Source organism: Terrabacter sp. 2RAF25 (assembly GCF_052115265.1).
Classification (GTDB): domain Bacteria; phylum Actinomycetota; class Actinomycetes; order Actinomycetales; family Dermatophilaceae; genus Terrabacter.
Genome location: NZ_JBFRGJ010000001.1, coordinates 112,900 through 225,708, shown reverse-complemented (window position 1 = coordinate 225,708; position 112,809 = coordinate 112,900). Strand labels below are relative to the sequence as shown.

99 protein-coding genes, 2 tRNA genes and 1 pseudogene (2 of these 102 cut by a window edge) are annotated in these 112,809 nt (G+C 70.9%); 34 read left to right on the top strand and 68 right to left on the bottom strand.

Annotation, left to right across the window (positions count from 1 at the left end):
* The 11 genes from AB4091_RS01075 to AB4091_RS01025 all read right to left on the bottom strand — a co-directional run.
* On the bottom strand, nt 1-782 hold the 5' portion of the coding sequence (locus tag AB4091_RS01075; RefSeq protein WP_442289877.1) for a fumarylacetoacetate hydrolase family protein. It extends 109 nt beyond the left edge of the window; 782 of the gene's 891 nt are visible here — the first part of the coding sequence; it begins with the start codon at nt 780-782; the stop codon falls past the left edge of the window.
* A 93-nt stretch (nt 783-875) separates the two neighbouring features.
* Nucleotides 876-1,613, bottom strand: a complete 738-nt coding sequence (locus tag AB4091_RS01070; protein ID WP_442289876.1) for an IclR family transcriptional regulator — start codon at nt 1,611-1,613, stop codon at nt 876-878.
* 138 nt (nt 1,614-1,751) lie between these two features.
* Nucleotides 1,752-2,543 (bottom strand): IclR family transcriptional regulator, encoded by a 792-nt coding sequence (locus tag AB4091_RS01065; protein ID WP_442289875.1) that lies wholly within the window; start codon nt 2,541-2,543, stop codon nt 1,752-1,754.
* Between the two features lie 141 nt (nt 2,544-2,684).
* Nucleotides 2,685-3,566 carry an alpha/beta fold hydrolase gene (locus tag AB4091_RS01060; RefSeq protein WP_442289874.1) on the bottom strand — a complete coding sequence of 294 codons (882 nt, stop codon included), beginning with the start codon at nt 3,564-3,566 and terminating at the stop codon, nt 2,685-2,687.
* Between the two features lie 5 nt (nt 3,567-3,571).
* Nucleotides 3,572-4,738: an acyl-CoA dehydrogenase family protein gene (locus AB4091_RS01055; RefSeq protein ID WP_442289873.1), complete on the bottom strand. Its 1,167-nt coding sequence runs from the start codon at nt 4,736-4,738 to the stop codon at nt 3,572-3,574.
* A 23-nt stretch (nt 4,739-4,761) separates the two neighbouring features.
* A complete protein-coding gene (locus AB4091_RS01050) occupies nt 4,762-5,631 on the bottom strand; it encodes a VOC family protein (RefSeq protein WP_442289872.1) in 870 nt (289 codons plus the stop codon).
* A 103-nt stretch (nt 5,632-5,734) separates the two neighbouring features.
* Complete coding sequence (locus AB4091_RS01045) at nt 5,735-6,919, bottom strand: flavin reductase (RefSeq protein ID WP_442289871.1); 1,185 nt, start codon at nt 6,917-6,919, stop codon at nt 5,735-5,737.
* 247 nt (nt 6,920-7,166) lie between these two features.
* Nucleotides 7,167-8,021, bottom strand: a complete 855-nt coding sequence (locus tag AB4091_RS01040) for an ABC transporter ATP-binding protein (RefSeq protein WP_442289870.1) — start codon at nt 8,019-8,021, stop codon at nt 7,167-7,169.
* Nucleotides 8,018-8,800, bottom strand: a complete 783-nt coding sequence (locus AB4091_RS01035; RefSeq protein ID WP_442289869.1) for an ABC transporter permease — start codon at nt 8,798-8,800, stop codon at nt 8,018-8,020. The genes AB4091_RS01040 and AB4091_RS01035 overlap by 4 nt, the downstream gene beginning before the upstream one ends.
* 1 nt (nt 8,801) lies before the next feature.
* A complete protein-coding gene (locus tag AB4091_RS01030) occupies nt 8,802-9,593 on the bottom strand; it encodes an ABC transporter permease (RefSeq protein WP_442289868.1) in 792 nt (263 codons plus the stop codon).
* 63 nt (nt 9,594-9,656) lie between these two features.
* Nucleotides 9,657-10,652, bottom strand: coding sequence for an ABC transporter substrate-binding protein (locus AB4091_RS01025; protein WP_442289867.1), 996 nt, complete (start codon nt 10,650-10,652; stop codon nt 9,657-9,659).
* 313 nt (nt 10,653-10,965) lie between these two features.
* Here AB4091_RS01025 and AB4091_RS01020 point away from each other — a divergent pair, with 313 nt between their 5' ends.
* Complete coding sequence (locus AB4091_RS01020) at nt 10,966-11,844, top strand: IclR family transcriptional regulator (RefSeq protein ID WP_442289866.1); 879 nt, start codon at nt 10,966-10,968, stop codon at nt 11,842-11,844.
* A 117-nt stretch (nt 11,845-11,961) separates the two neighbouring features.
* Here AB4091_RS01020 and AB4091_RS01015 read toward each other — a convergent pair whose 3' ends face one another.
* The 5 genes from AB4091_RS01015 to AB4091_RS00995 form a co-directional block, all read right to left on the bottom strand.
* Nucleotides 11,962-13,137 (bottom strand): acyl-CoA dehydrogenase family protein, encoded by a 1,176-nt coding sequence (locus AB4091_RS01015; RefSeq protein WP_442289865.1) that lies wholly within the window; start codon nt 13,135-13,137, stop codon nt 11,962-11,964.
* 33 nt (nt 13,138-13,170) lie between these two features.
* Nucleotides 13,171-14,019: an alpha/beta fold hydrolase gene (locus AB4091_RS01010; protein ID WP_442289864.1), complete on the bottom strand. Its 849-nt coding sequence runs from the start codon at nt 14,017-14,019 to the stop codon at nt 13,171-13,173.
* A 134-nt stretch (nt 14,020-14,153) separates the two neighbouring features.
* Nucleotides 14,154-15,500, bottom strand: coding sequence for a multidrug effflux MFS transporter (locus tag AB4091_RS01005; RefSeq protein WP_442289863.1), 1,347 nt, complete (start codon nt 15,498-15,500; stop codon nt 14,154-14,156).
* A 240-nt stretch (nt 15,501-15,740) separates the two neighbouring features.
* Nucleotides 15,741-16,484, bottom strand: coding sequence for an ABC transporter permease (locus tag AB4091_RS01000; protein ID WP_442289862.1), 744 nt, complete (start codon nt 16,482-16,484; stop codon nt 15,741-15,743).
* Nucleotides 16,481-17,203: an ABC transporter ATP-binding protein gene (locus tag AB4091_RS00995; protein ID WP_442289861.1), complete on the bottom strand. Its 723-nt coding sequence runs from the start codon at nt 17,201-17,203 to the stop codon at nt 16,481-16,483. The genes AB4091_RS01000 and AB4091_RS00995 overlap by 4 nt, the downstream gene beginning before the upstream one ends.
* A 202-nt stretch (nt 17,204-17,405) precedes the next feature.
* Between AB4091_RS00995 and AB4091_RS00990 the strand changes: the two genes are divergently transcribed.
* The gene (locus AB4091_RS00990) at nt 17,406-18,620 is read left to right on the top strand and encodes a sensor histidine kinase (protein WP_442289860.1); all 1,215 of its coding nucleotides are present in this window, start codon (nt 17,406-17,408) and stop codon (nt 18,618-18,620) included.
* Entirely contained in the window at nt 18,617-19,297 is a 681-nt protein-coding gene (locus AB4091_RS00985) for a response regulator (protein WP_442289859.1), read from the top strand. The genes AB4091_RS00990 and AB4091_RS00985 overlap by 4 nt, the downstream gene beginning before the upstream one ends.
* Nucleotides 19,298-19,374: 77 nt before the next feature.
* On the opposite strand, the gene AB4091_RS00980 is transcribed toward AB4091_RS00985, so the two are convergent.
* From AB4091_RS00980 to AB4091_RS00970, 3 genes and pseudogenes are all read right to left on the bottom strand, one after another.
* A complete protein-coding gene (locus AB4091_RS00980) occupies nt 19,375-20,202 on the bottom strand; it encodes a PhzF family phenazine biosynthesis protein (RefSeq protein WP_442289858.1) in 828 nt (275 codons plus the stop codon).
* Nucleotides 20,199-20,906 carry a GOLPH3/VPS74 family protein gene (locus AB4091_RS00975; RefSeq protein ID WP_442290290.1) on the bottom strand — a complete coding sequence of 236 codons (708 nt, stop codon included), beginning with the start codon at nt 20,904-20,906 and terminating at the stop codon, nt 20,199-20,201. Before AB4091_RS00975 ends, AB4091_RS00980 begins: the two co-directional genes overlap by 4 nt.
* Nucleotides 20,907-20,994: 88 nt before the next feature.
* Nucleotides 20,995-22,441, bottom strand: a pseudogene (locus AB4091_RS00970) (benzaldehyde dehydrogenase).
* A gap of 180 nt (nt 22,442-22,621) precedes the next feature.
* On the opposite strand from AB4091_RS00970, the gene AB4091_RS00965 reads away from it, so the two are divergent.
* Complete coding sequence (locus AB4091_RS00965; RefSeq protein ID WP_442289857.1) at nt 22,622-23,437, top strand: maleylpyruvate isomerase family mycothiol-dependent enzyme; 816 nt, start codon at nt 22,622-22,624, stop codon at nt 23,435-23,437.
* A 173-nt stretch (nt 23,438-23,610) separates the two neighbouring features.
* On the opposite strand, the gene AB4091_RS00960 is transcribed toward AB4091_RS00965, so the two are convergent.
* The 6 genes from AB4091_RS00960 to AB4091_RS00935 all read right to left on the bottom strand — a co-directional run bounded on the left by AB4091_RS00960 (nt 23,611) and on the right by AB4091_RS00935 (nt 29,755).
* Nucleotides 23,611-23,686, bottom strand: a tRNA-OTHER gene (locus tag AB4091_RS00960).
* 315 nt (nt 23,687-24,001) lie between these two features.
* Nucleotides 24,002-24,772: a response regulator transcription factor gene (locus tag AB4091_RS00955; protein ID WP_442289856.1), complete on the bottom strand. Its 771-nt coding sequence runs from the start codon at nt 24,770-24,772 to the stop codon at nt 24,002-24,004.
* A gap of 63 nt (nt 24,773-24,835) precedes the next feature.
* Complete coding sequence (locus AB4091_RS00950) at nt 24,836-27,544, bottom strand: FtsX-like permease family protein (protein WP_442289855.1); 2,709 nt, start codon at nt 27,542-27,544, stop codon at nt 24,836-24,838.
* A complete protein-coding gene (locus tag AB4091_RS00945) occupies nt 27,541-28,299 on the bottom strand; it encodes an ABC transporter ATP-binding protein (RefSeq protein ID WP_442289854.1) in 759 nt (252 codons plus the stop codon). The genes AB4091_RS00950 and AB4091_RS00945 overlap by 4 nt, the downstream gene beginning before the upstream one ends.
* Nucleotides 28,296-29,072: an ABC transporter ATP-binding protein gene (locus tag AB4091_RS00940; protein ID WP_442289853.1), complete on the bottom strand. Its 777-nt coding sequence runs from the start codon at nt 29,070-29,072 to the stop codon at nt 28,296-28,298. The genes AB4091_RS00945 and AB4091_RS00940 overlap by 4 nt, the downstream gene beginning before the upstream one ends.
* Nucleotides 29,069-29,755: a hypothetical protein gene (locus AB4091_RS00935; RefSeq protein WP_442289852.1), complete on the bottom strand. Its 687-nt coding sequence runs from the start codon at nt 29,753-29,755 to the stop codon at nt 29,069-29,071. The genes AB4091_RS00940 and AB4091_RS00935 overlap by 4 nt, the downstream gene beginning before the upstream one ends.
* Before the next feature lie 170 nt (nt 29,756-29,925).
* Here AB4091_RS00935 and AB4091_RS00930 point away from each other — a divergent pair, with 170 nt between their 5' ends.
* Complete coding sequence (locus AB4091_RS00930; RefSeq protein ID WP_442289851.1) at nt 29,926-31,260, top strand: HAMP domain-containing sensor histidine kinase; 1,335 nt, start codon at nt 29,926-29,928, stop codon at nt 31,258-31,260.
* An 828-nt stretch (nt 31,261-32,088) separates the two neighbouring features.
* Here AB4091_RS00930 and AB4091_RS00925 read toward each other — a convergent pair.
* Nucleotides 32,089-32,169 (bottom strand) — tRNA-Tyr (locus AB4091_RS00925).
* Nucleotides 32,170-32,305: 136 nt separating this feature from the next.
* On the opposite strand from AB4091_RS00925, the gene AB4091_RS00920 reads away from it, so the two are divergent.
* The gene (locus AB4091_RS00920; RefSeq protein ID WP_442289850.1) at nt 32,306-32,800 is read left to right on the top strand and encodes a YajQ family cyclic di-GMP-binding protein; all 495 of its coding nucleotides are present in this window, start codon (nt 32,306-32,308) and stop codon (nt 32,798-32,800) included.
* An 84-nt stretch (nt 32,801-32,884) separates the two neighbouring features.
* Here the strand turns inward: AB4091_RS00920 and AB4091_RS00915 are convergent, their stop codons facing one another.
* Nucleotides 32,885-33,673 carry a DUF4031 domain-containing protein gene (locus tag AB4091_RS00915; RefSeq protein WP_442289849.1) on the bottom strand — a complete coding sequence of 263 codons (789 nt, stop codon included), beginning with the start codon at nt 33,671-33,673 and terminating at the stop codon, nt 32,885-32,887.
* Nucleotides 33,674-33,811: 138 nt separating this feature from the next.
* Here AB4091_RS00915 and AB4091_RS00910 point away from each other — a divergent pair, with 138 nt between their 5' ends.
* Nucleotides 33,812-34,102: a WXG100 family type VII secretion target gene (locus AB4091_RS00910; RefSeq protein WP_442289848.1), complete on the top strand. Its 291-nt coding sequence runs from the start codon at nt 33,812-33,814 to the stop codon at nt 34,100-34,102.
* 254 nt (nt 34,103-34,356) lie between these two features.
* Here AB4091_RS00910 and groL read toward each other — a convergent pair whose 3' ends face one another.
* The 3 genes from groL to AB4091_RS00895 form a co-directional block, all read right to left on the bottom strand.
* Nucleotides 34,357-35,988 (bottom strand): chaperonin GroEL, encoded by a 1,632-nt coding sequence (gene groL / locus AB4091_RS00905; RefSeq protein ID WP_442289847.1) that lies wholly within the window; start codon nt 35,986-35,988, stop codon nt 34,357-34,359.
* A gap of 302 nt (nt 35,989-36,290) precedes the next feature.
* A complete protein-coding gene (locus AB4091_RS00900; RefSeq protein WP_442289846.1) occupies nt 36,291-36,710 on the bottom strand; it encodes an HIT family protein in 420 nt (139 codons plus the stop codon).
* Between the two features lie 72 nt (nt 36,711-36,782).
* Nucleotides 36,783-37,376 carry a hypothetical protein gene (locus AB4091_RS00895; RefSeq protein ID WP_442289845.1) on the bottom strand — a complete coding sequence of 198 codons (594 nt, stop codon included), beginning with the start codon at nt 37,374-37,376 and terminating at the stop codon, nt 36,783-36,785.
* A 91-nt stretch (nt 37,377-37,467) separates the two neighbouring features.
* Between AB4091_RS00895 and AB4091_RS00890 the strand changes: the two genes are divergently transcribed.
* The 3 genes from AB4091_RS00890 (at nt 37,468) to AB4091_RS00880 (ending at nt 39,703) form a co-directional block, all read left to right on the top strand.
* On the top strand, nt 37,468-38,412 hold the full coding sequence (locus tag AB4091_RS00890) for an MBL fold metallo-hydrolase (protein ID WP_442289844.1): 945 nt from the start codon (nt 37,468-37,470) through the stop codon (nt 38,410-38,412).
* Between the two features lie 269 nt (nt 38,413-38,681).
* Nucleotides 38,682-39,014 (top strand): hypothetical protein, encoded by a 333-nt coding sequence (locus tag AB4091_RS00885; protein ID WP_442289843.1) that lies wholly within the window; start codon nt 38,682-38,684, stop codon nt 39,012-39,014.
* Nucleotides 38,987-39,703 (top strand): M48 family metalloprotease, encoded by a 717-nt coding sequence (locus AB4091_RS00880; protein ID WP_442290289.1) that lies wholly within the window; start codon nt 38,987-38,989, stop codon nt 39,701-39,703. The genes AB4091_RS00885 and AB4091_RS00880 overlap by 28 nt, the downstream gene beginning before the upstream one ends.
* Here AB4091_RS00880 and AB4091_RS00875 read toward each other — a convergent pair.
* The 5 genes from AB4091_RS00875 to AB4091_RS00855 form a co-directional block, all read right to left on the bottom strand.
* Nucleotides 39,694-40,785 (bottom strand): P1 family peptidase, encoded by a 1,092-nt coding sequence (locus AB4091_RS00875; RefSeq protein ID WP_442289842.1) that lies wholly within the window; start codon nt 40,783-40,785, stop codon nt 39,694-39,696. The genes AB4091_RS00880 and AB4091_RS00875 overlap by 10 nt on opposite strands.
* Complete coding sequence (locus tag AB4091_RS00870) at nt 40,782-41,246, bottom strand: GNAT family N-acetyltransferase (protein WP_386054150.1); 465 nt, start codon at nt 41,244-41,246, stop codon at nt 40,782-40,784. The genes AB4091_RS00875 and AB4091_RS00870 overlap by 4 nt, the downstream gene beginning before the upstream one ends.
* Nucleotides 41,247-41,383: 137 nt before the next feature.
* Nucleotides 41,384-41,683: a DUF3263 domain-containing protein gene (locus AB4091_RS00865; RefSeq protein WP_442289841.1), complete on the bottom strand. Its 300-nt coding sequence runs from the start codon at nt 41,681-41,683 to the stop codon at nt 41,384-41,386.
* A 253-nt stretch (nt 41,684-41,936) separates the two neighbouring features.
* The gene (locus AB4091_RS00860) at nt 41,937-43,298 is read right to left on the bottom strand and encodes a pyridoxal phosphate-dependent decarboxylase family protein (RefSeq protein WP_442289840.1); all 1,362 of its coding nucleotides are present in this window, start codon (nt 43,296-43,298) and stop codon (nt 41,937-41,939) included.
* A 58-nt stretch (nt 43,299-43,356) separates the two neighbouring features.
* Nucleotides 43,357-44,004: an HAD family hydrolase gene (locus AB4091_RS00855; protein ID WP_442289839.1), complete on the bottom strand. Its 648-nt coding sequence runs from the start codon at nt 44,002-44,004 to the stop codon at nt 43,357-43,359.
* Between the two features lie 138 nt (nt 44,005-44,142).
* On the opposite strand from AB4091_RS00855, the gene AB4091_RS00850 reads away from it, so the two are divergent.
* Nucleotides 44,143-45,180, top strand: a complete 1,038-nt coding sequence (locus AB4091_RS00850; protein WP_442289838.1) for a putative sugar O-methyltransferase — start codon at nt 44,143-44,145, stop codon at nt 45,178-45,180.
* Nucleotides 45,181-45,183: 3 nt separating this feature from the next.
* Here AB4091_RS00850 and AB4091_RS00845 read toward each other — a convergent pair whose 3' ends face one another.
* The gene (locus AB4091_RS00845; RefSeq protein ID WP_442289837.1) at nt 45,184-46,350 is read right to left on the bottom strand and encodes an N-acetylglucosamine-6-phosphate deacetylase; all 1,167 of its coding nucleotides are present in this window, start codon (nt 46,348-46,350) and stop codon (nt 45,184-45,186) included.
* Between the two features lie 44 nt (nt 46,351-46,394).
* Between AB4091_RS00845 and AB4091_RS00840 the strand changes: the two genes are divergently transcribed.
* From AB4091_RS00840 to AB4091_RS00830, 3 genes are all read left to right on the top strand, one after another.
* Nucleotides 46,395-47,072 carry a uracil-DNA glycosylase gene (locus AB4091_RS00840; RefSeq protein ID WP_442289836.1) on the top strand — a complete coding sequence of 226 codons (678 nt, stop codon included), beginning with the start codon at nt 46,395-46,397 and terminating at the stop codon, nt 47,070-47,072.
* Nucleotides 47,069-47,887, top strand: a complete 819-nt coding sequence (locus AB4091_RS00835; RefSeq protein ID WP_442289835.1) for an SGNH/GDSL hydrolase family protein — start codon at nt 47,069-47,071, stop codon at nt 47,885-47,887. The genes AB4091_RS00840 and AB4091_RS00835 overlap by 4 nt, the downstream gene beginning before the upstream one ends.
* A 238-nt stretch (nt 47,888-48,125) precedes the next feature.
* Nucleotides 48,126-50,504, top strand: coding sequence for an immune inhibitor A domain-containing protein (locus AB4091_RS00830; protein WP_442289834.1), 2,379 nt, complete (start codon nt 48,126-48,128; stop codon nt 50,502-50,504).
* Nucleotides 50,505-50,641: 137 nt separating this feature from the next.
* Here AB4091_RS00830 and gabT read toward each other — a convergent pair whose 3' ends face one another.
* From gabT to AB4091_RS00810, 4 genes are all read right to left on the bottom strand, one after another.
* Nucleotides 50,642-51,979 (bottom strand): 4-aminobutyrate--2-oxoglutarate transaminase, encoded by a 1,338-nt coding sequence (gabT, locus tag AB4091_RS00825; RefSeq protein ID WP_442289833.1) that lies wholly within the window; start codon nt 51,977-51,979, stop codon nt 50,642-50,644.
* A gap of 129 nt (nt 51,980-52,108) precedes the next feature.
* Nucleotides 52,109-52,549 (bottom strand): VOC family protein, encoded by a 441-nt coding sequence (locus tag AB4091_RS00820; protein WP_442289832.1) that lies wholly within the window; start codon nt 52,547-52,549, stop codon nt 52,109-52,111.
* A 5-nt stretch (nt 52,550-52,554) separates the two neighbouring features.
* Nucleotides 52,555-53,073: an SRPBCC family protein gene (locus tag AB4091_RS00815; RefSeq protein WP_442289831.1), complete on the bottom strand. Its 519-nt coding sequence runs from the start codon at nt 53,071-53,073 to the stop codon at nt 52,555-52,557.
* Entirely contained in the window at nt 53,070-53,459 is a 390-nt protein-coding gene (locus tag AB4091_RS00810) for an ArsR/SmtB family transcription factor (RefSeq protein ID WP_442289830.1), read from the bottom strand. The genes AB4091_RS00815 and AB4091_RS00810 overlap by 4 nt, the downstream gene beginning before the upstream one ends.
* Nucleotides 53,460-53,611: 152 nt before the next feature.
* Here AB4091_RS00810 and AB4091_RS00805 point away from each other — a divergent pair, with 152 nt between their 5' ends.
* Genes AB4091_RS00805 through AB4091_RS00790 form a run of 4 tightly spaced genes read left to right on the top strand, consistent with a single transcriptional unit; the run spans nt 53,612 to nt 56,703 of the window.
* Entirely contained in the window at nt 53,612-54,007 is a 396-nt protein-coding gene (locus tag AB4091_RS00805) for a TOBE domain-containing protein (protein WP_442289829.1), read from the top strand.
* Nucleotides 54,004-54,834, top strand: coding sequence for a molybdate ABC transporter substrate-binding protein (gene modA, locus AB4091_RS00800; RefSeq protein WP_442289828.1), 831 nt, complete (start codon nt 54,004-54,006; stop codon nt 54,832-54,834). Before AB4091_RS00805 ends, modA begins: the two co-directional genes overlap by 4 nt.
* A 37-nt stretch (nt 54,835-54,871) precedes the next feature.
* Entirely contained in the window at nt 54,872-55,657 is a 786-nt protein-coding gene (locus tag AB4091_RS00795; protein ID WP_442289827.1) for an ABC transporter permease, read from the top strand.
* Nucleotides 55,654-56,703 carry an ABC transporter ATP-binding protein gene (locus AB4091_RS00790; RefSeq protein WP_442289826.1) on the top strand — a complete coding sequence of 350 codons (1,050 nt, stop codon included), beginning with the start codon at nt 55,654-55,656 and terminating at the stop codon, nt 56,701-56,703. The genes AB4091_RS00795 and AB4091_RS00790 overlap by 4 nt, the downstream gene beginning before the upstream one ends.
* On the opposite strand, the gene AB4091_RS00785 is transcribed toward AB4091_RS00790, so the two are convergent.
* Nucleotides 56,691-57,974, bottom strand: a complete 1,284-nt coding sequence (locus tag AB4091_RS00785; RefSeq protein WP_442289825.1) for an MFS transporter — start codon at nt 57,972-57,974, stop codon at nt 56,691-56,693. The genes AB4091_RS00790 and AB4091_RS00785 overlap by 13 nt on opposite strands.
* 125 nt (nt 57,975-58,099) lie before the next feature.
* Between AB4091_RS00785 and AB4091_RS00780 the strand changes: the two genes are divergently transcribed.
* The 3 genes from AB4091_RS00780 (at nt 58,100) to arfB (ending at nt 60,641) form a co-directional block, all read left to right on the top strand.
* A complete protein-coding gene (locus AB4091_RS00780; RefSeq protein ID WP_442289824.1) occupies nt 58,100-59,245 on the top strand; it encodes an acyl-CoA dehydrogenase family protein in 1,146 nt (381 codons plus the stop codon).
* A 39-nt stretch (nt 59,246-59,284) separates the two neighbouring features.
* Nucleotides 59,285-60,061 (top strand): SDR family NAD(P)-dependent oxidoreductase, encoded by a 777-nt coding sequence (locus AB4091_RS00775; RefSeq protein ID WP_442289823.1) that lies wholly within the window; start codon nt 59,285-59,287, stop codon nt 60,059-60,061.
* Nucleotides 60,062-60,185: 124 nt separating this feature from the next.
* Nucleotides 60,186-60,641, top strand: coding sequence for an alternative ribosome rescue aminoacyl-tRNA hydrolase ArfB (arfB, locus tag AB4091_RS00770; protein ID WP_442289822.1), 456 nt, complete (start codon nt 60,186-60,188; stop codon nt 60,639-60,641).
* A gap of 75 nt (nt 60,642-60,716) precedes the next feature.
* Here arfB and AB4091_RS00765 read toward each other — a convergent pair whose 3' ends face one another.
* Nucleotides 60,717-61,043, bottom strand: coding sequence for a DUF952 domain-containing protein (locus tag AB4091_RS00765; protein WP_442289821.1), 327 nt, complete (start codon nt 61,041-61,043; stop codon nt 60,717-60,719).
* A gap of 129 nt (nt 61,044-61,172) precedes the next feature.
* Between AB4091_RS00765 and AB4091_RS00760 the strand changes: the two genes are divergently transcribed.
* Together AB4091_RS00760 and AB4091_RS00755 are read left to right on the top strand one after the other, a co-directional pair.
* Nucleotides 61,173-61,673: a SigE family RNA polymerase sigma factor gene (locus AB4091_RS00760; RefSeq protein ID WP_442289820.1), complete on the top strand. Its 501-nt coding sequence runs from the start codon at nt 61,173-61,175 to the stop codon at nt 61,671-61,673.
* The gene (locus tag AB4091_RS00755; protein ID WP_442289819.1) at nt 61,670-62,860 is read left to right on the top strand and encodes a hypothetical protein; all 1,191 of its coding nucleotides are present in this window, start codon (nt 61,670-61,672) and stop codon (nt 62,858-62,860) included. The genes AB4091_RS00760 and AB4091_RS00755 overlap by 4 nt, the downstream gene beginning before the upstream one ends.
* Before the next feature lie 137 nt (nt 62,861-62,997).
* On the opposite strand, the gene AB4091_RS00750 is transcribed toward AB4091_RS00755, so the two are convergent.
* From AB4091_RS00750 to AB4091_RS00715, 8 genes are all read right to left on the bottom strand, one after another.
* Nucleotides 62,998-64,218, bottom strand: a complete 1,221-nt coding sequence (locus AB4091_RS00750; protein ID WP_442289818.1) for an MFS transporter — start codon at nt 64,216-64,218, stop codon at nt 62,998-63,000.
* A gap of 31 nt (nt 64,219-64,249) precedes the next feature.
* Nucleotides 64,250-64,996, bottom strand: a complete 747-nt coding sequence (gene narI, locus AB4091_RS00745) for a respiratory nitrate reductase subunit gamma (RefSeq protein ID WP_442289817.1) — start codon at nt 64,994-64,996, stop codon at nt 64,250-64,252.
* Nucleotides 64,993-65,697, bottom strand: a complete 705-nt coding sequence (gene narJ, locus AB4091_RS00740; RefSeq protein WP_442289816.1) for a nitrate reductase molybdenum cofactor assembly chaperone — start codon at nt 65,695-65,697, stop codon at nt 64,993-64,995. Before narJ ends, narI begins: the two co-directional genes overlap by 4 nt.
* On the bottom strand, nt 65,694-67,388 hold the full coding sequence (gene narH, locus AB4091_RS00735) for a nitrate reductase subunit beta (RefSeq protein WP_442289815.1): 1,695 nt from the start codon (nt 67,386-67,388) through the stop codon (nt 65,694-65,696). The genes narJ and narH overlap by 4 nt, the downstream gene beginning before the upstream one ends.
* Nucleotides 67,388-71,137 carry a nitrate reductase subunit alpha gene (locus tag AB4091_RS00730; protein ID WP_442290288.1) on the bottom strand — a complete coding sequence of 1,250 codons (3,750 nt, stop codon included), beginning with the start codon at nt 71,135-71,137 and terminating at the stop codon, nt 67,388-67,390. Before AB4091_RS00730 ends, narH begins: the two co-directional genes overlap by 1 nt.
* Before the next feature lie 137 nt (nt 71,138-71,274).
* Entirely contained in the window at nt 71,275-71,736 is a 462-nt protein-coding gene (locus tag AB4091_RS00725; RefSeq protein WP_442289814.1) for a hemerythrin domain-containing protein, read from the bottom strand.
* A gap of 25 nt (nt 71,737-71,761) precedes the next feature.
* Complete coding sequence (locus tag AB4091_RS00720) at nt 71,762-74,422, bottom strand: multicopper oxidase domain-containing protein (RefSeq protein WP_442289813.1); 2,661 nt, start codon at nt 74,420-74,422, stop codon at nt 71,762-71,764.
* A gap of 28 nt (nt 74,423-74,450) precedes the next feature.
* The gene (locus AB4091_RS00715; RefSeq protein WP_442289812.1) at nt 74,451-74,750 is read right to left on the bottom strand and encodes a DUF2249 domain-containing protein; all 300 of its coding nucleotides are present in this window, start codon (nt 74,748-74,750) and stop codon (nt 74,451-74,453) included.
* A gap of 95 nt (nt 74,751-74,845) precedes the next feature.
* On the opposite strand from AB4091_RS00715, the gene AB4091_RS00710 reads away from it, so the two are divergent.
* Nucleotides 74,846-75,577: a helix-turn-helix transcriptional regulator gene (locus tag AB4091_RS00710; protein ID WP_442289811.1), complete on the top strand. Its 732-nt coding sequence runs from the start codon at nt 74,846-74,848 to the stop codon at nt 75,575-75,577.
* 295 nt (nt 75,578-75,872) lie between these two features.
* On the opposite strand, the gene AB4091_RS00705 is transcribed toward AB4091_RS00710, so the two are convergent.
* On the bottom strand, nt 75,873-77,099 hold the full coding sequence (locus AB4091_RS00705) for a DUF222 domain-containing protein (RefSeq protein ID WP_442289810.1): 1,227 nt from the start codon (nt 77,097-77,099) through the stop codon (nt 75,873-75,875).
* Between the two features lie 278 nt (nt 77,100-77,377).
* Here AB4091_RS00705 and AB4091_RS00700 point away from each other — a divergent pair, with 278 nt between their 5' ends.
* Nucleotides 77,378-78,076, top strand: coding sequence for a hypothetical protein (locus tag AB4091_RS00700; RefSeq protein ID WP_442289809.1), 699 nt, complete (start codon nt 77,378-77,380; stop codon nt 78,074-78,076).
* Nucleotides 78,077-78,196: 120 nt separating this feature from the next.
* Here AB4091_RS00700 and AB4091_RS00695 read toward each other — a convergent pair whose 3' ends face one another.
* The 9 genes from AB4091_RS00695 to AB4091_RS00655 are packed head-to-tail and all read right to left on the bottom strand — an operon-like array spanning nt 78,197 to nt 91,348.
* Nucleotides 78,197-79,642 carry a phosphotransferase family protein gene (locus tag AB4091_RS00695; RefSeq protein ID WP_442289808.1) on the bottom strand — a complete coding sequence of 482 codons (1,446 nt, stop codon included), beginning with the start codon at nt 79,640-79,642 and terminating at the stop codon, nt 78,197-78,199.
* On the bottom strand, nt 79,639-80,937 hold the full coding sequence (locus AB4091_RS00690; protein WP_442289807.1) for a phosphotransferase: 1,299 nt from the start codon (nt 80,935-80,937) through the stop codon (nt 79,639-79,641). Before AB4091_RS00690 ends, AB4091_RS00695 begins: the two co-directional genes overlap by 4 nt.
* Nucleotides 80,934-82,859, bottom strand: coding sequence for an ABC transporter ATP-binding protein (locus AB4091_RS00685; RefSeq protein WP_442289806.1), 1,926 nt, complete (start codon nt 82,857-82,859; stop codon nt 80,934-80,936). The genes AB4091_RS00690 and AB4091_RS00685 overlap by 4 nt, the downstream gene beginning before the upstream one ends.
* Nucleotides 82,846-84,171, bottom strand: a complete 1,326-nt coding sequence (locus tag AB4091_RS00680) for an aminoglycoside phosphotransferase family protein (RefSeq protein WP_442289805.1) — start codon at nt 84,169-84,171, stop codon at nt 82,846-82,848. Before AB4091_RS00680 ends, AB4091_RS00685 begins: the two co-directional genes overlap by 14 nt.
* Nucleotides 84,168-85,403, bottom strand: a complete 1,236-nt coding sequence (locus tag AB4091_RS00675) for a glycosyltransferase family 4 protein (protein WP_442289804.1) — start codon at nt 85,401-85,403, stop codon at nt 84,168-84,170. Before AB4091_RS00675 ends, AB4091_RS00680 begins: the two co-directional genes overlap by 4 nt.
* Nucleotides 85,388-87,610 (bottom strand): phosphotransferase, encoded by a 2,223-nt coding sequence (locus AB4091_RS00670; protein ID WP_442289803.1) that lies wholly within the window; start codon nt 87,608-87,610, stop codon nt 85,388-85,390. The genes AB4091_RS00675 and AB4091_RS00670 overlap by 16 nt, the downstream gene beginning before the upstream one ends.
* A complete protein-coding gene (locus AB4091_RS00665) occupies nt 87,607-89,061 on the bottom strand; it encodes an aminoglycoside phosphotransferase family protein (RefSeq protein ID WP_442289802.1) in 1,455 nt (484 codons plus the stop codon). The genes AB4091_RS00670 and AB4091_RS00665 overlap by 4 nt, the downstream gene beginning before the upstream one ends.
* Complete coding sequence (locus AB4091_RS00660) at nt 89,058-90,302, bottom strand: glycosyltransferase family protein (protein ID WP_442289801.1); 1,245 nt, start codon at nt 90,300-90,302, stop codon at nt 89,058-89,060. The genes AB4091_RS00665 and AB4091_RS00660 overlap by 4 nt, the downstream gene beginning before the upstream one ends.
* On the bottom strand, nt 90,299-91,348 hold the full coding sequence (locus tag AB4091_RS00655) for an NAD-dependent epimerase/dehydratase family protein (protein WP_442289800.1): 1,050 nt from the start codon (nt 91,346-91,348) through the stop codon (nt 90,299-90,301). The genes AB4091_RS00660 and AB4091_RS00655 overlap by 4 nt, the downstream gene beginning before the upstream one ends.
* Before the next feature lie 286 nt (nt 91,349-91,634).
* Here AB4091_RS00655 and AB4091_RS00650 point away from each other — a divergent pair, with 286 nt between their 5' ends.
* Nucleotides 91,635-92,921, top strand: a complete 1,287-nt coding sequence (locus tag AB4091_RS00650; RefSeq protein ID WP_442289799.1) for a phosphotransferase — start codon at nt 91,635-91,637, stop codon at nt 92,919-92,921.
* A 235-nt stretch (nt 92,922-93,156) separates the two neighbouring features.
* On the opposite strand, the gene AB4091_RS00645 is transcribed toward AB4091_RS00650, so the two are convergent.
* Nucleotides 93,157-93,426 carry a hypothetical protein gene (locus tag AB4091_RS00645; RefSeq protein WP_442289798.1) on the bottom strand — a complete coding sequence of 90 codons (270 nt, stop codon included), beginning with the start codon at nt 93,424-93,426 and terminating at the stop codon, nt 93,157-93,159.
* Between the two features lie 114 nt (nt 93,427-93,540).
* Between AB4091_RS00645 and AB4091_RS00640 the strand changes: the two genes are divergently transcribed.
* Together AB4091_RS00640 and AB4091_RS00635 are read left to right on the top strand one after the other, a co-directional pair.
* Nucleotides 93,541-94,341 (top strand): response regulator transcription factor, encoded by an 801-nt coding sequence (locus tag AB4091_RS00640; RefSeq protein WP_442289797.1) that lies wholly within the window; start codon nt 93,541-93,543, stop codon nt 94,339-94,341.
* A 228-nt stretch (nt 94,342-94,569) separates the two neighbouring features.
* On the top strand, nt 94,570-97,548 hold the full coding sequence (locus tag AB4091_RS00635; protein WP_442289796.1) for a S8 family serine peptidase: 2,979 nt from the start codon (nt 94,570-94,572) through the stop codon (nt 97,546-97,548).
* Nucleotides 97,549-97,626: 78 nt separating this feature from the next.
* Here AB4091_RS00635 and ppsA read toward each other — a convergent pair whose 3' ends face one another.
* The 3 genes from ppsA to AB4091_RS00620 all read right to left on the bottom strand — a co-directional run bounded on the left by ppsA (nt 97,627) and on the right by AB4091_RS00620 (nt 101,384).
* Complete coding sequence (ppsA, locus tag AB4091_RS00630) at nt 97,627-100,026, bottom strand: phosphoenolpyruvate synthase (protein ID WP_442290287.1); 2,400 nt, start codon at nt 100,024-100,026, stop codon at nt 97,627-97,629.
* 82 nt (nt 100,027-100,108) lie between these two features.
* A complete protein-coding gene (locus AB4091_RS00625) occupies nt 100,109-100,951 on the bottom strand; it encodes a pyruvate, water dikinase regulatory protein (protein ID WP_442289795.1) in 843 nt (280 codons plus the stop codon).
* A 169-nt stretch (nt 100,952-101,120) separates the two neighbouring features.
* A complete protein-coding gene (locus tag AB4091_RS00620) occupies nt 101,121-101,384 on the bottom strand; it encodes a hypothetical protein (RefSeq protein ID WP_442289794.1) in 264 nt (87 codons plus the stop codon).
* 233 nt (nt 101,385-101,617) lie between these two features.
* On the opposite strand from AB4091_RS00620, the gene AB4091_RS00615 reads away from it, so the two are divergent.
* Nucleotides 101,618-105,088, top strand: coding sequence for an ATP-binding protein (locus AB4091_RS00615; protein WP_442289793.1), 3,471 nt, complete (start codon nt 101,618-101,620; stop codon nt 105,086-105,088).
* Between the two features lie 23 nt (nt 105,089-105,111).
* Here AB4091_RS00615 and AB4091_RS00610 read toward each other — a convergent pair whose 3' ends face one another.
* The gene (locus AB4091_RS00610; RefSeq protein WP_442289792.1) at nt 105,112-105,393 is read right to left on the bottom strand and encodes a DUF4242 domain-containing protein; all 282 of its coding nucleotides are present in this window, start codon (nt 105,391-105,393) and stop codon (nt 105,112-105,114) included.
* A gap of 146 nt (nt 105,394-105,539) precedes the next feature.
* Between AB4091_RS00610 and AB4091_RS00605 the strand changes: the two genes are divergently transcribed.
* Genes AB4091_RS00605 through treS form a run of 3 tightly spaced genes read left to right on the top strand, consistent with a single transcriptional unit; the run spans nt 105,540 to nt 109,388 of the window.
* Entirely contained in the window at nt 105,540-106,130 is a 591-nt protein-coding gene (locus tag AB4091_RS00605) for a carboxymuconolactone decarboxylase family protein (protein WP_442289791.1), read from the top strand.
* Complete coding sequence (locus AB4091_RS00600) at nt 106,127-107,014, top strand: RNA polymerase sigma-70 factor (protein WP_442289790.1); 888 nt, start codon at nt 106,127-106,129, stop codon at nt 107,012-107,014. Before AB4091_RS00605 ends, AB4091_RS00600 begins: the two co-directional genes overlap by 4 nt.
* A gap of 55 nt (nt 107,015-107,069) precedes the next feature.
* Nucleotides 107,070-109,388: a maltose alpha-D-glucosyltransferase gene (gene treS, locus AB4091_RS00595; RefSeq protein ID WP_442290286.1), complete on the top strand. Its 2,319-nt coding sequence runs from the start codon at nt 107,070-107,072 to the stop codon at nt 109,386-109,388.
* Between the two features lie 36 nt (nt 109,389-109,424).
* Here treS and AB4091_RS00590 read toward each other — a convergent pair whose 3' ends face one another.
* From AB4091_RS00590 to AB4091_RS00580, 3 genes are all read right to left on the bottom strand, one after another.
* Nucleotides 109,425-109,835, bottom strand: a complete 411-nt coding sequence (locus AB4091_RS00590) for a VOC family protein (RefSeq protein ID WP_442289789.1) — start codon at nt 109,833-109,835, stop codon at nt 109,425-109,427.
* A 130-nt stretch (nt 109,836-109,965) separates the two neighbouring features.
* Complete coding sequence (locus AB4091_RS00585) at nt 109,966-110,253, bottom strand: hypothetical protein (RefSeq protein ID WP_442289788.1); 288 nt, start codon at nt 110,251-110,253, stop codon at nt 109,966-109,968.
* A 231-nt stretch (nt 110,254-110,484) separates the two neighbouring features.
* Entirely contained in the window at nt 110,485-111,159 is a 675-nt protein-coding gene (locus tag AB4091_RS00580; RefSeq protein ID WP_442289787.1) for a Type 1 glutamine amidotransferase-like domain-containing protein, read from the bottom strand.
* Between the two features lie 947 nt (nt 111,160-112,106).
* Here AB4091_RS00580 and AB4091_RS00575 point away from each other — a divergent pair.
* Both AB4091_RS00575 and AB4091_RS00570 read left to right on the top strand, forming a co-directional pair.
* A complete protein-coding gene (locus tag AB4091_RS00575) occupies nt 112,107-112,613 on the top strand; it encodes an RNA polymerase sigma factor (protein ID WP_442289786.1) in 507 nt (168 codons plus the stop codon).
* A gap of 17 nt (nt 112,614-112,630) precedes the next feature.
* On the top strand, nt 112,631-112,809 hold the 5' portion of the coding sequence (locus tag AB4091_RS00570; protein WP_442289785.1) for a hypothetical protein. Its footprint extends 328 nt past the window's final position; only the first 179 of its 507 coding nucleotides appear in the window; it begins with the start codon at nt 112,631-112,633; its stop codon lies off the right edge, out of view.

Genomic DNA, 112,809 nt, shown 5'->3' with positions numbered 1-112,809 from the left:
ATCCGGATGGTGTCGCCGTCGGTGACGGGTCCGACCCCGGCGGGGGTGCCGGTCGCGATGATGTCGCCGGGGTGCAGGGTCATGACCGCCGAGGCCATCTCGACCATCCCGGGGATGTCGAGGACGAGGTCACGGGTGTTGGCGTGCTGCCGGAGCTCATTCCCGACCCAGAGCTGCATCCCGAGCTGGGTGGGATCGCCCACCTCGTCCGCCGTCGTGATCCACGGGCCGACGGGACAGAAGCTGTCGTACGCCTTGCGGAAGACCCGTTCCTCTCGCCCGCGCACCACCATGTCGAGCAGGCAGGCGTAGCCGAAGACGTGCGCCTGCCAGTCGGCGCGGGGGATGTCCCGGCCTCCGGAGCCGATGATGATGGCCAGCTCGGACTCGTGATGGACCTCGCGGCCGGTGACGGCGGGCAGGACGACGGGCTCGCCGGCTCCGGAGAGCGACGACGGCGGCTTGAGGAAGAATCCCTGCACGTCGGCGCGGTACTGCGCCTGCATCTCCCGGCCGTGGTCGTGGTAGTTGACCGGGAACGCGATCACCTTGTTGGGCCACGGCACCGGGGTCCGCAGGGTGACGTCGGACAGCGGCTGCGCGGGCCCCCGAGCAGCTGCCCGGGCCAGTACCGGGCGGACGGCCTGGAAGTCTCGGATCAGCCGGTTCATCCCGACCGGCGGCCACTCCCCCGCGCTGAGCTCCAGCGCGTCGGTGACGTCGACGATGCCTTCCCCGACGACCACACCGATGCGGTCATCGTCGAAACGGGCGATCCTCATGGCGCTCCTCGGGACTAGGCAGATGGTTCCTGCCCATCCTGCGAGTCCGGCTGCGCCTCCGTCAGAAGTCCTCGCACCTACCGGAACACCCCCTCAGACGGGTCGCTCCGCACGGCCGCCGACCGCTGCCCCGATCTCGTTCGCGATGGTGAACACGTCGTCCTTGACCTCGGAGTACCGCTGCAGGGTCAGTCGCGTGGAGGATCCCGAGATGCTGAGCGCGGCAACCACCTCCCCGTCACCGCCACGGATGGAGGTCGCGGCGCCGCTCAGTCCCTTCTCGCGCTCGTCGATGGAGACCGACCAGTGTGTCTCCCGGATCCTGGCGAGCTCCTCGTCGTCTGGGATCGAGCTCCTGCTCTTCCTCGCCTCGGCACGGACCTCCTCGAGCACCGTGCTCGGCGAGAAAGCCAGGAGCAGCTTGCCGGAGGACCCGATCCCGAGCGGCTGCAGACCGCCGGTGGGGACGACGGGTCTAAGGGCCGCCCGTCCCTCGACGGAGGCGAGGCAGACGCGATGGGAGCCGTGCCGGATGTAGAGGTGCACGCTCTCGCCCGTGGAGTCCCGGAGCCGGTGCATCCACGGCTCGGCGACGCCGCGGATCACGAACGAGTCGGCTGCGCTGGCGCCCCAGGAGAGGAGCCGCGGGCCCAGGGCGAACAAGCCCTCGGGGGTGCGACGCGCGATCCGCAGCTCTGTCAGCTCCGTCAGCAGTCGGTGGACCGACGACTTGGGCAGCCCGAGATCATCGGCCACCTCGGCCAGACGCATCGGGCGTCCGGCCCGAGCGAGACTGTCGATCGCCTGGGTCGTCTTGACCAGCACGGACATGGGTGGTGCTCCTTCGTGTCTCGAGGTGCGCGTCGCGTACGGGCGACCGCCCGCGGTGAGGGACGAGCACCGCGACGGTCGTCCGTCGTCGGCGGTCAAGGGTATTCGCGAGCGGCGCCTCGCACATGACCGAACGCCTCAGGCGTAGCGACGCACGGGGTGCAGGCCGCCACGGCGGCCCAGGCCGCGGTGCCCGAGGCCGCGGGAGGTCAGCAACGCTGCCTCGAGGACCACCCGGGCCAACGCTGCTGCGTTCAAGGGTTCCGGGAGCAGCCTGACGGACACGGCGGCCCGGACCTGACCGTCCTCGTCGAAGATCGGAGCGGCGATGAGCATGCCGTCCGCAGGCACGCTGGATCGGCTCACGGCATACCCGTGGCGACGGACGTCGCCGAGCTGCTGGCGCAGCACGAAGTCCCCGCTGTCGTCCAGCTGCTGCCCGCGTTCGCCGACCATCTCGTCGAGTGGCAGGTGTGCGAGCATCGCGAGCCCACCCGCCCCTTGCGCCAGCGGGACCCGTCGCTCCGGCTGCCAGGCGCCCGCGGCCTGGTGGCCGCAGATGAGGTCGCTGAGGATGGCGTGGTCGCGATCGCGCGACCACAGCGCGACGGGCGCCCCGGTGGCCGAGTAGAGGTCGACGAGGAAGGGCCGTGCCACGTCACGCAGACGGCGCACCTCGGGCACTCCCCAGCCGAGCCGCCAGAGGCGCCGACCGAGCCGGTAGCGCCCGCGGGACGCGCGCTCGACGGCTCCCCAATCGACGAGGTGCGCCAGCATCCGGTGGACCGTCGCCGGCGGGAGACCGGTCTGGGCGCACACTCCGGCGATGGTCTGTTCGGGGGTCTCGGCGCCGAAGCAGTCGAGGATGTCGAAGGCTCGGCCCAGTACGGAGCGCTTGTGATCGCCTTCGAGAAGGTTGCCTGACTCCATCGTCACTCCCATTATTCGAAACATCATTCCAATATGCTGAACGGTAGAGGTCGCGGGGTCCCCGTGTCAACGAGGTCTGGGAGAATTCCCCTCGGCTCGTCTGGCGCGCGCCGGGAACCCGTGCGAACCGGGAAGCGCCGGTCAGCTGGCGTGGCGCCGGGCGCGGAGGAAGCCCACGAGCAAGGCGTTGAACTCATCCGTCCGCTCGAACGGGACCCACAGACCGGTGCGGCCGTAGAGGTGCACCTGGACGTCCGGGATCCGACCCAGCAGGAACAGGGCGTTGTCGTAGCCCTGGACACGGTTGTCGCGGCCCCAGACGACCAGCGTCCGTGCGCGGATCCGGTCGACGTCGCGCCACACCTCTTCGGTGACCGGGCGGTTCTGCGTGCCCCGCCCTTCCGGCGCGCTCGTCATGAACTCCGGCTCGATGCTCGCCCGATAGCGTTCCTCGACAAGGTCATCCGTGATCGTCGACGCGTCGTACATCATCATCTCGAGGTACGACCGCATCTTGGCGCGTGAGGGGCCGTCACCGCCGTAGTAGGACTGGATGAGCTTCTGGCCCTCCGACGGCATCGGCGTGAACAGCGGGAGCCCCCCGGCCGAGCTGACGAGGACGAGGTCGTCGACGACCTGCGGGTGCTCGATGGCCAGCATCATGGCCGCAGCGCCGCCGGTGGCCATGCCGAGAACGTGGGCTGAGTCGATCTCGAGGGCGGCCAGCATGTCGGCGAAGACCTTCGCGTAGAAGGCGTAGCGGCCCCCGCTGACCTCGGGCTTGTCCGACCGGCCGTAGCCAGGCAGATCCACGACGAGGACCCGGAAGTGCTCGGCGAGGCCGGGCACGTTGGCCCCGAAGTTGCCCCAGCCGTAGGCACCCGGGGCGCCGCCGTGGACGCAGAGCAGCACGGGACCCGACCCGGCCTCGTGGTAGTGCACCCGGACACCTCCGGCGTCGACGAAGCGGCTCGTCGACTCCGCGGTGAACGGCACGGTCGCCGCTGTGCTCGGCACGCTCACGAACATCAGATCTTCACGTGGGCCGGGATCGGGTGGCCGAAGAGGTTCAGACCATAGGCCTGGAAGATGGGCCCGGACCCGTTCTGGACGTGGTGCAGCGCGGCCTGGGTGTCGCGCCAACGACGCTGGAGGGCGCCGCTCTGGTGCAGTGACCCTCCCCCGCTGAGCCGGAAGACGCTGTCCGCGGCCGCAGCCGCACGTTGGCTCGCCTGGACCTGGTTGCGACGCACCTCGGCTCGGAGCTCGAGCGGCACGACCTCTCCGCGCGAGACCATCTCGAAGACGCGTTCGACGTCCCACAGCACGTGACGCACGCTTGCGTCGATGTCGGCGGCGGCCGCACCCATCGCCGACAGCTGGAACGGGTCGAGGGCCGCCCGGCCACCACGCCCCTGCCGCGAGCGGGTCACCGCGACGTATGCGGCCAGGGCGCCCTTGGCCATCGCCAGGGTGGCCGTCGTGATGGCTCCCGAGAACATGACGTTGCGCGGCATCCGGAACAGCGGCACCGACTCGCGGCTGGGATCCTTGCCCCCGGTGCCGTCGGTCACGCCCTTCGTCTCGATCGTGCGGTAGTCAGGGACGAAGGCATCCCGGACCACCAGGTCCTTGCTGCCGGTGCCACGCAGTCCCATGACGTCCCAGGAGTCCTCGACGATCTCGTAGTCCGAGCGCGGGAGGAGGAAGTGCACGGCATCCGGCTCGGCGACGTTGCCGTCCTGGTCGGTGACGAGGCCACCGATCATGACCCACTGGCAGTGATCGGTGCCCGACGAGAAGTTCCAGCGCCCGTTGAACAGGTAGCCGCCCTCCACCGGTCTGGCCCGACCCATCGGCGCGTAGGGCGAGGCGACCCAGGTGTCCGGGTCCTCTCCCCACACCTCCTGCTGCACCCGGCGGTCACCGTGCGCCAGCTCGTGCGGATGGACGCCGACGACTCCGGCGACCCATCCCGCGCTGGGGTCGTGCGACCCGATCTCGAGGACAGCACGGAAGAAGTCCACGGGATGCGACTCCAGGCCCCCGAAGTCCTTGGGCTGGAGCATGCGGATCACGCCCGAGGCCCGCAGTGCCGAGGCCGTCTCGTCGGTGAGCCGCCCGAGCTCCTCTGCTGCTGCTGCGTTGGTCTCGAGCAGGTCTGCGATCTGTTCGATGTCGTCCAGGACGGCCATGGCCGCTCCTCTCGTCGATCCGGTCAGGGGTTGCGGTGGTGTCCCCAGTAGTGGGCCACGTCGTAGCGGGTGGGCAGCCAGGTCTCGTCATCGATGAGGATGCCGTCGATGCCGTACTCGATCCCGAAGCCGGAGGGTGACCGGACGTAGAAGGAGATCATCTTGTCGTTCGTGTGCTTCCCGAAGGTCGACAGGATGGGTGCTGCTCCGGCAAGGACCTTGTCGTAGTTGCGGCCGAGGACGTCGAGGTCGTCGATCTCGAACATGAGGTGACCGACCCCGATGGGCCGGCTGGGCGCTGCTGCGAACGCGAACGAGTGGTGCCTGGGGTTGCAGTGCGTGAAGACTCCGGTGACACCCCCCGGCATGTCGATGTGGTCGCTGAGGCGGAAGCCGAGCAGGTCGAAGTACAGCCGACGGTAGGTCTCCTCGTCGCGCACGACCTGGAAGGCGTGTCCGAGCCCGAGCTCTCGCGCCACGAACGACGCACCGATCGGTGACACGAACGTCTCGGTGGCGTTGCGCAGCCCCCAGAACAGCTCGACGTCGTAGTTGTCGTCGGGGTCGCGGAAGCTGGCCAGCCCGTCGACGCCGCGCTCGGCCGCCGACTGGGCGTCACGCTGGGTCACCTCGTAGCCCGCAGCTCCGAGCCGCTGCGAGATCTCCTCGAGCGCGCACTGGCTGCCCACGTCCCAACCGAGGGCGATCACCCCGTCGCTGTCTGCCCGGCGGATGTCGAGACGGTGGACGTACTGGTCCATCCGCAGGGTCAGGCGGTCCTCGGTGCGCTGGCCGACCTGCAGGCCGAGCAGGTCGGCACCGAAGCGCTCCCAGGCCTCGAGGTCGGTCGCCGACACGACGGCATACCCGAGGGCCTTGACGCGTGCATTCATCGTTGGTCCTTTCTTCGACGTTGTCTGGTCGTCATGCTGCGTCCTGGGCGCGGGCCCGACCAGCGGACCGTGCCAGATGGCGGAATGCCGTCGACGGTCGATGTCACCGGCACAGCCTCGCGGCCGCCGAGGCCGCAGCCCGGGACAGCGCGTCGACCCACTCCTGCACCTGACCGGTCGTGGCGCCGGCCGGGAGCCCGGACATCCGCATCGCGATGGGTGGCGTGTCGTCCGGCCCCGGGACCGGCACGACGATCGAGTGCAGGTGGTAGGTCTCGTCCGGGTCGAGGTCCGGCTCGTAGAGGGCTGCCGTGTCGGCGATCATCTGCTTCATCAGCCGCTCGTGCTTCGGCAGTCGATCCGTCGAGGAGTAGTCCGACATCAACGAGATGCGGTCCACCGACGGGTCCGGCATGAGCGACAGCGAGAAGCCGCGCTCGCGGACCCGGTCGAGGTTGCGTCGGAACGTCTCGACGGTGGCGACCCCCTGTCCCGGCGCGCGGGCGAGCCACTCCTGCACCTCCCCCTCCGACGCGTCACGCAGGAACACCGAACCGAGCGGCGGGATGAGCGGCACGCGATGCCCGACGGAGGGCGTGGTCCGTTCCTCCGACTGGTTCGAGGTGAGGACGAACACGACGTCGCCTCCCACCTTGGCGAGCACCGCGCAGTCGACACCGTGGGCCGCGCTCAGCTGTTCGATGTCGTGCCGCGCCAGCTCTGCCAGCCGCACCGCGTGGATGAGGTCGGGGTGCGACGGCGCGACGAGCGACGGCGGGGCGAAGCGCCCGTAGCCCCCCTGGAAGAAGAGCAGCGGCAACGACGGCCTGGCCACCGAGAGGTGGCGGACGCGACCGACGACGATGTAGTGGTCCCCGCCCTCGAGGACGTCCTGGTAGGTGCACTCGATCCACGAGACCGCTCCGTCCAGGATGGGCGCCCCGCCGGGGGCCGGCGACCACGCGACGTCCTCGAACTTGTCCTCTGCGCGCGACGCGAACCGACGGCAGGTCTGCTCCTGGTCGGAGGCAAGCACGTTGACGCAGAAGGTCTTTCCCGTGCGCAGTCGGGCGAAGCTGCCTGACTCGCGTGTCGGGAGGAACGCCACGAGGGGCGGGTCCAGCGAGACCGAGGTGAACGAGCCGACGACCATGCCCGCCGGCGTGCCGTCGTCCGCGATGCCGGTGACCACTGCCACGCCGGTCGGGTAGTGCCCGAGGGTCTCGCGGAACAGTGCTGGGTCGATGTCCTCGTCACCCATAGCCACCGTCGTGTCGAGCTGGGTCATCGGTGCCTCCTCGTGTGGTCGGACCCCCGTCTGGCGGCCCGCGCCTCAGTCTCGTCGGCCGGGCGGGCCCTACCTAGGCTGCTGTCCCGGCGGGCGGGACGTTTGCCGGAGGCCCTCCCTCGGGGAGTGCAGAGCCGACAGAGCGGCAACCGCGAGCTCGACGTCCTGGTCCGGGCTGGCACCGCTGACCCCAGTCCTCCGACGAGCTCTCCCAAGGGCGGGGGTCAGCACATGCTCGTGGGGTCCGTCACGCGCCCGTGCCTGCCCTGACCGGCGCCACGTCGCGCTCGTCGTCGGGCTGCTCGGCACCCACGGCGGCGGGCTTGCGGATCAGGGTGTAGACCCGGCTGCGCAGCTCGGCGAAGGCGGGTAGCGCCTTGGTGGCGAGCTGGTCCCGGGGCGCGGGCAGGTCGACGGGGATGAGCGCCGCGACGCTGGCCGGCTTGCCCGACAGGACCAGGACGGTGTCGGCCAGGTAGACGGCCTCGTCGATGTCGTGGGTGACGAGTACCACGGTGATGCCGAGGCGCTCCTTGAGCCGGATGACGAGGTCCTCCAGGTCGGCACGCGTCTGGGCGTCGACCGAGGCGAACGGCTCGTCCATGACGATGGCGTGGGGTCGGAAGGCGAGCGCGCGCGCGATGGCGACGCGCTGCTGCATGCCTCCCGAGAGCTGCCACGGGTACGCGTGGGTGGAGTCGGCGAGCCCGACCTCGGCCAGCGCCGCGCGTGCCTGCTCCAGCCGCTCGCCCTTCGGGACGCCGGCCGAGCGAAGCGGTAGGGCGACGTTGTCGATGACCCGCAGCCAGGGCATAAGGGAACGGCTGTAGTCCTGGAAGACGACGGCCATGCCGCGTGGGGTGTCGCGCACCGCCTCGCCCTCGAAGACGACCAGGCCCTCCGTCGGCTTGCGCAGGCCGGTCAGGCACTGGAGCAAGGTCGTCTTGCCTGCGCCGGACGGCCCGACGATGCAGAGGAACTCACCCTTGGCGACGGTGAAGTCGAGTCCCTGCAGGACCGTGTGCTTCCCATAGGAGTGACCGAGCCCGGTCACCTCGAGGACGGTGCTGTTCGCTGCTGTCCGGTCATCGGTCTCGTTCATGAGCCGCCTCCTTCGTGGTGGGCCATCATGCCCTTGTGCCAGCTCAGGACCCGGTTCTCCACGAGGCCGAAGAGCTTGTTGAGCAGGTAACCGACGATGCCGAGGGCGATGATGCCCGTCCACATCGCGGGGATGTCGAACTCGCGCTGCGAGTTGAGGATGAAGTAGCCGATGCCGCCCGGGGTGCCGACCATCTCCGAGATCACCATCGCGACCACCCCGATCGCCAGCGCCGTCCGTGCCCCGGCGAAGACCTGGGGCATCGCCGTGGGGAGGACGATGTGGCGGATCCGGTCCCAGGACGAGAGCCGGTAGCTCCTCGACACGTCCCGCAGCACCGGCTCCACGGAGCGGACGCCGTCGATGGTGTTGAGCAGGACCGGCCACGCGCTGACCAGCGCGATGATGGCGATCTTCATCGAGGTCCCGATGCCGAGCAGCAGCATCATGATGGGCAGCACGGCGACGCCCGGGGTGGCCCGGAGGAACTCGATGATCGGGCGAACCGCCTCCTCGAGCGCGCGGACCGAGCCGAGCAGCAGGCCGAAGGCGACGCCGCCGACGATCGCGATGGCGAAGCCGGCGCCGAGTCGGGCCAGGCTCGGCACGATCTCCGTCGGGACGTTCTGGAAGACCCAGAGCGCCTTGAACTCGGTGAGGATCGTGTCGAGCGGTGGGAAGTAGAACGATGAGCTGTTCGCGCTGGCGAACCACCAGATGACCAGGAGCAGGACGGGGAGCCAGATCTCCCAGAGGACCTTTGAGCGCAGCGACTTCATGTCAGCCTCTCTCTCGCTGCGAGGGGTGCCACCACAGGATCCGACGCTGGGCGGCGAGCAGGATGAGGTTGAGCGCGACCCCGAGCATGGACGCCGTGAAGGCGTACACGAACATCTCGTCGGGGTTGTTGACCGTGAGGGCGTTGAACAGGTTGCGCCCGAGGCCGTCCGTCCCGCCGAGGAACTCCGCCGAGATCGCCAGGAGCAGGCTGATCGTCGCGGCGATGCGCAGCCCGGTGGTGAGGAAGGGCATGGCGCTCGGCAGGTAGACGGTGCGGATCCGGTCCTTGAGGGTCAGATGGAACGCCGCGCTGACCTGGCGCAGCTGCGGCGACACCTGCTGCACGGCATACGTGGCCTGCACGAGCATCGGCCAGACGGCGCCGAACATGACCAGGATCAGGGCCATCGCGCGGGTGCCGCCGAAGAGCAGCAGGACCAGCGGCAGGATGGCCACTCCCGGGATGGTCCGGCCGAAGTCGACGACGAACTGGGAGCTGAGGGCGACCTTGCGGCTGGACCCGTTGAGGAGGCCGAGCGGCACGCCGACCACGATGGACAGCAGGAGCCCGAGGTTCGCGGTGAGCAGCGTGTTGCCGACGGCGGTCCAGTAGTCGCCCGTCCGGGCCATCTCCAGCGCCGTCGTCACGGTGCGCCACGGCGTAGGGACGTCTGCTGCCCGACCCGGTCCGACGGCGAACAGGTGCCAGATGACGAGGGCGATGATGATCGCCGCCGCCTGCCGGGCCAGGCGCCCGCCTGCGCTCACGCGCTGGGGTTCCGATCGCGCCATCGCGAGTCTCCTTCCTTCCCGGGTCGCGGCAGCAGTGGCTGCCGCGACCCGTGCGGCTGCGATCTACTTGCCCGCGATGAGCAGGTCGGCCGCCTTGGGGGCCTTGGCCTGGTCGAGCAGGCCGTACTTGACCAGCCGGTCGAGGGCCGTCTGCACCGACGACGGGCTGATCGCCTCCGTGCCGAACTCCGGGTAGCGCGCCTTCTCGAGCAACGCCTTGGGCGCCTTGACGTAGGTCGATGCCACCTGCACGCGCTTGGCCTGGTCGGCGTTCACCGCGGAGTTGGCCTTGAGGATCGACTGCTCGAACGCCTTGACGGTGTTCGGGTTCTGCTTGGCGAACTCCTGCGTGGTGACGTAGGCGTAGGCAAGGTCGGCGCCGGCGGCGGTGTAGCCCGCCAGGCGGTGGATCGAGCTGTCGTCGAGGGCCGCCGTTCCGGCAGGTTCGGAGGTCGTGGTGACGTCGACGTTGCCGGCCTTGAGGGCCGAGAGGGTGTTGGGCACCTCGACGAACGTGATCTTCGACGAGTCGCCGCCCGCCTCGTCGACCGCCGAGCGGATGTCCACCCAGATCTGGCTGTTGATCTGCGGGATGCCGAACGTGGCGTTCTGGACGTCCTTCATGGTCTTGATGGGACTCCCGGCCCGCACCCAGAGGTTGCCGACTCCGAACCCGTCCTTGGGGGGCGTGCCCTTGGCGCCCGGCGCCACGAGCACGAGCGGCACGCCCTTGCTGCGGGCCACAGCCGGGACCGTCATGTCCATGAGAGCGAACTGCACCTTGCCGCCGAGCAGCTGGGGCATGCCCTCGGCCGGCGTCGCGACCTTGGTCAGCGCCACGTTGAGGCCCGCGGCCTTGAAGGTGCCGTCGGCGTTGGCCGCCTGGGCGCCCAAGGCGTTGAAGCTCGGGAACACCGCGACGGAGATGTCCGCCTTCTCGACGCCACCGCCCGTGCCGGTGGCGGCCTGGGAGTCGGAACCGCACGCGCTGGCGAGGCTGACCGAGGTGATCGCGACCAGCGCGACAACCGCCCGGCGGGTTCTGCCTGATGTGACCATGTTCGTTTCCTTACTCGGCGCCCGCTGGGCCCGGTGTCATCTCGTCTGCGTTGACGTCGGCAGGTCGGCGACCTCGCCGCTGCCATGATCGCCACGCCTGCGGCAAAGATGGATGCGTCTCGTGCCGCCCTCCGGAACATGACGGTGACACGGCTCCGGGCCCCACGTAACCGGCTTGCCTCACCCTGCGGAATACTGCTCCACACCCTGCGACGGTTCCGCATAATGGGACGTGCGTCCCACGCAGTCGAACGATGGGGCAGGTGATGACCAGTGCATCTCGAGGATGAGGTGACGTGGCGAAGGAGAGCCGATGACCGTTTCCGCCCGCAGCCCGCACGTCGTGCGTGACCCAGTGCAGCAGCCGGGAGGTGCGCTCCCGGCGCGCGTGCCGCGACCGGGCGGCACGCTGCAGGACGCCTCGTCGGAGTGCGACGACCGGCAGATGACGTCGGTGGGCAAGGCGCTCGAGCTGCTGGCCGCCTTCCGAGGCACGATCCCCGAACTGGGTGTCAGTGAGCTGGCTCGCCGCGCCGGCATGCCGAAGTCAACGGCCTTCCGTCTTCTCGGCGACCTCGAGCGCGCCGGCTTCGTCGCGCGGTCGGGTGCCAAGTACCGGCTCGGCCTCTCCTTGTTCGAGCTCGGCAGCCGGGTCGGCTTCTGTCGCCCGCACGGCCTGCGCGACGTGGCCATCCACGACCTGAGCGAGCTGCACATCAACACCGGCCTCACCGCGCACCTTGCGATCCTCGAGGGAACGGACGTCGTCTACGTCGAGAAGGTGCACGCCGGCAACCCCGTGCGGCTCGTCACCGTGCCCGGCGCCCGACTCCCGGCCTCGTGCACCGGCCTGGGCAAGGCGATGCTGGCCTTCAGCGACGGCGCGACCGTCCGTGCGGTCGTCGAGGCCGGCCTGCCCCGCCGCACCCGCAACTCCATCACCGAGCCCGGCCGGTTCGTGCGCGAGCTGCGCCGTGTCCGCGAGGCCGGGGTGGCCTACGACCGGGAGGAGGGCACCCTGGGGCTCACCTGCGTCGCAGCCCCGGTGATCGTCGAGGGGCGGGTCGTCGCAGCCATCTCCGCGTCAGGCCCTCCGCACGGGACCAGTTGGCCGCGCATCGAGTCGCACGTGCGCCACGCCGCGAGCGGCGTGAGCAGGGCGTACGCGCTCAACGTGTCCCAGGTGTCCTGACGCTCCGGGCCCGACGGGACTCGCACCACAGGACACCCCGACGGACGAAGAGCTGGTCCGGGCCTCAGGCCCGGACCAGCTCTTCGTGACCGTCGACCGGACGTCGACGGGGCACGTTCAGAGGCGAGTGCCCGGGGGAAGGTCGTGCCCGTACAGGTTGAGGCCGTAGACCGCGTAGACGGGGTCGGCCACGTTGGAGGCGTGGGCCAGTCCGGTGTGCGCGTCGCGCCAGAACCGCTGGATCGGGTTGTCCAGACGCATGGCGTGACCGCCCGCGTGGGCCACGATCCGGTCCACGGCATCGACGGCGCGCCGCACTGCCCGCACCTGGTTCCTCCTGATCTCTGCCCGCACCGCCACGTCGATCGGGACGTTGCGCTGGGCGAGGTCCCAGAGACGCTCGATGTCGGAGAGGAACTGGACCCGGCTCGCCTGGATGTCCGAAGCCGCTCCCCCGAGAGCGGCCAGCTGGTGCGGGTCCTGGCTGACCTGGTGCCCGGCCCTGCTCACCCGGGATCGGCTGTGCGAGATGAAGGCCGCGAGCGCACCCTCCGCCAGGGCGAGGGTCGCGCACGCGATCGTTCCGCTGAACATGGTGTGGAACGGCATCCGGTAGAGGGGCACGTCCGCGCGCCCGGCCTGTTCCGCTGCGGCGCCCGTCTCGAGGTCGACGGGGTCGATCACCCGGTGGGCGGGGACGAAGGCGTCCTTGATGATGACGTCCTTGCTCCCCGTCCCGCGCAGGCCGACGACCTGCCACGAGTCGGGCACGATCTCGTAGTCGGAGCGCGGCAGGATGAAGTGCCGGACCGGGCTGGGCTCGGTGACCTGGCCCTGCTGGTCGGTGACCATGCCGCCCAGCACGACCCAGTCACACAGGTCAGTGCCGGAGGAGAAGGGCCAGCGTCCGCTGAAGACGAAGCCCCCGTCGACGGGACGGGCCCGGCCGAAGGGCGCGTAGGGCGAGGCCACCCACGTGTCCGGGTCGTCACCCCAGATCTCCTGCTGCATCTGCCGCGTGCCGACGGCCAGCTCGAACGGGTGCACCCCGACCACGCCGGCCACCCATCCGGAGGACCCGTGCCGCGAGCCGATCGCGAGCACGGTCTCGAAGAACTCCACCGGGGAGCTCTCGAGTCCGCCGAAGTCCTTCGGCTGCAGCATCCGGACGACGCCGGTCTCCTCGAGTCGCTTGCGCGTCTCGTCTGGCAGGCGACCCAGGTCGTCGGCCTCCTCCGCCTGGTCCTCCAGGTACACGGCCAGCTCCTCGACGCGCTCGAGCACGGTGTTCATCGCTGTGTCCTTCTCCTCGTGGCTGTGGTCCGGTCAGCTGTTCGCGACGAAGTCGGCGACGAGCCGGTTGAACTCGTCGGCGTGCTCGAGCTGGGCCCAGTGGCCGCACCGGTTGAAGAGCACGAGCCGCGAGTTCTTGATGACTGCCACGAGCTTGAGGCTGTGCTCGTAGCCGACGACCCGGTCGTCGCGGCCGTGCACGATGAGGGCCGGCGCGGAGATGCCGGCCAGCTCCTCGTCGGTGGCCGTGCCGCGGCGGGGCTTGCCGATTCCCGCGGCGAAGTTCTCCAGGTGCACGCGGTTCGCTGTGGCGTTGTCGTAGCGCTGCTGTGCCAGCGCCTCGCTCTTGCTTCCGCTGTCGTACGTCATGATGTCGACGAGCTTGGCCATGACCTCGACCGACGGCTCGAGGTAGCCCTGGTGGAGGATCTTCAGCCCCTCGGAAGGGCCGTCGGCAGGGGAGAAGAGACGCACCCCGCCCGCGCCGGCTCCCATCGTGACCAGGTGGGACACCCGCTCGGGGTGCACGGCCGCGAACTTCAGCGTGGTCGCGCCGCCCATCGAGTTGCCCACCACGGCGGCCTTGTCGATGCCGAGCGCATCCAGCAGGTCCCGCACGGCCGTCACGTGGTCCCGGTCCTCGTACGTGACGGGCGAGGACTTGCCCCAGCCGGGCATGTCCGCTGCGATGACCCGGAACTGCCTGCTCAGCGCCTTGAGGTTGGGGCCGAAGTTGCTCCAGCCGGTGGCACCCGGACCGCTGCCGTGCAGAAGGAGCAGCGGATGCCCCTCCCCGGCCTCGTTGTAGTGGATCGTGCCGCTGGGCGTCTCGACCGTGCGGCTGGTGCTCTGCTCGGTCAGTTCCACAGTCGTGGTGGTCATCGGCCAACTCCTCGTTGCGGTGTGAGGGCCGGCGTCAGGCACGACACCGGCGTTCCCCAGCAGCATCGCGCAGGCGCCGGCGGATGCCGAGCCGGTCGTGCCACCTCTTGGAACGCCTGCGCGTGCCGCGCGCTTCAGTCGTGGGGCGCGGCGGCGCGTCTCGCCACCACTTCACACACCCACGTCGCAGCGGTGGCCGCGATGAGCAGGACGGTCATGGGGACTGGAGTGGCTCGCTCCCCGAGCCCGACGAGGGGCGCGACCGCCGCCCCCGCGACGAACTGCCCGAAACCGATGACGGCAGACCCGGATCCGGCGGCGTCGCGGGCGTGGCTGATCGCGAGCCCGATCGAGTTGCCGAAGATGAGCCCCATGCTGCCCACCAGCAGCACGAAGACGGGCACGAGCGCCAGCGGCGGCGCCGCCAGGAAGACGACGAGCGACAGGGCGACGACCGCGGTCGTGAGCAGGACCAGCCCCACCCGCAGCATGGCGGCCGGACCTCGGGTGCGCACGAGTCGCGCGTTCACCGCATTGGCGCCGATCATCGCGAGCGAGTTCAGCGCGAACAGGGCCGCTCCTGCCAGCTCGCCCACGCCGACGTAGTCCTGGTAGATGAAGGGCGACGCCGAGATGTAGCCCATGAGAACGGCGAAGCTGAACGTCTTCACGAGGGCGTATGCCGTGAAGCCCGGACGGCGCAGGACCGTCCCGAGGTGGGGTCTGCTCGTGGCTCCCGCGGCCGGTGGCGAGGGCGCGGCCGCCGAGGATGCCGCGGTGCCACGCCGCGCCGGCGCGGTCTCGCGGATGACGAGCACGGCGACGAGGCTCATCACGACGGTCAGGCCTGCGAGCACTCCCAGCACCCCTCGCCACCCGACCGGACCGGCGAGCAGTCCGCCAGCGACCGGGGCCAGGATCGGTGCGAGGCCGCCGAGGATCGCGAGCACGCTGAAGATGCTCGCCGCCTCGGCCCCTCGGAACAGGTCTGCCACGATGGCACGCGCGATCACGATCCCGGCGGCTCCTCCGAGCCCTTGGAAGAACCGTGCGCCGAGCAGCACCTCGATGGTCGGTGCGTAGACCGCGACGAACGAGGCGACGACGCACACCAGCGAACCCGCGACCAGTGGTCGCTTGCGCCCACGGCGGTCCGACAACGGTCCGAAGAAGAGCTGACCCAGGGCCACGCCGACGAGAAACGTCGTGAGGGTGAGCTGGACACCTGAGGGCGCGGTCGACAGGTCATCGGCGATACGCGGGAAGGACGGCAGGTACATGTCCGTCGCGAACGGCGAGATCATCGACAGGAGCGACAACGACACGAGCAGGAGCGCGCGGGCGCCGCCTCGAGGGGAAGGCGCCGGGCCGGTGGTGACCAGCACGGCGGCAACCGCCGCGGGCCCTGCCGCCGCGACGGCGACCGTCGTTTGGCCCTCGCTCTGCACGGTGCCCACCATGCCGCTGGTCTCGCGTCTCATCAGTGCCTCTCGTCGTCGCCTGCTGCACGCGCCGAGCGCCCGCGCCCCAGCGTGCTGCGCCGTCGCGGGACTCACCATCCCCGCGTGCCGTCGAGCGGAACGGACGTCCTCGACGTCTGCTGAGCGGGGCGAGCGTGGTCGCGGCTGAATACGCCGGCGCTCCAGCGCTACAGCGCTACAGACCACGCGTCACGTCGAGCAGACGTGACGCGTGGTCCGTTCGTGCCGGGGCGGTCTCAGTCAGTGCGCCTCGCGGTTCAGGCTGAAGCGGGCTGCCACTCCGGAGATCAACAGTGCCCAGCCCATGAGGACGAGCGCGGCGGTGGTCGTGCTCAGCATCCCGTGCGCAGCCGTCCCGACGCTGGTCAGGGCGATGGCGGCACCCGCCGGAAGCCACTGGGCCACAGCGGGAAGGGCGCTGGCGAGGATGCCGGCCTCGATGACCATGACCCAGGCGATCGCACCGATGATGGCCACGACCGTGTTGCGGGTGAGGGCACCGAGCGCCACGCCGACCAGCCCGTAGAGGGCGGACGCGACTGTCGCGCCGACCCAGAGCTGCACGACGTCGACGGGCAGCGAGTGCACCCCGCGGGCCCCGTAGATGACCACGGCCTCGGCGTAGGCGACGCCGAAGGTTCCGGCTCCGAGCAGTGCCCCGAGCCCGAGCACGGTGACGGCCTTGGCCGCGAGCACCCTTGCGCGACGGGGCTCCCCGAGGAAGGTCTGCATGATCGTGCGGTGCCGGTACTCGCCGGCGACGACGAGCACGCCGATCGCCAGCATGACCATGGAGGTGAGGGCCGAGACCGACAGCGTGTGGTTGACGTGGTCGATCGAGCCGAAGGCGGGCCCGCCGGGGTTGGGGACGAGCGCGTTGGAGGCGACGGATGCGGCCCCCAGGACGAGGGTGAGGGCCAGGCTGACCCATGCTGCGGGAGTGGTGCGGAGCTTGTAGAGCTCCAGGGAGACAAGTGTTTTCATGACCAGACTTCCTCGGTGTCGCTTGAGTGGATGAGGCTGTGGAAGACCGACTCGAGGTCGGTGTCGTCGGTGACGATGTCGTGCACCGGGCCCGCCGCGGCGAGCGTGCCGTGGTGGATCACGACGAGGTCGTCGGCGACGGCGGCCACCTCCGAGAGCAGGTGGCTGGAGAGGAAGACGGTGCCGCCACGGTCGGCGAAGGAGCGCAGGAATCGGCGCATCTCGCGTATGCCGTCCGGGTCGAGGCCGTTGAGCGGCTCGTCGAGGACGAGCACGGACGGGTCCCCCACGAGGGCGGAGGCCAGGGCGAGGCGCTGGCGCATGCCGAGCGAGAACCCGCCGACGCGCCGGCCGGCCGCCGGCCCCAGCCCGAAGCGCTCGAGCAGGTGGTCGGCCGTGGTGGCCGGGACGCCGGCCTCCATCGCGGTGAGCCGGATGTGGTTGCGGGCGGACCGGTTGGGATGGAATCCCTGGTCGAGCACCGCGCCGACGATGCGGGTGGGATGGGGCAGGTCGGCGTAGCGGACCCCGTCGATGGTGGCGGTCCCGCTGGTCGGGTCGGTCAGGCCGAGCAGGATCCGCATGCTCGTCGTCTTCCCGGCGCCGTTGACGCCGAGGAACGCGGTGACACGGCCGGGCATGGCCGTGGCGGTGAAGCCGTCGAGGACGGTGACGGGGCCGTAGTGCTTGGAGAGCTGGTGGAACGAGAGGGTTGGCATTTCGCTGAGCTCCTGTGTCGGGAGGCCGTTGTGGCTGACCCCAACGATCCGGCCGGACGGGGGGCCGGGTCGTCACCCTGGCGGCCGAACCCCGACCTGCGCCTGCGGGCGGGGGCCAGGGGCCTCGGCGCGACGGCATACGCCTGCGGGTGTACGCCCCAAAGCCGATCACGCAGGGCCTGACCCTCCCTACTGTTCAGGTATGGACACGTCGACGCGGCGACGCACGTGGCGGATCGACCCCCGCGTCACCGACGCGCTCGTCGCGGTCGCCTTCTTCGTGCTGCTGGTCTTCTCGTTCGGTGCCTCCGTCCGCGCCGGGCAGCGCCCCGTCGACGCAGGGGCGTGGGTGCTCGGCGTGCTCCTGACCGCGCCGTATGCCGTGCACCGACGGGCTCCGTGGCTCGCCCTCGCGGTGACCCTGGGTGCGCTGCTGGCCTTCTCACTGCTGCACTACGCGCCCTACCCGGGCCTCAGCGCGTTCGCGCTGCTGTTCGGGCTCGCGTTGCACGGTCGCCGCCGTGACTCGCTGCTGGCACTCGGGGCGACGGCCGGCGCGTTCTGCCTGGCGCTCGTCGCGCAGCCCGCCGGCGTGGTGTCCGTGAGCGACGTCATCTCGACGATGCTCGCCACTGCGGTGGCCTGGCTCGCCGGCGACAACCTGCGGCAGCGCCGGTTGCGATGGGCGGCCATGGAGGACCGGGCCCGGCTGCTCGAGCGCGAGCGCGAGGACCGTGACCGCGCCGCGGTGGCCGCCGAACGGCTGCGGATCGCCCGCGAGCTGCACGACGTCGTCGCGCACTCCATGTCGGTGATCGCGGTGCAGGCGGGAGTCGGCCGGCACGTCATCGAGACCGACACGGCCGCAGCCAGTGACGCGCTCGGCGTGATCGAGGCGACGAGCCGTGCCACGCTCACCGAGATGCGGCGGATGCTCGGGGTGCTGCGTGACGGCGAGGCCGCCGCGTCGCAGCCGATGCCCGGCCTCGCCGACATCCGGTCCCTCGTGGCCGACACGCGCCGAGCAGGACTGGGGGTGACGATGGACTCGACGGGCCCCTTGGCCGACCTCCCCGCCGGCGTCGACCTCGCGGCGTACCGGGTCGTGCAGGAGGCGCTGACGAACGTGCTCAGGCACGGCGGTCCGGTGGCCCGCGTCCGCGTCGCGTGCTCGAAGGGGCGGGTCGAGCTCGAGGTGGCCGACGACGGCCGGTCGGAGCGCAGGCGCTCCGGTCCGCGCGGCAGCACGGCCTCGCCGGTCACGACGGTCACTCCGGTCACGCCGGGAGCGGGACAGGGACTGATCGGCATGCGGGAGCGGGTCGAGTTCTACGGCGGCACGTTCGAGGCCGGTCCGCGACCCGGTGGCGGCTTCCGTGTGCACGCGACCCTGCCGTATGCCGCGGAGGCGCGATGAGCCCGCCGGTGCGTGTCGTCGTGGTGGACGACCAGGCGCTCATCCGGGGTGCCTTCCGCGTGCTCGTGGACTCCGCCCCCGACCTCGAGGTCGTCGGCGAGGGTGAGAACGGGGTCGAGGCGGTGGCGCTCGTGCGCGAGCTCGAACCGGACGTCGTGCTCATGGACATCCGGATGCCGGTGATGGACGGCCTCGAGGCGACCCGCTCCATCGCCGCGCTCGAGGCCGACACGCGAGTGCTCGTCCTGACGACCTTCGATCTCGACGAGTACGTCTTCGGGGCGCTGCGCGCTGGGGCGAGCGGCTTCCTGCTCAAGGACACTCCCCCGGTCCAGCTGCTCGACGGCATCCGCGTCATCGCCCGTGGCGAGTCGTTGCTCGCGCCCAGCGTCACGCGACAGCTGATCGAGGAGTTCGTGCGGCAGGAGCCGGCCGGAGGTGGTGGCCCGCCGACCACCCCTGCGTCACTGACAGGGCTGACCGAGCGCGAGACGGAGGTGCTGGTGCTGGTCGCCCGCGGCCTGTCCAACCAGGAGATCGGCGCGGAGCTGTACGTCACCCCGGCGACGGCGAAGACCCACGTCGGCCGGCTGCTGATGAAGCTGGGGGCGCGCGACCGGACCCAGCTGGTCGTGATGGCGTACGAGAGCGGTCTCGTCGAACGCCGGTCGTCCTGAGCCGTCGGAGGCCGTTTCGTGGCGGGGACCCCCGGCCGGCGCGTCTACGCGCAGACGCGAGGCCAGGGGCCGCACGTTCACGTGATCGCGACGGCTGTGCCCGTGACCTGGATCTCGGCACGGTCGGCGCGGATGTCGACGGTGAGGTGCCCGGGTCGCCCGAGATCCTCACCCTGGTAGATGTCGACGGTGGCGGGTAAGGGCACGAGCTGCAGGTCCCGCAGGTAGGCGCCGAGCGCAGCTGCGGCCGCGCCGGTGGCGGGATCCTCGACGACGCCCCCGGGCGGGAACGGGTTGCGCGAGTGGAAGGTCGTCTCGCCCTCGCGCCAGATGAGCTGGATCGTCGTCCATTCGCGCGCGGCCATGAGTGTCGCCAGACGGCCGAAGTCGTAGTCGAGCGCGGAGAGCCGCTGGCGGGTGGCGGCGGCGATCACCGGATGCCAGGCGCCGGCGTAGCCGATTCGCGGCGGCAGCGCGGCGTCGAGGTCGGTCGTGTCCCAGTCGAGCGACGCGAGCAGTTCCTGCAGATCCGCCGGTGCGATCGCGGCGATCCTCGCCGGCACGCTCGTGAGCGTGGCCAGGATGCGGCGGTCCTGATCGCGCCGGGTCGTGACCGGAACCGGGCCGGTCACCGTCGTCAGGATGACGTCGCCGGGCCCGTCGCGCTCGGCCAGGGCCACCGCCGTGGCGATCGTGGCGTGCCCGCAGAACGGCACCTCGGCCAGCGGTGAGAAGTAGCGGATGTCGGTGCCGAACAGGAAGGCCGTCTCGCTGTAGCCCAGCTCGGCAGCGATCGCCAGCATCCGGTCGTCACTCAGCCCTGCTGCCTCGAGTACGACGCCGGCCGGGTTGCCGCCCTCGGGATCGTCCGAGAACGCCACGTACCGCTGCACGGCCTCGCTCATGTCGTGCTGGACGTCACGGCCACGGTCGAGGCGGCGACTGCAGCGACTGCCGCAGCCTGCACATCAGTGATCGCACGCCGGACTGCTTCGGGCGCCCACTCCCCTCGCGAGACGACCTCGCCCTGGTCTCTGAGCCATCGTTTGGGCTCCCCAGGCAACACGTGTGGAAGTGCGTCGGTCGCGTACAGGAGAGCGGTGACGGAGCCGTCGACATCGTCGTCGGCCGTTCCACCGGCCAGGGTGGACCGCACCCGTCCCACCATGGTTTGCCTGGCGGCAGAGTCGACCACCGGCCAGCGGGTGGAGTGGAACAGTCCGAGCATCCGACGCTCGTCCCGGCGGATCACGCCGTCTGCGCAGAGCTGCGCCGTGATGCCGTCCCAGAGGGATCCGGCGCGGTCGGTCCAGCTCGACGCACCCCCGATGCGGGCGATCGCGTTCTTGGGTGTCTGCCCGTCCGCTCGGCGAACGACCTCGCCCCAGGCCGGCTCCAGTGCGGCGCCGCGCCCCGTGACCACGAACCGCCCGGACCTTCCGGGGTGCCGGGGATCGTCGACCAGCCGAAGTTCACCGCTTCGAACCAGGTCGAGGAGGGCGGCGGCGGCCACGCCGGCCTTCCACCGAGTCCCGTCGATGAGCCTACGACCGCTCGCGGGGTCCAGGATCGCCAAGGCGTACGCCCGGCTCACTGCCTGATCTGTCATGCCTTCAACGCTACGCACCGCGAAGCGCCGCACATCACACTCGAAGTTGAGCTTGCTCCTCCGGCAGGGGGATGCCGGCGGGACCCGGTCAGAACGGGTACGAGGCGATGTCGGGGCGGACAGTGAGCCACTGGGTCTCCGTGAACGCCTCGATGTTGGCCCTGGCGCCCCCGAACCGCGAACCGGTTCCGGAGGCGCCGACGCCGCCGAACGGTGCGTTGGCCTCGTCGTCGACGGTCTGCTCGTTGATGTGCACGATGCCGCTCGGGATCGCGTCCGCGAGCCGCATCGCCGCACCGACGTCGCCGAGGATGCCGAGCGAGAGGCCGTACTCGTTCGAGGAGGCCAGCTCGATGACGTCGTCGACTGACGAGAACGCACGCACCGGCGCGACCGGCCCGAAGATCTCCTCACGCCACGCCGGCATCTCGGAGGTCATCCGGGCGAGCACCGTGGGCCGGTAGAAGAGCCCGTCGTAGGTGCCGCCCGCGGCGAGCTCGGCGCCCTGCCCGACGGAGTCCTGCACCAGCCGGTCGATCTTGGCCAGCTGCACCTCGTCGATGATCGGGCCGAGAGCGACCTGGTCGGCAGCGGGATCGCCGACCGGGAGGTGGTCGGCGGTCGCGGCCAGGGCCTCGACGTAGTCGTCGTGGAGGCTCTCGTGGACGAGCTGACGACCCGTCGTCATGCAGATCTGCCCCTGGTGAAGGAACGACCCGAACGCTCCCGCCGAGACCGCCTTGGTCAGGTCGGCCCCGGGAAGCACGATGAGGGCGCTGTTGCCGCCCAGCTCGAGGTGCGTGCGCTTGAGGTGCTGGGCGCCGAGGGCCCCGACCACGCGCCCGGCCGCGGTGGAGCCGGTGAAGGACACGACGCGTACCTCGTCGGCGGTGACCGCGGCTTCGCCGGTCTCGCGACCGCCGGGCAGCAGCTGGAGCACCCCATCCGGCAGGCCGGCCTCACGGAAGACCTGCACGAGCGACACTCCGCCGCAGAGGGTCGTGCGCGGGTCGGGCTTGAGCAGAACGGCGTTGCCGAGGGCGAGCGCCGGCGCGACGGAACGGATCGACAGGATGAGCGGGTAGTTGAACGGCGCGATGACCGTGACGACGCCGGCCGGCCGTCGCCGCGCGAGGCTCCACCGGGGCTGGTTCGTCGCCAGCACCTCGCCCGCCGGATGCGTCGGGAGCGCCGCCGCCTCGTAGCACTCGTCGGCCGCGATGCGGGTCTCGACCTCGGCCTTGGGTGGTATCGAGCCGCTCCTTGACGATCCACGACTGGATCTCGTCGGCGTGCTGCTCCCAGAGCGCTCCGGCGCGCCGCAGGACGGTAGCCCGCTCGGACGGTGGTCGCGCGGCCCAGTCCCGCTGTGCGGCAGAGGCTTCCGCGGCGGCCCGGCGAACATCGTCGGCCGTGGCAGACCCGACCACGCCCAGCTGTGCCCCCGATCCGGGCGAGCGGACGGAGATGGGTGCGCCCGAGCCGGCGACCCATCCGCTCGAGAAGATGCGCTCGTGCCAGTCTGACCCGATCATGCCCATCGCCATCGCTCCTTCGGTCGCGCTCACCTGCTGGAGCGATCATTTCCGCGGCGGCGCCTGCGGGCAAGACCCACTCGGTCCGAGGTGCCCGAGTTGACCCGTCTCGGCCACTGGAGCGGCGATCGACTCCGGGACTAGCCTGAGTTGAAACCTTGATCGACGGGAGGTGCGGGCATGGACAGCTGGAACGCGATGGTCCCGGAGGGCAAGGACACGATCCTGAGGGTCGTGCGGCAGGAGGCAGACCAGTTCTTCGACCTGGTCGACGACGACAGGGCCTGGCTCGCCCCGACGGGCGCCGGTCACTGGCAGGTCCGTGACATCGTCGGCCACCTCGTCGACACGACGGAGTCGTACTTCGTTGCGTTCGACGCCGCACGCAACGGCACCGCGGTGGACCCGGCATACGGCCTGCCGGGCATGGCCCAGCGCGTCGACGCGATGGCCAAGGCACTGCGAGACGTGCCGCGGCAGGAGCTCGTGGCACGCGCCCGCACCGACTTCGACACGATGATGAAGACCTTCGACGAGCTCACCGAGGAAGACTGGACCGGACTGCAGGTCCCGCACTTCTACATGGGACCTCTCCCGTCGTTCTTCTACCCCGCCTTCCAGCTCATGGACTACGGAGCGCACAGCTGGGACGTGCGCCAGGGCACGGGCCGGGCGCACGGGCTCTCCGGCGAGGCGGCCGACCTGCTCATCCCGTTCATGTTCGTGCTGTGGCAGTACACGACCAACCAGGTCACACCCGAGGACGTCTGCGAGATCGGCATCCGCATCACCTCCGGCCCCAACGCCGGCGACACCCGCGTCTCCCTCACCGAGGGCGGCTTCACGTACGCGCCGGGAGACGCCGAGGGTCTGACCGTCCTCGAGTTCGACCCAGGCAGTTTCGTGCTGACGGCCTTCGGGCGCGGCAACGCCGGGACCATCCGTGGCGACCGTGCCGTGGCGGACCGCTTCCTCAACATGTTCTTCCGGATCTGAGGCGATCGTGACGGCCATCGACGCGGCGGGATTCGACGCCGAGCGGGAGCGCATCCGCACCGCCTACCTCAAGCCCGCCGACCCGTTTGGCGAGATGTGCGGTACCCCAGTCCTGTGACGTGCGAGAGGCCCTGACCGGCGTCTCCGCTGGTCAGGGCCTCTCGGGCACTGGGTGGCAGGTGAAGGATTCGAACCTTCGTAGCTTTCGCGACGGATTTACAGCCCGCCCAGTGCAATTCACTTACCTGCGAAGGCACACCCGTTGCCAAGAGGCCCCCCAGCCATTCCCCACAGACAGCCATCTTTGATCGGTGCCACCCGCCCACAACCGGACCGCATTGGTGCAAACCATCACCAGGAGATCCTCACAGAAGGCTGAGTGGCGACCCCACCTTTGGGCCGACGAGCCGGTGCTCAGCGAGGTCGCCGACCAGCTCCTGAACGCCCCACCGTCTGGGTGCTCGTAGAGGTCGGGCCATCGTGTTCGCTGAGGACGCGCTCTTCGTCGTGCACTTGCGTACACACCACCCGCGGCTTCCGCGGAGGCCGATCTTCGGTGGCGCCTCACCGCGGGTGAGCGTGCCTTCCTTGGGGGCCCCCGGGCTCGACGTGGTGTGGGGTATCCAAGCGGTATCCGTGCCCGCGCAACGTCGTGATGGTCGGCATCCGTCCCGCGGCGTCGGCTCCCGCAGCGACGAGGACCGATCGCAGGTGTGCAATGTGCACGTCCAAGGTCTTGGTGGAGCCGTACCAGTTCTCGTCCCACACCTGGGCCATGAGCTGGGCACGGCTCACGGCGGTGTCGGGATGTTCCGCCAAGGCCGCAAGGAGGTCGAACTCCTTGGTGCGCAGTGGCAGCTCTTGGTCGTCGACGAAGACTCGTCGAGAGGACCTCTCCAGGGTGAGCGCGCCGAGCGCGATGCAGCTGAGTGGGCCTATGTCGCTGGGCGCGTGGCGGCGCAGATGCGCCCGTAGGCGAGCGAGAAGCACCGACACGGTGAACGGCTTGGTGATGTAGTCGTCCGCACCCGCGTCGAGTCCGGCGATGACGTCTATTTCGTCCACGCGGGCGGTCAACATGATGATCAGCAGCTCGGGGAACTCGGCACGGCCCTGGCGGGCGATGTCGACGCCGTCGGAGTCGGGTAGCCCGAGGTCCAGGAGCATCACCTCGCTCGGGTGAGTACGGAGATGTTCGAGTGCTCCCTGGCCGGTGCGGAACCAACTGGAGTGGTACCCGTGGCCCTCGAGAGCCTGTTGGAGGTGGCGGCCGATGCTGGCGTCGTCCTCGACGATGACGACCGGGATGCCGGAGGATCCCCACGTCGCTGGCATGGCCCTGATGTTAGGGCCCGACGATCCCAGACAGGAATGGTCCGTCACGCGACAGCCTGACGCTCACGCGTCACGCAGCTCCTCGACTGCCGGTCGTGTCGAGGACCGGGCGCTGAAGCCGGCGGCTGCTGCGAGAGCGGCCAGCACGGTGGCCGCCGTCACGGTCAGGTACAGGATTGGGACAGCGATGCTCGACGGTGGTGGGTCGAAGACGCCGGTCAGCACCTTGACGAGCATCTGTGTCAGCGCCCAGGAGATGAGGGCGCCGCCGAGCAGCCCGCCTACTGCGACGACAGCGGCCTCCGCCATGACCAGCCCTTGCAGCTGGTGACGGCGAGCCCCCAGGACGGAGATGATCGCCATGGTCCTGCGTCGCTCGGCCAGGCCGATGGCCAGAACCAGCCCTCCCGACGCGGCCGCCAGGATGATCGCGAAGGCCAGCTCGAGGCGGGTCAGCCCAGCGAGGTTCACGGAGGTCAGGCTGGACCCCACGACCGCTCGGGTCTGGGTGATGTCCGTGACCGCTGCGCTGCCGCCGAGGATCCGGCGCAGAGCAGCGGCCACTGCCGGCTGGTTCGTGCCGGAGGTGTCGACCAGGTAGGTGCCGACCGCGCCCGACCCCGTCTCCCTGGCCACGTAGTCGGCGTTCGCCACGAAGAAGCTGTCCTTGGGTGCCGTCGGGAACTCCTTGGCGACTCCGGCGTAGTGGAACGGGATGGTGGTCAGCTGGTGGGTGCTCTGGTTCTCGAGGCGCAGGTTGAGCAGGTCACCGGGGTGCAGCTGGAAGTCCTTGACGGTCTCGTCACTGACGAGGACCGCGTCGGGCCTGGCGGCAAGGGTGGCCATGAACTGGCGCGCCGTGCCGCCCTGGAAGTACGCGTCCTGCAGTGCAGTCACCGAGGCGATGCTGTTCGGATGAACCCCGTACAAGTCCTGCAGGTCGGCCCCCACGTAGGCGAAGCGGTGCTGCAGCGGCTCGACGTGGGCCACTCCGGGTGTTGCGGCAATCGCGGCAGTCGCTTTCGCGGACAGCGGCGCACCCGGGGCCGGGGCGACCGCGACGTCCGCGCCGTTGGTGAGCTGCGCGTCTGCTTCGGCCTGCTGCTGGTACGTGGCGTTGAAGGTCGCGGTCGAGGCTGCGAACGAGATCGCCAGACCCAGCAGGACGACCGATCGGGTCAGCGGCCGCCGTTGCCGCGACATGGTGGCGGCGGCGGCCTTGGCCAGTCGACCGGTCAACGGGGTGATGACGCGGGCCAGGGGGCCGCGGCCGTGGGCGAGGCCCATGGTGGTCAGACGCCACAGGAACATGGCGCCGCCCAGCCACAGCAGGGTCGGGCCGAGGAAAGCCCAGTAGGACACCGAGATGGACGGGACGCCCTCCGGTGCCAGGACGAGCATGTAGTCGTCCCTGCTGGAGACCCAGAAGAAGACCAGGGCGAGCGCGAGAATGGCGAGATCCACGCCGTAACGCATCCACCATGGGGACCTGGCCCGGCCCACGGCGTACCGGGCGCGCGAGACGGTCAGGCGACGCAGGTCCCGGAGGGCCGGCGCCAACACCGTCGTCCCCGCGACGACGGCCCCGAAGAGGACCGCGATGACCACCCACGACGCCGACAGCCCGACGATCCCGGGCGACCCGTCCGAGACGGGTTCCCGGCCCCGGCCGAAAGCCCACCAGGAGGCGATGGCGGCCGCGACCAGTCCGAGAACGGCTCCCCCGCCGGCGACGAGTGCCGCCTCGATGGCTGCTAGACGTCCGATCGCCCGTGGGGACAGTCCACGGGTGCGGAGCAGTGCCTGTTCGTCGCGGCGTCGTTGCGCCCCAGCGCCGACGAGGGCCGCCGTGAGCATGGCCGCCAGCAGGGCGCCCGGCAGTCCGAGGAAGAGGAAGAGCATCTGGGCGTAGGCGGCATCCGAGCGGGCAGCGTCCAGGGCCGCGCCCACGTTGTTGCCGACCACCCCGGCTCCGGCCAAGGTCGCCTCGAGGCTGTGCGCGGCTCCCAGGACTGCCGCGTACGCGCCGGCCGGGTCGCTGGGCAGCGGCGCCACCCGGGCAACATGGATCTGGGTCGTCACCTGGGCCACCGGGGTCGCCGGGCGGGGGGTCCCCTGGGTGGGCGCCGCAGGATGACCACTCACGACCCTGTCGAACGTGCGTGCAGGCAGCAGGATCACGTTGTCCGGTGGCGCAGACGGTTGCGCACCGACCGGAGCCCCTACCTTCTGGAACAGCGAGTCGGCTTGGGGCAGGTCGACGACGCCGGCGACGGTGACCGTCGCTGATCGAGATGGGCCGAGGTTGATGACGACTTGGCTGCCGGGGCGGACGTGCAGGTTCGAGGCGGTCTGCTGGGCCACGAGCACGCCGTTCGGGGCGCCGCCGAGCTGGCGGATCTCCCCCGGGAATTGCGCGCGGTAGCCGTCCGGAAGTCCGAGCACCACTGCCGCGCCGGTCGTCTGCGTCGTCCCTTCGGCGGTGGCCTGCAGACCGGTGCTGCGAGCGAACGCGACCGGCAACGCTGCGCGGACCCCGTCGGACGTAGCAACGGTGGCACGAACCGCGGCCGGGTCGGCCCCCGGCTGAACCTCGACCTGCCAGTCGACGGCCACCGATCGGAGGGCTCGTGCTGTCATGCTCTGCTGTGACACGGTCAGGAACGTCCCGATGGACGCGATGAGCGCGACGGCGACGCCGATACCGACACTCACGGCCAGCAGCCGCCCCGCGCGCCTCCGCAACAGGCCCATCAGCCAGGCGCCGGTCATCGCCGGTCTCCCGCCACGGCCGTGCCCGCGTGCGGGCCTCGGGGCGCGCGCGAACGACTCAGCCCCGCGTCGACGGTGCTCAGTCGCCCCTCGTTCATCTGCCACCGCTCCTTCAGCCTGTCGGCCACCTCGATGTCGTGCGTGGCGACGACCAGAGCTGCGTCGAGCTGCTCGGCGGTGGCGAGAATCACGTCGACGAGGTGTTGGCCGTTCGCCCGGTCGAGCTGTCCCGTGGGTTCGTCGGCCAGGATCAGAGCCGGTCTGCTCGCCAGGACACGCGCGACCGCCACTCGTTGTGCCTGTCCTCCGGAGAGCTCCTCGGGCAGCTGGCGGGCGAGCTCCGTCACCTCCACCAGCTGAAGGGCCTCCGTGACACGCTCTTCGGCATCCGCGTCGGGCAAGCCGGCCAGGATGAGAGGCAGCGCCACGTTCTCGGCCACCGTCAGGGCCGGAACGAGACTCGGGCTCTGGAAGACGACGCCGACCTGGCCCCGCCGTTCGGGCTCCGTGGCCGGCAGGCCCGGCCAGGACACGCGTCCTGCTGTCGGCGTCTCGAGACCCGCCATGATGTGCAACAACGTCGACTTGCCCGAGCCGGAGGGACCCACGATCGCGATGCGCGACCCGAAGGGCACCTCGCAGCTGCTCCCGTGGACCGCCACCACGGCTCGTTCCCCGCGGCCGAATGTGCGGGCGGCACCCTCGCAGGTGACCGCGAGCGCCGACCGAGCCGACGGTCCTGGGAGCGCGGTCATGAGGTGAGCATCCCGTCGTGAAGGTGAATGACACGGTCGGCGATGGCGACGACACGTGTGCTGTGGGTGACCACAAGGAGGGCGGCGCCCGCTCCCGCCCGGTCACGCAGAAGCTCGAGCACGTGCCGCTCGGAGTCGCCGTCGAGCTCGCCCGTGGGTTCGTCGGCCAGGACGATGTCCGGGTCGTTCGCAAGGGCAACCGCAAGACCCGCGCGAGCGAGTTCACCCCCGGACAGCTCGGACGCGTACGCGTGGGCGCGCGTCGACAGGCCGACCCGCTCCAACAGCTCCATCACGCGAGCGCCCAGGTTCTCAGTGAACCCCCGTCGCCACGGGCCGACCCGGCCAGCCGTGCGGGCAAGCTCGATGTTGGCGCGGACGTCCAGGTGTGGCAACAGGTTTCGGTTCTGCAGCAGGACGCCGATGCGCTGAGCCCGCAGTCGCGCGCGTTCAGCCTCAGGGCGGTGGCTGAGCCGCTGCCCGCCGACGCGCACCGTCCCGCCGTCGGGTTCGTCGAGACCGGCGAGACATCCCAGCAGGGTGGACTTGCCGCACCCGGAAGGGCCGACCACTGCCACCGTCTCTCCGGGGTTCACAGTCAACGAGACCCCTTGAAGGGCAAGGGTCTCCTCCTCGCCGGTGCGGAAGAACCGATAGAGGCGATCGGCGGTGAGGGCACTGGCCGCCGGCTCCGAGCTCGCACGTCTCACGTGCTCGGCCAGGCGGCCGGACGCGGGCGACGGCGCGACACCCGACCCGCGCAGGGGGATCACGATGTCGACCGCAGGGAGTCGGAGACGGTGCGCCACGGGTCGACGTTGTCCGCGTTCACGGGACCGGAGAGGGTCAGGTCGACTCGAGTCCCGGCGCGGACGTACGAGTACCGTTCGAAGGCGTCCCGGACCACTTTGCCCGTCACCGGGTCAACCGCTGAGTCACCCTGGTAGGTCAGCAGCACGACGGGACCACCTGCGCGCGAGATCGTCGTCACCTTGGGTGATGCGAACTTCGGCACGCTGCTTCGGAGCCGAGGCACGTCCACGGACATGACCGTCGACGTCGTGGGCGCGGTCGTGGCCTTGAGGAGGTGGACCTCGATGCGGTTCAGCTTGTCGCTGAAGACCGTGGAGCCGCCCATCGTGGACCGGGCCCATCCCTCAGGGACCTTGACGCTGACGCGGGCGCCGCTGGGCGTGAAGGGAACGTAGACCTGCGTGTCGGGGATGTCCCCGGGCGGGTTGCTCTCGGTGGGGGCCACGGTCGGCGCCGCGGTGGGGGCCGCCGCGGAAGGGGAGGATGAACCGGTGGCCTGTGGGGTGGGGCCGCCGGTCGTGGCAGATGTGACGCGCCCAGACGTGGGGGCCGGTGCGGGTGTGGTGGGGTTGTTGCCGCAGCCGGTGAGCAGGAGGGCCCCCAAGCCGGCCGCCGCCGCAATCCTCGCCTTGAAGACAGTCATCGTGAGTCCCCTTCCGAATGCACTCGAACCACTACGCTCACCACGCTAGGAAGGTGGTGGTTAGGCGCGATGCCACTCCCGGTTAGAGGACGGCAAAAACTTCCCGTCCGGCCACGCCACCCACGATCTGCGGCTCGAGCGCAGGCGTGCGGCGCGCGAGGATGACAGGCATGCGCCGACGAATTCTCCGCCTGGCCGTGCTGGCCGTCTCGGTCGCCTTGCTCCTGTTCGGCATCCCGCTGGCCCTGGCAGCAAGGACCACCATCCTGAGCGAGGAACGCGGCGAGCTGGAACGCACTGCGCTGCTGGCTTCCCGGCAGGTCGGACCCGACTTCCTGAGGGGTGACCCTGTCGAGCTACCGCGCGTGGAGGACGACAAGAAGGTCGCGATCTACGACGCGACGCTGACCCTCAGGTCGGCCGCCACCGGCGGGCCCACGACGGCCGACTCCGTCACGCGGGCGGCCTCCCATGGGATCGACTCCGAGGGTGTGGTCGGCAGCGAGTTCGTGGTGGCCGTCCCGGTCACCGATGCAGAACAAGTCATCGCGGTCGTCCGGGTGTCGGCGCCCACGAGCCAGACGCTCGCCGGCATCGCCCTCGCCTGGGCGGCCTTAGCGCTGTGCGCCGTGCTCGCCCTGGCTGTCGCGGCGCTCGTGGCCCGCCGCCAAGCACGGTTCCTCACCACCCCGCTGGAGGCGCTCGCGGTGGCGGCCGAGCGCGTCGCCGACGGCGACCTCCAGACCCGGACCGAACCTGTCGGGACGCCCGAGCTGGTCAGGCTGGCACAGACACAGAACGACATGCTCGACCGGCTCTGCGACCTCATCGCCCGTGAACGCCGACTCACCGCTGAGATCTCCCACCAGCTGCGAACGCCGGTCACAGGCCTCGCCCTGGGACTACAGAACGCGCTGGGCCCCGATGGCGGCGGCGCGTCCGCGGACTCTCACGCAGCGCTCGCCGATGCGCTCGGGCAGGTGCGGGACCTCGAACGGACCATCGACAGCGTCATCCAGCTGGCGCGCCCCCAGGGAGGCGCGCCGGGAGCGGGTCCCGTCCGCAGCATCGCGGACTTCTGCGCCGAGCTCGAGCGGCGGTGGCGCGGCCCTCTGTCCGAGGCTGGGCGCCGGTTGGTCGTCACCGCCGAGACCGACGGCGCACTACCCCTTCCGCAATTCGTCGTCACGGAAGTTCTGAAGATCCTCATGGACAACGCCACCCGGCACGGCGCCGGACGCGTCACCGTCGTCTTCCGTGACCTCGGCTCGTTCATCGCGATCGACGTCGCCGACGAGGGCGCCGTCCAGTCCCACGGTGGCGACCTCTTCCGCCGAGGTCGTTCCGGCAGCGACGGGCTCGGGATCGGGCTGGCCCTCGGCCGATCGATCGCCGAGGCCTCTGGCGGCCGGCTGACCCTGTCGCGGCAGCAGCCGACCCGCTTCACACTCGTGATTCCCCTCCCCGCGGTTCCCTCCGAACCGGATCCGACAGCGACTACCTGAGGTTCAGCAGCGCCATCAACCGCAGAGGAACTCCCGCACCCGGACTGACTCTCCCCGAGGCGCCGCCGTCTCAGCGTCCGTGACGTCTGCGAGAAAAGTGGGAGCCACCGGCGACGATCCGGCCGCGGCCGAAGCTTCCGCACGTGTTCCCAAGGGGCGGGCGACGCCAGGCGGTGCCGCCCGATCACAACCGGACTACGCAGCTCGAACCGGCCAACAGTTGGCAGGGCAACCTACGAGAGAGTGGAATCACCCCGCAGCTCGAGGAACGTTGATGACACCCGCTGTCGAGCTCTGGGATCTGCCCGCCACGGTTCCCGACGGTCACCGTGTGCTCAGGTGTTTCCGGGACGGACTGCCATGACGCACGCCGCTGGTCGTCGTCGGTGCCATCACTGACTGCGAGGGTGCCGGAGCTAGGGGGACGCGATCTCGTCCGCTGAGGACCAAGCCCTCCGATCCCCAGGATCGCCAAGCAGTCCGCGCCACCCTGCAGGGGCCCCGGCCGGACATGGACTGGACGGGGGCCCTTCACGAATCTGGACTCGTCCGCGCGAGTCCGTCGAACGGTCGCGGGCCACAGGGTCAGCCACGTCGACCGGGAAGCACACGCGAAGGGCCCGCACACGAGCACTCCGCACGGGGGCGTACTCCATGCAACCTCGGAAGCCGGTGCCGGAGCCTTGCGACGCGTCGGCGCCGAGTGGACCCTCGACGCATGGCGCGTCAGCACCTGAGTCGAAATCCGTCGCGACTGCATACCCCTGCCCGTACATGCAAGAGGCCCTGACCGGCTACTCCGCTGGTCAGGGCCTCTCGGGGCACGGGTGGCAGGTGAAGGATTCGAACCTTCGTAGCTTTCGCGACGGATTTACAGTCCGTTTCCATTGGCCGCTCGGACAACCTGCCTTGGTGCGTCTGGAAGGATAGCAAGAGATCGGGCGCGGTCCGAATCGGGATCTCGACGACGCTTTCGGCGTGTCCGCAGGCCCCGACGTCCGCATCCGACAGACCAGCCACCAGCACGCGGAAGGACCCAACACCGATGGCCGACTCCTCCTTCGACATCGTCAGCAAGTTCGACAAGCAGGAGATCGCGAACGCGGTCAACAGCGCCAGCAAGGAGATCGCGACGCGCTACGACTTCAAGAACGTGGGCGCCGCCGTCGACCTCGCCGGCGACGTCATCAAGATGAAGGCGAACACCGAGGAGCGTTGCCTCGCCGTCCTCGACGTCGTCCAGACGCACCTCGTCAAGCGCAAGGTCAGCCTCAAGCACCTCGACGTGCCCGAGGCCGGCCCGCGCATCTCCGGCAAGGAGTACCACCTCGACGCGCCCCTCAAGGAGGGCATCTCGCAGGAGAACGCGAAGAAGATCAACAAGCTGATCCGCGACGAGGGCCCCAAGGGTGTCAAGAGCCAGATCCAGGGCGACGAGCTGCGCGTCTCGAGCAAGAGCCGCGACGACCTCCAGGCCGTCCAGCGGATGCTGCGCGAGGCCGACCTCGACGTCGCGCTCACCTTCACCAACCAGCGCTGACGTCCGGGTTCGCCTGCACGACAGGCGACCCCACCGCAACAGATCACGTATGCCGTCCACCTCAGTGGGCGGCATACGTGCGTCTCAGAGTGGGCGGGCGAGCCCGCGCAGGTCGGGGAAGACCTCTACGGCGAGCGGCCACCAGAAGAGGTGCCCGCACAGCTCGGCGTACTCCTCCGGTGTCACCCACCGCGTCTCGTGGATGCCGTCGTCGCCGTCGTTGATCGCGGGCTGCACGTCCTCGAGCCGGGTGCGGAACACCTGGAGGTAGGGCTTGTCGCGCGAGAACAGGTTGCCCTCGGTGCGGGGAGTGAATCTCTCGTAGCCGCAAGGGAGCACGTCGGGATGGCGCAGTCGCAGCCCGGTCTCCTCGAACGTCTCGCGCACAGCGTTCTCTACGGGGGTCTCGTCTTCCTCTCGCCACCCGCCGGGCGAGCCCCACTCCCCCCGTCGCACGCTGTGCACGACGACGAAGTCGCCACGGCGGTCGCGCACGAACACCATGGCGGCGAGCACGCGCGAGGCGTCGAGCGGGTCGTCCGACGCCACGAGGTCGACGTCGCTTGCACCGTTCGGGAACGACACGTCGAGGATGCGGCGGACGCCGCGGTCGCGCTTGCGCTTGCGCAGCCGCAGGCCGGACGCGTTGAGCCGCCGGGCAAGGTCGACCCCGGTCGTCGGGGTGGCCCCGGCGTCGACGGCCGACTGCCATCGCCCCTCCGGCACGTCGTAGTGGTCGCCGTCGAACGAACGCGGGTGCAGCTGCGCGGTGCGGGCGACGGCGTGCAGCTCGTCGTAGGACGTGTCGCTGACGAGGTGTGCGAAGAGCCGACCGTGGGCGGGCCAGATGGGCTCATCGATCCACACGGTCATGAGTCCGAGCCTAGGCCAGCACCCCCACACCGCCGGCGAGCCCGGCCCTGTGGATGACGCCCGCGCCGCAGCTGCCGCCCGGCCTAGCCTCGAACGAACGCGGCCACCACCGGGTCGGCCACCGATCGAGGAGTAGACATGTCCCGTTCCGTCGTTGACACCGAACGCATCGCCGCCGCAGCCGGCGACATCCACCGGCTCGCCGACACCATCACGTCGAGCACCGCCGAGCTGCGCGGTCGCCTCGCCGGCATGGGCGCCGACTGGCAGGGCCCGGCCAAGGTCGAGTTCGAGCGCGTGATGCACGACTACCAGCGCATCCAGGCGCAGATGACCGAGGCCCTGGCCGACGTCGGCCGGCTCACGCTCAAGGCGTCGGCGGCGTACGCCGAGCACGAGAACGCGACCCGAGCCCTCTTCGCCCGGTGATCACCATCGTCTGACCTCGCCCCGGCTCCCTCCTCGCTGCCCTGACTGCCCTCACTGCCCTGACTGCCCCGACGACCCGGCGCTCGACCCCCTGGCGGCGCCGGGTCCGCGCCGGAGGCTGCGCTCCCCTGGGCCGGGTCGAGCGCGCCTCCGGCGCACCCATGAGCCGGCGACGGCACGGGTACGCCGAAGGGCGGCTCCCCTCTCGGGGAACCGCCCTTCGGACGTGACCGTGTTGCGTGGGCCAGCGGGGCTCAGAAGCCCATGCCGCCCATGCCACCCATGTCGTCGCCGCCCGGCATGGCCGGGGCCGACTTCTCGGGCTTGTCGGCGATGACGGCCTCGGTCGTGAGGAACAGCGCGGCGATCGACGCGGCGTTCTGCAGCGCCGAGCGCGTCACCTTGACCGGGTCGATGATGCCGGCGGCCAGCAGGTCGCCGTACTCACCGGTGGCGGCGTTGAGGCCGTGACCGGCCTCGAGACCGCGCACCTTCTCGGCCACGACTCCACCCTCGAGACCGGCGTTGATCGCGATCTGCTTGAGCGGGGCCTCGGTCGCGACGCGCACGATGTTGGCGCCGGTGGCCTCGTCACCCTCGAGCGAGAGGTCGTCGAGCGCCTTGGCGGCCTGGATGAGCGCCACGCCACCACCGGCGACGATGCCCTCCTCGACGGCAGCCTTCGCGTTGCGCACGGCGTCCTCGATGCGGTGCTTGCGCTCCTTGAGCTCGACCTCGGTGGCCGCGCCCGCCTTGATGACGGCGACGCCGCCGGCGAGCTTGGCGAGGCGCTCCTGGAGCTTCTCGCGGTCGTAGTCGGAGTCCGACTTCTCGATCTCGGCCTTGATCTGGGCGATGCGACCCTCGATCTGCGAGCGGTCCTCGGCGTCCTCGACGATGGTCGTCTCGTCCTTGGTGACGACGACCTTGCGAGCGCGGCCGAGCAGGTCGAGGGTGGCGTTCTCGAGCTTGAGACCGACCTCCTCGGAGATGACCTGGCCACCGGTGAGGATGGCGATGTCGGTGAGCATGGCCTTGCGGCGGTCGCCGAAGCCCGGGGCCTTGACGGCGACGGACTTGAACGTGCCCTTGATCTTGTTGACGACGAGGGTCGCGAGGGCCTCACCCTCGATGTCCTCGGCGATGATCAGCAGGGGCTTGCCCGACTGCATGACCTTCTCGAGCAGCGGGACGAGGTCCTTGATGCTGCCGATCTTGCTGTTGGCCACAAGCACGTAGGCGTCGTCGAGGACGGCCTCCATGCGCTCGGTGTCGGTGACGAAGTACGCCGAGATGTAGCCCTTGTCGAAGCGCATACCCTCGGTCATCTCCAGCTCGAGACCCATGGTGTTGGAGTCCTCGACGGTGATGACGCCTTCCTTGCCGACCTTGTCCATCGCCTCGGCGATGAGAGCACCGATCTCCTCGTCGGCCGCCGAGATGCTGGCGGTCGAGGCGATCTGCTCCTTGGTCTCGATCTCCTTGGCCTGCTCGAGCAGACGGGCGGAGACGGCCTCGACGGCCTTCTCGATGCCGCGCTTGAGGGCCATCGGGTTGGCGCCTGCGGCAACGTTGCGCAGGCCCTCCTTGACCATGGCCTGGGCGAGCACGGTCGCCGTCGTCGTGCCGTCACCGGCGACGTCGTCGGTCTTCTTGGCAACTTCCTTGACGAGCTCCGCGCCGATCTTCTCGTACGGGTCGTCGAGCTCGATCTCCTTGGCGATCGAGACACCGTCGTTGGTGATCGTGGGGGCGCCCCACTTCTTCTCCAGCACGACGTTGCGGCCCTTCGGGCCGAGGGTCACGCGGACGGCGTCGGCGAGGATGTTCATCCCTCGCTCGAGCCCGCGACGAGCCTCTTCGTCAAACGCAATGGTCTTGGCCATTCGGGTGGTTCCTCCCACGCGAATCGATGGTGGTGGCCCGCATGACGCCCGCGACGGACGGGACCGGTCTTCCCAGCTTCATGTAGCTGCGAACCCAGCCCCTCGGCATACGGCCCATTTCTGTCACTCCCACCTGGAGAGTGCTAACGCCATTATTGGCACTCTCGGGGTGAGAGTGCAAACAAAACGAGGAGCAGACCCTCGTTCGTGCCGCGCCCTTTCCGAGGAGGTATGCCGTGCGGCCCTGCGGGTGCACGGCATACGTCCTCGGATGCCCGGGTGTAGTGGGATCGGCAGCGGGATCAGGCGGCGGGCTCGAGCACGGCTGCGAGGCGCGCGGCGAAACCGGCGGACTCCTCGGCGGAGGCGTACGTCGTGCGCGGCCAGAAGAAGCCGCGCAGCCCGTCGCCCTTGGTGCGCGGCACGACGTGCACGTGCAGATGCGGCACCGACTGGCTCACGACGTTGTTCATGGCGACGAACGAGCCCTGCGCCCCGAGGCCGACCACTGCCGCTGCGGCGAGGCGACGAGCGGCGCCGAGCAGGCCCGCGTGCAGGTCGTCCGGCAGCTCGAGCAACGTGTCGACGTGCACCCGCGGCACGAGCAGGACGTGCCCCTTGAACACCGGCCGCCGGTCGAGGAACCCGACGAAGTCCGGCTCGTCGAGCACCCGGTCACTCGGCAGGTCACCGGCGACGACGGAGCAGAAGACGCAGTCCATGGCCACAGGCTGCCACGCAGCGTGGCCCCCGTCGCGCAGGCGTGACGGGACCACCGCCTCGGTGCGCCGGGGTCAGCAGATGATGAGCAGGAAGCAGCCGCCGTCGGAGGGCGTGGGAGAGCTCGTGGGCGTCGGGCGCGGCGAGGTCGGCCTGGGCTTGGGGCCGCCCTTGGTCGGGGACGGGCTGGGCGCAGCGGTCGACGACGACGGGCTCGGCGGCGTCGGCGCCGGGACCGGCGGGGGCGCCACCGTCGAGGTGGACGTCGCGTCGGGGGCCGGCGCGCGAGTCGTGGGGACCTGCGACGTGGCGTCCGAGGCGGGCTGGACGACGGCAGTCGCGGCAGGCGGCGTCGACGAGGTGCCCGGGAGCGGCGCCGCGGTGCTCGACGTGCCGGGCGCGTCCGAGGTGCCCCCAGAGGTGCCGGCAGAGGTGCCCGCGGGGGTGCCCCAGCCGTCCTCCGACGGCGTCTCGGCGAAGTCCGAGCCGGGCACGTTCGGGAACACGCCGGCGCTCATCGCCTGGTCACGCCAGCTGTCGCCCGACCAGAGCACGACGGCTCCGGTCGCGAGGAGCGCGAACGCCGCGAGGGCGGCCACGATGACGGCTCGGCGGCGACGACGGCCGCCCCTGGGGGGCTGGAAGTCGGTGGAGGGCTCGAAGGACATGGCTCACAAACGTAGAGGAACGAGGCTGCGAGCGCCTGTCCGGAACGTGGTCGGCGCTCGGCCACTACGGTGGGACGGTGCCCGAGGAGACATGGATCACATCGAGGTCCCGCTCGTGAGCGGAGACGGGCCCGGCTCCGCGACCGCCGCCACGGCCTCCACCGGAGCGGGGGGCCGGACCCACGGCTTCGTCGAGGTCGCCGACCGGGTCTTCGTGGCGCGCTACCGGCAGTGGGACGTCAACGTGGGCCTGGTGCTGGGTCGCGACGGCGCCGTCGTCATCGACACCCGCGCGAGCGACGTCCAGGGCCGCCAGGTGCTCGACGACGTGCGCCGTCTGGGGCGCGACATCGAGGTGCGCCACGTCGTCAGCACGCACGTCCACTTCGACCACACCTTCGGCAACGTGGCGTTCGACGCGGCCACGGTGCACGCCCACGACAACGTCGGCCGCACGCTCGAAGAGGCCGCTCGGCACGTCAAGGAGGCGCTGCGCGCCGACCCTGCCGCCGCTCCGGAGTTCGGCTACACCGAGCGTGACGCCGCCGAGGTGATGGCCACTCAGGTGCGCGGGCCCGACCGCACCTTCGGGTCCAACGCCACCATCGACCTCGGTGACCGCTGTGTCACGATGACGTATGCCGGCCGCGGCCACACCGACGGAGACGTCGCCGTCGTCGTGCCCGACACCGACGCGATCTTCCTCGGCGACCTCGTCGAGGAGAGCGCCCACCCCTCGTTCGGGGGCGACTGCTGGCCGCTCGAGTGGGCCGACACCCTCACCTCGCACCTTCTCCAGGCCGACGAGGGCGCCGTCGTGGTGCCGGGCCACGGACGACCGGTCGACGTGGACTTCGTGACCCGGCAGAGAGACGACGTCGCGACGGTCGCGGCGGTGATCCGCGAGCGCCGGCTCGGCGGGGGCTCGCTCGAAGAGGCGTTGCGTGACCTCGACCCGCGCCTGCCCTACCCGCTCGCCTATCTTGAGTCCGCGATCCGCCGCGGCTGGGAACACCTCGTCCCGCCCACTCCCTGACCGAGCCGGACCGAGCCAGACGCGATGCCCGGCACGGCTGCGGCCCGAGAGCTGACGACATCGTCCCTGCCGAGACGTCGTCGAGGACGGCCAACAGCAGTCGCCGGTGCGGAAGCCGTCCGCGCGCCGACAAGGTGCCGTGCAGTCGGCCGGCCGTCGTCGCTCCTTCCCGGCAGGCGTCGGCGACCTACCCGGGCGAAGGGCCACCGTTCGGCATCCGGCGCCCGTAACATCCAGCACGAAATGCCGCCCGTCGCCGGGCCGCAGCGGTGGACGCGGCGTCGGCCCGCGCCCACGGCACCCTGATGGCACAGGCCGGCCGCGGCGAGCGCCCGCGCGTCTCGACGGGTGCCTCGCGCGGCGTGCTCACGCTCTCGGTGGTGATCCTCGGCACCTACGCCGCCGTGGTCGCACTGCTCGTCGTGGCGACGTTCGCGCCGAAGGGCGTCGTCGGCTGGGTCGGCGTCGTGCTCGGGTGGCTCGTCGTCATCGCCATCTCGCCCCGTCCGAGCCGCCTCGAGGGCGTCCGGCTCCTCCCGGTCGGGTCGGGTGGGGTCGGCGCCAGGCGCTCGTCATCGGCCTGCCCCTCCGGACCCTGCTGACCGACGACGAGCGAGTCGCGCTGCTCGCGCACGAGATGGGCCACCTCCGCGGCCGCGACACGACCACGGGACACCTCGTGTGGATGGCGCACGGGTTGCTGCGCCGGCTCGCCACGCTGCTCGTGCCGCTCCCGCGGGACGCCTACTCGGACTTCGTGGACCACCGGGCAGTGATGTCCCAGGCCACCTTGAACGCCCTGGGCGCGGTCATCCTCCACGTCCTGTCGGCGCCTGCGCTCCTGCTCCTCCTGCTCTTCGAGCGCTTGACCGCCGTCGACGGCCAGCGGCGCGAGTACCTCGCCGACCTGCGTGCCGCCGAGGTGGCCGGGACCCCGGCGGTGCTGCGGCTGCTGATCACGACCGAGAACCTCCCCGGGCTGCACACCCTGGCCTCCGCCGCAGTGCGACGTCGGGAGGACCCCTTCGCCGTGCTCGACACGTTGCGCGAGCGTCCGGCCCCGACGCCCTCCCAGGTCGCGACGGCCCGGCAGCGCGCCCGCGAGCAGGACCTGCGCTGGGACGCGAGCCACCCGCGGGACGACCTGCGGATGAGCCTCGTCGAGGCTCGGGCCGCCGAGCGCAGCACCGAGCGGTGGGGGGCGCTGCCCGGCGCCGAGCGAGAGCTTGCCGGTCTGCGTCCCGAGCTCGTGCGACAGTTCTCCGACGACCTCACCGACATCTACTGCTGACGGCCACCCGCGAGCGCGGACGGGAAGGCCTCGGACCACGACCGGAGGGCGACGCCGCCGTCGGCCGTGCGGTCGACCGAGGTCGCGGCGAGCAGCGCCTGCACGATGGCCCGCGCGACGCAGTCGGCCCCGGCCTCCATGAGGACCGTCAGCTCGATCGGGTCGGGCGCCGGTCGCTCGCCGGTCGCCAGGGCGAACAGCGTGTCGCCGTCGAAGAGCGTGTGGACCGGCTTGAGCGCACGGGCATAGCCGTCGTGCGCGACCCCGGCGGCCTTCTCGCACTGGGCTTTCGAGAGGGTGACGTCGGTCGCGACCACACCGATCGTGGTGGCGAGACCCGGCAGCCCGGCCGCCCGAGCGGGCGCCGCCTCGACCCGGGTGCGGGCGTCGTCGAGCTCGGCCGCGCTGGGTGGCTCGAGGTGCCCGAGCTCGTCACCGATGGCGAGCCCGACGGCATACGGGAGGCCCGTCCCGGGATCGACCGCCGAGCCGACGGCGTTGACCGCGACGAGGGCCGCGACCGTGGCGCCCGACTCGAGCACGACGCTGGCGGAGCCGATGCCGCCCTTGAAGCCGCCGACCTTCGCCCCCGTGCCGGCGCCGACGCACCCCTGAGCCACCGCGTCGGGCGAGGCGTTCGCGTATGCCGCCCTACCGTCCTCCGCGCCCGGGGTGTGCCGCCACGTGCCGCTGCGACCCAGGTCGAAGAGGATCGCAGCGGGAACGATGGGGACGCGCTGGCCGGGATCGGCCGTGGGCCAGCCCAGGCCGTCGTCGGCGAGCGCGGCCATGACCCCGTCGGCTGCGGCGAGCCCGAAGGCGGAGCCGCCGCCGAGGACGACCGCGTTGACCCGGTCGACGAGGTTGCGCGGGTCGAGCAGGTCGGTCTCGCGGGTGCCCGGCCCGCCGCCGCGCACGTCGACGCCGGCCACGACCCCACCCTCGGGCGCGACGACCACGGTGACGCCGGTCAGCCACCCCGGCTCGTCGCGGGTGCAGTGGCCGACTCGCAGGCCGCCCACGTCGACGAGGGAGTTCGTCGGGCCGGGAGCGGGAACGGGCGTCGGGCCGGGGGCCGTCACTGCGGGTCTCGCAGGTCGAACTCCATGAGCCGGCCGGGCGAGCTGAACCCGAGCCGCTCGTAGAACTCCTGCGCCCGGTCGTCGGGGGCGTTGAGCCGGATCCACTTCACGTCGGTCGTGCGCGACCACTCGATCATGGCCTCGGTGAGGGCGCGGCCCACCCCGCGGTCGCGGCAGCCGGGCGCGACGAACAGGCCGCCGACGTGCAGCCACGACACGTCGCGGCGACCGGGCCACGGCAGGGCTCGGATGCGGCGCGTCTCGAGGATGCCGGCGTGCTCACCGCGGCTCTCGGCGATCCAGGTGGGGCGGTCGGGCCGCTCGGCCAGCCACGCGTCGACGAAGCGGTCGAGGTAGCCGGGCTCGGACGGCATACCGAGCTCGCGGGCGAACTGGAGGTGCAGCGCCGCCACGATAAGCGCGTCGTCGGCCGACGCGCGACGGATCGTCACCTCAGCCATGAGGGAAGTGAACCACGCAGGGGGTGCAACGGCACCCAACCCGGGCGACTCCGGCGATCCGGGCGAGCCGGGCCAGGCGGTGGGCTCGCACGGCGCTCGGCAGCGGGTGGGTCACCTCGGCTGCCGTCGTCATCCGGTCAGACGTTGATGCCCAGGCGGCGGGTGGTGCGCGCCCGCTGGCGGCTCGCTCGCATGCGGCGCAGCCGCTTGATGAGCATCGGGTCGGCCTCGAGGGCGAGCGGGCTGTCGAGCAGGGCGTTGAGCACCTGGTAGTAGCGGGTGGAGCTCATGTCGAAGAGCTCCTTGATGGCCTGCTCCTTCGAGCCGGCGTACTTCCACCACTGGCGCTCGAACGCCAGGATCTCGAGGTCGCGCGCGCTGAGGCCGGCCTCGGACTCGGGGCGGTGTGGCTGCGCCGTGGCGTGGTCTGTGCTCATGGTCCCGTCTCAGTGCGGTCGTGCGCGGTCGTGCGTTGGCTCCGGTCTTCACCCTAGGGGCAAATGACAGGGGTGTCATTCAGGTCGGGCGTGTTGCCCGGCATGTCGTCACGGGCTGCCGCAGGCGTTCGGAACTCAGGTCCCATGGGCCCCGCAGGACCCATCCGTGACACCTCACCGATGACGCCTCGTCGCGTCGGGCGCAGGCAGCCGGCCCAACGCGTACGCGGGTTGCCGCAGGCCCCGGGAGCCGTCAGGCCATCGTGTCGAGGATGGCGTTGACGTCCTCCTTGGTCGTGTGGGGGTTGACGATGGCGAAGCGCGTCAGGGTCTCACCGCGGAAGGTCGTCGGCACGACGAAGGCGAACTCCTGCGCCACCAGCCGGTCGGTCCACGCCTGGTAGTCCTCGGGGGCCCAGCCCACCCGACGGAAGACGACGACCGAGAGGTCGGGCTCGCGCACCGCCTCGAGATAGGGGCGGCGACCGATCTCGTCGGCCGCGAAGCGCGTCACCTCGACCGTGCTCTCGATGGCACGCACGTAGGCGTCGGTGCCGTGGACGGCGAGGGAGTACCAGAGCGGCAGTCCCCGGGCCCGGCGCGTCAGGCCGATGGAGTAGTCGGTCGGGTTCCACTCCGCCGACTTCGTGATGACGTCGAGGTAGCCGGCCTCCTGCGTGTGGGCCACCCGGGCCAGCTCGGGCTCCCGGTAGATGAGGGCGCAGCAGTCGAACGGCGCGAAGAGCCACTTGTGCGGGTCGACGATGAAGGAGTCTGCGTGCTCGATGCCGGCGAAGAGGTGCCTCACCGACGGCGCGGCGAGCCCGGCGCCGCCGTAGGCCCCGTCGACGTGCAGCCACAGGCCGAACTCGCGGCACACCTCGGCGACGGAGGCGAGGTCGTCGACGACCCCGAAGTTGGTGGTGCCGCTCGTGGCCACGACCGCGAAGAACGTCTCGGGGCCGTTCTCCACCAACGTCTTTCGCAGCTCGGCTCCGGTCATCCGCAGCTTGTCGTCGACCGAGACGCCGCACACCTCCGCGTCCATGACGGCCGCCATCGAGACGACGGACGAGTGCGCGTTGTCGGTCGCCGCCACGCGGTAGGGGCGGGCGCCGCTCCCGCTCTCCATGGCCCGGGCCCGTGCTGTGTGCCGTGCCACGACGAGGGCGGAGAGGTTGCCGACCGTGCCACCGGGCACGAAGACCCCACCCGCAGACTCGGGCAGCCCGGCGAGGTCGCTGATCCAGCGCAGCGCCTGGTTCTCGGCGTAGACCGCGCCCGCACCCTCCATCCACGAGCCGCCGTAGATCGACGAGGCACCCACGACGACGTCGAAGGCTGCGGCCTCGCGGGTCGGCGCGCACGGGATGAAGGAGAGGTAGCGCGGGTGGTCGGTCGACAGGCAGGCCGGCGCGAGGGTGTGCTCGAAGAGCTCCATCGCCCGGATCGAGCCGAGGCCGGCCGGGGTGATGGTCTGGCCGGCCGCCGACTGGAGGTAGTCCTGGGTCTGGGCGCCGTCGAGCGGGATGGGGTCCATGAGGAGCCGCTCGCGGGCGTAGCTGAGGACCTTGTCGACGGCGATGTGGTCGGCGTCCTTGTCGAAGCTGTGCACGCACAGATGCTAGGCCCTGCGCAGGCCCACCCCGACCGGGAGAACCGTGCCCCGGGCGTCAGCCGATGAGCGTGGAGCGCAGCTCGTCGGCGTTGGAGACGACCGCTGAGGGGCGCACCGACTCGAGCAGCTCGGGCAGTCCGGCACCCCACGTGACTGCGACCGTGTCCATGCCCGCGGCCTTGCCCGCGAGCACGTCGACGACGGCGTCTCCGACGTAGACGGCGCCGTTGGCGCTGCGCCCCATCCGGTCGAGGGCGAGCAGCAGCGGCGTCGGGTCGGGCTTGTGGCGCTCGGTGTCCTCCATCGCCACGAGCACCTCGACGTGCTCGGTGATGCCGAGGATGTCCATGGCCTGCTGCGCCGACTCGCGGCGCTTCGAGGTGGCCACGCCGACGCCCACGCCCGCCGCCCGCAGGTCGGCGAGCACGGCCACGACACCGTCGTAGCCGCGGATGAGCCGCTCGGTGTTGTCGGAGTTCCACTGCAGGTAGGTCGCGTAGAGCTCGTCGGCGTGCTCGGGCGAGTGGTCGCGGAACGCGCCGATGAGGGGCCGCCCGATCCACGAGCGGATGACGTCGGGATCCTCCTCGCGACCGATCACGGTGCGGAACGCGTACTGGTACGACTCGACGATGAGGTTGATCGTGTCGGCGAGCGTGCCGTCGAGGTCGAAGACGGCGGTGGACCAGCGAGGAGACGTCACCGGGTGAGCCTAGGGCAGCCACGTGGCGACGCGAGGAGTCGGCCGGATGCCGGGCGGACGACGCTCGAATGCGGTCGGTCCGGACATTCCCGCTCGTCCTCTGCCCATCCACCGCCCGGGACCGGCAACATGCATCCCATGACTGAAGCCACCACCGTCGACTGGTCCGCCATGACGCAGCGTTCGCTCGACGAGCTGCGCGACACGGACGCCCTCTACCGCCCGACGAGCTTCTGGGGCCCGGGCCTCGACGCGCTGCTGGCCGACATGGAGACCCGTGGTCTCGAGTCGTTCAAGTCATGGCCGACGGCCGCCTGGTGGTTCTACCCGCGCTACGGCGTCGGCTTCACGTATGCCGTCATCGACAAGGTGCTCGCGACGGTGCAGTCCGCCCTCCCCGACGCCCAGCCCGGCTGGATCCGATCGGCCCTCGCCGCCACGCACGAGGCACGGCGCGACTTCGACGCGCTGCGCCTGGCGTGGAACCAGTCGAGCTGGCCGTGCGACCTCAACGGCCTCGGTGAGTCGAAGGTGGGCACGCCGTTCCAGTACTACCGCTTCACCAACGCCGAGCACGGCTGGACCCGGCCCTACCTCAACTACGGCCTCTGCATGGCGGCCCTCTCGATGCACGTCGACGCCCCGCCGAAGCGGTTCCTCGAGATCGGCGGCGGCTTCGGCGTGCTCGGCGAGTTCCTCCTGTCACGCGACCCCGAGGCCGTCTACGTCGACGTCGACATCCCGCCCCTGCTCACCGTCGCGTCCTGGTACCTGCGCGAGCTCTTCGGTGACCGGGTCTCCGTCTACGACGAGCGCGTCGCATCGTCCGGCCCCATTGAGCCCGAGGGCTCGGCCGTCCTGCCCAACTACCGACTGCCCGACCTGACGGGCGAGTTCGACGTCTTCGTGAACTCCTTCTCCTTCCAGGAGATGGAGCCCGACGTCGTCGAGAACTACGTCGACCTCGTCGTTGCGCGTGGGGTCCGGTGGGCCGTGTCTCTCAACTCGCGGCTCGGCAAGCCGGTGAAGACCGGTGACGGCATCGGCGTCGTCGACCCGGTCACGTCCGCGCGCATCATCGCGATGTTCGAACGTCGCGGCTTCGAGCTGATGGGCACCTACAACAGCCCCCTCATCCACTCCGCGGGCCAGCTCGCCGTGCTCCGGCGGCGCTGACGCTCAGGCCAGCCAGGCGCCCCGGCGCATGACCCTCGTCGTGCGGGCCGCGTCGTCGACGACCACGACGTCGGCGCGCGACCCCGCCGCGAGCGAGCCACGGTCGGCCAGCCCGAGCGCGCGGGCCGGCGTGCGCGTGGCCGGGCGGACGGCATACGGCAGCGGGATGCCGGCGCCGACGGCGCGCGCGACGATGTCGCCGACGTGGCTCGTGCCGCCGGCGATCGAGCCGGGTGCGGTGCCGTCGGGGTCGCTGCGCAGTCGCGCGACGCCGCGCTCGACGACGACGGAGAGCCCACCGAGGACGTACGCGCCGTCCCCCACCCCAGCGGCCGCCATCGCGTCGGAGACGAAGGCGACGTGGTCGGCCCCGACGAGGTCGAGCACCGTGCGCACCGTGTCGTCGGACAGGTGGGCCCCGTCGGCGATGAGCTCGACCGTGACGTGACCCCGGGCAGCCGAACGCAGCAGTGCCGCAACGGCGCCCGGCTCGCGGTGGTGCCACGGGTCCATGCCGTTGAACAGGTGGGTCGCGATGTCGGCACCGGCCGCGACTGCCGCCTCGACCGTCGCGTAGGCGGCGGTCGTGTGGCCGATGGCGGCATGGACGCCGCCCGACGCGAGCCAGCGCACGAGGTCGAGCCCATGGTCACGCTCGGGGGCGAGGGTGACCTGCCGGACGTGCCCCCGACCGAGCTCGAGGAGGCGCTCGACCTCTGCGAGCGACGGGTCGCGCAGGAGGGTCGGGTCGTGCGCCCCGCAGCGCGCCTCGGCCAGCCACGGGCCCTCGAGGTGGATGCCGTCGACCAGACCGTCGTCGCAGAGCTCCGCGAGCATCGCGACCCCGCGCTCCAGCTCGCGCGGCGTCATCGTGACGAGGCTCGCGAGCAGGCTCGTCGAGCCGTGCGCGTGGTGGTGGCGGGCCGCGGCGGCGGCCGCCTCGTCGCTGAGGTCGGTGAACGCCGACCCGCCGCCGCCGTGGCAGTGGATGTCGACGTATGCCGGCAGCATCGTCCCGCCCACCCGCTCGGCCGCGTGGGCGACGCCGGGCGGCTCCGTGCCGGGATCGAGGGGAGTGACCGCGGCGATGCGCTCCCCCTCGACGCGCACGAGCACGTCGGGCAGCACGACGTCGTCGACGAGGGCGGGGCCGCGCAGCGAGTGGTTCATCGGGGTCGATTCTGTCGCACGGACGGCAGGGGTAGCGTGTGGCCGTGCCGGCGCGACCCCTTTCCGAGCTCGTCCACCCGACGTGGGCACCCGCCCTCGAGCCGGTCGCCGACACGATCACCGAGCTGGGTGAGTTCCTCCGCGCCGAGGTGGCCGCCGGCCGTGGCTACCTGCCGGCGGGCGACCACGTGCTGCGAGCGTTCTCGCTGCCGCTGCCCGACGTCCGCGTCCTCGTCGTCGGCCAGGACCCCTACCCGACGACCGGCCATCCCGTCGGCCTCAGCTTCAGCGTCGCCCCGGACGTGCGGCCGGTCCCACGCTCGCTGCAGAACATCTACCAGGAGCTGGGCACCGACCTCGGCCTCGCGACGCCGGCCAACGGCGACCTGACGCCGTGGTTCGACCGTGGAGTGATGCTCCTCAACAGGGTGCTCACCGTGCAACCCGGGCGCTCCGCCAGCCACCAGGGCAAGGGCTGGGAAACCGTTACAGCACAAGCCATCTCGGCGCTGGTCGAACGCGGAGGACCGTTGGTTGCGATCCTCTGGGGGCGGCAGGCGCAGTCACTGGCACCCATGCTCGGCACGGTGCCGCGCATCGAGTCCGCACACCCGTCGCCCCTCTCCGCACGGTCGGGATTCTTCGGGTCACGGCCGTTCAGCCGCACCAACGACCTGCTCGCCCAACAGGGCGCCACCCCCATCGACTGGAGGCTGACATGACCCAGCCCACGCCCGGCGGTTCCGGACCCACCGTCTGGACCCGCTTCGTCGCCATCGGCGACTCCTTCACCGAAGGCATGTGCGACGACGATCCGACCTTCGGCCACGACGGCGAGTTCGCCGGCTGGGCAGACCGGCTCGCGGCACACCTGTCGGAGATCGCCCACGCCGACGGGCTGGACTTCGGCTACGCCAACCTCGCGGTCCGCGGCCGCAAGCTCGCCGACGTCGTCGGGCCGCAGCTCGAGGATGCCCTCGCCCTGCAGCCCGACCTCGTCAGCATCGTCGGTGGCGGCAACGACATCCTCCGCCCCAAGGCCGACCTCGACGGGCTCGCGGCCCGGCTCGAGGCAGCCGTCGCCCGCATCCGGGCGACCGGGGCCGACGTGCTGATGGCAACCCCCGTCGATCCCGCAGATGCCCCACTGGTCAAGGCAACCCGCGGTCGGGCCGCCATCCACACCGCGAACATCTGGAGCATCGCCCGGCGCAACGGCGCCCACGTCATCGACCAGTGGGGACTGCCCGCACTGCGCGACTGGCGCATGTGGGCCGAGGACCGCATCCACATGACGACCGAGGGGCACCGACGCGTCTCGCTGGCGGCGCTCGAGGCGCTCGGTCACACGCCGGCCGAGACCGACTGGGCCACGCCGCTCGACCCCGCTCCCCCGATCGGGCGCCGGGAGACGCTCCAGGCCAACGCCCAGTGGGCGAAGGAGTACGTCGGGCCGTGGGTGCACCGTCGGCTGACCGGCCGCTCGTCGGGCGACCACCGCCAGGCCAAGCGCCCCGACGTCACGCCGCTGGACTGAGTCTGCGAGGAGCGCCGTATACCGCTGGATCTTCGGAAGATGTCCGGAACGTCCTGAGGATCTGCTGAAATTTTGCCCTTTGCCCTCTGGTGCGAAGTAGGTCCCAGGTGATTAGGTCTCCCTCGGGCCGTGCGCGGGGGCGCCGGCCGTCCATCCCACACCCAGCGTGCGCTCCCGATCGGGGCCGCACGTGTTTACGCACTGACGGCCACCCGTGCCGTCGAAACAAGGAGGTTTCGTGCGTAGGACATCTTTGGGGCTGCTCAGCCTCGCCCTGGCCGCAGGGATGGGGGTGTCCATCGGAGCCCCGATGGTCGGCGCCCTCCCCACGGCCACCCCGAACAACGTGCACGTCGGTGACGCCGCGGCAGCCAAGGGCAAGGACGACCTGCCCAACCCACAGGAGGACAAGCGCCGCGCACTCAAGGACGAGGCGATCAAGCAGGTCCTCGGCGGCACGGCCACGCCGGTCCAGAAGGGTCGGAGCACGGTCGTCAAGGTCAAGGGCAAGGGCAAGAACAAGGGGCAGGGACCGGTCGACCAGTACGTCGAGCTGGGCCGCCAGGGCACCGACAAGATCTTCGTGATCCTCGCCGAGTTCGGCAACGACCGCAGCGCCGGCTACCCCGACGTCGACTCGGACCCGGCGACGCCCGGCCCGACGACGTGGGACGGCCCGCTGCACAACGCGATCCCCGCGCCCGACCGTTCGCTCGACAACTCGACGAACTGGCAGCCGAACTACACCCGCGAGTACTTCCAGAACCTCTACTTCGGGGCCGGTGGCCCCATCGGTCAGGGCGGAGCCCAGGAGAGCGTCAAGCAGTGGTACGAGCGGCAGAGCTCGGGTCGCTACAGCATCGACGGCGAGGTCTCCGACTGGGTCAAGGTCAAGTACAACGAGGCCCGCTACGGCCGCGACGTCTGCGGCTCGCACGTCTGCAACAACACGTGGGCCCTCGTCCGCGACGCCGTCAACCAGTGGGTGGCCAACCAGAAGGCGGCCGGCAAGACGCTCGACCAGATCAAGGCCGACCTGGCGCAGTACGACCAGTGGGACCGCTACGACGTCGACGGCGACGGCAACTTCAACGAGCCCGACGGCTTCATCGACCACTTCCAGATCGTGCACGCGGGCGGCGACCAGGCCGACGGCGACCCGATCCAGGGCGAGGACGCGATCTGGTCGCACCGCTGGTACGCCGCCACGGCTGCCGGCGGCCCCGGCGGGCAGGTCGGCACTCCCATCGCCGACACCGGCATGTGGGTCGGTGACTACACGATCCAGCCCGAGAACGGCGGCATGTCCGTCTTCACGCACGAGTACGGCCACGACCTCGGCCTGCCCGACCTCTACGACACCGCCACCGGCGCCGACAACGGCGTCAACTGGTGGTCGATGATGAGCCAGAGCCGCCAGGCCGGCCCGAACGACCAGTCCATCGGCTCGCGTGGATCCGACTTCGGCGCGTGGGAGAAGCTCTTCCTCGGCTGGCTCGACTACCAGGTCGTGACGCCCACCGCCAAGGGCACCAAGGTCATGCTCGGCCCGCACGAGTACAACACCGACAAGAAGCAGGCCGTGGTCGTGCCGCTGCCGAAGAAGAACGTCGTGTCCTCGCTCGTGGCCCCCAAGACGGGCTCGAAGGACTTCTACGGCGGTCGCACCAGCGCCACCGAGGCGACGCTGGCCCGCTCGGTCACCCTCGGCGCGGGCACGTCGACACTCTCCTTCGCGACGAACTACGCGATCGAGGACTGCGGCTGCGACTACGGCTACGTGGAGGTCAACGACGGCTCCGGCTGGACGGCGATCCCCGGCACGGACACCCGCGCCGACGAGGGCAACGGCGTCACCGGGTGGAGCGGCCCCGCCGAGGGTCAGATGGGCTGGAAGGACGCCTCGTTCGACCTGTCCGCCTACGCGGGCAAGACCGTCCAGGTGCGCTTCCGCTACCACACCGACCCGGCCTACACCGAGCTCGGCTGGTTCGTCGACGACGTCAAGGTCGTCTCCAACGGTGCCACGCTCGTGGACACCGGAGCCGAGGGCGGTCTCGAAGGCTGGACGGCGAGCGGCTGGTCGTCGGTCGGCGCCACGACGTCGACGGCGTACGACAACTACTACATCGCCTCCTACCGGAACTACGCGTCGTTCGACAGCTACCTGCAGAGCGGCCCGTACAACTTCGGCTGGCTCAACACCAACGGCGGCAAGGTGGAGCACTTCCCCTACCAGGACGGCCTGCTCATCAGCTACTGGGACACCTCGCAGGCTGACAACAACACCGGGGTCCACCCTGGTGAGGGCCTCATCCTCCCGGTCGACGCGAACCCCGAGCCGCGGGCCCTGTCGGACGGCACGGCGCTGCGTCCGCGCATCGCCGGCTACGACGCACCGTTCTCGACCCAGCAGTCCGACACCTTCACCTTCCACAAGAACGGTGCAGCGTTCGAGGTGAAGGGCGCTGCGGCCAAGCCGGTCTTCAACGACGGCGGCACCTTCTGGTACTCCCAGACGGCGACCACCGGCGTGAAGGTCCCGAACAACGGCGTCAACATCGGCATCGAGAAGCAGTTCGGCACCTCGATGCAGATCAAGGTCTGGAAGCGCTGACGCCTCCTCCCTGGTGACGCAGTGAGGCCCGCCCCCTTCGTGGGGGGCGGGCCTCTCGTCTTGGAGGGCGTATGCCGTGCGGTTCCGTTGCGCTGGAAGGGAACCGGACGGCATACGTCCTCGGGGGCCGTTGTGCCTCAGACGGACTCGGCGAACGCCTTCTCGAAGATGTCGAGGCCCTCGGAGAGCAGCTCGTCGCTCGCGGCGAGAGGCGGCAGGAACCGGAAGACGTTGCCGTAGGTGCCGCACGTCAGCGTGACGAGGCCGGCGGCGTGGCAGGCCTTGTTGACGGCTGCGGTGAGCGCAGAGTTCGGGGTGAGGTCGCCCCCGCCGTTGACGAGCTCGACCGCGAGCATGGCGCCGCGGCCGCGGATGTCGCCGATCTGGGGGTGCTGCGCAGCCAGGGCCTCGAGCCGCGGGAGGAAGAGCGCCTCGACCTGCTTGGCGCGTCCGCAGAGGTCCTCGGCCTTCATCGTCTCGATGGCGCCGAGCGCCGACGCGCACGCGACGGGGTTGCCGCCGTAGGTGCCGCCGAGGCCGCCGCCGTGGACGGCGTCCATGATCTCGGCACGGCCGGTGACGCCGGCGAGCGGGAGGCCGCCCGCCATGCCCTTCGCCGTCGTGATGATGTCGGGCACGACGTCCTCGTGCTCGCTGGCGAACCAGTCGCCGGTGCGGCAGAAGCCGGTCTGCACCTCGTCGGCGATGAAGACGATGCCGTTGTCGCGGCACCAGTCGGCGACCTGCCTGACGAATCCCGGTGCGGGCACGATGAACCCGCCCTCGCCCTGGATCGGCTCGAGGATGACGGCGGCGAGGTTGTCCTCCCCCACCTGCGCGTGCACCTGCTGGACGAAGACGTCGAAGCTCTCCTTGGCGCAGTCGGCGGGGCCGCCCGGCCAGCGGAACGGGTAGCTCATCGGCGCGCGGTAGACCTCTCCGGCGAACGGACCGAACCGGTGCTTGTAGGGCATGTTCTTCGCGGTGAGCGCCATCGTGAGGTTGGTGCGGCCGTGGTAGGCGTGGTCGAAGGCGACGACGGCGTTGCGGCCGGTGAAGTGCCGGGCGACCTTGACGGCGTTCTCGACGGCCTCGGCCCCGGAGTTGAACAGGGCGGTGCGCTTCTCGTGCTCGCCGGGGGTGAGGTCGTTGAGGGCCTCGGCGACCTCGAGGTACTCCTCGTAGGGCGTGACCATGAAGCAGGTGTGGGTGAAGTCCTGGACCTGGGCGGTAACCCGCTCGACGACGCGCGGCGCCGCGTTGCCGACGGTCGTCACGGCGATGCCGGAGCCGAAGTCGATGAGCTGGTTGCCGTCGACGTCGACGAGGATCCCGCCACCCGCCCGCTCGACGTAGACCGGCAGGCCGGTCGACACACCGGCCGACACTGCGGCGGTCTTGCGCTGCTGGAGCTCGGTGGACCGCGGGCCGGGGATCGCGGTCCGGAGGACACGCTGCTGGGGGACGCTGCTCATGCGCGCCAGTATGCCGTCCGATGGCCCACCAGCGGAACCCGAGCACGTGCCCGGCGACCTTCGCATTCCGCACGCGAACGCMGCGTTCGAGTCGTCACGAGAGCCTGTCGTCGTGCCGGCGACGGTGAGTCACAGCTCGACGCCCTCGCCGAAGCGGTCGCGGTGGTCGGCCGGGATCAGCGGCTTGTCGGCGCGAGCCTTGATCTGCTGGACCGCCCAGGTGTTGCCGTCGGGGTCGGCGAACCCGAAGAACGTGCCGCCGTCGCGGGGGTCGATGGTCTGGACCTCGGAGCACTCGACGCCGCGACCGACGAGCTCGGCACGAGCGGCCTCGGCATCGGCGACGACGAGCTGCACGCCCTTGAGCGAGCCCGGGGCCATCTCCTGCTGCGCCGGGATGTCGCCTACGACGATCGAGCAGCCCGAGCCGCGCGGCGTCAGCTGGGCGACGTGCATGTGCTCGTTCTTCGTGTCGTGGTCGAGGTGGAACCCGACCTGGTCGCGGTAGAAGGCGATCGCGGCCTCGAGGTCGCTGACCGGGACGATGACGACCTCCAGGGTCCAGTCCATGGCGCTCAGGCCCGCGCCGACGAGGTGGCGGTGGAGGCCGTGGCGGACGAGTCCGCGACGCCGAGGAGCTCGTCGAGCTGCTCGTAGCCCTCGACCATCCCCTTCTCCATGCCGCTCTCGACCATCATGTCGCGGCCCTCGACGCTCGGGCCGACGCTGTGGCCCTCGAGCCGGCAGCGACCGTCGCCGAGGTCGACGAACCGCAGGAACTCGATGGCGACCTCGTCTGGGGCACCTTCGAACTCGAAGGTCTGGATCGCGAGCTCGTTGTCGCGGATCGTGTGGAACGTGCCCCGGAAGCCGTAGACGTTGTCGCCGTCGCGATGGGTGTAGCGATAGCTGCCGCCCGAGGTGAAGTCCCAGTGGTCGATGGCCATCTCGTAGCCGCGTGGGCCGAGCCACTGGCGAACGAGCTCGGGGTCGCGGTGGGCGCCCCAGACGGCCTCGACGGGGGCGTCGAACTCGCGCGTGAAGTCGATCCACGGCTTGCCTGCGGGGGCGTCGATGTTCAGCGGATTGCTCATGACTGCTGCTCCTTCTTCGTGTCGTGCGTGCTGCTGTGAGGTGCTTCCTGCGTGGTGGTGCGTTCGAGAAGGGCGTCGAGGCTGCGGAACCGCTGCTCGGCGAGGAGTCGGTAGCGGTCGATCCAGGCCGTCAGGGCCTCGAGGCGGGCGGCCTCGAGATGGACGGGTCGGCGCTGGGCGTCCCGGGTGCGGCTCACGAGGCCGGCCAGCTCGAGCACCTGGATGTGCTTGCTGACGGCCTGCTTGCTGATCTCGAACGGTTCGGCGAGCTCGTTGACGGTCGCTGCGCCTCGGCTGAGGCGGGCGATGATCGCGCGCCGGACGGGGTCGGCAAGGGCCGCGAAGGCGCGGTCGAGGTCGGCATCCGACACCGGCGCAAGAATCATTGTCAACCAACTCCTTGATCAATCGATGGCTTGATTACAGATCACCATCTCTTTCCTGTCAACCCCCAAGCCCATCGAGAGAGCACCGAGAGAGCATCGACAGAGCGATCCGCCATACATCTGGCCGCAGATGCGTGTGTAGAGTGGCGTTCATGCCGCACCTGCGCATCACCGAGGCTGCCGCGCTGCTCGGCGTCTCCGACGACACCGTGCGTCGCATGGTCGACTCCGGCCGGCTCGACGGCGCCACCGACGAGGCCGGCCGCCGCACCGTCGACGGCGCCCAGCTGGCCGCCGTCGCCCAGGAGCTCGCCCACCCGGCCGCGGTCGGGGCCATCGGCGGCGCATCCGCCCGCAACCGGATGCGGGGCATCGTCACGGCCATCACGAAGGACACCGTGATGGCCAAGGTCGAGCTGCAGTGCGGCCCGTTCCGCATCGTCTCGCTGCTCTCGAGCGAGTCGGTCGACGACCTCGCCCTCGAGGTCGGCTGCGTGGCCGTCGCCAGCGTCAAGTCGACCCACGTGGTCGTGGAGGTCCCCGTATGAGCACGACCGCACCCTCGCGTCCCCGGCGCCCTCTCGCCGCCGGCGCCGCTGCGGCGCTCGCCACCCTGCTGCTCGCCGCCTGCGGCAGCACCAGCCCCACCAGCTCCGCCGACGGCAGCGGGCAGCCGGGGAGCTCCGGTGCCTCGGCGGCCCGGAGTCAGGGCCTGCAGGGCACCGTCACGGTGCTTGCCGCCGCCTCCCTCACCGAGTCCTTCGACCAGCTCAAGAAGGACTTCGAGGCGGCCAACCCCGGTGTGACCGTCGAGACGTCCTACGGCTCGAGCAGCACGCTCGTGCAGCAGGTCAACAACGGAGCCCCGGCCCAGGTCATCGCCCTCGCCGGCACCGCAGCGGCCGAGCCGCTCGACAAGAGCCTCGTCAAGGACACGAAGAACTTCGCGACCAACGTGCTCGAGATCGCCGTGCCGCCGAGCAACCCCGCCGGCGTGGCGTCGATCAACGACCTCGCCAAGCCGTCGGTCAAGGTGGTTCTGTGCGCCGACACCGTGCCGTGCGGCAAGGCCGCGCAGACGACCCTGACGAAGGCCGGCATCACGCCGAACGTCGTGAGCAAGGAGGTCGACGTCAAGGCCACCCTCGCGAAGGTCAAGCTCGGCGAGGCCGACGCGGCCGTCGTCTACCACTCCGACGTCGTCGCCGCGAAGGATGCCGTCAAGGGCGTCGAGATCCCCGCCGACGTCAACAGCAGGCTGTCCTACCCGGTCATCACGCTCGCCGACGACGCGGCCACGAAGGCCTTCGTCGCCTACGCGCTCGGCGCCAAGGGCCTGGCCACGGTGCAGTCGTTCGGCCTCGGCGCGCCCTGACCCGCGTGGGCCTCGGCGCCCGGAAGGATGCCGTGACATGAGGTATGCCGGCCGGTGGCGCACGCGGGTCGCTCTCGGCGTCCCCGCGGGGCTGGCGCTGCTGCTGCTCGTCGTGCCCCTGGTCGCCCTGCTGCTGCGCGCCGACTGGGCGCGCATCCCAGGGGATCTCGCCGCGCCGAGCGTCCTTCCGGCACTTCGGCTCTCGCTCACCACGACGACGTCGACGGCGGTGCTGTGCTTGTTGCTCGGCACTCCCCTGGCGTGGTTCCTCGCCCGTTCCGACCGCCGGGCGACGAGCTGGGTGCGGGCTCTGCTCACGGTGCCGCTCGTGCTGCCGCCAGTCGTCGGTGGCGTCGCCCTGCTCATGACGTGGGGCCGCAACGGGTTGATCGGGCAGCACCTCGCGCCGTTGGGCGTGCAGATCCCGTTCACGACCGTGGCCGTCGTGCTCGCCGAGACCTTCGTCGCGATGCCCTACTACGTGCTCGCCGTCGAGGGCGCGATGCGAGGTCTCGACCCGCGCCTCGAGTCGGTCGCGCGCACGCTGGGGGCGACCGACCTGCGCTACCTGCGCACGGTGGGGATCCCGCTCGTGCTGCCCGGCATCGCGAGCGGGCTCGCCCTCGCGTGGGCCCGGGCGCTCGGTGAGTTCGGCGCGACGATCACCTTCGCCGGCAACTTCCAGGGCCGCACGCAGACCCTGCCGCTCCTCGTCTACGTCGAGCTCGAGCGCGACCCGCAGGTGGCGATCTCGATCTCGATCATGCTGCTGGCCGTCAGCGTGCTCGTGCTCGGCATCCTGCGCGGGCGGTGGCTGCGATGAGCCTGGACGCGCGAGTCCGGCTGTCTCGCGGGGCGATCGAGGTCGACGTTGCGCTGCGGGCCGAGCCCGGTCAGGTCATCGGCGTGCTCGGCCCCAACGGCGGCGGCAAGACGACGGCCGTGCTGGCCCTCGCCGGCGTGCTGGCCATCGCCGAGGGGCACGTCCGGGTGGACGGGCGGCTCTGGGACGACGGTCGTCACGCCCTGCCGCCCGAGCAGCGCACCGTCGGGCTGATGCTCGCCGACAGCCTGCTCTTCCCGCACCTGTCGGCACTCGACAACGTCGCCTACGGTCCACGCAGCCGCGGCGTCGACCGCCAGCGGGCCCGCCTGCGCGCGCGCGACGAGCTCGACCGGGTCGGGCTGGGCGACCGCGCGTCCTCCCACCCGCGCGAGCTGTCGTCCGGCCAACAGGCCCGCGTCGCCCTCGCCCGCGCACTCGCGACCGACCCGTCGCTCCTCCTCCTCGACGAGCCGCTCGCCGCTCTCGACCCCGACACCAGGGCACGAACCCGCAGCGACCTCGCGACCCGCCTGACGGCATACGGCGGCGTCACGGTGCTCGTCACCCACGACCCCCTCGACGCGCTCACCCTCGCCGACCACCTGGTCTTCGTCGAAGGCGGCCGCGTCACCCAGTCGGGCACGCCGGCCGAGGTGCTCGGCGAACCGCGCAGTCCCTACGTGGCCACCGTCGTTGGACTCAACCTGTATGCGGGAGAAGGCGACTCGCAGGGCCACGTGACCACCGACGGCGGTGGGGTCGTCGTCACCACGAGCCCGACCGAGGGGCGCGTCTGGGCGACGATCCCACCCAGCGCAGTGTCGGTGCACCTCCATCAGCCGGAGGGCTCACCGCGCAACACGTGGCCCCTGACGGTGGCGTCGGTGACGGTCCAGGGCCAGTCGGCGCGCGTCGGCCTCGTCGGCGCGCTCCCCCTCACGGCCGAGGTGACCCTCGAGTCCGTGACCGCGCTCGGCCTTCAGGTCGGCCAGCAGGTCTGGGCCGCGGTGAAGGCCACCGAAGTGCGCACCTACCCTCGCTGAAGCTCCGCCGGGTCCACCGCCGGGTCGGGCCTGCCGGCAAGGCGCCGCACGCGGAAGAAGGCTGCGATCGACGGCAGCTGGACCACTGCCGCGACGACGAGGGCGACAGGGATCGAGGTGCGAGCCGCGAGGGCGCCCAGCGGAGGACCCCCCGCGACCTGCCCGATGGCGTTGGCCTGGCTGTTCATCGAGAGCACCGTCGCCCGCGTGGAGGAGTCGAGGTTGCGGTTGAGCCAGGTCGCCTCGATCGGGCCGGCGAAGGCGCGGCTCGCGTTGTGCAGCCAGAGAGCGGCGAGCACCAGCCACAGGCTCCCGAGGAGGGCGACGCCGACGACGGCCACCACCTGCGCGACGGCAGCGAGGGCGACCGGCAGCCCGGGGTTGTCGTCGACGACGCGTCGGGGCAGCCAGCGACTGCTCGCGAACGACGCCAGGAGCGAGACCAGGGACCCGACCAGGGCGAAGGCGGTGAAGGCCACGGCCTCGTCGCCGCCGAAGACCTCTGGCATGGCGAAGGTGTCGAGCACCCGCACCTGCCACAGCCGGTCGAAGACCTCGCTCGACAGCCCGACGAGCAGACTGACGAACAGGAACACGCGAACCACCTTGCGGCCACGGGCGATCCGCACACCGGACACCAGCTGGTCTCGCATGTGCCCGAAGGTCTCTCGCTCTCCCCGCGGTGTCGGCTGGAAGTTGCGTTCGGGCATCGTGAGCAGCAGGCCGACGGCGAGGAGCACGAGGGTGACGCCGGCGACGACGATCGGCACGCGGAGCGAGACGAGGCCGAGCGCGCCCGCGGCCAGCGTGCCGACGAAGCCGAACGCCAGGTCCAGCTGGGTCTCGCGGGTGAACACCTCCGGCACGGCCTCCTCCCCCACCTCGTCGGTGATCCACGCCTGCAGTGCGCCCGACGTGAAGGTGTAGCCGATGCCCCAGATGACGTTGCCCACGAGCGCCGCGACGAACGTGGCGAGCACACCCTCGACGGCGAAGCCCACCCCGACGAGCAGGAAGCCGATGATCACCGACACCCGCCGGCTCCACAGGTCCGCGACGATGCCAGTCGGCACCTCGAACACGAAGCAGGTCGCCTCCAGCACGGTCCCGACGAGCACCATCTGGAACGGGTCGAGCCCGACCACGCGGTACTGGAAGACGAGGTTCAGGGTGAAGCAGGCGGCATACGCGAAGGCCGCGACCGCGGTCAGCACGTAGAAGGTCGGCCTCGCCGGGGTCTCGCGCAGCGGGTGCCGCAGCAGCGTGAGCACGCCTCGACAGTAGGTCCGCGGGGGTGTCCCCGTCCTGCGGTTTCCGATGACGCGTGCCGGCCGGCGCGCTCCTGTCCCTGTCTCACACTTTGGACGAAATGCTCGGACGTCCTAGTATCTAGGCCATGCCAGCGACGAGGCTGATGCCTACCGACGAAGCCACCGACCTCATCGAGCTCACCCGCGAGATCTGCCGCAAGGACCTCGCGCCGACGGTGGACGACGCCGAACGGGCCCGGGTCTTCCCCGAGGAGACCTTCCGCACCCTCGGCCGCTCCGGCCTCCTGTCACTGCCCTACCCCGAGGAGTTCGGTGGTGCGGACCAGCCCTACGAGGTGTACCTCCAGGTCGTCGAGGAGATCGCGTCGGTCTGGATGAGCGTCGCGGTGGGTGTCAGCGTGCACAGCCTCACGGCATACCCCGTGGCGACGTTCGGCACGCCCGAGCAGCAGCAGGCCCTCCTGCCCGGCATGCTCTCGGGCGAGCAGCTGGGGGCCTACTGCCTGTCCGAGCCTCTCGCCGGCTCCGACATCGCCTCGATGACGACCCGGGCGACGCGCACCGACGACGGCTGGTCGCTCAAGGGCACCAAGGCCTGGATCTCGCACGCGGGCCACGCCGACTACTACACGACCTTCGCCCGCACCTCCGACGAGGGCGGCAAGGGGCTGTCGACCTTCGTCGTGCCGGCCGACGCCCCGGGGCTCACCTTCGCCACGCCGGAGAAGAAGATGGGCCTGCACTGCGACCCGGTCGCGCAGGTCATGTTCGACGCCGTCCCCGTTGACGGCGCTCGGCTCATCGGCAACGAGGGCGACGGCATGAAGATGGCCCTGTCGGCCCTCGACGCCGGTCGCCTCGGCATCGCCGCAGCGGCCACCGGACTAGCGCAGGCGGCGCTCGACGCCGCCGCCGAGTACGCGTCGGAGCGCCAGCAGTTCGGCCGCCGCATCGGCGACTTCCAGGGCCTTGCGTTCCTGCTCGCCGACATGGAGGCCTCCGTCACCTCCGCCCGCGCCACCTACCTCCACGCCGCCCGCCTCAAGGACGCCGGCCGCGGTTTCAGCAAGGAGGCGGCCGTCGCCAAGCTCGTCGCCACCGACGCCGCGATGAAGGTGACGACCGACGCCGTCCAAGTGCTCGGCGGCGCCGGCTACACCGAGGACTTCCCGCTCGAGCGCTACATGCGCGAGGCCAAGGTGACCCAGATCTTCGAGGGCACCAACCAGATCCAGCGACTCGTCATCTCGCGCCAGCTCCTCGCCCGCTGAACTCCCAGCCACTCCCCTACACCAGCGAAAGGCCTTGCCATGCAGCTGAACTCGTCCACCGTCGCCGTCATCACCGGGGGCGGCTCCGGTCTCGGCGGGGCCACCGCCCGTCGACTCGTTGCCGACGGCGCCACCGTCGTCATCATCGACCTCGAGGGGTCCACGGCCCCGGCTCTCGTCGAGGAGCTCGCGGCCCAGCGCGCCGGCAGCGCGCACTTCGTCGCTGCCGACGTGCGCGACGAGGCGCAGGTCCAGGCCGCGATCGACAAGGCCACCTCACTCGGCGAGCTGCGCATCGCGGTGAACTGCGCCGGCGTGGCGACCCCGGGCCGCGTCATCGGCCGCGGCGGTCCGCTCGCCCTCGACACCTTCAAGACCGTCATCGACATCAACCTCGTCGGGTCGTTCAACGTCATGCGTCTTGCGGCAGCCGCGATGCTCGGCAACCAGCCGGTCGACAGCGACCGCGGCGTCATCGTCAACACCGCCAGCATCGCCGCCTTCGACGGACAGATCGGCCAGGCCGCGTATGCCGCGAGCAAGGGCGGCATCGTCGGTCTCACGCTGTCGGCCGCACGAGACCTGGCAGACAAGGCGATCCGCGTCATGACGATCGCTCCCGGCACCTTCGAGACGCCGATGCTCGCCGGGCTGCCCAGCGAGGTGAAGGAGGTCCTCGAGAAGCAGGTGCCGCACCCTTCGCGGCTCGGCAACCCCGTCGAGTACGCCTCGCTCGTGCGCCACATCGTCGACAACCCGATGCTCAACGGCGAGGTCATCCGCCTCGACGGCGCCCTCCGCATGCCCCCACGCTGACCCGCTTCCCCTCCCCTCCCCCTCCCCCCTTCAACCGTCGAGAGGCCAATCTTTGCGGTCTCTCGGCAATCGAAAGGCCATTCTTTGCGGCAGGTCAGGCGTCGGGGCTCGGCACAATGAGGGTGTGAACGAGCCCGGCGCAGACCTCGTCATCGCCCCGGGCCCCGGTCTGCGGCGCGGCCTCGTCATCCCTGCCGCCGAACTGGTCGAGCGCTTCAGCCGCTCCTCGGGCCCCGGCGGCCAAGGCGTGAACACGACGGACAGCCGCGTCGAGCTCGTCTACGAGCCGGGCTCGTCGACGGCGCTCACCGAGAAGCAGCGTGAGCGGGCGACCGCAGCCCTCGGCCACCGCCTGGTCGGGGGCCGGGTCACAGTGGTGGCGAGCGAGCACCGATCTCAGCTGCGCAACCGCGCCGCCGCTCGCGAGCGACTGGCGGAGCTGCTGCGTGCGGCGCTCGCTCCGCCGCCGGCCACGCGTCGCGCCACCCGACCGACCCGCGGCTCCCAGCAGCGGCGGCTCGACGGCAAGAAGCGCCGCGGCGAGGTCAAGTCCGGGCGCGGACGCATCCGCCCCGACTGAGCCGACCCGACGGCATACGCCGGCCGATCGACAGACGGGACCCGGCCACACGTGGCGTCTCGACGGGGTGAGGGATCAGCCGTGCGGGGGGTCGAGCACGGTGGTGTCGACGACGGCGTCGACGTCGATCGGGCCGTAGACGTGCGGAAAGGTCTCGCCCGTGGCCGGGTCGCCGACCTCGTGCACGACCTTCGACGTGAGGCGTGACTGGTCGATGTGCAGGAGCACGAGCGGCTCGGCGACGTCGGCGTAGAAGCGCGATCGCACGACAGGCCACTGCTCGGCCGACGACGCGTGGATGAAGCCCTCCTCGTCGAGCGAGACCCCTCGCGTCGACCGCGTGTAGCTGCCGTCGCGGCGCGCCTGCTGCCAGTCGGCCTCTTCGGCCAGGTGGTAGATCATCCGCCAAGACTGCACCCTCCGTGCCAGGTCGCAGGACACTGGGAGGAGATCGCCCGGCTCGACGACAACCTCGACGCCCACTCACCGCGTTGAGAGTGCGTCCATCCACGCCGGCCCAGGGGGTGTCCAGTGGGAACCATCGATCGCGAAGCGGACTTCACGTCCTACGTGAGGGCGCGCCAGAAGTCCTTCGCCCGCTTCGCCTACCTGCTCACTGGCGAGCCGTATGCCGCCGAGGACCTCGTCCAGTCGGCCCTCGCGAAGGCGTACGCGAAGTGGGACCGCATCAGCGTCCTCGAGTCCCCGGACGCGTACGTCCGCAAGATCATGGTCAACGAGCACACGTCGTGGTGGCGGCGCGCGTGGCGCCACCACGAGCGCACCGACAGCGAGCTGATCCGCGTCATCGACCCGGCCGGCGTCGACGTGCCGTCATACGACAGCGAGCTGTGGGCGCACGTGCGCTCCCTGGCACCGCAGCAGCGGGCCGCGGTCGTCCTGCGCTTCTACGAGGACCTCAGCGAGGCCCAGACCGCGGAGGTCCTCGGATGCTCCGTCGGCACCGTCAAGAGCCACACGAGCCGCGCGATCCGGTCGCTGCGCAGCACGATGAAGGAGGTCACGCCGTGAACACCCACGACCGGGAGCACGAGCTCCAGACCCTGCTGCGGCAGGAGGCAGACCGCGTCGAGGTGCCAGGCGACTTCGGCCCCGTCGCCATCGCCAAGCACCGGCGCGACCAGCGCAACCGCGCTCTTGTCGGCGCTGTGGTTGCCGTCACCGCCATCGCCATCGCGGTTCCGAACCTCTGGTCTGGCCGGGGCTCGGGTCCTGTGCCGGCGCACCCCACGGCGTCGCCTTCACCGACCGGGTGGTTCTCCTCGGCGTGGACGCGCTCCAACACGTATGCCGTCGATGACACCATCCGGGCCGCCGACGTGGTCGTCCACCTCCGGAAGGGGACCGTGGTCGAGAGCTTCGCCGTGCTGGCGAACGGCGGCTTCGTGCTCCAGTCGCACCTCTCGACACCCAACGCCGGCACCGATCTCGAGATCCTGAGACCGGACGGGAAGACGGTCCGCGCTCTCGGCGAGGGAGGCGCGTACGTCGTATCACCGGAGGCCACCAGGGTGCTCGTCAAGAGCGGGACGTCGAACGCGGTCACCGTCTATGCCGCGGATGGGACGGTGGTGGCGCAACGACAGGACCCGCGCGAGGCGGGCGCCGTCGTCGGTGACGTCGCGTACCTCAACGGTGACGAGACCCAGGGCTCGCTCGAGTGGAACCTCTCCACCGGTGCCGCCCGCAAGCTCCCGGCGCACGTGGTGGCGGTCTCGGCCGACCGCACCCGGGCAGCCCTGTCGTGGACCGTCGCCAGCGACACCTTCGAGGACTTCTGCTGGGCCGTCGTAGACCTGACGCGGCCGGGCTTCCCGAAGACGATCGAGCGCTGCGGGCAAAAGGGCAACCCGTCGATGTTCCAGCCGACGGCGTTCTCGAGCCGCGGCACCTACCTCGTCGGGTCGCACTACGTCGACGGCGGGTTCTGGTTCAGTGCGGGGGTCGTGCGGGTCAGCGACGGCCGCGTGGTCGTGGGCGGAGACCAAGCCCACCTCGTGTCCGGCTGGAGCTGGCACCTCGAGGCCGACGAGTCGACCTTCGTCATCTCGCGCAACACGTCCACGCCGGTGTCGCCCGCCACGCGCAACACGCTCCAGCGATGCACCCTGGCGATGGCCTGCACGCAAGCGCAGCCACCGCTCGCGGTCAAGGACCCGAACGGCTTCACCGAGCCGCGCTACGTGGTGCCGCGCTGAGGGTCAGCGCCGGTGCGCAACCGTCGTCGGGAACCGAGCACTCGACTTGGTCCGGAGGCTGCCCCGGGTGCTCGGACATTCCAGAGGACGTATGCCGTCGCCCACCAAGGCGGACGGCATACGTCCTCTGTGGGCGGTCACGCGGTGGCGCGGCGCTCGCGCATCCCGACGAGGGTGAAGGCGAGGGCACCGAGCGCGACGAGGCAGAGCAGCGCCAGGCCGAAACCGTAGCCGCCGAAGACCTTCTGGTAGGTCGCGCCCATGACGAGCGGCGGGAAGTAGCCGCCGAGACCGCCGGCGGCGCCGACGAGCCCGGTGACGGTGCCGACACGCTCCGGTGGGGCGAGCCGGGCCACCCACGCAAACACGCCGCCGGTGCCGAGGCCGAGGAAGAAGGCGATCGCCACGAACGAGATCCCCGCGGGCCACTCGAGGGGCGGCTGGAGCGCGAGCACGACGGCGAGAGCAGCGGTGCCGGCGAGCGAGATGGCGAGCACCGACCGCGGGCCGATGCGGTCGCTGAGGATGCCGCCGAGCGGGCGGGCGACCACGGCCGCGATGGCAAAGCCGGCCGTGCGCGTGCCGGCCGCCGTCAGGTCGAACGAGTAGACGTCCTTGAGGTAGGTCGGCAGGTAGGTGGAGAAGGCGACGAACCCACCGAACGCGACGGCGTACAGGAACGACATGCGCCACGTGACCGGCAGCTTCAGGGCTGCGGCGAGCTTGGGCACGACCGGGTCGGTGTTCGGCCTCCACACCGGCGAGTTGCGCATGCCGAACCAGCAGATCGCGGCGGTCGCGACCAGGGCGAGGGCCATGATCACGTGCGTCGCCGTGTAGCCGAACCACGTGACGAAGCGCGGCGTGAAGAAGGCCGAGAGGGCGGTGCCGCCCATCCCCGCGCCGAAGACCCCGGTGGCGAACCCTCGTCGCGCCGGGGCGAACCACGCGTTGACGAAGGGGATGCCCACGGCGAACGTGGTGCCGGCGATGCCCAGCAGGAAGCCGAAGACGAGCAGCAGCGCGAAGGACTTCACGTTGCCTGCGAGTGCGACGAGCAGCACGAACGGGACCGACAGCAAGGTCAGGACGGGGAACATGAGGCGTCCGCCGAAGCGGTCGGTGAGGGCCCCGACGGGGATGCGGCCCAGCGACCCGACGAGCACCGGCGTGGCGACGAGCAGCGCCTTCTGGCTGCCGGACAGCTGCAGCTGCTGGGTGTAGCGCACCCCGAGCGGGCCGATGAGGTTCCACGCCCAGAACGTCACCGCGAAGGCGAAGGTGGCGAGGGCGAGGTTGCGGGTGTGGCCGGTCAAAGGGGCCGTGGTCGTCGAGGCGGCAGTGGTGCTGGCACTCATGAGTTCTCCTGTGAGCGTTGTTTCGAGGTGGTCAACGGCGTTCGCGGTCACTCGTGCCGACACCGGACCAGCCCGGGCGGCTCGCGCGCGAACCGGTGCCCCGTGCATCCCGGGACCGGTAGACGATGTAGGGGCGGAAGAGGTAGTGCAGCGGTGCCGTGAAGGCGTGCACGAGCCGGGTGAACGGCCACAGCGCGAAGAGCAGCATGCCGACGATCGCGTGGACGTGGAACTGGACCGGCGCCGCCGCCATGGCCGCGACGTCCGGCTGGAACAGGAAGACGGAGCGGAACCAGGGCGACACGGTCTCGCGGTAGTTGTGCGCCTCGCTGCCCGCGCCGACGCTGACGAGCGTCGTCCAGAGGCCGAGCACGATGGCGGCCACGAGGAAGACGTACATCAGCTTGTCGTTCTTCGTCGTCGCCATGAAGACGGGACCGGTGCGGCGGCGACGGTAGACGAGGATGAGGATGCCGACGAGGGTGCACACCCCGGCGAGACCCCCGAAGAGCAGCGCGTTGAAGTGGTACAGCCCCTCGCTGACACCCACCGCCTCGGTCCACGACTCGGGGATGACGAGCCCACCGACGTGCCCGATGAAGACGAGCAGGATGCCGAAGTGGAAGAGCGGCGAGCCGATGCGCAGCAGCCGCGACTCGTAGAGCTGCGACGAGCGCGTGGTCCAGCCGAACTTGTCGTAGCGGTAGCGCCAGATGGTGCCCCCGACGAGGCTCGCGATGCAGAGGTAGGGCAGCACGCCCCAGAGGAAGGTGCTCATGACCGTGCCTCCACGGGTGCGCTCGACGAGACCGGCTGCAGCGGAAGGAGTCTCGGGTCGTACGGCTCGAGGCCGACGCTCTCGGACGGTTGCGGGCCGGCCATCCCGACCATCGCCATGACGGCTGCCCGATCGACCGGGGACTCGCCGGGGAGGGTTGCGCACACGGCCACGGCGGCCGCGGCATACGGACTCTGCTTCTCCTGCAAGGCGATCCGCAGCAGCTCGATGCTCGCGCGATACTCCTGCAGCAGGGCAGTCCCCGCCTCTGCATCGGCGCAGGCCGCGAACTCGAGCACCATCGGGAGGTAGTCGGGCAGCTCTCCGTGGGTGTCGACGAGGAAGCCACTGCGCCGGTATGCCGTCTTGAAGCGTCCCAGCACCTCGCCGCGTCGACGGGTGTCGCCGTCGGTCCAGTAGGACAGGTAGAGCGCGTGCTTGCGGCTGAGGTCGAACGTGTCGACGTAGGCGCGCTGCAGGGTCTCGAGCGGCTGCGACCGGAGGTGCTCGACGAGCGACAGGAGCTCGACCGCCGCGGCCGAGTCCGCATGCTCCGCAAGGGCGTCCAGCAGCATCGGCAGAGCCGCCACCAGGGCGTCGTTCGGGTAGTCGAAGCAACGGGAGGCGACGAGGTGCACGACGCGGTGGTCCTGGCCGTGGCGCCGCTCGTCTCGTTGGCGACGGGTGCGCAGACCGATCACGGCGCCACCTCCGGTTCGTTCGCCCGCTCGTCAGCGCGCTCGCTCCCGGGGAACAGCCCCGGCGGCGTGCCGTTGCCGTCCCAGTTGAGGAGGTTGACCCGGCCGCGCAGCTCTTCGGCCGAGGTGGCCGAGTCGGTGGTCTGGCGCTGCTTGAGCGCGTTGAACGTCTCCACGGCGACGGGTGCGGGGCGACCGCTCGCCTCGCCGAACGGCCCGGACTCGTACATGCCCGGGCCCTCGTCGTAGTCGAGCGAGCAGCCGATCTCCTCGAGCTCGTGGGCGCGCTCGACGTGCGCGGTCGGGATGACGTAGCGCTCGTCGTACTTCGCGATCGCCATGAGGCGGTACATCTCGTAGAGGGTCTCCTCGTCGAGCCCCACCGCGGCCGGGATCGACGGGTCGCCGTCACGGCCCAGCGACACGTCACGCATGTAGGCGCGCATGGCGGCGAGCTTGCGCAGCACGCCGGTGATGACATCTGTGCGCCCGGCTGTGAAGAGCTCGGCGAGGTACTCGACGGGGATGCGCAGCGACTCGATGGCCCCGAAGAGGACGTCGCTGCTCTCGGCGTCATGGCCCTGCGTCGCAAGCAGGTCCACGACCGGCGACAGCGGTGGGACATACCAGACCATCGGCATGGTGCGGTACTCCGGGTGGAGCGGGAGCGCGACACGGTACTTCTTCGCCAGCGCGTAGACGGGGCTCCGGCGGGCGGCATCCATCCAGTCGTCGGGTATGCCGTCGCGCCGGGCGGCCGCGACGACCTCGGGGTCGCTGGGGTCGAGCATGAGGTCGAGCTGGGCCTCGTAGAGGTCACCCTCGTCGGGTGTCGCAGCGGCCGCCGTGACGCGGTCGGCGTCGTACAGGAAGAGGCCGAGGTAGCGCAGCCGGCCCACGCAGGTCTCGGAGCAGACCGTCGGCAGGCCCACCTCGATGCGCGGGTAGCAGAACGTGCACTTCTCGGCCTTGCCGCTCTTGTGGTTGAAGTAGATCTTCTTGTACGGGCAGCCGGTGATGCACTGGCGCCAGCCGCGACAGCGGTCCTGGTCCACGAGGACGATGCCGTCCTCCTCGCGCTTGTAGATCGCGCCGGAGGGGCACGACGCCATGCACGAGGGGTTGAGGCAGTGCTCGCAGATGCGCGGCAGGTAGAACATGAAGGTCTGCTCGAGCTCGAAGCGGATCTTGTCCTCGGACTCGCGCCGCACCTTCTCGACGATCGGGTCGAGGTGGCCGAGCTGGCTCGTGCCGCCGAGGTTGTCGTCCCAGTTGGCCGACCAGGTGATCTTGGTGTTCTCTCCGGTGATGAGCGACTTCGGCCGGGCGACCGGGAAGTCGTCGCCGAGGGGCGCTTCGACGAGGGTCTGATAGTCGTAGGTCCACGGCTCGTAGTAGTCGGCGAGCTTCGGCTGCACCGGGCTGGCGAAGATGCCGAGGAGCTTCTGCACCCGGCCGCCGGCCTTGAGCTTGAGGTTGCCGCGACTCGTGAGGGTCCAGCCGCCTCGCCACGTCTCCTGGTCCTCGTAGCGACGCGGGTAGCCCTGTCCCGGACGGGTTTCCACGTTGTTGAACCAGACGTACTCGGTGCCGGCGCGGTTGGTCCACGCCTGCTTGCACGTGACCGAGCACGTGTGGCAGCCGATGCACTTGTCGAGGTTCATGACCATGCCCATCTGGGCCATGACACGCATCAGTACGTCACCTCCTGCGAGCGCTTGCGAACCGTCGAGACCATGTCGCGTTGGTTGCCGGTGGGGCCGAGGTAGTTGAAGGTGTAGGACAGCTGGGCATAGCCACCGATGAGGTGGGTCGGCTTGACCAGCAGGCGGGTCACGGAGTTGTGGATGCCGCCGCGCCGCCCGGTCGCCTCGGACTTCGGGACGTCGATGGTGCGCTCCTGCGCGTGGTGGACGTAGACGACGCCCTCCGGCATCCGGTGGCTGACGATGGCGCGTGCGACGAGCACGCCGTTGGCGTTCGTGCACTCGACCCAGTCGTTGTCGCTGACGTCGATGGACCCGGCGTCCTGGGGACTCATCCACACGGTCGGGCCACCTCTGGACAGCGACAACATGAGCAGGTTGTCCTGGTACTCCGAGTGGATCGACCACTTGCTGTGCGGGGTGAGGTAGCGGACGGTCACCTGCTTCGAACCGTCGGGTCCGAGCTTGGGCTCGCCGAACAGGCGATGCATGTCAAGGGGTGGTCGGTAGATCGGCAGCGCCTCACCGAGGTCCTGCATCCAGTCGTGGTCGAGGTAGAAGTGCATCCGACCGGTCAGGGTGTGGAACGGCTTGAGGCGCTCGATGTTGACGGTGAACGGCGCGTAGCGGCGGCCGCCCGTCTCGGATCCCGACCACTCCGGTGAGGTGATGACCGCGACCGGTGCGCTCTGCGTGTCGGCGAAGGTGACGTGCTTCTCCTCCGACCCCTCGGCCAGGTCGGCGAGCTTCTTGCCGACACGCTCCTCGAGGGTGCGGAAGCCCTGCACGGCCAGGTGGCCGTTCGTCGTGCCGGAGAAGGTGAGGATCGCCTCCGCCATCTTCTCGTCGGTGTCGATGGCCGGCCGGCCGTCACCGGCGCCGCCGAGCATCACGCCGTTCTTGGCCGCGAGGCGCGCCACCTCCTCCTCGACCCGGAACGTGACGTTCTTGACGGTGAAGCCCAGGCTGTCCGCAAGGGGGCCCACCGTGGCGAGCTTCTCGGCGATCGCGGTGTAGTCGCGCTCGACGACCTGGAAGACGGGCATCGTCTTGCCCGGCGTGCCGGGCTGATCCGTGGCGCGCCAGTCGACCACCCGCCCGCCCGGCTGTGCCGTCTCTCCGGCGGTGTCGTGCAGGAGCGGCACGCTGACGAGGTCCTTGCGCACACCGAGGTGGGTGCGGGCGAGGTCGGACAGCTTCTCGGCGAGCAGGTGGAAGAGGTCGAAGTCGCTCTTGGCCTCCCACGGCGGGTCGATCGCGGGCGTGAAGGCGTGCACGAAGGGGTGCATGTCGGTCGAGCTGAGGTCGTGCTTCTCGTACCACGTCGCAGCCGGAAGCACGATGTCGGAGAGCAGCGTCGTCGACGTCATGCGGAAGTCGGCCGACAGGAGCAGGTCGAGCTTGCCCTCGGGCGCCTCGTCGTGCCATTTCACCTCGGACGGCCTTGGTGCGTTGGGGTTCTCGCTGCCGAGGACGTTGTGGTGGGTGCCGAGCAGGTTGCGGAGGAAGTACTCGTTGCCCTTGGCCGAGGAACCCATCAGGTTGCTGCGCCAGAGCACCAGGGTGCGCGGCCAGTTCTCCGGGGCGTCGACGTCCTCGATGGCCGAGGTCAACGACCCGTCGTGCAGGGCACCGGCGACGTATGCCGCAGGGCTGGCCGCCGCGCCCGCCTCCACGGCAGCCTGGGCGTCCTCGGCCACCTGCAGGGGGTTGGTGCCGAACTGCGGGTAGAACGGCATCCACCCCATCCGGGCGGACTGCGCGATGGTGTCGGCGGTGTGCTTGCCAGCCAGATGACCTCTGGCGAGAGGCGAGTTCAGCGAGTCGGCCGAGTAGCCGTCGTTGCGCCACTGGTCGGTGTGCATGTACCAGTACGACGTGCCGGTCATGGTGCGTGGCGGTCGGCTCCAGTCGAGCGCGTTGGCCAGCGATATCCACCCGGTGATGGGCCGGCACTTCTCCTGGCCGACGTAGTGCGCCCAGCCACCACCGTTGCGGCCCATGCACCCGGTGAGGATGAGGAGCGAGAGGATCGCGCGATAGGTGGCGTCGCCGTGGAACCACTGGCAGATGCCGGCGCCCATGATGATCATCGAGCGGCCTTGCGACTGCTCGGAGTTCGTCGCGAACTCGCGGGCGATGCGGATGCACTGCTCGGCCGACACGCCGGTGACCTCGGCCTGCCAGGCTGGGGTGTAGGGCGACTCGACGTCGTCGTAGCCACTGGGCCACTCGCCCGGCAGCCCGTCGCGCGCGACGCCGTACTGCGCGAGCATGAGGTCGAAGACCGTGGTGACGAGGTGGCCCCCGACGCGGCGGGCGGGCACGCCTCGCCGCAGCACCGAGCCCGAGCCGTCGGGCTCGAGGAAGGCCGGCAGCAGCACCTCGACCTGCTCGGCCCCCGGCCCGGTCATGGTCAGCGCCGGCCTGACCCCGTCGAGGTCGAGGTTCCAGCGGCCCTTCCCCGAGTCGGCGTAGCGGAAGCCCATCGAGCCGTTCGGCACGACCGGCTGACCGCTCGACTCGTCGAGCAGCACTGTCTTCCAAGCGTCCTCGTCGGCAGCGGCACTCCTCTCGGCGGCGAGGTCGGTGGCGGTGAGGAACTTGCCCGGCACCCAGGGAGCCGTCGCTCCGTCGCCCGAGGCGGCGGCATACGCCTCCTCGTGGGGCTCGAGGCGGATGAGGAAGGGGAGGTCGCTGTAGGTGCGCACGTAGTCGGTGAAGAAGTCGACCTCTCGGTCGACGAAGAACTCCTTGAGCAGCACGTGCCCCATCGCCATCGCCAGCGCGGCATCGGTTCCCGCCTGGGCGGGCATCCACTCGTCGGCGAACTTCGTGTTGTCGGCGTAGTCGGGGCTGACGGTGACGACCTTCGTTCCGCGGTAACGGACCTCGGCCATCCAGTGGGCGTCGGGCGTGCGGGTGACGGGGACGTTGGAGCCCCACATCATCAGGTAGGTCGCGTCCCACCAGTCGCCCGACTCGGGCACGTCGGTCTGGTCACCGAAGACCTGGGGGCTTGCGACGGGAAGGTCGGCGTACCAGTCGTAGAAGCTCGTCATGACGCCGCCGATGAGCTGGATGAAGCGGGTGCCGACGCAGTGCGAGACCATCGACATCGCGGGGATCGGCGAGAAGCCGGCGACGCGGTCGGGGCCGTACTCCTTGATGGTGTGCACGTGGGCCGCGGCGGCGATCTCGACGGCCTCGCCCCACGAGGAACGCACGAGCCCGCCTTTGCCGCGGGCACTCTGGTAGCGGCGGCGCTTGTCGGGATCGGTCGTGATCTCGTGCCACGCGGCGACCGGGTCGCCGAGCCGCGCCTTGGCCTCGCGGTACATCTCGAGCAGCACACCGCGCACGTACGGGTAGCGCACCCGGGTCGGCGAGTAGGTGTACCAGGAGAAGGCCGCACCTCGCGGGCAACCACGCGGCTCGTACTCGGGCCGGTCAGGGCCGACGGACGGGTAGTCGGTCTGCTGCGTCTCCCACGTGATGATCCCGTCCTTGACGTAGACCTTCCACGAGCAGGAACCGGTGCAGTTGACCCCGTGGGTCGAGCGGACGACCTTGTCGTGGCTCCAGCGGTCGCGGTAAAACACGTCGCCCGCTCGACCGCCCTCCCTGAAAACCGCTCTGCCGTCAGCGGACTCGTCCCACCGGGTGAAGAACCGGCCAGCCTTCAGCAGGGCCGAGGAGGCAGGGCCGTCGATGCCGGGACTCGCGGCCCCGGACAGGCTGCCGCTCCCTCGGTTCACCTTGGACGTTCTCTCAGACACAGGTCGCACTCCCTTGCGCTCCGTTGCTGCAACAGGCAGCCCTCAGGGCCGCCTTCACCTGCACCTTGGCACGGGTGTGACCTGTGTGACTAGGGCTACGACCCGATGTAGTTTTCACCTGGCACTCCTCCGCTGGATGGGGTGAGGGACTCGACTTCGGCCCACTCGGGTCCGCCGAGATGGATTGCTGCGGCGGGAAAGAGCCCGTTGTCCTCGCGATCGATGTGCTCGCGCAGGAGATGCTCGAACCGAGGGAAGAGATCCACCTGTCCCGCCCCGATCCGCACGAGCAGGTCGTCGAGCTCGTGGTGCTCCTCGCAGAGGCCACTGATATGGTCGGTGAAGAGCTCGTCGCGGCTCAGCACGGTGAAGAGGCCCACCTCCTCCGCCGCGACGTGCGGGTCGAGGTGTGCGGCGAGCCCGTCCACTGCTGCGCGCCGCCGGGGCTCGTCGTCGATGGAGCGGCGCAGCTCGCCGAGGTGGTTGACGATGTGCTCGTGCTCGGCCATGAACCGTCCGATGACCTCGAGGTCGGCGCACCCGCAGTAGCTGCACATCAGCTGGTCCCATCGTGTGTGGTGGTCACGGGCGCACCTGCACGATGCCGTGCGCCCCTCGTTCGGCGTCCGCCATGACGTGGCTGACGAAGGGGTAGTGCCCGGGCTCGTCGAAGACGGTCTCGACGAAGCCGCCCTGGCCCGGGCCGAGCGACAGCGACTGGCTGCCGCCGCGGGACGCGCCGGGCCGGAGCAGCCAGGCACCCTCGGCGTATGCCGTGTCGAACTGGGCGCCGACGACGTGGAAGCTCGTCGCCCGGTTCGGCCCGGCGTCCAGCACCCAGAAGCGAACTCGCTGGCCGACCTGTGCCGGCAGCGGCGACGTGTCGTACTGGTCGGCCACGCCGTTGAAGGCGACGAGGTCCGGGGTGTCTGCCCCAGCCTTGGCGGCGTCGACCTCGTCTGCCGAACCCTTGGAGCTGTTGGTCCCGAGGTAGATCTCCGACTGGACGAACACGTAGGAGCGCTCGACGGCGGGCAGTTCGGGCGGCTCGATCACGACCGCCCCGACGAGGCCGGCGGCGAGGTGCGCGGACATCGGCATCGTCGAGCAGTGGTACAGCCAGATGCCCGCCCGGGTGGCCGTGAACCGGTAGGTCAGACTCGCACCCGGCGGCACGGTGCGCATCACCTCGTCGGGCGCGCGCGACCCGGCGTGGAAGTCGATCGAGTGCCCGATCGTGGCGTGGTTGACCAGCGTGACCTCGAAGACGTCACCGACGCGCCCGTGGAGCGTCGGCCCGGGCGAGGCGCCGTTGAACGTCCACCGTCGCTGCCACCGGCCCGGCGCGACCTCCTGCTCCGCCTCTCCGACCGTGAGCGTCACCTGATGGGTGCGCCCCGCCGTCAGGGGTGGGAGCGCTGGGTCGAACGGCGTGGGGGCAGCAGACAGCCCTTCGTGGTCAGCGTGCATCGTGCCGGTGGCTGCCGGTGGCGTCCCGGCCCCGGTGTCCGCGGTGGCGCCCGGGGCGCCTGCGGTGCGGATGTGGAGCACCATGCCCATCTGTCGGTGCCCCACCACGGAGCACCAGCCGTCCATCGACTCCCGGACGACCGCGACCTCGAGCGCGGCAGTGGCGCCGGGGGCGAGACGAGGCGTGCGCGTCCCATCGGCGAGGACGAGGTCATGGGCGGTCGTGCGGTCCGCGTTGGACAGCCGGATGACGAGTCGGTCACCGCGGGGGACGTCCACCGAGCTCGGCGTGAAGTGCATCCCCTCCGCCACCACGTGGACGGTGGTCGTGTGGCCGGTGGAGACCACGGCATCCGCGGGACCCCCACCTGCGGCCGCACCGCCCAGACCGATGCTGACGACGGCCACCAGAGCCAGGCACGAGATGGCTGCCGGCACTTGGGGCGAAAACCAGAAGGGCCTCTCCTGCTTGCTGATTCGCATGGTCGGAGCACCAGGGATGGCCGCCCCGGCCGCCTTCCGCGCCCGGACGGACGCCAGCACCGCCAGCACCGTAAGAGGCAGGAAGGCCGCGACGCACAGGCCGACGACGACGGCAGCGGCAGCGCGCGTCGCGTCCGGGAGCGGCAGGAGGAAGAGCAACAGACCGAGGTTGTGGCCGACCACCCGGGTCGGCGCCCCTCCCTCGAACCGGGCGAGGCCGGCCCGGACCGCCGACGGCCCGCCACCGAGGACGCTCGGGACGAGATGGCTGAGGGCGGCCAGCACGAGCTGCAGCGCGAAGCCGACCGCCAGCGCCACGGCAACCGACTCGTAGCGGCCTCCGATGCTCGTCCAGTCGGGCTGCAGCGCCAGCAGGGCCGCCACCGTGATGACGCTCGCGAGGAACCAGCTGAGCGCGCACGCTGCGGAGACCGTGGCGAAGCGGCGAGGCACGCTGCGACGGGCCGGGGCGATGAGGGCACGGGCCCACCAGGCGAGCCCGGCGGCATACGCAAGGAGTCCGATGACGGCGAGCGCACGCAGGTCTGCCAGAGCGCCGCCCACCGCGGTGACAAGGCCTGCCAGGAGGCCCGGAAGGGCTTGTCGAGCAAGGGTTTCTGCGCGTTCGTCCATGCGCGCCCGCAGCATCGTCGGCCACAGAGTGACGAGCGTTCCGGTCACGACGAGGCCGAGCCACCCCAGCGCCATCGTCACCGAGTGGGCGACCATGAGCCGCGAGTGCCACGGGTCCGCAGGGTGCCGTGCGAGCAGCACTCCGAAGGTCGCGCCGACCGGCATGCAGGCCGTGGCGGCGAGGTAGTAGCGGATGGTCACGCGGAAGCGGCCGGGGAGGGCGGATCGGAGCCGGCGCCAGAGCGCGATGCCGTGCCAGGTCACGGAGGCCGCCGCGCAGGCCGCGCCGACGAGGGTCACGGGCCAGAGGGCTGCCGGCACACCCACGAGCACGAGGGACGACCCGAGCAGGAGCAGGGCGAGCCGGCGCCCCTGCTGGCGTCGGTCGTCGAGCCCGGGAGGCGTCTTGAGCAGCGCCTGGGCGAAGTGCGTGCTCCACACCATGACCGCGTGGGTCACGGCCCCGAGCAGCACGAGGTGGATGACGAGCCAGTCGGCCGCGGGGAGACCTCGCCCGAACGCCGCCACGACGAGGGCGGCACTCAGCCACAGCGTGGTGGGGTGGTCGCGCAGCGCCCACGCACCGCGACCGGGCAGGTCGGCCACCACCGGGCGCTGTGCCGGTGGGGTGCTCGTCTGCTGCTCGCCGCGGGACATGGGCTGAGGGGTCGAGGCGGTGAGGAGCTCAGGCGTGGCGGGTGAGCCGGAGGGTCCACGCCTCCGGGCCGCGCACGAGGTAGGTCACCTCGATGCCGGGTCCCTCGCGCTCCGCGATCTGGGCCAACAGCGGCTTCGGGTCGTGCGGCGCGACGAGGCGCATCGAACCACCGGGCGACACGGCGCCCAGCGCGCCGAAGACGGTTGCGTGCCGCAGGGCGTGCGGGATCGGGCGGACGTCGAGCTCCGGCTCGCCGCTGTCGACGCAGCCGCACGCGCACCCGGGCTGGCTGACGTCGGAGACGGGAAGGGGGGTGGGTACGGTCACGTGAGCTCCTCGGGGATGCGGGCGGGACGACTATTTAATACACTGCCAGTGTGGAAAATAGCCGACGGAACGCGCCCGCGCCAGTGAGGATGCCCTTGCCTGCCCGCGGACACCTCGACGCGGCACCGGAGGGCAGCGGTCCCGTGCCCCTTCCCGACCTCCCCGCCGCCCGCGAGAAGGTGCTCTCGGCGCTGGCGACGCGCGACGCCAGCAGCGGACCGGCCACCATCGCCGAGCTCGCCGAGGTCCTCGGCGGCCATCCGAACTCCACGCGTGCGCAGCTGGGGCGCCTCGTCGACGCAGGCCTCGTCGAGCGGGTCGACATCGAGAGCGGCGCGCGCGGACGCCCGGCCCACGGCCACCGCCTGACCGATCGGGGGCGCCTGGTCGTGGACGCGGTGAACGTCGCCCGGCCCGTGTCCACCGACGAGCTCGTCCTCGCCATGGCGGAGCACCTGTCGACGACACCCGACGCAGAGGTGCACGCCCGGGCCATCGGCCGTCACTGGGCGGCCCAGCTTGCAAGCGAACCCGACGCACGGGACAGAGGCAGTCGCAGGCCCGCAGCACGCCCCGTCGACCAGGTCGTCTCGGTGCTGACGACGGCCGGCTTCTCACCCCAGGTCGACCCGACCGGCGACGTCGCACTGCGCACGTGCCCCGTGCTCCGCTCCGCCCGCCGGCACCCGGAGGTTGTCTGCACGATGCACGCAGAGATGCTGCAGGCAACCCTCGACCGGTCCGGCGTCGACGACGTCGTGGTCGGCCTCGTCCCCTTCGCGCGTGAGGGCGCTTGCCTGGTCCGGCTCACGAACGCCGGGAAGTGAGCAGCCGAGGGTCGGCTGGCAGCAATCGCTCCGGCGTTCGTGATGGCTCCGGGAACGGCTGTGGTGACCCGTGTTGCCCTGGGCGACCCTGCGGATGCGACGTCTCAGGTGGGGGTGAACTCGACGAGGTGCAGGTGGAGGGTGCCGCCGGTGGGGGCGGCGTACTGCCGGCCGAGCCGTGACCTCGGCCGCTGCATGTTGTCGCTGCTGAGGTCGGGGACCGTCTCGAGCTGCGGCGTCGGGTCTGGTGGTGGTGGGGGTGATCCGATGTGCAGGCCGTGCTGGGTGGTGAAGGTCAGCCCGTAGCCCTGGTGGGGTCGCCGGTGATGGTGAACTCGCCGCGGTGGTGCCCGTCGTGGTGGAACGGGCACAGCCCGAGCAGGTTGGCCAGGTCGGTGGGGCCGCCGTCGCGCCAGTGGGTCAGGTGGTGGACCTCGAGGTGGCGCGTGGTGCCGCAGCCGGGGAACCGGCAGCCGCGGTCGCGGTCCAGGACCAGGACCCGGGTGCGGTGGGGGACGACGCGGTGGGCGCGGCCGACGTTGACGGGATGGCCGCCGCTTTCCCAGACGGGGGTGAGGGTGCCGTCGCAGGTGAGGCCGTCGATGATGTGCCGGGGCAGCCTGGGTTGGCCGGTGAGCCAGCCGCCGTCGGTGTCGAGGTGGATCTGGACCCGGTACCGGGCCCGCCGCGCCGCCCCATCCGCCCTGCCCTCGCCACCCTTCCCGCCAGTGCTGGTGATGCCTGCGGTGTCGAGGGAGCGGGTCGCGACCAGGGTGAGCGCGTCGGCCCAGGTGACCCGGGGGCTGCCACCGTCGGTGACGTGCCGGTGTGGGTCGAGCACGTCACCATCGCCTCCACCGTCGGCATCCGTGGCCAGGCTGTGGAAGAGGTGGTCCTTGACCTCGGCGAGCGCGGCCTCGACGACCGCGCCGACCTCGGCGGGCGCGTCGTAGCGCAGCCGGAACCGGCCGTCGGCGTACCCCATCGACAAGCTGGCCGGCTCGACCGGCTCGACCGGCACCGCGGATTCGTCGGCTTCGGGGTGGTCGGGGTGGTCTGACGCGGCAGCGGCGGGGGTCTTCTCGCCGGGGAGGACCCGGCCGCTCTCGTCGACGGTGGCCGGCTCGAGCGCGAAGTCGTAGCGGGCCACCGACCGCTGCAGCTGCGTGACGCTTGCGTGCGCGGCGAACTGCGCCACGCTCTCGTCGTACGCGGCGGGGGTGTGCCGGGCCACTACGGCGGCCTGGTCAAGGCTGATCCGGCCGGCCCGCAACGCCGCCGCCGTCGTCGGCAGCTCACCGGACCGGCGCGCCATCAGCAGGACCGCGGCGGCCTGGCCGCGGGACAGCCCAGCCCGCAGCATCAGCCAGTGCTCCGGTGACCGCAGCCCGGCCGCCTGCCACGACCCCTGCTTCAGCACCGTCGCGACGAAGTCGACCAGGCGGGCGTGCGCGTCGTGCAGGTCGGCGGCCAGGGACGCGACGTGGTCCCAGTCCTGCTCGATCTGCTGTGCGCTGCTCATGCCCTTATCGTACAGGTGTTCGAACGCTTACGGAAGAGCTGTCCACACGAATTGGCTTGCAGGCCAGCCTAATTGGCTCAATCCTCAACGACGCTTGGACCCGACGATGCAGCCCTTTCGAAGGGGCGGCGTACTCAAGCGATTCGAATAGGGCGAAGCCGCCGAACGGGCCTCACGAGGACGCGCCGATGGCGGCGACCGAGGCCGCAGGTAAGAACCAGTGCATGTCGTGCCGCCAACAGGTGTGGCCACGTCGGCCACCCGACAGGAGGAACGACATGACTCGCACGAGAATGCTTCGGCGACAGATGGTCTCGCTGGTGGCCCTCGCCCTGGGCGCTCTGCTCGGTGTCGTGCTGGCATCCGGGATGGTCTCGGCCCGAGCCGTCGACACGACCGCGGTGACCCACGAGCACGCGGCCTCCGCCACAGCGAAGACCACGCGCACCGCGTTCCACGACCAGATGCGCAAGCTCTGGGAGGACCACGTCACGTGGACGCGGCTTGCCATCGTGACCTTCGCCGACGGGTCGGCCGGGTTCGACGCCACGGCTGGCCGGCTGTTGCAGAACCAGCGCGACATCGGTGCTGCGATCGCGCCCTTCTACGGCGCTGCGGCGGGCAGCCGTCTGACCGCGCTACTGCACGACCACATCACCATCGCCGTCGAGGTGCTGACGGCGGCCAAGGCCGGGGACACGACGGCGTTCAACGCGGCCAACGCCCGGTGGTACGCCAACGGCAACGAGATCGCCGACTTCCTCGCCGCCGCGAACCCGAGGTCCTGGCCCCAGAAGCTCATGCGCGCTGACATGAAGACGCACCTCGACCAGACCCTCGCCGAGGCAGCCCACGAACTGCATGGTCAGTACGCCGCGAGCGTCGCCGACTACGAGGCCATCCATGCCCACATCCTCATGATGGCCGACCAGCTCAGTGCCGGGATCGTGGCCCAGTTCCCGTCCCGTTTCCGCTGATCCACAGCGCCCAACCGAGAGAGCAGTCCGCCACATGACGAACTGTTCTCTCGATTGCGGGGGTCCCTGAACGGAGTGTTCTCTCGATTGCGGGGATCCTTGAACGGAGTGTTCTCTCGATCAGGGAGGTGGGGTGAGGTCGGCTGTCTGCAGCTGGTGGCGGAGGATCGCGAACCGGGGCTCGACGCGCAGCAGGCGCACCTTCGACCAGGTGTGCAGCAGGGCCATCAGCAGGTCGATGGTCTCCCAGAGCACCACCCGCTCCGGCGAGACGGGCGCGTGCTCGCGGTACTCGTCCAGGAAGAGGTCGCAGAGGTCGTCGAGCAGCGCCAGCCGGTCCTCGAGCAGGTCCGGGCGGTAGCCCTCCGGGGACGCGGCGAGCGCCGTGACGCCGATGTCGCGCAGCTTGCCGCGGAACCGGCCCAGGTCGAGGCCGGGCTCGGCCATCGCGGCACCGTCGAAGTCGATGAAGGCCAGGCGTCCTCGAGCGAGGAGCACCTGCGCCGGCCGGAAGTCGTGGTGTGCGCAGACGGCCGGGTCAGGGTCGGTCGCCAGGCCCAGAGCCTCGAGGCGGTCGATGAGCGGGTCGCCGGCCTCACGCAGCTCGGGCACGGTCTGCGCCAGACGGTCGAGCATCTCGCGGGTCTCGGCGAGCCAGTCCGTCCAGCCCACCGACCGCGAGTAGCGGGCACCGCTGCAGTGGAGCGCGGCGAGGGCGACCGCCGTCCGCCGCAGCTCGGTCCGCAGCCCCTGGAGGAGGTTCGGGTCCATCTGCTCGAACGCCAGCCGGGCAAGCTCCTTGAGCGTGCGGTCCTCGGGGACGGGGCCCTGGAGCAGGACCCGCTCCTCCGGCAGGTAGCCGAGCGGCTCGGCGAGCAGCACGTGCTCCCCTCGTGCGAGGTCGCTGCGCCAGAGCGCAGTCATGGCCTCGTGGGCGACCGCACCCTTGTCGCCCTGGTGCGTCTTCGCCACGACCGGCCGCGGCAGTCGGGCGGACGGCGGGTCGTAGGTGAGGTCGTAGTGGATCGTGCACCGGCTGCCCGGCTTGTAGCGCAGGACGTTGGGCGTGCTCGACGCCACGGTGGCCTCCGGGTAGCCGCTCGCCCGGAGCATGCGCTCGATGATGCGGGCCGAGGCCTCCGGCTCGGACAGGGCGCCGAGGCTGGGCAGGCCTGGGTCCTCCTCCTCTGTGCGCAGGTGCACCCGCAGGTCGGGCAGGAACACCTCGTGGCCTGGCTCGCCGAACCCGACCCCGGCTCCCGCGAGCGGCAGGTCCGGGCCGGGTCGCGTGGGTGGGTAGAGCTCGCCGACCAGCACGACCTCGACCGGATCCGCGCCCCCTGCTGCGACGACGGCGCGGCAACGCGCGAGCCAGCTGCCTGCCTTGGCGCGCAGCTGGTCGGCGCGGCACTCGACCAGCGCGAGACGTCCGTCGCGCAGCTCGGGTACGTGCGCTTTCAACGAGGCCTCGAGGCGGCCCGGACGCATGAGCCCGGCCAGCCATTCGGGCACCTCGCCGAACGGGCCGAGGGCGTCGATCGCGGTGTCGTGCGTGGTCGTGCTCATGGGAGCCTCCCCGGCTTCGGGTCGCTGGTGTCGAGCAGCGTGACGGCGAACGCGGCCCTGGCGCTCTTGAAGCGTCGAGTGGCGCGCAGGGCGATGCGGGCGAGGTTGAGCCGGCGGTGCGCCCACACCCGAACCTCGAGACCCGCGACGTCGGCTGCACCGGGCGAGATGCCGTATGCCACGAGGAAGTCCGTGCGAGCGGCTGCGGCACGTGAGGCCGAGCCCCCGACGGTCTCCTCGCGCATGGCTGCGTACGCGAGGAACCGACCGATGTCGGCGGCAGGGTCGGCGAACGCGACGGTGTCGAGGTCCAGCACACCGAGACCCCCTGGCACCCTGACGACCTGGCCGGGTGTGAAGTCGCCGTGGCACAGCACCGGCTCCGCGCCGGAGAGCCCAGAGTGCCCGGAGAGCCCGGAGAGTGCGGAGCGCCCGGGCTGCTCCAGCACCGAAGCGGCCTGGCGGACCGCGGCGTCGACCCGCGCTGCCACGTCGGGCCACGCGGTCGCGACCAGCCCCTGCTCCCGACGGAGCCGGTCGACGAGCTCGGACGCCGTCACCCGGCGCAGGCGACCGGTGGGGGCATGGGCGTGGAACGCCCGGAGCACGCGCGCGACCTCCTGCGTGCCGACCGGGTCGGGAGAGCCCGGCCAGGGGCCCACCGCGCCAGGCGGAGTGAGCGACTCGAGGACCGTCGTCCGCAGGGAGGGGCTCACCCCGAGCACTCGGGGAAGCCGCACCACACCTGCACCCAGGGAGCGCACCTGCCCGGTGCCGACGGCGTACAGCGCCTCGGCCGCGGCCGTGGCGTCGTCCGCGCGCGGGTAGACCTTGGCGTACGCCTCCTCCTCGCCCACCCGGACTCGCAGTACGCAGGCACCCTCGCGCGGGTGGTGCACGACAACCGCCGAGTAGTCGAACGGCCCTGTCGCAGAGGCACGCCCGATCCCGGAGTCACGTAGCAGCGGCGCAAGCGCACCACCCCGGAGCACGGCAGCCAGGGTGGGAAGGAGGCGGTCGTCCGGGAACTCCGCGACCGACACGTCGCCCCCGCGGTCGCGGACGAGCAGGGTGACCGCCTCCGCAGCCGCATCCCCGTCCAGCTGGATGCCCACGCGCGCCGACACGTCACCCGGACCCCGGTAGAGCAGGGAGTGGGTGCGGGCCCTGGCCACGCTGCGTCCCGGTCGGTGGGTCGCGACCCACTCCCGCGCCAACCGGTCGCCGAGCGACGGGTCGGTCGCCCAGTCCGGCAGCGGCCGCACCCTCGTGGCCGCCTGCGCGTCGGAGCTCACGCGGGCCCCCGACGGCGTTGCGGACGGTCGACCGACATCAGCTCGCCGAAGAGGTCGGCGAACGCACCGGGACTGGCCGCCAGGACGGCCGGGGATCCCTCCCGCACGATCTGGCCGTCGTCGAGCACGAGCACCCGGTCGGCACACCGGACCAGCTCGGCGTCGTGGGAGATGATGATCGTCGTCGTGCCGTCGATGAGGGTGTGCAGGGCGGCGATGACCTGGGCCGACGCCTCCGGGTCGAGCCCCGTCGTGGGCTCGTCGAGCACGAGCACGGGTGCGTCACGGATGAAGGCGCGGGCGATCGCGAGCCGCTGCCGCTGGCCGCCCGACAACGTCGAGGCCCGCTCGCCCAGCACGGTCTGGTAGCCGAACGGCAGGTCCGCGATGAAGTCGTGCGCCTGCGCCAGCCGGGCCGCTCGCTCGACCCGGTCGGGGTCGGGGTCGTCGATGCCGTAGGCGATGTTCTCGGCCACGGTGCCGGTGAGCAGGAGGGTCTCCTGGAGCACGAGGCTGACCTGGCTGCGCAAGGAGGCGAGCGTGAACTCCCGGACGTCGGTGCCGTCGATCGCGACGACCCCCGAGTCCGGGTCGTAGAGGCGCGGCACGAGCTGCGCGACGGTGCTCTTGCCGGCGCCACTCGGGCCGACGAGGGCGACCACCTCGCCCGGGTCGGCGGTGAAGCTGATGTCGCGCAGCACCGTCCGCGCGTCCTCGGGCTCGGCGGCCCCGTCCGCGCCGGCCTCGGCGCCCTCGATGCGGTAGCTGAAGCTGACGTGCGTGAAGCTCAGCCGTCCGGCGAGCCTCGGGGCCGGTGTCGACGACGGGGTGTCTTCGACCGTGGGGTGTCGCTCGAGAAGCTCGGCGATGCGTTCGGTGCTCGCGATGAGCTTGCCGACCTTGTACCACTCGCTCACGATCTTGCGGGATGGCTTGAACATGTTCTGGATGAGCAGCACGAACAGCACGAGCGTGCCCGCGCTGATCACGCCCCCCTCGACCAACCAGAAGCTGAGCCACAGCACGCCGGCGATCGTCAGCCCCTCGAAGACCGCGATGACGAAGCTGAACTGGGCCTGGACGGTCGCGATGCGCAGCGAGGCCTTCATGCTCTGGTCGCTCTGCCGCGAGAAGTTCTCGAGGTCGACGTGTCCGCGGCCGTAGCTCTGCACGAGCCGGATCGACGAGAGCATCTCCTGGGCCGTCGACGCCAGGTCGCCCTCCGTGGCGCGCTGCTGCTTGGAGAAACGCTTGAGCCGCAACGAGAACCAGTTGGCGACGAGGGCGAGCACCGGCACGACGACGGCTGCGATGAGGGCGACCTGCCACGAGCGGAGCAGGAGCGCGACGAACGACCCGATGAGCAGGAGCGCGCTGGCCACGAAGTTGCTGAGGGACATGACGATGAAGTCCTCGACGACGAGCACGTCGCCGGTGACCCGGGTCAGCACGTCTCCCGTGCGTCGCTTGTCGTGGAAGGCCATCGACAGCTTCTGCAGCCGGTCGTACATCGTGACGCGGATGTTGTAGCCGAGCACGCGGCCACCGCGCGCCAGGAACACCTCCGACAACGAGTCGGCACCCTTGTTGACGGCTGCGATGAGGATGATGGCGAGCCCGAGAAGCAGGACCGTCTCGACGCGCTCGTTGGTGAGGAACGCCGGGAACCCGCGGTCGCGGAGGCTCACCTCCTTGCCCGTCACGAAGTCGAGGGCGTACGCGATGGGGAACGGCTCGAGGACGGCCGTCACCGCCTCGAAGACGAGCAGGAGCAGGCCGACCACGTAGGGCCGGTTGCTGCCGTGGTAGCTCCGGATCAGCGCGAGAGCCCGCGCGGTGTCGGACCGCCTGGCGTGACGGGGTGCCCGCCGCCGGCGGGGGCGCTCGGCCGGTGCGTCCACCCTCGTGTCAATCGCGACCATAGGGACTCCCGAGGTCGGCCGCGGCCCGCCGGGCCTCGGCCACGAGCCGTCCGGGCTGCAGGGCTCCCGGCGATCGCGACCAGGCGCGCAGCGCCTTGCGCAGCAGCGAGACGCCGACGTAGTAGCCGATCCTGTCGGTGAGCTCGTCGGGTCGCGAGGGTCGGGCACGGTCGACGTATGCCGTCACGAACGTCGCGCCGAGCGCCTCCGCAGCGCGCGCGGCCTCCCATCCCGCCTCCTGCTCCGCCCCGCCGGAGGCCCCGTCCGCCACGTCCGCGCGTATGGCGGCCTGACGGAGCGAGGCGACGAAGTTGCCCACGTCGTAGGCGGGCTCGGCGATCCCGCAGTGGTCGAGGTCGAGCACTGCCACGCGATCTCCGTCGACGAGGAACTGGCTCGGCTTGCAGTCGCCGTGCACGAGCGAGAGCGGACCCGCCTGCGGTTGCCGGTCGAGGAGGTCGCGGGCCAGCGCGAGGAGCTCCTCGCCGGTGGACGGGTCGACGCTGCAGACCGCCGTGGCGCGGTCGACGAAGCGGTCCAGCTCCCGGTCCAGCGGTCGTGGCCGACCCGCCGGCACGTGCCCGCCGTGGAGGGCCGCGAGGGCTTGCGCCGCCCTCACGAGGTCGGGCTCGTGACGCCGCACGACGAACGGGTCAGCGAGGTCGAGCGCCAGCTCACGGCCTGGCAGGTGTCCCTGGACGACGACGGCGAGCTCGGGCAGGTGCGCCACGACGGGAGCCAGCACGAGGGGCGGCGGCAGCCGGAGGGCGTTCAGCGCCCGACCCTCAGCCGTGACAGCGGCCGCCTTGGCGCCGTCGTGGTAGACCTTCGCGACGTACATCGCGTCGGCGCCGCCTGAGCCTCGCACCGTGACGGCGACGGTGGCCCGACGCCCGGGGCGGTAGCGCAGCAGCCGCACCCCCACGGAGCAGCCGCCGGGCAGATCGAGGGCACGGCCCAGCCATGCCCCCATCCGCTCGGGGTCGAGGACGTCGGGCAGCGTGGGCAGGCCGGGGTCGTGGGGGAACCGCCGGACGCCGATGCCGTTCGGCAGCAGCCAGCCGGCAGCGACCTCACCGGGCGCCGGCACCACAGCGTGCACGAGGCTCGCACCGAGCCGGTAGAGCACGGTCGCGCGCCTTCCCGGCTCGTACTTGGCGTCGACGACGAGGCACGGCGTGCGCGGGTCGTCGCCCAGAGCGGCTGCCAGCAGCGGGGCCATCTGCTCGGCGTCGAGTGCCTCGAGCACGGTGGCGTGCTGGGCGCGCTGACCACCGAGGACGTCCACCCCCGCGATGGTCCCGCCGGTCATGAGGTCACCTCCGCGACACCGAAGACCTGCACCAGCTGCTCGGCCGCACGGTTGACGTCGAAGGATCTCTCCGCCGTCTCGCGTGCTCTCGCTCCCATCATCCGTCGTCGGGCCGGGTCGCGCAGCAGGCTCCCGAGGTGGTCCGCGACGGCGGCGACGTCGCGGGCCGGGGCCAGCAGCCCGTTCTGGCCGTGCTCGACCGCCTCGGCGACACCGCCGACGTCGGTGGCCACGACGGGCAGGCCCGATGCGAGCGCCTCGACGACGACGTTCGGCACGCCGTCACGGTCGCCGTCCGCAGTCACGAACGGGGTGAGCGCGAAGACGTCGGCCTCGCGCATGGCGTCGACGATGACCGGGCTGTCGCGCTCGCCCGCGAACGTCACCACGTCGTCGACGCCCAGCCCACGGCATACGGCCTCGAGCTCACCGCGCATCGGGCCGTCGCCGTAGACGGTGAGGTGGAAGGGCGCGACTCCGACGAGCCGGGCGCAGGCCCGCAGCAGGTCGGGGAACCCCTTCTTCTCGACCAGTCTCCCGACGGAGACGATGCGGGTCACGCCGTCAGTCCGGGGGCGGCCGGGCACGAACTGGGTCAGGTCGATGCCGTGGTGGATCACGCGCACCTTGCGCATCGACTCCGGATCCAGCTGTGCCGCAAGGAAGTCCACGTTGGCGGCACAGCACGTGAGCAGGCTCGTCGCAGCCCGGGACCGCGCCAGGAGACTGGCACGCGGGATCTGGTAGAGGTCACGGGCGTGCGCGGTGAAGCTGTAACCGACGCCGGTGAGCAGGTGCACGAGGAGGGCGACGAGCGCGGGGTCGTGGGCGAAGTGGGCATGCAGGTGCGCGACGCGTATGCCGTCTGCCTCGCTCCGCGCCATGCGCGCTGCGAGCTGGACGGCCACCTCGAAGCACTCGGCCGTGGTGGCGTTCGCGTAGCCGCTGGACAGCTCGGGGCGGTCCCGCACGAGACGCGCCGTGTCGGCGTACCGCTGGGGCGCGAGCTCCGCGACCAGGGCGTGGTCGTCGGGCGACGCGACCGAGGTCGGGTGGGTCACCGCCGCCCGCACCCGTGCCACCTGCGGCTGGCGCACCGGCTCGCCCGACGGGGCCATGGCCCAGAGGTCGAGGTCCACACCGAGGCGCTCGAGGGCCAGCACCTCGTTGACGATGAACGTCTGCGACAGCCGGGGCCAGCTCCGCGTCAGGAACATCACCCTCGTAGGCATGCCACCCCCTGACCGAGCCGGTGCCGGGAGGACTGCACCAGCTCGTCGGTGACCTGGCCAGCAAGCTGCTGACGGGTGATCTTGAGCAGTGTGTAGGCGCGGAAGAAGGCGAGCCGGCGCTGGGCACCTGCCCCGGGGACGTCGCCGTACGCGTCGAGGAAGGCCCGCACGGCGTGCTCCACCTGACCCGACCGCGATTCCTCCGCGTACGCGCACAGGTGGGCCACGTCGAACGCGGGGTCGCCCATCCGGGCCTCGTCGAGGTCGATGACGGTGACCTGCCCGCGGTCGCCGACGAGCACGTGGCCCAGGTGGAGGTCCTTGTGGATGAGGGCGTCGCCCACGTCGGGAAGGGTCGCCGCGCGGGTGTCCAGCAGGTCGACCAGCTCGCGGGCGGGAGCGAGCAGCCGCGCGTCGACCCGGCCGATGCGTTCCGCCCAGAGTCCGCAGTTGGCCACCTCGTGACCGACCTCCAGACGCCGGCCGGCGCCGGCCCGTGTGGCGTGGACGGTGCGGAGCCACCGTCCGAGCAGGCCTGCCGCCCGGACGACGTCGACCTCGTCGAGCGCGACCTCGCGGGGCGCTCCGGGTGACGTGGCCGCAGCGACCGGCACACGGCGGGGGCCTCCCGGCGATGGCGTCACGGGCTGTCCGGCCGCCGCCCGACAGAGCACGATGCCGAGGTGCGGGTGCACGCCGATCGGCCGTTGGGTGCCGCACCGGACCTCGGGGTCGCGCAGCCGGTCGAAGAGGACGAGGTTCTCGTGGGCGACGACGGCTCGACCGTGGTCCGCGTACGCCTTGGCGATGACGTCGACGGGGCCCTCCGACCCACCGGTCACGCGGTAGCGGACGACGACCCTGCGGCCGGGGGCGAGCCGGAGCGTCTCCGCCGAGACGATGCGTCCGCCGTCGAGGCCACCGGCTCGCAGCTGTTCGCGCAGCAGGGCTGTCATCGAGCGCGGGTCCGTGAGCTCGGGCGACCGCTGCGGCCGCCGATGGGCCGCCGACCGGCGCAGGCGCCGGTCGCGTCGTCGCTCGAGCACTCCCGAGGCCGCCGCCACGAGGGACGGCACGGCCTCCCAGTGGGTCGTGTCGAGGCTGCGGTAGCGGCGGCCCCCGATCTTCAGCAACGACGCGGCGTGCCACCAGTCGACGGCGTCCGGCTCGGCCTGCCCGCCGGCATCGGCATAGCCCTGTAGCAGGGCCCCGACGAGGTCGGGGGTAGCGGCAGAGCCGGTGCGCATGCGTTGCCAGTCGAGGTATGCCGTGGCGTTGCCGAGGTCGCGCGCCGGGTCGGCCAGGCCGGCGCCGTCGAGGTCGAGCACGGCGAGGCGGTCGCCGTCCACCATCACCTGACCAGCGCGGTATGAGCCGTGGCTGAACACGAGGGACCTCTCCCGGGGCGGTGCGTCGGCGAGCCGGTCGAGAGACCAGCCGAGCGAGAGCGCCGTCGGCGGGTCTGCGTGCCAGGCTGCCGCCAGGTAGGAGGTGAGCTCGTCGAGCTCGTCGGCCGTGCCGTGTCGACGCGCCGAGGTGTGCGGCCCCGGGCTGGTGCGATGGATGTCGGCGAGGAGGCGGCCGAGGCCGGCGACGAGGCGGACGCGGTCCCGTGCGGGCGAGGCGACGTCCGTGAGCAGGTCGGAGGCCGTCGGCCCCGTGACCCCTGCAGTGACGACGGCGCCGAGATCCGCCCAGCAGCCGACGAGGGCAGGGACGACGGCACGTCCGCCGCGGCCTCCGGCCAGGGCTCGCAGGCTCTCCACGTACTCGCCGGTGCCGCGCGCGAGCAGCTTGACGAAGACGGTGCGCCGACCCGAGGGCAGCAGCACGTCGCAGCGGATGACGCACCGCGAGCCGGGCCGGTAGCTCACCGGCGTCACCGTGCAGTTGCGGACCGGCTTGCCCAGGAGGTGCTCGAGCCGTGCCGCGACCTTCACCGGGTCGAGCACCGAAGCCACACCCGGCAGCCCAGGGTCCTGGCTCAGGCCGCTCCGGTGGACCGAGCCCTGCCTCGCCTCGTAGACGACGACCTCGCCGTTGCGGTGGTCGAATGCGACCCTCGCGGACTGCTCCGGCTCCCAACGGATCTGGTGGACGCCTCCGGGCCGGCCCTCGCCCTCCACCACGGGCTGGACGAGCCCGACCAGGGGGTCGACCTCGGTCCAGTCGAAGCCCGTCGGGGCCGCGGGCCACGCCGTCGTCATCTGACCTTCGCCCCGAGCACCTGGTGGGTCTGCCGCGTCATCTCGCGGGAGAGGTCGCGGGCGCACGCGAGGGCCTCGTCGAGGCCCACGCCGACCGCCTCGGCCCAGCCCGGCTCGTGCAGCGGGATCCGCCGGCCCAGCGCACGCAGCTGGAAGACCACGTCGTAGAGGAGCGCCCGGCCCACCCGCGTCGGAGGGCACGGGCCGTAGCCGCGCAGGAAGGCGTCCACGGGGGTGGTCGGGCTGCGTCGCCCGACCCGGGACCACCAGCGCAGGTCGGCCAAGAGCTTGCCGACGTCCACCGCGGGGTCGCCCACCGTGACCCGGTCGAAGTCGAGCAGGACGAGACCGTCAGCGGAGGCGAGGAGGTTGTCGCACTTGTAGTCACCGTGCAGGAGGTGGCCCGCCTCGTCGGGCAGCTCGACCAGACCCACGACGGTCTCGGCGAGCAGCGCCTCGGAGGCCGCTGCGGCACCGGGCGCCAGCGCAGCCACGTGCTCGAGCGACCGTCGTGTCGCGGCCGCCTCGGCCACCGGGTCCGAGCGTGTCCCCCCGTCCGGCCTGGACCGCACGCCGCTCTCGTGGATGGCGCGGAGGGCCGCGCCGGCGCGGCCCAGGTCGGCCAGCCGGCCGGTCGTCCAGGCGTGCCCGTGGAGCAGGGCGTGCGACAACGGCGCTGCGTCCTCGCCCTCCCACAGCACCAGCCCGTGAGCGGCTGCGTAGCCGACGAGGCGAGCGGTGCGTGCCGACGCACCCGGCGCCGAAAGCGTCTGCGCGACAGCGCTTCTCGCATCCACGACCGTCTGGCCGACGTCGTCCCGGTAGCACTTGACGAACAATGTCCGCCGGCCGTCGAGGCTCTCGACGAGCAGCACGTGGCGCTGCCCCGGGCGGTAGCGGAGTGGTCTGACGTGCACCCCGCCCTCGAACCCCGCCACGCCAGCGCCGCTGAGGATCTGCGCCAGGCGCCCGGGGTCGTAGGCGTCGGCGAGATGCGGGAACGCGGGGTCGAGGGGTGCGATGAGCACCGTCATGCCGCTCGCGTCGGCCGGCGGACCGAGCGTCGAGAACGGGCCCCGCAGCCCGGGGGCCACCGACGACGAACGGGGGTCGGCCGCGGCAGCGGGCTCGCCGGCGGCCCACCAGGTCACCGTGGCAGGCCGCCTGGGGATGCCGCTGCCCTCGAGGTCCACGCTGACCGTCAGCTTGCGGCCGGGCTTCAGCTTGGTGCGCGTCACGTGCGTCCGAACAGGGCCCACCCCGTCGGCCAGCAGCGGCCCGAGAGACTCGGCGACGGCCACGGGCACGACCTCGGTGAGGAAGCGGCATACGTCCTCGGGGCTGCTGCGACCAGCCACGACGTCGTCGGCCTCCACGGCGCCGCTGGCCGCGCCGACCTCGACGGTCGACCCCGTCGCCGCGGCGGCGGGCGCCCCCGCCGGCACCGTCATGTGCCGACCGACTCGAGCTCCAGCTTGGGCCAGCTCTCGAGACGGCTCGTCAGCCGGGCCACGGCGGTCTTGCGACCCGTCAGGTCGGGGCTCCGGGACGGGCACGGCGGGTCCGCCAGCGCGGCCACGACCGCGTCGGCGACCGCACCCGTGCCGAGGAGGTCGGGGTCGAGCCAGTGCACCCAGTCCCGCTGGCCGAAAAGGCTCGAGCGGATGCGCTGCTCGGCGCTGGGACCACTTCGCGGGATGAGCAGGGCCGGGGTTCCGTCGTTGAGCAGCTCGATCGTCGTGTTGTAGCCAGCCATCGACACGACGAGGTCGGCACGGGCGATCCGGCCGCGGCCGCGGATCCGACGTCGCACGTCGACCATGGGCAGCCCGCTCGCCCTGCGCTTCAGCTCTGCCACTTCGGCTCGGGGCATGAACGGGCCTGTGACGAAAAGGAACTCGGCAGGGCTCTCCCGGTGCACCGCCGCAGCCGAGTCGATCACCCCCGACATCATCGGGAACGCGTCGGCTCCGCCGCCGGCGACCACGAGGACGGTCGGGTGCGCGGGAGCGTGGGGTGGTGCGACGCCTTCCCGGCCGTCCGTGCTCGCGTGGTCGGCGACGACGGCGAGGCGCCTGGCTCGCCGGTGCGGCTTCGCGCACACGTAGCCGGCATACGTCAGCCGCTGGGCGGGTCCTTTCGGCCACGCGTACTCGTGCGCCACGTCGAGCACCTCGCGGGAGCCGTAGACCAGCACCTCGTCGTAGAACTCCTCGAGCGCCTCGTACGCACCCTCGGCCGTCCAGCGTCTCCGCACGACCTCGGGGTTGTCGATGATGTCGCGCAGCCCGAGCACGACGTGGGCCCGGTGGCCGCGCAGCTTGCGCAGCGCCGGCACCAGCTCACCCATCGCGCCGTGCGGCATGTGGTCGACGAGGAGGATGTCCGGGTCGAACTCCCGAACGGCGCTGACGATGAGGCGCCGGCGAAGGGCGAGGACGTCCCGGAAGGATGCCGAGAGCGACACGGCCTCCCACTCCCCCGGGCCGCTCTTGCGGATGCTCGGGAGCTTGAGGAAGTCGTGACCGGGGGCCGTCGCGAAGAACTGCCCGAGGGGCGAGTCCGAGAGGGTGAGGGCACTCGCCCCGGGCATCTGGTGCAGGAACTCGGCGGCGAGCAGCGAGGTCCGCCGCATGTGGCCGAGTCCGAGCCCGTCCTGCGAGTAGATGAGCATCCTCGGTTCGTGGGTCACCGGTCCCACCCGCCCTGGATCGAGCCCTGCATCGAGCCGTGGATCGCCGGGATCGCCTGGAGTCCTGGCGAACCGGGAGACGTGACACCCTCCTGCTCGGGGTGCTCGCGAAGCCTGCGGTGCCAGGCCACCTGGTGCTTGAGGCCGAGGCGCAGGTCCGTCGCCGCCCGCCAGCCCAGGGCCGCAGCGGCCGCCCTGCTGTCCCCGTGGGTCTGCTCGGTGTCGCCCGCGCGGTGCGGCAGCCGCGCGACCGATGCCTCGCCGTGCACCTCCTCCGCGAGGAGGCGGAGCATCTCCGGGACGGGGACCGGCGCCCCACGGGCGATGTTGAGGACGGTGCCCGAGGGCACCGGGGCCGTCGTCGCGGCGACGACCGCGCGGGCGACGTCGCCGACGTAGGTGAAGTCGCGCAGCTGCACCTGGTCGCCGAAGACCGACACCTCCCGACCGTCGAGCAGCGCCTCGGTGAAGCGGTGGATCGCCATGTCGGGACGCTGGCGGGGACCGTAGACGGAGAAGAAGCGCAGCGCGACCGTGGGCACGCCGCGCTGGTGCGCGTACGCACCGACCAGGCACTCGCCCGCCAGCTTGCTGACGCCGTACGGACTGAGCGGCGCCAACCGGCTCGTCTCGTGCATCGCCTCGAGCGTCGGCCCGTAGACCGACGAGCTCGAGGCATACACGATGCGCGGGGCGTGGGCACACGCTGCAGCCTCGAGGAGCCGCTGCGTGGCGAGGATGTTGCGCTCGACGTAGGTCGAGAACGCCTCTCCCCACGACGTGCTCACGCCGGGCTCGGCCGCGAGGTGGATGACGGCGTCGACGTCCTCGACCAGAGGGCCGAGCTCCGCCCTCGTCAGGTCCTCATGGAGCAGCGTGAACGCCGGGTTGTGTCGCATGCCGGAGACGTTGCGCAGCTTCGCAGCAGGGTCGTAGTTGTCCGTGAGGGCATCGACCCCACGCACACGCCAGCCTTCACTGAGCAGCAGCTCGGAGACGTGGCTTCCAATGAATCCTGCTGCACCGGTAACTAGTACAAGTTTCACGAGACCCCCCCTGGGTCGCGTCAGTCAGGGCTCACGGCCCCGCCCCCAGGTCCCGTGAAATTGAGTTCGAAATCAAGTGTGGCATTGCTGAATTCCCGATGTACGCCGAATGAACGAAGTCTGTGCGGATCGACCCCTCGGGGTGCCATCCTGACGAGACGACCGAGGGGTGTTTATGGGTCCGACCTGGTTCGAGCGCGGCGTTCATCCGGAGAGCGTGTCGATGGCGCTCAAGCATCACGTTCCTGAGCTGCGTTCTGGCACAGTCGATCTGGTCGACTGCAAGGTGACGCGGCTCAGGTCCTCCGACACCGGGGAATGGACCGCGACCTACCTCCTCGAGGTGGCCGGCCCCGCCGACACGCGTCGCACCGTGTCGGCGCACGGCACCCTCGTCCCGCACGGCGGCAGGGTCCCCACGACGGGGAGCTCGGCGAGGTTCGGTGAGGACGGCTGGTCGCACTGGTTGCCTGACCTGCGCCTGCACCTCGACGTCTGGTCGGCTGACGCCGAGCTCCCCGGACTGGTGGCCATCACGCAGGTGGACTCGGCGCTCCCCTTGCTCGAGCGGGTGCTCGAGGCGCACCGCCCCGGCGACGGAACGCGGCTCGTCGGCTGCCGCAGCTCGGTGCTGACCTACAAGGCCGGCCTGCGCGCGACCGTCTCCTGCGACCTGCAGGTCGCACCGTCGCCCGTCCCCCCGGCCTGGCCGCGCGCTGTCGTGGCCAAGGTGCACCGGGTCGAGGAGGGGCGCGCCTGCCACGACGTGCTCGAGGCCCTGTGGGCCTCGAGCATGCGTGCCAGCCCGACGCTGAGCATCCCCGAGCCCGTCGGCTACGTGGACGGCCTCGGCATCTCGGTGCAGACGCACCTCGACCACAAGTGCACGCTCAAGGACCTCCTCGCCGACGCGTTCTCGGGCGACGGCGACGGCGACGCAGCGGTGGCGGTCGACGCCGTCCGTGACACCGCCCGGGGGCTCGCGGCGCTGCACACCAGCGGCGTCACGGCCGGCCCGCGCACGACGTGGGACCACGAGCTCGCCGCGCTCGAGAGCAAGCGGGCCAGGCTGACGACGCTGCTGCCCTGGCTCGACGAGCTCACCGGCACCGTCCTCACCCGCATCGGCCGGGCCGCCTCGCTGGTCGACCCCGACCCATCGGGTCCGGTCCACGGCAGCTTCCGCCCGGCTCAGGTGCTCCTGCTCGACGGCGGCGGCCTCGGCCTCATCGACTTCGACAAGGCAGGACAGGGCGAGCCCGCCATCGACATCGCCATGTTCCTGGTGAAGCTGCGCCACTCCGCGGTCAACAAGACCGGCTGCGACGTGGCGGCGGGCTCGAACGCCTTCGAGGACCGTTCGTCGCGGGTCGACGCCCTCGCCGACGCGTTCCTCGCCGCCTACCGCGAGCAGGCTCCGGTGACGGACGAGCGCGTACGCGTGTGGGAGGCCCTCGAGCTGAGCTCGCTCGTCCTCAGCGCGGCGAGGAAGATGCTGCCCGATCGGGCAGCGACGTGCGCGGCCATGCTCGACCGCCACCTGCTCGCTCACGGCGTCGGCACCGGTGCCTGAGCCCGCGCCGATCGACCCGTGGCGCCACCAGCGGGTCGCGCCACGCCGTCCGCGTGTTGGTCGACACCGGTGGCCGGGCGCATGGCATGCTCCTGCTGCATGCCCGTCGGTCCCCCTGGCTTGACGGGCACGCGCACGCTCCGGCGCAACCCCCCTCCGCCGGAGCCATCGGCGCAGCCCGTCCCACCCCCACCCGGACGGGCTGCGCCACTCCTCACGGCGAAGGTCGCGGGCGCTACAGCGCCGGCATGCCGGTGGCGACCGCGAGGAGGATCTCCTCGTGGATGCCGAGCTTCTGCGCGAGAGGCGCGCTCCGGTACGCCTGGAGGAGCCCGTCGACGGCCTCCGGCACCGTGACCGTGCTCGTCTGCGGTCGAGGTGGCGGGTCTGGCGCCGGTGAGGCGACGGCCGAGGCGCCGGGCACGGCCAGCGTGCCGACGGCGGCGATGGTGAACAGGGCTCGGTGGAGGATCCTGGCGATGGGCTGGCTGTCGTGGTGAGTCATCTCCCCACGGTCACGCGATCAGGCCCGTCAGGGAATCCGGCCTTCGGCGCACGACGTTCGCCGTACGCGTTTCTGCGCATTCCGGCAGGACGCCGCCAGGCCTAACCTAGGCAGATGGAACCGACTGCACCTGGTGCCATGACCGCGAGCCGCTGGACGTTGACCGACCAGGACGTCCGGAGCCTGCTCGACGTCCTGGAGCCCGCGCCCGCAGCGTCGGAGGACGACATCTTCTACGCCGACGTGCTCGCCGGGCTGCAGCGGCTCATCCCGTGCGACGACCTCACCTTCCAGCTCATGGATGTCAGGGACCAGCGCATCCGTCTGCTGTCCGTGTCGGACGACGGTGTCGAACGGGAGGAGAGCTTCGGCACGGAGGATGACGAGTTCACACAGGTCTTCTGGCAGGAGTTCTGGAGGTTCGACGGCTGCGCGGGTCCGCTGCTGACCAACGACTACACCACCGTGCAGCGGCGGTCGGACCTCTGGACCACGCGCGACTACGCCAACACCCCGCTCGGCTCCTTCTTCGTCAACACGCTCGGGATCACCCACGAGGTCCTCCTGCCCCTCACACCGCAGGGCGGCACCGACCGCCGAGTGCTGCTGTTCCGCCACGGCGGTCCCGACTTCACCGAGCGTGAGCTGATGATGCTCCGGCTCGTGCGTCCGCACCTCGCTGAGCTCCACGCCCGTCGCGACCGCGAGCTGCGTGGCGAGCCGAACCTGACGCCCCGCCAGTGGGAGATCCTGCGGCAGGTCGCCACCGGCGCGAGCAACGCGCGGATCGCCTCGAACCTTCGGCTCTCCGAGGGCACCGTGCGCAAGCACCTGGAGAACATCTTCCTGCGGCTCAACGTGCTGAGCCGCACCGAGGCGCTGGCCCGGGTCCGCCCCTTCCTCGACGCCGCCTGACCCCCGCCCCCAGGAGCTCCGGCCTGGGCACGCCTCGGTCCGCTCCTCGACCGCGCCGGGCTGGGCGGTCTCGGCGTCCGCCAGTCCGAATTGCCCAATTTCGCCAATCCGCTGCCGCCGGCCGCGCCGGACGTTACGTTTCGGATCGGCCCGATGCAGACCTGCCCGGGTGAGTTCTTCCCGCCGAGCGCCCGACATCCGAGCACGGCGGGCTGCCAAGGGGGTTCCATGGGCGTGCTGCGCCGCCGTTCCGTCATGTCTGCCGTGGTGGCACTGGGGTTGGTCGTGCCACCCGCCACCGCGGCCCTCGCCACCGTTGACCACACCCAGCCGGTGACCAAGCGGGAGCGGCTGAACCAGCTGCAGTCCCATCAGACGACCACGCCTGCTCCGGGGCCGAAGGGCTCTGCCGGCCACCTGCGCGGTCTGGCCGTCCAGCGCGGCTCGGGCAAGGTCGTGCTCTCGGTCAAGGTGCGCAAGGGCACGCAGGCCGGAACGTCCCTCACCGACGTCGCTCGCTCGGCGAAGGCCCAGGGCGGTGCGCAGCGCCGCGTGCTCCGCCAGCTCGACACCGTGTCGGTGGAGGTCCCCGCGACCGTGGCCCCCGGATTCGCCGCCACGCTGCGAGGCCGGGCGGACGTCACGCGGGTCGACGTCGTGGGCCGGAAGACATTCTCCTTCGTTCCCAACGACCCTGACTTCTCGGCCACCACGCCCTACCTGGAGGCGGTCACCGCCCCAGCCGCCTGGGACGTGCAGCGCGGCGACGCAGCCGTGCGCATCGCGGTCGTCGACAGCGGCGTCGACGTCGCGCACCCGGACCTCGCCGGCCGGGTCACCGACACCTACAACGCCGTCGACGGCTCCACCGACGTCACCGACGCCGTGGGCCACGGCACCTTCGTGGCGGGCGTCGCCGCGGCGACCGCGGACAACGGCATCGGCATCGCGGGCGCCTCTGCGGGCGCCAGCCTGATGGCCGTCAAGGTCGCCGACCCGGCCGGTGACGTGTTCGCCGACAAGGAGGCAGCCGGCATCATCTGGGCCGCCGACCACGGCGCCGACGTCATCAACCTCAGCCTCGGCAGCGCCTCCCCCGACCAGGTCGAGTCCGATGCCATCGCGTATGCCGTGGGCAAGGGAGTGCTCGTCGTGGCGGCCGCCGGTAACAGCGGCAGCACGACCCCGAGCTACCCCGCGGCCTACCCGAAGGTGGTCGCCGTCGCCGCGACCGACGCGACCGGTCATCGAGCCGACTTCTCCCAGTTCGGTCCGTGGGTGACCGTGGCGGCCCCCGGCATCGGCCTGACGAGCACGACCCCCACCGCCGGCAGTGCCTTCTTCACGCCGGAGTACGCGACCGGCGACGGCACGTCCTTCTCCACGCCGCTGGTCGCGGCCGAGGCCGCGCTCCTGTGGTCGCAGCGTCGCGCCGCGAGCGCCGACGAGGTGCGTGCAGCCATCGTCGCCTCGGCGCACGGCTATGCGGGTCTCGGTCTCGGTGCGGGCCAGGTCGACTTCCGGCTCGCCTTCGACGCCCTGCGCCCCGACACCGTCCCGGCGCTGACGGCTCCTTCCAGCGGCGCCGCCGTGTCCGGCCCGGTCACCCTGACCGCCGCCTCCGCAGCAGCCAAGGTGCGCTTCCTCGTGGACGGGACCGCGGTCGGAGCCCCCGTCGCCGTCAGCAACGGCATCGCCTCCGCCACGTGGTCCACGTGGGGCCGACCGAACGGCGCCCACTCCGTCAGCGCCGTCGACTGCAGCGTCAAGGACCTGTGCAGCTCCGCCTCGACCCAGGTGGCGGTCACCCTGTCCAACGCGGCGCCCGTGATCACCTCCCCCAAGCCGTCGCAGACGGTCTCGGGCAGCGCCACGTTCACCGCGACGGCGCCCGGTGGCGCCGTGGCCTTCGTCATCGACGGCGTCCAGCGCGGTCTAGACACCAGCGCCCCGTTCTCGCTGACCTACCCGGTCAGCGCCCTGAGCGACGGCACGCACTCCGTCAAGGCCGTGAGCTGTTCGACGGCCGGCGCCTGCGCCGGCCCGTCCTCGGCCGCCGTGAGCTTCAAGAACCAGTCGCTCCACCCCCGGATCGTCAGCGTCAGCCCGGTCGTCTTCAGCCCCAACGCCGACGGCCGCTCGGACTCCACGAAGGTCACCTACTCCCTCCCCGACACCGAGACCGTCGTCTACGTCGTGCGCAACTCGGCGGGCACCGCCGTCCGTGGCCCTTCGGGGCTGGGCACGTTCCCGGCCGGGACCCGCAGCTTCGTCTGGAACGGTCTGCTGAACGGCGGCGCCCGGGCCACGAGCGGCACCTACCGGATCGAGCTCGTGACCTCCCGCGCCATCAGCGGCGCCACCCTCAAGGGCTCGGCCGTCAGCTACGCCCGCGTGGACCAGGCGGCGCCGACGATCTCGTCCATCACGGGCAGCGGGTCGACCTTCTACCCCTACCCGGACAGCTACCGCGACACCTTCACACCGGTCTTCACGCTCAACGAGTCCGCCGGCGTCACCTTGACCGTGCGCAACGGCAGCGGGGCCGTCGTGCGCACCGTCACCGGCAGCCGGACGGCCGCTCGCACCAGCCTGACGTGGAACGGTCGCAACACCGCCGGTGCCCTCGTCGGAGCGGGCACCTACTACTGGACGCTCACTGCGCAGGACGGCGCCGGCAACCGGCGGACGAGCGCCCGGTACTCCGTCCTCGTGAGCAGCAAGCGCCTCGTGACGAAGACGGCCACGGTGACCAAGAACGGCAACCCGTTCACCTGGGCCGGCGGCAGCGACTCCTCCTGCTCCGGGGCGAGCACGAGCGTGTCCGACTTCTACCCCACGGGAGTGTGGCTCGGTAACGTCTGCAGCGCCGGTCTCGAGCTCGCGGGCGCCACCTACCGCTTCACCGCCCCCGCGGCCGTCAGCTACAGCTCGCTGAAGATCGAGGCCTACGGCTTCTCGATGACCCCCTCGCACCTCGGCGCCGGCTTCACCCGGTGGGGCACCGTGGACTACACGTTCACCTCGCCTGAGATCGTCACCGGCACCAGCGCGGGCTGGCGCACCATCGGATCGGTCTCACCGGCGGCGCTCGTCAACGCGTCGCGACTGGTGGAGGCAACGGTCTACGTCCCGAACTACTACTACGAGAACGACTACGACATCGGCAAGGTGCGCCTCACGGTGACCTACAAGGTGCTGGCCTGACAGCTCCCGAGCCCGTACGCGCGACGCCCGCCTGTCTGACAGGCGGGCGTTGCGCATTCACGAGGTCTGAGGCCGGGTTCAGCCGGCGCTGGACCCAGCGACCTCCGCGCGGTGCTTCGCGAGCCGCGTCCACGTCTCGACGACGGTGTCGGGGTTGAGCGACATCGACTCGATGCCCTGGTCGAGCAGCCACTCGGCGAGGTCGGGGTGGTCGGACGGGCCCTGCCCGCAGATGCCGACGTACTTGCCGCGGTCGCGGCACGCCTTGATCGCCATCGCGAGCATCTTCTTGACCGCAGGGTCGCGCTCGTCGAAGGAGCCGGCGACGAGGGCGCTGTCACGGTCGAGACCCAGCGTCAGCTGGGTCATGTCGTTGGAGCCGATCGAGAAGCCGTCGAAGTGGTCGAGGAACGCGTCGGCGTTGACGGCGTTGCTCGGCACCTCGCACATCATGACGACCTGCAGGTCGTTCTCGCCGCGGACCAGGCCGTGCGAGGCCAGCAGGTCGATGACGCCCTCGCCCTCGGCGACGGTGCGCACGAACGGGATCATGATCTTGACGTTCGTCAGTCCCATGTCGTCGCGGACGTACTTCAGCGCCTCGCACTCCATCGCGAAGCACTCGGCGAAGTCGGCCGAGAGGTACCGCGCGGCTCCGCGGTAGCCGATCATCGGGTTCTCCTCGTGCGGCTCGTAGCGCTCGCCCCCGATGAGCCCGGCGTACTCGTTGGACTTGAAGTCCGACATGCGCACGATGACCGGCTCGGGCGCGAACGCCGCCGCGATGGTGGCGATGCCTTCGGCGACTCGCTGCACGAAGAACTCGCGCGGGCCGGCATACGCGGCGATGTGCGCCTCGATCTCCGCCTTGAGTGCAGGCTCCTGGTCGTCGAGCTCGAGCAGCGCCTTGGGGTGGATGCCGATCTGGCGGTTGATGATGAACTCGAGGCGGGCGAGCCCGACTCCCTTGTTGGGTAGGCGCGAGAACTCGAAGGCCTGCTCGGGGGTGCCCACGTTCATCATGATCTTGACCGGCACCTCGGGCATCTCGTCGAGCGCCGTCTCGGTGACGGTGAACTCGCGCAGCCCCTCGTAGACGAAGCCGGTGTCGCCCTCGGCGCACGAGACCGTGACCTCCTGGCCCTCGGCGAGCACCGAGGTCGCCGACCCCGTGCCGACGACGGCGGGGATGCCCAGCTCACGGGCGATGATCGCGGCGTGACAGGTGCGGCCACCGCGGTTGGTGACGATCGCACTGGCACGCTTCATGATCGGCTCCCAGTCGGGGTCGGTCATGTCGGCGACGAGCACCTCGCCGGGCTGGAAGTCGTGCATCGCGTCGATGGTCTCGAGCACGCGTACGGCACCGGCGCCGATCTTCTGGCCGATGGCGCGACCCTCGACGACGACGGGCCCGCGCTCGTCCATGCGGAAGCGGCGCATCGTCGAACCCGTCTGGCGCGACTGCACCGTTTCGGGGCGGGCCTGGAGGATGTAGAGGCCGCCGTCGACGCCGTCCTTGCCCCACTCGATGTCCATCGGGCGGCCGTAGTGCTCCTCGATGCGCAGCGCGTGCGTGGCCAGCTCGGTGACGTCCTCGTCGGTGATCGACAGCAGCGGGCGCTGCTCCTCGGGCACCGGCACGAACTCGATGGTGCGGCCGACGCTCGCGTCGGAGGTGTAGACCATCTTCGTCGCCTTGCCGCCGACGCCGCGCTTGAGGATCGCCGGGCGGCCCTCCCGCAGAGCCGGCTTGTAGACGTAGAACTCGTCGGGGTTGACGGCGCCCTGCACGACAGCCTCACCGAGGCCGTAGCTGCTCGTGATGAAGACGGCGTCGCGGAAGCCCGACTCGGTGTCCATCGTGAACATGACACCCGATGCGCCGACGTCCGAGCGGACCATCCGCTGCACGCCGGCAGACAGCGCGACCACCGAGTGGTCGAAGTCGCTGTGCACACGGTAGGCGATGGCGCGGTCGTTGTAGAGCGAGGCGAAGACGAGCTTGATGGCGTGCAGCACGTTGTCGATGCCGCGCACGTTGAGGAAGGTCTCCTGCTGCCCCGCGAAGGACGCGTCGGGCAGGTCCTCGGCGGTGGCGCTCGAGCGCACCGCGAAGCTGACCTCGTCGCCGCCGTCCGCTGCCCCGCCCTGCTCGCTCACCAGCCGGTCGAACGACTCACGGATGTCGCGCTCGAGGTCGGCCGGGAACGCCTGCTGCTCGACCTGCTCGCGGATGCTGGCCCCCACCTCCGTGAGCTTGCGGGTGTCGTCGACGTCGAGGTCGGACAGCAGTGCGTTGATGCGGTCGGCGAGACCGTCCTCGGCGAGGAACCGACGGTACGCGTCGGCGGTCGTCGCGAAGCCGTCGGGAACCGTGACCCCGGCCTTGGACAGGTGCTGGACCATCTCACCGAGCGAGGCGTTCTTGCCCCCGACCAGCTCCACATCGCCCAGTCCGAGGTCGGCGAACCTCATCACGTTCTCGGTCACAGCAGGTCCTTCCGGTAGGTGGTGCGGTCGTGCGACTCAGGTGGTCGGGATGGTCTGTGGCTGCGGGTCAGCCGTTGCCGAGCCGTCGGCTCTGCATGATGACGGCCGCGATCTCCTCGACGGACATCGCGGAGGAGTTGACGACGGGGACCTTGTGGGCGCGGTACATCGCCTCGGCGCGGCGCAGCTCGTAGCTGCACTGGGCGAGGCTGGCGTAGCGCGACCCCGGACGACGCTCGCCGCGCACCTGGCTGAGCCGGGCGGCGGTCGACAACAAGCCGAAGCACTTGGCGGCATACGGTCGGACAGGCCGCGGGAGGTCGCTCGAATCGAAGTCCTCTTCGACGAGCGGGTAGTTCGCGACCTTGATGCCGTGCTGCAGGGCGAGGTAGATGGACGTCGGCGTCTTGCCGCAGCGGGAGGGGGCGATGAGGATCAGCTGCGCCTGCTCGAGGTTGCGCATGCTCTGGCCGTCGTCGTGCTCCATGGCGTACTCGACCGCACGCATGCGCGCCTCGTAGCGGCCGACGTCGCCGACGCCATGGAGGGCACCCACGGTGTGCACGGCGTTGACGTGGAGGACGTGCTCGACCGTCGCCAGGTGCGAGCCGAAGAGGTCGATGAAGGCGCAGCGGGTCCGCTGCAGCTCGGCGCGGATCTCCTCGTCGGACACGGTGGAGAACACGAGCGGCGTCACGGTGTCGGTCATGGCCAGGTCGAGCTCGCCGACGACCTGGCGCGCCTGCTCGACCGTCGTGATGAACGGGATCTTGCGCCGCGTGAAGGCCACCGACGGGAACTGCTGGAGCATCATGTTGCCGAGTGTCTCCGCAGAGATGCCGGTGCCGCCGGCCAGGAAGAAGGCCGGGGTCGGCGGGGGCGAGGACGCAGGCGTCGTCGATGAGGCCACGAGAGGAACTGTGGCACACCGCGACGCACGCCTCGTCCCGGCCGAGCCGCCGATGTGACCCACGACTCAGTCGAGATCCAGCCGTCGAGACCGCCCGGCCGTCTCCCGATGGTCGTACAGCAGACGGTGGGCGCTGCCTGGCGCCCACCGTCTCCCCCTCAGTTGCCGGTCACTTGATGGCGGGCTCGTGCTCGCTGATCCGGAGTGCGACCTGCAGGACCTGGATGGTGTGCAGCATCTCGGCTTCACGAGCCTCGGCATCGAGGTCCTTCTGGTTCTTCGCGCGGTCGACAGGCCCGACGCAGGCGGCCGGCATGTATGCGTCGTTGTAGTAGCCGGGCTCTCCCGGCTCGTTGGCGTGTGCCACCGAGGCGGTGAGTGCAGTGGCGGCGACGACGGCGGCAAAGGCGGTGGTGATGCGACGTGCGTTCATGATTCCTTCTTCGATCGTTGTCCTGGTTGGCCCCGCCCCTTGCGGGAACGGGCCCACCGTCCATCGGGCCGGTATCGACCCGGTCATGCCGGCGGTATCAACCGGTTCGCCCTCGCCGATACCGGTGCGTGCGATACCGGCGCCGGCGACACCGATGCGCGCGCTCCGGCGATGCGCGCGATCCGCGCCGGTGCGCCGCCGGGCCGCCCTACAGTCGAAGGGTGCGGATCGCGGTGCTGGGTCCCCTTTGCGTCGACGGCGATGCCAGCCGACTGTCGCGGCGTGACCGCGTGGTGCTCGCGGTGCTGGCCATCCGCCGGCCGGGTTTCGTCGGCGCCGCGGAGCTCGCCGACGCGCTGTGGCCCGTCCACCCACCGTCGTCCTGGGCCAAGGTGATCCAAGGCTGCGTCGTGCGGCTACGACGCGAGCTCGGCGCCGACGCCATCGGCACCACACCGACCGGCTACCGGCTCGTCGTCGATGACGATGACGTCGACGCGACCTTCTTCGAGAGCACCGTCGAGCGCGCGCGACGGCTCATGGACGGTGGCGACCCCGCACACGCCCACACGCTGCTCGAGAGCGTTGTGGCCCTCTGGCGCGGGCCGGCGCTGGCCGACCTGGCAGGATGGCCACCGGGCGAGATCGAGGCGAGCCGCCTCGACGTCATCGGCGCGGAGGCGAGGGAGCTGCTCGTCGAGGCCGGGCTCGGCAGCGGCCGAGAAGCCTCGGTCCTTCCGGTGGCCCGACTGCTCATGGAGGAGCTGCCCCTCTCGGAGCGCCGCGGCATGCTGCTCGCGCGCGCCTACTACCTGTGCGCGGAGCAGTCCGAGGCACTGGCGACCCTGCGCATGCTCCGCAGGAACCTCCGTGACGAGGGCTTGGACCCGGCTCCGTCCGTGGGCGAGCTCCAGCGCGCGATCCTGTCGCACGACCCCGACCTCGGCAACCGCTCGGCGCAACGCCACCGGACCGGGCTGTGGGAGCAACCGCCCCTGCCCAGCCGATGGGGCTCGGAGGCCCCCACCTTCGTGGGCCGACAGCGGGACATCCACGCGATGAACGAGGCCTGGGAGGCCGTCGCCGTGGGCGCCCGCCGGGTCCTCCTCGTCGGTGGTGACGCGGGCGCCGGCAAGTCCCGCCTCGTGGCCGAGATCGGAGTCACCCGGTATGCCGTCGGGGCCGTCGTGCTGCTTGGCCAGTGCTCACCGGAGCTCGAGAGGCCCTACCAGCCCTTCGTCGAGCCGGTACGCGTGCTCGTCGACGCCGCCGCGACCGGCGACCTCGTGCTGCCGGCGAGCACTCGCGCCCAGACGATCGAACGAGCCGGCCACGTCGTCGGAGCCCGCGCGCATCCGGCCGGTTCGCCGGCAGTCCGTGGAGCCGGGTCGATGGCCGGCGACCAGCTCTCCGACGCCGTCGTCGATCTCGTCCGCGCAGCCGCCCGGGTCCGCCCCGTCGTGCTCATCCTCGAAGATCTCCAGTGGGCCGGACCCGCGACGCTGGAGCTGCTGGAGCACCTCGTGGCCGAGACGCCCGACGAGCGCCTCCTCGTCCTCGCGACCCACCGCAACAGCCTGCCCGACCGGTCGGCCGCCCTCGTCGCGACGATGGCGCGGCTCGCACGAGCCGACGGCGTGGAGGCGCTCGACCTCGAGCCGTTGACGGCATACGACATCGAGGCCTACGTGACGCGAGAGCTGGGGGCGAGCCCGACGGAGGCCCGTCGTGCCGGCGTCATCCTGCGCGAGCAGTCGGCCGGCAACGCGTTCTTCCTGCGCGAGATCGTGCGTGACCTCGCCCGCAACGGGGGGCTGTCCGCCCTCGGATCCAGGTCGCATGTCGCACCAGCCGTCCTCCGAGACAGCTATGAGCTCCGGCTGGCCCAGCTCACTCCGCAGGACCGTCACTGCCTCGAGATCGCCGCCGTCATCGGCCAGGAGTTCGACGTCGACGTCGCAGCGGCCGCGGCTACGACCAGCCCGGCCGACATCCTGGGCGCCGTCGACGCCGGCGCCGCCATGGGCATCATCGACTCCCGGCCGAGCGTGGACGGACGCCTGGCCTTCGTCCACGAGATCGCTCGGCAGGCGGTGCAGCAGCTCATGCGTCCGGGCAGCCTCATTGCCACGCACCTCAGCGTGGCCGAGGCACTCGAGGCCGGGTTCCCCGACGCCCCTGACATCACGGAGCGACTCGCCCACCACTATGCGGCAGCCCACTCGATGGGCCGGCGGGCCGCGGCCCAGAAGTACCTTCGGGAGGCGGCCCGGCTGGCCACGGACCGACTCGCCCATGCCGATGCAGCCGCCTTCCTCGAACGGGCGATCGAGATCTCCCGCGACCGAGCCGAGACCGACGAGCTCAGGCTCGAGGCGTCGGCGGCCCGCCGTCATGCCGGCGACTACGGCGCAGCCGCCGAGCACGCCACGGCGGCGCTCGGCTCGCCCGACCCGCGCACGCAGCTCCGGGCTGCGATCGCCTACGAGGAGGCCGCTTTCCGTGGCGGCATGTCGGTCGAAGAGGGGATCTCGCACCTCCAGGTCGCGATGGATGCCGTCGCGGGAACGGATTCGCCTGTCGCAGCGGACGACCCGCTCGTCATCCGAGCGAGAAGCTGCCTCGCGCGTCTGCTCGGGCTGGGTATCCGGCTCGACGAGCACGCCCCGGTGCTGGAGGAGCCACTGACCCTGGCCCGTGCCAGCGGTGACGAGGTCCTCCTGGCCCACGCCCTCGAGGCGACGGTGGTGCAGCCACCCCCGGCTGGCGCCGCGCGGGCCGAGGTGCGCCTCGCCCGGGCTCGAGAGCTCACCGAGGTGGCTCGGCGGGTGGGTGACAACGAGGCTCTGGCGTGGTCAGCCATGTCGCGAGCCGTCGCGGCATACTCCCTCGGCCTCCCCGCCGAGGTGTTGGAGGCTAAGTCGTTGGCCCATGAGGCGGCCAGGGCGTCCGGCACCGCAACCGCCGACCAGATCTTCCTCTCACAAGGCTTCGCCCGGGCGATGGAGGTGGGCGACCTCGACCGCGCAGAGCGCGTGGCGCAGGAGGTCGGGAGCATCAGCCAGCTGCAGGGCCGCTTCGAGGGCGCCAGCGCCACCCAGCGGTTCCTCATCGACCGCGAACGGCTGGCCCTCGAGCGGATGAGGATGATCGTCACCGGCGCCGAGCGGTCCACGGACGTCTGGGCCCCGGGCATGTTGGCCCTCTACCGCGAGCTGGGGATGCGCGAGTCGGCCCGGCGACTGCTGGGCGAGGCCATGTCGCGCGGCCTCGACCCGTGGCGCTCGTCAGGCACGTGGGAGCTGACGCTCGTCTTCTTCGTCGAGTGCATCCTCTGGCTCGCTGACCCCGGCCTCGCGCGCGCGGTCGAGCCGCACCTCGAGCTGCTGTCGGGCCGGAGCATCGTGCTCGGTCCCATGATCGCGACCTTCGGCGCCGCCGACCGCTACCTCGGGTCGATCGAGGCGCTGCTCGGACGTCCACGCGCAGGCGACCTGCTGGAGGCCGCGATCGAACTCGACCGGTCGATGGATGCGCCGCTGCACCAGGGCTACAGCCTCGTGGCCCGGCTGGCGGCCGGCACCGGGCGGCGGCAGGCCCGTGATGCCGCCCTGCGAGCGCAGGCAGTCGAGCTCGCCCACGACCTGGCCGTGCCGAGGCTGGCTGCAGCAGTGCGTCAGGTCACCGACGCCGCGCTGACCTGACAGGGCACCGCCGGCTCACCTGGTCAGGCACGCTCGACGAGCGGCCGCGTCGACCCGTCCGGGAAGTTCCTGGCCCCGACCTCGATGATGCGGTCAGCCGGTATGCCGGCGTGACGAGCTGCCTCGCGCACGGCGTCGGCAGACCCTGCCTCATAGAGGCAGAACGTGCGCAGCCGGTCCAACGACAGGAAGGAGTAGATCCACCGGACCGACTCCTCGTCGTTGATCTCCTGGATCCGCGCGGCCAGCTCGGGGGTGTTCTCGAGTTCTTGAGCGAACTCGCGCTCGATGATGAAGTACGCCATGACGGCCTCCCTCTGCCACCGACCATTGTCGCCCCGAAGGCGCCGAGCCGTCCGTCGATTGAGGTCACAGCCCGATGTCACAACTTGAGCCTCTGGGGCGTCTCGATGACGAAACCCGACATCGAACCGACATCCAGGAGGACGACATGACCGCATCGACCCGAATCCCCGCCGCCGAGATCACCGGCTTCAAGGGGGCTGTGGTCAAGCGCTTCGCGAAGAAGGCGCTGGGCCAGGTTCCGAGCTCGCTCGGGGTCTACTGGCACAACCAGAAGGTGCTGATGGGCATGACCGCCGTAGGCGGCAAGGTGCAGAAGTGGGACGCGTGCGACGAGCAGCTGAAGTCCTTCGCGCACATGGCGGTCGCGTCGCAGGTCGGCTGCAGCTGGTGCCTCGACTTCAACTACTTCGAGGCCCACAACAAGCACCTCGACCTGTCCAAGGCCCACGAGATCCCACGCTGGCGCGAGTCGGACGCGTTCTCGGCGCTCGAGCGCGAGGTGCTGGCCTACGCCGAGGCGATGACCGAGACGGAGCCGGCGGTGACGGACGACATGGTGGCGTCGCTCCGGTCCCAGCTCGGTGACGCGGCACTCGTCGAGCTCACCGCCGTGATCGCCTTCGCCAACTTCACGACCCGTGCGAACGTCGCCCTCGGCATCGAGTCGGACGGGTTCGCGACGGCGTGCGGGCTCAAGCCGCTCCCGGCGCGATCGGCCGTAGGGTCGACGGCGTGAGGCCGAACGACGACCCGTTCATCGCCAACCGTGGGCTGCTCTTCACCGTCGCCTACGAGATGCTCGGCTCGGCGGCCGACGCCGAGGACGTCGTGCAGGAGACCTGGCTGCGGTGGGACGCCATCGGTGTCGAGGGGCGCGCCGACGTGCACCACCCGCGGGCGTTCCTCGTGCGGATGGTGACCCGCAAGGCCCTCGACCGGCTCCGGTCGAACGCCCGACGGCGCGAGGAGTACGTCGGTGCCTGGCTCCCCGAGCCGCTGCTGACGGCACCGGACCTGGCCGACGACGCCGAGCTCGCCGACAGCGTCTCGATGGCGATGCTCACCGTGCTCGAGACGTTGACGCCCACCGAGCGAGCCGTGTTCGTGCTGCGCGAGGTCTTCGACACCCCCTACGACGAGATCGCTGACGCCGTGGGCAAGTCCGCGGCCGCGGTTCGGCAGATCGGGCACCGCGCACGTGAGCACGTCGCGGCGCGTCGGCCACGCATGGACGTCGGACGGCGCGAGCAGCAGGAAGCCGTCGAACGCTTCCTGGCGGCGGTCACGGGCGGCGAGCTGCAGGAGCTGCTCGACGTGCTGGCTCCGGACGTCGTGCTCGTGGCCGACGGCGGCGGAGTCGTGCAGGCGGTGGTCAACCCGGTGGTCGGTGCGAAGAAGGTCGCCAACCTGCTGCGTCCGTTCGGCACGCTGGCACCCGGAGCCCGCATCGTGCCGGTGCTGCTCAACGGTGCGGTCGGAGCGCGCATCGTCGGTACCGACGACGGCTACGACACGGCGATCAGCTTCGTCGTCGAGGCCGGGCGGATCAGCCGCATCTTCGCCGTGCGCAACCCGGCCAAGCTCGGCCAGATCGACGTCGAGGCCCCGATCAGTCGGTGACGGGGCCGGCTGGCCGCAGCCCCAGGCCGCTGACGCTAGTGCTTTGATGACGGACATGGAGCACGTCGACGCCAGGACCAAGACCGACCCCTCCGCACGCGGTGCAGCAGTCTCCGACCCCAGGGACCCGGTCGAGCACGATCCGGCCGAACGCGACCCGGCCGAGATCAGCTACTCGGAGCACTTCTTCGCCGCCCGGCCACAGCTGCTGCGGCCCCGCGCCCGCCTGCGCGGGCAGGGCGCCCCCGAACCCGGCGAGCGCGTGGGCGAGCCCGTCGGCACCAACCCGGACTACGTCGCATGGCTCCGGCGCGAGTCCATGCTCGCGGACGCCAACACGATCGCCACCCAGTTCTCCGGCCAGGGGTCGATGTGGCAGAACCCCTTCGCACGCCCCAACCCCGTGGCTGCCGTCCGGGCGGCACCGGTGTGGTTCACGGCATACCCGATCTCGATGGTGACCAAGGCCGGCTCGTCGTTCCTCGGCACCCTCGCCGACCCGGACCTCTGGGACGTCTTCTCGCGCATCGGCATCCGTGCCGTGCACACCGGGCCCGTCAAGCGTGCGGGCGGTCTCTCCGGGTGGGACCCCACGCCCAGCGTGGACGGGCACTTCGACCGGATCTCGACCCAGATCGACGCCGCGTTCGGCACCGAGGACGAGTACCGCTCGATGTGCGACGTCGCCGCCGCCCACGGCGGCACGATCATCGACGACATCGTCCCGGGCCACACCGGCAAGGGACCCGACTTCCGTCTCGCGGAGATGAACGTGGGCGACTACCCCGGCATCTTCCACATGGTGCTGATCGACCCCGCCGACTGGCATCTGCTCCCCGAGGTGCGTCCCGGGCGCGACTCGGCCAACCTCGACGGCCCGGCCGAGGCAGCCCTGGAGGGGGCGGGCTACATCATCGGCCGCCTGCAGCGCGTCATCTTCCACTCCCCCGGCGTCAAGGAGACGAACTGGTCCGCGACGGGCGAGGTCGTGGGCGAGGACGGCGTCGCGCGCCGGTGGGTGTACCTGCACTACTTCAAGGAGGGGCAGCCCTCGATCAACTGGCTGGACCCGACCTTCGCCGGCATGCGCCTGGTCATCGGTGACGCACTGCACTCGATGGGAGACCTCGGCTCGGGAGGGCTGCGGCTGGATGCGAACGGCTTCCTCGGCGTCGAGAAGTCCGGCGAGGGCGAGGCCGCCTGGTCCGAGGGCCACCCCCTGTCGGAGGCGGCCAACCAGCTGATCGGCTCCATGGTCCGGAAGGTCGGCGGCTTCAGCTTCCAGGAGCTGAACCTCACCGTCGACGACATCAGGGTGACCGCCGAGGCGGGCGCCGACCTGTCCTACGACTTCGTCAACCGTCCCGCCTACCACCACGCGCTCGCCACGGCTGACACGGAGTTCCTTCGCCTCACCCTCAACATCTCGCTCGAGTCCGGCGTGCACCCGATCTCGCTGGTCCACGCCCTGCAGAACCACGACGAGCTCACCTACGAGCTGGTCCACTTCGAGACGCTGCACCGGGACGACCTGTTCACCTTCCACGGCGTCGAGGTCACGGGGGCGGCGCTGGCCGCCCACGTGCGTGGCCAGCTGGTCGACCACCTCACCGGCGAGGCGGGGCCCTACAACGCGATCTTCACGACCAACGGGATCGCCTCGACGAGTGCGACCATCATCGCCGCCGCGCTCGGCTACCGGGACCTCGACGTCGTCGACGGGCTCGACATCGACAACATCCGCCAGGCCCACCTGCTGCTGGCGATGTTCAACGCGCTGCAGCCGGGTGTGTTCGCCCTGTCGGGTTGGGACCTGGCCGGGATGACGACGGTCGACCGCGACGAGATCGGACACCTCCTCGCCACCGGTGACACCCGGTGGCTGCACCGCGGCGCCTACGACCTGATGGACTACCGGCCCGACGTATCGCAGTCAGCCTCCGGCATGCCGCGCGGCCGGTCGCTCTACGGACCGCTGCCTGCCCAGCTGGACGACCCGGACTCGTTTGCGTCACAGCTCGCGCACGTCCTCCGCGTGCGCGAGGCTTCAGGAATCGCCACCGCGACCCAGATCGAGGTGCCGGCGTGCAGCCACCCCGGTGTGCTCGTCATGGTCCACGACGACCTGCCCGGCACGCTGCGTCAGGCCACGGTGCTCAACTTCAGTGCCGACCCGGTCGACGTGCGCGTGTCGAGCAACCACTTCAGGCCCGGGTGGACCGTGGTCGACCAGCTGACCGGCGATGAGCTCGGTGGTGTCGACGAGCTGCACGGTGTCGACCTCACGCTCGAAGCACACCAGGGCCGCTTCCTCACGTTCGGCGAGGGTGCCGCCGCACCAGGGGTGACCCCTGACCCGCGAGTGAGCGGGTAGACGTCGCCGTTGGGTCGGTCAGGTCGACGACACGCCCTACGTGCCCTCGGGCCAGGTGGGCCCCTGGTCGGTCCAGGTCACACCCTTGTTGTGGCACAGGCAGAACGGGTGGCCGGCGGGGTCGGTGTAGACCCGCCAGCCGTAGCCGTCGGGGCCGATGGAGTCGTGCTCCAGCGTCGCGCCGAGAGTCACGACCCGGCTCTGCTCGGCCTCGATGTCGTCGACCTCGAAGTCGAGGTGGAACTGCTTGGGATGCTCGCCCTCGGGCCACTGCGGGCGGCGGTAGTCCTTCACCGTGGTGAAGGCCAGCTCGATCTCGCCGACCCGGATTCCGGCCCAGTCGCCGTGGCTGCCCTCCTTGACCGGGAGGCCCGTCACGTCGGAGTAGAAGGCTGCCAGCTGCATCGTGTCCGGGCAGTCGATGATGAAGTCAGTGAGTCGCAGCACCCGCGAATTGTCCCACGCGGTGGGCCGATTCGTTCTCTCACACGGCTGTCCGGCTCAGGAGTCTGCTTGCCGCGCTGCGATCCTCCGGTGCCGCCGAGCCGGTGGCCTGTCGGCATCGCGCACGCCGCACTCAGCCACGACCACGGGCATGAACGCGCGGTTCCTTGCTGGGCCGGGTGTCGGGGAAGACGCAGCACGCGAGCGGAAGAACCAGACCGCTGAGGGCGACGATGAACCACTGCTGGAACGTGGCTTGGGTCTCGAGCAGGCCCGACGGAGGCGGGTTCTCCTGGGCAGCGGCCGGGGCGCTGGAGCGCCAGATGCTGTACCAGTTGATCGCTGCGATGATCGACCCAGCGGATACGAGAAGCGAGATGCCACTCAACCCGCGCAGAAGTTGCGTCCGGCGATAGCCCATGCGGTCACGGTAGCCGTCGACCCGGCGCTTTCACCCCCGACGACCGAGCTGTTGTCGCTGCAGCGGGCCAAACGAGCCACGCGTCCCGGACGACCGGGGGCGCATACGCGTTCGACGTCGGAGCGAGCGCCTCGCGCTGGGCAGCCTCGGCGGCCCGTCGCCACGCGTCTCCGGCCACCACCTCGCCGATCGAATGGCCACCTGTTCGTGGCGATCGAATCCTGCGTGCTCCTAGTGCGGGCTCTCGTCGGGAAGGTGCCTCCAACGCCCCTGGGACACCACCTGAGCAACCCCGTCGACCACGCGGATCGCAGACTGGTCGTCGAGGACGTACGCGGGCCCGCTGACCTCGGCAGCCCACTTCTCGGCATCGGCCATGGTGTTCTCCGGGAACACATCGAGATGGGGGAAGATCGAGAAGTCGACGAGGCCGAGCGTGCGGTCGTCGGCCGCTCCCGGCCACCGGACGAAGTCGGCACCGATCCGCGGCGTCATCACCATGCTGCCGGCGCTCACGCCCACCCAGACCGTGTCGGACAGCGACGGCAGGAGGGCCGCCAGCCCGGACTCCTTCATCCAGTGGCACAGGTAGGTGGCCTCGCCCCCGTCGACGAGGAGGACGTCGGCCGCACGAACCCAGGGCACCCAGCGCTCTTCGCCGATCGTCGCCAGTGCGGTCAGCTCGAGCAGGCCGAGCGACTTCCACGGCATCGAGGTCATCCCGCCCCACGGCGGCAGACCGGCAACGAAGCCGCGCGCCGAGACCGGCCCGCACATCGGATGACCCCACTGGGCGGTGGGGATGCAGAGCGCCGTTGCCTCCTCGACCGGCTTGCCCAGCAGGTCGAGGAGTGCCTCATGGATGCTCGGGTTCGTGACTCCCCCGGACGTGAGCAGCAGTTTCACGATGCCCACTGAACCACACGGAAGCGCCCGGGCTCCCTTTGAGGAGCGGGCACCCCGTGAGGCGCTTGTCTCCGCTGCACAGCGCGCGGCTACCAGGATCCGGCGGCGTCTCCCAGGGGGCTGGGGCTGCCGCCGGTGTCACGCGAGCAGGCTCACGGGTCAGGGAGCTGGCGGGGGGACTCGAACCCCCAACCACCTGTTTGTGTCTGGCCCTATTGGTGGCCCTCGTTGTCTGCGCGAAAGTCGTTGGCGCTGAGCGTGATCGGGGCCTCATTCTCTGCCATCACTTCTCCGGGCTGCTGGTCACTTCGGCTCGAAAGAGGTGGGCAAAGCGGTGGGTGCTGCGAGTGGCTCGCCCAGCCAGGCGGGTCTGCGCATCGACCATCACCTCGCCGCCCGAGAGGGTGCCGCGCAGAAGGCGCTTGACCGACTCAGCCGGGTGGGCGGTAGTCGGCAAGTCGTGCTCGAGGTGGGCAGTGGTCCTCTATAGGGCTCGGCCGGAGCGGCGACGGCTGGGGGTTCCCTCGTCCGGGCGCCTGTGTCTCAACGACGGATCATCGAGCCTGCCGTCGGGAGTGGCCTCGAGGGGGCGGGCGCCGCCCTGACTACGTGAAAGCGTGGGGGCGGCGGGGTGCGCGAGGACGGCGCGCCAGCGCCGCCCGCAGCGCGGGGTCCCTGCCGCGGGTCCCCGCGCTTTCTGCGCCGGAGGCGCAGCTTGAGCCAGTACAGAAACTCTTCACCAGATCGAGGTCGACCTTGCGGATTCTCCGGCGGCCGGCTCGGACAAGGCGACCGACCCGAAGGCCCGGTACTAAACAGCCATGCACGAGCGGGCTTTGTGCCATCGCACGGGATCGGCGTGAATGCGATGTGATGCAGGTCATACTGCCCATGCGAACCGTAGGCCGCGCACGCGGAGTGTTAAGGGTTATGAGGGAGGCCACCGAATGAACGCGCCAGGGGACTACGAAGCGTTCGAGGAGTTCGTGCGCTTGAGCCTGCCAACCCTCACGCGCGCGGCGTCGGCGTTGTGCGGCGACGCCCACTTGGCCCAGGACCTCGTGCAGGAAACACACATTCGGATCGCGCGCCACTGGCGCCGAATCGCAAGGAGCGACGACGACGTCCTCCCCTACGCCCGCAAGGTGCTGTATCGCCTGTGGCTCGACTCGAGGCGATGGCGAGCGCGGCACCCGGAACAACTGACGGATCCATCTGGGTCGTCGCCAACGGCGGATGAGGCCGAGAACGTGGCGACCCGACTCGCCCTTGCGTCAGCCCTTGCACAGCTCTCGCCGTCTCAGAGGGCAGCCGTGGTTCTGCGGTTCTTGGAGGGTCGTCGCGAGGCCGAGGTGGCCGACATTCTCAACCTGTCAGTTCCGTCGGTGCATTCGCTCTTGCGGCGAGCGCTCGTTGAGCTGCGCAAGTGCTACCCAGAATTCGAACTCAGGTGAGGGGCCAGGAGCTACCCATGACCGAGGAACTCACACGCGATCTCAGCCGGCTGGTTCAGGACTCGCCCGATGAGCGTGACCCTAGCTACGCCGAATTTGTGTGGCTTGCTGGCAAACGGCGGCGGACTCGAGCGAGGGCGCTCTCGGCTGCCGCGACAGTTGCCGCCGCAATGGGGGTCGTCGCTGTTGTCATGTC

Excerpts from the sequence above, each read along its gene's own strand:
- AB4091_RS01070 (WP_442289876.1), bottom strand. The coding sequence starts at position 1,613 with ATGTCCGTGCTGGTCAAGACGACCCAGGCGATCGACAGTCTCGCTCGG.
- AB4091_RS01065 (WP_442289875.1), bottom strand. The coding sequence starts at position 2,543 with ATGGAGTCAGGCAACCTTCTCGAAGGCGATCACAAGCGCTCCGTACTG.
- AB4091_RS01055 (WP_442289873.1), bottom strand. The coding sequence starts at position 4,738 with ATGGCCGTCCTGGACGACATCGAACAGATCGCAGACCTGCTCGAGACC.
- AB4091_RS01050 (WP_442289872.1), bottom strand. The coding sequence starts at position 5,631 with ATGAATGCACGCGTCAAGGCCCTCGGGTATGCCGTCGTGTCGGCGACC.
- AB4091_RS01045 (WP_442289871.1), bottom strand. The coding sequence starts at position 6,919 with ATGACCCAGCTCGACACGACGGTGGCTATGGGTGACGAGGACATCGAC.
- AB4091_RS01040 (WP_442289870.1), bottom strand. The coding sequence starts at position 8,021 with ATGAACGAGACCGATGACCGGACAGCAGCGAACAGCACCGTCCTCGAG.
- AB4091_RS01035 (WP_442289869.1), bottom strand. The coding sequence starts at position 8,800 with ATGAAGTCGCTGCGCTCAAAGGTCCTCTGGGAGATCTGGCTCCCCGTC.
- AB4091_RS01030 (WP_442289868.1), bottom strand. The coding sequence starts at position 9,593 with ATGGCGCGATCGGAACCCCAGCGCGTGAGCGCAGGCGGGCGCCTGGCC.
- AB4091_RS01025 (WP_442289867.1), bottom strand. The coding sequence starts at position 10,652 with ATGGTCACATCAGGCAGAACCCGCCGGGCGGTTGTCGCGCTGGTCGCG.
- AB4091_RS01020 (WP_442289866.1), top strand. The coding sequence starts at position 10,966 with ATGACCGTTTCCGCCCGCAGCCCGCACGTCGTGCGTGACCCAGTGCAG.
- AB4091_RS01015 (WP_442289865.1), bottom strand. The coding sequence starts at position 13,137 with ATGAACACCGTGCTCGAGCGCGTCGAGGAGCTGGCCGTGTACCTGGAG.
- AB4091_RS01010 (WP_442289864.1), bottom strand. The coding sequence starts at position 14,019 with ATGACCACCACGACTGTGGAACTGACCGAGCAGAGCACCAGCCGCACG.
- AB4091_RS01005 (WP_442289863.1), bottom strand. The coding sequence starts at position 15,500 with ATGAGACGCGAGACCAGCGGCATGGTGGGCACCGTGCAGAGCGAGGGC.
- AB4091_RS01000 (WP_442289862.1), bottom strand. The coding sequence starts at position 16,484 with ATGAAAACACTTGTCTCCCTGGAGCTCTACAAGCTCCGCACCACTCCC.
- AB4091_RS00995 (WP_442289861.1), bottom strand. The coding sequence starts at position 17,203 with ATGCCAACCCTCTCGTTCCACCAGCTCTCCAAGCACTACGGCCCCGTC.
- AB4091_RS00990 (WP_442289860.1), top strand. The coding sequence starts at position 17,406 with ATGGACACGTCGACGCGGCGACGCACGTGGCGGATCGACCCCCGCGTC.
- AB4091_RS00985 (WP_442289859.1), top strand. The coding sequence starts at position 18,617 with ATGAGCCCGCCGGTGCGTGTCGTCGTGGTGGACGACCAGGCGCTCATC.
- AB4091_RS00980 (WP_442289858.1), bottom strand. The coding sequence starts at position 20,202 with ATGAGCGAGGCCGTGCAGCGGTACGTGGCGTTCTCGGACGATCCCGAG.
- AB4091_RS00975 (WP_442290290.1), bottom strand. The coding sequence starts at position 20,906 with ATGACAGATCAGGCAGTGAGCCGGGCGTACGCCTTGGCGATCCTGGAC.
- AB4091_RS00965 (WP_442289857.1), top strand. The coding sequence starts at position 22,622 with ATGGACAGCTGGAACGCGATGGTCCCGGAGGGCAAGGACACGATCCTG.
- AB4091_RS00955 (WP_442289856.1), bottom strand. The coding sequence starts at position 24,772 with ATGCCAGCGACGTGGGGATCCTCCGGCATCCCGGTCGTCATCGTCGAG.
- AB4091_RS00950 (WP_442289855.1), bottom strand. The coding sequence starts at position 27,544 with ATGACCGGCGCCTGGCTGATGGGCCTGTTGCGGAGGCGCGCGGGGCGG.
- AB4091_RS00945 (WP_442289854.1), bottom strand. The coding sequence starts at position 28,299 with ATGACCGCGCTCCCAGGACCGTCGGCTCGGTCGGCGCTCGCGGTCACC.
- AB4091_RS00935 (WP_442289852.1), bottom strand. The coding sequence starts at position 29,755 with ATGACTGTCTTCAAGGCGAGGATTGCGGCGGCGGCCGGCTTGGGGGCC.
- AB4091_RS00930 (WP_442289851.1), top strand. The coding sequence starts at position 29,926 with ATGCGCCGACGAATTCTCCGCCTGGCCGTGCTGGCCGTCTCGGTCGCC.
- AB4091_RS00920 (WP_442289850.1), top strand. The coding sequence starts at position 32,306 with ATGGCCGACTCCTCCTTCGACATCGTCAGCAAGTTCGACAAGCAGGAG.
- AB4091_RS00915 (WP_442289849.1), bottom strand. The coding sequence starts at position 33,673 with ATGACCGTGTGGATCGATGAGCCCATCTGGCCCGCCCACGGTCGGCTC.
- AB4091_RS00910 (WP_442289848.1), top strand. The coding sequence starts at position 33,812 with ATGTCCCGTTCCGTCGTTGACACCGAACGCATCGCCGCCGCAGCCGGC.
- groL (WP_442289847.1), bottom strand. The coding sequence starts at position 35,988 with ATGGCCAAGACCATTGCGTTTGACGAAGAGGCTCGTCGCGGGCTCGAG.
- AB4091_RS00900 (WP_442289846.1), bottom strand. The coding sequence starts at position 36,710 with ATGGACTGCGTCTTCTGCTCCGTCGTCGCCGGTGACCTGCCGAGTGAC.
- AB4091_RS00895 (WP_442289845.1), bottom strand. The coding sequence starts at position 37,376 with ATGTCCTTCGAGCCCTCCACCGACTTCCAGCCCCCCAGGGGCGGCCGT.
- AB4091_RS00890 (WP_442289844.1), top strand. The coding sequence starts at position 37,468 with ATGGATCACATCGAGGTCCCGCTCGTGAGCGGAGACGGGCCCGGCTCC.
- AB4091_RS00870 (WP_386054150.1), bottom strand. The coding sequence starts at position 41,246 with ATGGCTGAGGTGACGATCCGTCGCGCGTCGGCCGACGACGCGCTTATC.
- AB4091_RS00865 (WP_442289841.1), bottom strand. The coding sequence starts at position 41,683 with ATGAGCACAGACCACGCCACGGCGCAGCCACACCGCCCCGAGTCCGAG.
- AB4091_RS00850 (WP_442289838.1), top strand. The coding sequence starts at position 44,143 with ATGACTGAAGCCACCACCGTCGACTGGTCCGCCATGACGCAGCGTTCG.
- AB4091_RS00845 (WP_442289837.1), bottom strand. The coding sequence starts at position 46,350 with ATGAACCACTCGCTGCGCGGCCCCGCCCTCGTCGACGACGTCGTGCTG.
- AB4091_RS00835 (WP_442289835.1), top strand. The coding sequence starts at position 47,069 with ATGACCCAGCCCACGCCCGGCGGTTCCGGACCCACCGTCTGGACCCGC.
- gabT (WP_442289833.1), bottom strand. The coding sequence starts at position 51,979 with ATGAGCAGCGTCCCCCAGCAGCGTGTCCTCCGGACCGCGATCCCCGGC.
- AB4091_RS00820 (WP_442289832.1), bottom strand. The coding sequence starts at position 52,549 with ATGGACTGGACCCTGGAGGTCGTCATCGTCCCGGTCAGCGACCTCGAG.
- AB4091_RS00815 (WP_442289831.1), bottom strand. The coding sequence starts at position 53,073 with ATGAGCAATCCGCTGAACATCGACGCCCCCGCAGGCAAGCCGTGGATC.
- AB4091_RS00810 (WP_442289830.1), bottom strand. The coding sequence starts at position 53,459 with ATGATTCTTGCGCCGGTGTCGGATGCCGACCTCGACCGCGCCTTCGCG.
- AB4091_RS00805 (WP_442289829.1), top strand. The coding sequence starts at position 53,612 with ATGCCGCACCTGCGCATCACCGAGGCTGCCGCGCTGCTCGGCGTCTCC.
- modA (WP_442289828.1), top strand. The coding sequence starts at position 54,004 with ATGAGCACGACCGCACCCTCGCGTCCCCGGCGCCCTCTCGCCGCCGGC.
- AB4091_RS00795 (WP_442289827.1), top strand. The coding sequence starts at position 54,872 with ATGAGGTATGCCGGCCGGTGGCGCACGCGGGTCGCTCTCGGCGTCCCC.
- AB4091_RS00790 (WP_442289826.1), top strand. The coding sequence starts at position 55,654 with ATGAGCCTGGACGCGCGAGTCCGGCTGTCTCGCGGGGCGATCGAGGTC.
- AB4091_RS00780 (WP_442289824.1), top strand. The coding sequence starts at position 58,100 with ATGCCAGCGACGAGGCTGATGCCTACCGACGAAGCCACCGACCTCATC.
- AB4091_RS00775 (WP_442289823.1), top strand. The coding sequence starts at position 59,285 with ATGCAGCTGAACTCGTCCACCGTCGCCGTCATCACCGGGGGCGGCTCC.
- AB4091_RS00765 (WP_442289821.1), bottom strand. The coding sequence starts at position 61,043 with ATGATCTACCACCTGGCCGAAGAGGCCGACTGGCAGCAGGCGCGCCGC.
- AB4091_RS00750 (WP_442289818.1), bottom strand. The coding sequence starts at position 64,218 with ATGAGTGCCAGCACCACTGCCGCCTCGACGACCACGGCCCCTTTGACC.
- narI (WP_442289817.1), bottom strand. The coding sequence starts at position 64,996 with ATGAGCACCTTCCTCTGGGGCGTGCTGCCCTACCTCTGCATCGCGAGC.
- narH (WP_442289815.1), bottom strand. The coding sequence starts at position 67,388 with ATGCGTGTCATGGCCCAGATGGGCATGGTCATGAACCTCGACAAGTGC.
- AB4091_RS00725 (WP_442289814.1), bottom strand. The coding sequence starts at position 71,736 with ATGTGCAGCTACTGCGGGTGCGCCGACCTCGAGGTCATCGGACGGTTC.
- AB4091_RS00720 (WP_442289813.1), bottom strand. The coding sequence starts at position 74,422 with ATGTCCCGCGGCGAGCAGCAGACGAGCACCCCACCGGCACAGCGCCCG.
- AB4091_RS00705 (WP_442289810.1), bottom strand. The coding sequence starts at position 77,099 with ATGAGCAGCGCACAGCAGATCGAGCAGGACTGGGACCACGTCGCGTCC.
- AB4091_RS00700 (WP_442289809.1), top strand. The coding sequence starts at position 77,378 with ATGACTCGCACGAGAATGCTTCGGCGACAGATGGTCTCGCTGGTGGCC.
- AB4091_RS00695 (WP_442289808.1), bottom strand. The coding sequence starts at position 79,642 with ATGAGCACGACCACGCACGACACCGCGATCGACGCCCTCGGCCCGTTC.
- AB4091_RS00685 (WP_442289806.1), bottom strand. The coding sequence starts at position 82,859 with ATGGTCGCGATTGACACGAGGGTGGACGCACCGGCCGAGCGCCCCCGC.
- AB4091_RS00680 (WP_442289805.1), bottom strand. The coding sequence starts at position 84,171 with ATGACCGGCGGGACCATCGCGGGGGTGGACGTCCTCGGTGGTCAGCGC.
- AB4091_RS00675 (WP_442289804.1), bottom strand. The coding sequence starts at position 85,403 with ATGCCTACGAGGGTGATGTTCCTGACGCGGAGCTGGCCCCGGCTGTCG.
- AB4091_RS00670 (WP_442289803.1), bottom strand. The coding sequence starts at position 87,610 with ATGACGACGGCGTGGCCCGCGGCCCCGACGGGCTTCGACTGGACCGAG.
- AB4091_RS00665 (WP_442289802.1), bottom strand. The coding sequence starts at position 89,061 with ATGACGGTGCCGGCGGGGGCGCCCGCCGCCGCGGCGACGGGGTCGACC.
- AB4091_RS00645 (WP_442289798.1), bottom strand. The coding sequence starts at position 93,426 with ATGACTCACCACGACAGCCAGCCCATCGCCAGGATCCTCCACCGAGCC.
- AB4091_RS00640 (WP_442289797.1), top strand. The coding sequence starts at position 93,541 with ATGGAACCGACTGCACCTGGTGCCATGACCGCGAGCCGCTGGACGTTG.
- AB4091_RS00635 (WP_442289796.1), top strand. The coding sequence starts at position 94,570 with ATGGGCGTGCTGCGCCGCCGTTCCGTCATGTCTGCCGTGGTGGCACTG.
- ppsA (WP_442290287.1), bottom strand. The coding sequence starts at position 100,026 with ATGAGGTTCGCCGACCTCGGACTGGGCGATGTGGAGCTGGTCGGGGGC.
- AB4091_RS00620 (WP_442289794.1), bottom strand. The coding sequence starts at position 101,384 with ATGAACGCACGTCGCATCACCACCGCCTTTGCCGCCGTCGTCGCCGCC.
- AB4091_RS00610 (WP_442289792.1), bottom strand. The coding sequence starts at position 105,393 with ATGGCGTACTTCATCATCGAGCGCGAGTTCGCTCAAGAACTCGAGAAC.
- AB4091_RS00605 (WP_442289791.1), top strand. The coding sequence starts at position 105,540 with ATGACCGCATCGACCCGAATCCCCGCCGCCGAGATCACCGGCTTCAAG.
- treS (WP_442290286.1), top strand. The coding sequence starts at position 107,070 with ATGGAGCACGTCGACGCCAGGACCAAGACCGACCCCTCCGCACGCGGT.
- AB4091_RS00585 (WP_442289788.1), bottom strand. The coding sequence starts at position 110,253 with ATGGGCTATCGCCGGACGCAACTTCTGCGCGGGTTGAGTGGCATCTCG.
- AB4091_RS00575 (WP_442289786.1), top strand. The coding sequence starts at position 112,107 with ATGAACGCGCCAGGGGACTACGAAGCGTTCGAGGAGTTCGTGCGCTTG.